This is a genomic window from Streptomyces pallidus (ex Mingjun et al. 2026) (assembly GCF_051550185.1).
Taxonomy (GTDB): domain Bacteria; phylum Actinomycetota; class Actinomycetes; order Streptomycetales; family Streptomycetaceae; genus Streptomyces.
The window spans coordinates 1,636,322-1,750,724 of sequence record NZ_CP196181.1 but is presented as its reverse complement, the minus strand read 5'-3'; the positions used below and the strand labels follow the sequence as shown (position 1 = coordinate 1,750,724).

95 protein-coding genes and 2 pseudogenes (2 of these 97 cut by a window edge) are annotated in these 114,403 nt (G+C 75.2%); 73 read left to right on the top strand and 24 right to left on the bottom strand.

Features of this window, described 5'->3' with window-relative positions:
* Positions 1 to 1,580, top strand: partial view of an NnrS multi-domain protein gene (locus tag ACSHWO_RS07510; protein ID WP_438318977.1) — the 3' portion only. 13 nt of this gene lie to the left of the window's left edge; the window shows 1,580 of its 1,593 coding nt (coding positions 14-1,593); its start codon lies beyond the left edge, outside the window; its stop codon occupies positions 1,578 to 1,580.
* A gap of 108 nt (positions 1,581 to 1,688) precedes the next feature.
* On the opposite strand, the gene aceB is transcribed toward ACSHWO_RS07510, so the two are convergent.
* The 3 genes from aceB to ACSHWO_RS07495 all read right to left on the bottom strand — a co-directional run bounded on the left by aceB (position 1,689) and on the right by ACSHWO_RS07495 (position 4,445).
* Positions 1,689 to 3,308, bottom strand: a complete 1,620-nt coding sequence (aceB, locus tag ACSHWO_RS07505; RefSeq protein WP_438310607.1) for a malate synthase A — start codon at positions 3,306 to 3,308, stop codon at positions 1,689 to 1,691.
* Between the two features lie 271 nt (positions 3,309 to 3,579).
* Positions 3,580 to 4,230, bottom strand: coding sequence for a nucleotidyltransferase family protein (locus ACSHWO_RS07500; protein WP_385804975.1), 651 nt, complete (start codon positions 4,228 to 4,230; stop codon positions 3,580 to 3,582).
* Entirely contained in the window at positions 4,158 to 4,445 is a 288-nt protein-coding gene (locus ACSHWO_RS07495; RefSeq protein WP_385804974.1) for a hypothetical protein, read from the bottom strand. The genes ACSHWO_RS07500 and ACSHWO_RS07495 overlap by 73 nt, the downstream gene beginning before the upstream one ends.
* A gap of 116 nt (positions 4,446 to 4,561) precedes the next feature.
* On the opposite strand from ACSHWO_RS07495, the gene ACSHWO_RS07490 reads away from it, so the two are divergent.
* Positions 4,562 to 6,022 carry a PLP-dependent aminotransferase family protein gene (locus ACSHWO_RS07490; RefSeq protein WP_438310605.1) on the top strand — a complete coding sequence of 487 codons (1,461 nt, stop codon included), beginning with the start codon at positions 4,562 to 4,564 and terminating at the stop codon, positions 6,020 to 6,022.
* A gap of 31 nt (positions 6,023 to 6,053) precedes the next feature.
* On the opposite strand, the gene ACSHWO_RS07485 is transcribed toward ACSHWO_RS07490, so the two are convergent.
* On the bottom strand, positions 6,054 to 6,683 hold the full coding sequence (locus ACSHWO_RS07485) for a response regulator transcription factor (RefSeq protein ID WP_361091773.1): 630 nt from the start codon (positions 6,681 to 6,683) through the stop codon (positions 6,054 to 6,056).
* A complete protein-coding gene (locus tag ACSHWO_RS07480) occupies positions 6,680 to 7,939 on the bottom strand; it encodes a sensor histidine kinase (RefSeq protein ID WP_438310603.1) in 1,260 nt (419 codons plus the stop codon). The genes ACSHWO_RS07485 and ACSHWO_RS07480 overlap by 4 nt, the downstream gene beginning before the upstream one ends.
* A gap of 133 nt (positions 7,940 to 8,072) precedes the next feature.
* Between ACSHWO_RS07480 and ACSHWO_RS07475 the strand changes: the two genes are divergently transcribed.
* A complete protein-coding gene (locus tag ACSHWO_RS07475) occupies positions 8,073 to 9,167 on the top strand; it encodes an ABC transporter permease (RefSeq protein ID WP_438310601.1) in 1,095 nt (364 codons plus the stop codon).
* Positions 9,164 to 9,835, top strand: a pseudogene (locus tag ACSHWO_RS07470) (ABC transporter ATP-binding protein); the annotation flags it as partial. The gene ACSHWO_RS07475 and the pseudogene ACSHWO_RS07470, both read left to right, overlap by 4 nt.
* A gap of 95 nt (positions 9,836 to 9,930) precedes the next feature.
* Here the strand turns inward: ACSHWO_RS07470 and ACSHWO_RS07465 are convergent.
* Positions 9,931 to 11,442, bottom strand: a complete 1,512-nt coding sequence (locus tag ACSHWO_RS07465; protein WP_438310599.1) for a hypothetical protein — start codon at positions 11,440 to 11,442, stop codon at positions 9,931 to 9,933.
* A gap of 190 nt (positions 11,443 to 11,632) precedes the next feature.
* Complete coding sequence (locus ACSHWO_RS07460; RefSeq protein ID WP_385804969.1) at positions 11,633 to 12,436, bottom strand: IclR family transcriptional regulator; 804 nt, start codon at positions 12,434 to 12,436, stop codon at positions 11,633 to 11,635.
* 329 nt (positions 12,437 to 12,765) lie between these two features.
* On the opposite strand from ACSHWO_RS07460, the gene allB reads away from it, so the two are divergent.
* On the top strand, positions 12,766 to 14,106 hold the full coding sequence (gene allB / locus ACSHWO_RS07455; RefSeq protein ID WP_385804968.1) for an allantoinase AllB: 1,341 nt from the start codon (positions 12,766 to 12,768) through the stop codon (positions 14,104 to 14,106).
* 2 nt (positions 14,107 to 14,108) lie between these two features.
* Positions 14,109 to 15,230 (top strand): allantoicase, encoded by a 1,122-nt coding sequence (alc, locus tag ACSHWO_RS07450; RefSeq protein WP_438310596.1) that lies wholly within the window; start codon positions 14,109 to 14,111, stop codon positions 15,228 to 15,230.
* A gap of 228 nt (positions 15,231 to 15,458) precedes the next feature.
* On the opposite strand, the gene ACSHWO_RS07445 is transcribed toward alc, so the two are convergent.
* The gene (locus ACSHWO_RS07445; RefSeq protein WP_438310594.1) at positions 15,459 to 16,682 is read right to left on the bottom strand and encodes a helix-turn-helix domain-containing protein; all 1,224 of its coding nucleotides are present in this window, start codon (positions 16,680 to 16,682) and stop codon (positions 15,459 to 15,461) included.
* A 153-nt stretch (positions 16,683 to 16,835) separates the two neighbouring features.
* On the opposite strand from ACSHWO_RS07445, the gene ACSHWO_RS07440 reads away from it, so the two are divergent.
* Entirely contained in the window at positions 16,836 to 17,168 is a 333-nt protein-coding gene (locus ACSHWO_RS07440) for a DUF6415 family natural product biosynthesis protein (protein WP_438310592.1), read from the top strand.
* Between the two features lie 211 nt (positions 17,169 to 17,379).
* On the opposite strand, the gene ACSHWO_RS07435 is transcribed toward ACSHWO_RS07440, so the two are convergent.
* Both ACSHWO_RS07435 and ACSHWO_RS07430 read right to left on the bottom strand, forming a co-directional pair.
* Positions 17,380 to 18,111, bottom strand: coding sequence for a 3-oxoacyl-ACP reductase family protein (locus ACSHWO_RS07435; RefSeq protein ID WP_438310590.1), 732 nt, complete (start codon positions 18,109 to 18,111; stop codon positions 17,380 to 17,382).
* A 107-nt stretch (positions 18,112 to 18,218) separates the two neighbouring features.
* Entirely contained in the window at positions 18,219 to 19,949 is a 1,731-nt protein-coding gene (locus tag ACSHWO_RS07430) for a serine/threonine-protein kinase (protein ID WP_438310588.1), read from the bottom strand.
* Between the two features lie 199 nt (positions 19,950 to 20,148).
* Here ACSHWO_RS07430 and ACSHWO_RS07425 point away from each other — a divergent pair, with 199 nt between their 5' ends.
* From ACSHWO_RS07425 to ACSHWO_RS07415, 3 genes are all read left to right on the top strand, one after another.
* Positions 20,149 to 20,769, top strand: coding sequence for a dihydrofolate reductase family protein (locus ACSHWO_RS07425; RefSeq protein WP_438310586.1), 621 nt, complete (start codon positions 20,149 to 20,151; stop codon positions 20,767 to 20,769).
* A gap of 206 nt (positions 20,770 to 20,975) precedes the next feature.
* Positions 20,976 to 21,956, top strand: coding sequence for a DMT family transporter (locus tag ACSHWO_RS07420; protein ID WP_438310584.1), 981 nt, complete (start codon positions 20,976 to 20,978; stop codon positions 21,954 to 21,956).
* A gap of 48 nt (positions 21,957 to 22,004) precedes the next feature.
* Positions 22,005 to 23,192, top strand: a complete 1,188-nt coding sequence (locus ACSHWO_RS07415) for a cytochrome P450 family protein (protein ID WP_385804960.1) — start codon at positions 22,005 to 22,007, stop codon at positions 23,190 to 23,192.
* Positions 23,193 to 23,267: 75 nt separating this feature from the next.
* Here ACSHWO_RS07415 and ACSHWO_RS07410 read toward each other — a convergent pair whose 3' ends face one another.
* Positions 23,268 to 24,272 (bottom strand): Gfo/Idh/MocA family protein, encoded by a 1,005-nt coding sequence (locus ACSHWO_RS07410; RefSeq protein WP_438310582.1) that lies wholly within the window; start codon positions 24,270 to 24,272, stop codon positions 23,268 to 23,270.
* Positions 24,273 to 24,522: 250 nt separating this feature from the next.
* Here ACSHWO_RS07410 and ACSHWO_RS07405 point away from each other — a divergent pair, with 250 nt between their 5' ends.
* The 10 genes from ACSHWO_RS07405 to ACSHWO_RS07360 all read left to right on the top strand — a co-directional run bounded on the left by ACSHWO_RS07405 (position 24,523) and on the right by ACSHWO_RS07360 (position 32,704).
* Entirely contained in the window at positions 24,523 to 25,503 is a 981-nt protein-coding gene (locus tag ACSHWO_RS07405; RefSeq protein WP_438310580.1) for a sugar ABC transporter substrate-binding protein, read from the top strand.
* Entirely contained in the window at positions 25,500 to 26,573 is a 1,074-nt protein-coding gene (locus ACSHWO_RS07400) for an ABC transporter permease (protein ID WP_438310577.1), read from the top strand. Before ACSHWO_RS07405 ends, ACSHWO_RS07400 begins: the two co-directional genes overlap by 4 nt.
* Positions 26,570 to 27,436, top strand: a complete 867-nt coding sequence (locus tag ACSHWO_RS07395) for an ATP-binding cassette domain-containing protein (RefSeq protein WP_438310575.1) — start codon at positions 26,570 to 26,572, stop codon at positions 27,434 to 27,436. Before ACSHWO_RS07400 ends, ACSHWO_RS07395 begins: the two co-directional genes overlap by 4 nt.
* Before the next feature lie 16 nt (positions 27,437 to 27,452).
* Entirely contained in the window at positions 27,453 to 28,613 is a 1,161-nt protein-coding gene (locus tag ACSHWO_RS07390; protein WP_438310572.1) for an ROK family glucokinase, read from the top strand.
* Complete coding sequence (locus ACSHWO_RS07385) at positions 28,610 to 29,197, top strand: hypothetical protein (RefSeq protein WP_385804956.1); 588 nt, start codon at positions 28,610 to 28,612, stop codon at positions 29,195 to 29,197. The genes ACSHWO_RS07390 and ACSHWO_RS07385 overlap by 4 nt, the downstream gene beginning before the upstream one ends.
* Before the next feature lie 39 nt (positions 29,198 to 29,236).
* Positions 29,237 to 29,869: an MBL fold metallo-hydrolase gene (locus ACSHWO_RS07380; RefSeq protein ID WP_385804955.1), complete on the top strand. Its 633-nt coding sequence runs from the start codon at positions 29,237 to 29,239 to the stop codon at positions 29,867 to 29,869.
* Positions 29,870 to 29,924: 55 nt separating this feature from the next.
* Positions 29,925 to 30,710, top strand: a complete 786-nt coding sequence (locus ACSHWO_RS07375) for an exodeoxyribonuclease III (protein ID WP_361091830.1) — start codon at positions 29,925 to 29,927, stop codon at positions 30,708 to 30,710.
* A gap of 58 nt (positions 30,711 to 30,768) precedes the next feature.
* A complete protein-coding gene (locus ACSHWO_RS07370; RefSeq protein WP_361091833.1) occupies positions 30,769 to 31,215 on the top strand; it encodes a DUF6278 family protein in 447 nt (148 codons plus the stop codon).
* An 89-nt stretch (positions 31,216 to 31,304) separates the two neighbouring features.
* Positions 31,305 to 31,901, top strand: coding sequence for a histidine phosphatase family protein (locus tag ACSHWO_RS07365; protein WP_438310568.1), 597 nt, complete (start codon positions 31,305 to 31,307; stop codon positions 31,899 to 31,901).
* Between the two features lie 59 nt (positions 31,902 to 31,960).
* Positions 31,961 to 32,704, top strand: a complete 744-nt coding sequence (locus ACSHWO_RS07360; protein ID WP_438310565.1) for an amino acid ABC transporter ATP-binding protein — start codon at positions 31,961 to 31,963, stop codon at positions 32,702 to 32,704.
* Between the two features lie 2 nt (positions 32,705 to 32,706).
* Here ACSHWO_RS07360 and ACSHWO_RS07355 read toward each other — a convergent pair whose 3' ends face one another.
* Positions 32,707 to 34,296, bottom strand: a complete 1,590-nt coding sequence (locus ACSHWO_RS07355; RefSeq protein ID WP_438310562.1) for a CocE/NonD family hydrolase — start codon at positions 34,294 to 34,296, stop codon at positions 32,707 to 32,709.
* Positions 34,297 to 34,517: 221 nt separating this feature from the next.
* Entirely contained in the window at positions 34,518 to 35,729 is a 1,212-nt protein-coding gene (locus tag ACSHWO_RS07350) for a L,D-transpeptidase (protein ID WP_385804950.1), read from the bottom strand.
* Positions 35,730 to 36,031: 302 nt separating this feature from the next.
* Here ACSHWO_RS07350 and ACSHWO_RS07345 point away from each other — a divergent pair, with 302 nt between their 5' ends.
* From ACSHWO_RS07345 to ACSHWO_RS07320, 6 genes are all read left to right on the top strand, one after another.
* Entirely contained in the window at positions 36,032 to 37,147 is a 1,116-nt protein-coding gene (locus ACSHWO_RS07345; RefSeq protein ID WP_438318974.1) for a lipid II:glycine glycyltransferase FemX, read from the top strand.
* Complete coding sequence (gene murJ, locus ACSHWO_RS07340) at positions 37,144 to 38,847, top strand: murein biosynthesis integral membrane protein MurJ (RefSeq protein ID WP_438310559.1); 1,704 nt, start codon at positions 37,144 to 37,146, stop codon at positions 38,845 to 38,847. The genes ACSHWO_RS07345 and murJ overlap by 4 nt, the downstream gene beginning before the upstream one ends.
* Positions 38,848 to 38,886: 39 nt before the next feature.
* Positions 38,887 to 39,570, top strand: a complete 684-nt coding sequence (locus tag ACSHWO_RS07335) for a response regulator transcription factor (RefSeq protein WP_361091851.1) — start codon at positions 38,887 to 38,889, stop codon at positions 39,568 to 39,570.
* Between the two features lie 17 nt (positions 39,571 to 39,587).
* Positions 39,588 to 41,030: an ATP-binding protein gene (locus ACSHWO_RS07330; RefSeq protein ID WP_361092321.1), complete on the top strand. Its 1,443-nt coding sequence runs from the start codon at positions 39,588 to 39,590 to the stop codon at positions 41,028 to 41,030.
* Complete coding sequence (locus tag ACSHWO_RS07325; protein WP_361091854.1) at positions 41,027 to 41,542, top strand: hypothetical protein; 516 nt, start codon at positions 41,027 to 41,029, stop codon at positions 41,540 to 41,542. Before ACSHWO_RS07330 ends, ACSHWO_RS07325 begins: the two co-directional genes overlap by 4 nt.
* A 116-nt stretch (positions 41,543 to 41,658) precedes the next feature.
* Positions 41,659 to 42,942, top strand: a complete 1,284-nt coding sequence (locus ACSHWO_RS07320) for a cytochrome P450 (RefSeq protein ID WP_438310554.1) — start codon at positions 41,659 to 41,661, stop codon at positions 42,940 to 42,942.
* Here the strand turns inward: ACSHWO_RS07320 and ACSHWO_RS07315 are convergent.
* Positions 42,902 to 43,627 (bottom strand): hypothetical protein, encoded by a 726-nt coding sequence (locus tag ACSHWO_RS07315; protein WP_385804947.1) that lies wholly within the window; start codon positions 43,625 to 43,627, stop codon positions 42,902 to 42,904. The genes ACSHWO_RS07320 and ACSHWO_RS07315 overlap by 41 nt on opposite strands.
* Before the next feature lie 115 nt (positions 43,628 to 43,742).
* On the opposite strand from ACSHWO_RS07315, the gene ggt reads away from it, so the two are divergent.
* The gene (gene ggt / locus ACSHWO_RS07310) at positions 43,743 to 45,548 is read left to right on the top strand and encodes a gamma-glutamyltransferase (protein WP_438310552.1); all 1,806 of its coding nucleotides are present in this window, start codon (positions 43,743 to 43,745) and stop codon (positions 45,546 to 45,548) included.
* 44 nt (positions 45,549 to 45,592) lie between these two features.
* Here the strand turns inward: ggt and map are convergent, their stop codons facing one another.
* A complete protein-coding gene (gene map, locus ACSHWO_RS07305) occupies positions 45,593 to 46,360 on the bottom strand; it encodes a type I methionyl aminopeptidase (protein WP_438310550.1) in 768 nt (255 codons plus the stop codon).
* 64 nt (positions 46,361 to 46,424) lie between these two features.
* Here map and ACSHWO_RS07300 point away from each other — a divergent pair, with 64 nt between their 5' ends.
* The 14 genes from ACSHWO_RS07300 (at position 46,425) to ACSHWO_RS07235 (ending at position 58,965) form a co-directional block, all read left to right on the top strand.
* Positions 46,425 to 46,676, top strand: a complete 252-nt coding sequence (locus ACSHWO_RS07300) for a helix-turn-helix domain-containing protein (protein WP_361091872.1) — start codon at positions 46,425 to 46,427, stop codon at positions 46,674 to 46,676.
* A 127-nt stretch (positions 46,677 to 46,803) separates the two neighbouring features.
* The gene (locus ACSHWO_RS07295; protein ID WP_438310548.1) at positions 46,804 to 46,974 is read left to right on the top strand and encodes a hypothetical protein; all 171 of its coding nucleotides are present in this window, start codon (positions 46,804 to 46,806) and stop codon (positions 46,972 to 46,974) included.
* An 84-nt stretch (positions 46,975 to 47,058) separates the two neighbouring features.
* The gene (locus ACSHWO_RS07290; protein ID WP_438310546.1) at positions 47,059 to 47,406 is read left to right on the top strand and encodes a hypothetical protein; all 348 of its coding nucleotides are present in this window, start codon (positions 47,059 to 47,061) and stop codon (positions 47,404 to 47,406) included.
* Positions 47,407 to 47,713: 307 nt separating this feature from the next.
* The gene (locus ACSHWO_RS07285) at positions 47,714 to 48,094 is read left to right on the top strand and encodes a PPOX class F420-dependent oxidoreductase (RefSeq protein ID WP_438310544.1); all 381 of its coding nucleotides are present in this window, start codon (positions 47,714 to 47,716) and stop codon (positions 48,092 to 48,094) included.
* A 46-nt stretch (positions 48,095 to 48,140) separates the two neighbouring features.
* On the top strand, positions 48,141 to 49,844 hold the full coding sequence (locus ACSHWO_RS07280) for a hypothetical protein (RefSeq protein WP_438310542.1): 1,704 nt from the start codon (positions 48,141 to 48,143) through the stop codon (positions 49,842 to 49,844).
* Positions 49,845 to 50,052: 208 nt separating this feature from the next.
* Positions 50,053 to 50,895: a nitrilase-related carbon-nitrogen hydrolase gene (locus tag ACSHWO_RS07275; protein ID WP_385804942.1), complete on the top strand. Its 843-nt coding sequence runs from the start codon at positions 50,053 to 50,055 to the stop codon at positions 50,893 to 50,895.
* Positions 50,892 to 52,187 carry an aspartate aminotransferase family protein gene (locus ACSHWO_RS07270; RefSeq protein WP_361091890.1) on the top strand — a complete coding sequence of 432 codons (1,296 nt, stop codon included), beginning with the start codon at positions 50,892 to 50,894 and terminating at the stop codon, positions 52,185 to 52,187. Before ACSHWO_RS07275 ends, ACSHWO_RS07270 begins: the two co-directional genes overlap by 4 nt.
* Positions 52,188 to 52,203: 16 nt before the next feature.
* Positions 52,204 to 53,610, top strand: a complete 1,407-nt coding sequence (gene hydA, locus ACSHWO_RS07265; RefSeq protein WP_438310539.1) for a dihydropyrimidinase — start codon at positions 52,204 to 52,206, stop codon at positions 53,608 to 53,610.
* A gap of 43 nt (positions 53,611 to 53,653) precedes the next feature.
* Entirely contained in the window at positions 53,654 to 54,655 is a 1,002-nt protein-coding gene (locus tag ACSHWO_RS07260; RefSeq protein WP_361091896.1) for a TIGR03842 family LLM class F420-dependent oxidoreductase, read from the top strand.
* A gap of 213 nt (positions 54,656 to 54,868) precedes the next feature.
* The gene (locus ACSHWO_RS07255; RefSeq protein WP_438310537.1) at positions 54,869 to 55,693 is read left to right on the top strand and encodes an inositol monophosphatase family protein; all 825 of its coding nucleotides are present in this window, start codon (positions 54,869 to 54,871) and stop codon (positions 55,691 to 55,693) included.
* A 110-nt stretch (positions 55,694 to 55,803) separates the two neighbouring features.
* Positions 55,804 to 57,225 carry a phytoene desaturase family protein gene (locus ACSHWO_RS07250; RefSeq protein ID WP_438310535.1) on the top strand — a complete coding sequence of 474 codons (1,422 nt, stop codon included), beginning with the start codon at positions 55,804 to 55,806 and terminating at the stop codon, positions 57,223 to 57,225.
* Positions 57,225 to 57,734: an O-acetyl-ADP-ribose deacetylase gene (locus ACSHWO_RS07245; protein WP_385804937.1), complete on the top strand. Its 510-nt coding sequence runs from the start codon at positions 57,225 to 57,227 to the stop codon at positions 57,732 to 57,734. The genes ACSHWO_RS07250 and ACSHWO_RS07245 overlap by 1 nt, the downstream gene beginning before the upstream one ends.
* Positions 57,735 to 57,922: 188 nt before the next feature.
* A complete protein-coding gene (locus tag ACSHWO_RS07240; protein WP_438310532.1) occupies positions 57,923 to 58,783 on the top strand; it encodes a helix-turn-helix domain-containing protein in 861 nt (286 codons plus the stop codon).
* Positions 58,780 to 58,965 carry a DUF397 domain-containing protein gene (locus ACSHWO_RS07235; protein ID WP_438310530.1) on the top strand — a complete coding sequence of 62 codons (186 nt, stop codon included), beginning with the start codon at positions 58,780 to 58,782 and terminating at the stop codon, positions 58,963 to 58,965. Before ACSHWO_RS07240 ends, ACSHWO_RS07235 begins: the two co-directional genes overlap by 4 nt.
* Positions 58,966 to 59,093: 128 nt before the next feature.
* Here the strand turns inward: ACSHWO_RS07235 and ACSHWO_RS07230 are convergent, their stop codons facing one another.
* Positions 59,094 to 59,978, bottom strand: coding sequence for a hypothetical protein (locus ACSHWO_RS07230; RefSeq protein ID WP_438310528.1), 885 nt, complete (start codon positions 59,976 to 59,978; stop codon positions 59,094 to 59,096).
* A gap of 337 nt (positions 59,979 to 60,315) precedes the next feature.
* Here ACSHWO_RS07230 and ACSHWO_RS07225 point away from each other — a divergent pair.
* From ACSHWO_RS07225 to ACSHWO_RS07205, 5 genes and pseudogenes are all read left to right on the top strand, one after another.
* Positions 60,316 to 60,615 (top strand): annotated as a pseudogene (locus ACSHWO_RS07225) (molybdopterin-dependent oxidoreductase); the annotation flags it as partial.
* Between the two features lie 145 nt (positions 60,616 to 60,760).
* Complete coding sequence (locus ACSHWO_RS07220; protein ID WP_438310526.1) at positions 60,761 to 62,035, top strand: APC family permease; 1,275 nt, start codon at positions 60,761 to 60,763, stop codon at positions 62,033 to 62,035.
* A gap of 201 nt (positions 62,036 to 62,236) precedes the next feature.
* Entirely contained in the window at positions 62,237 to 63,091 is an 855-nt protein-coding gene (locus ACSHWO_RS07215) for an ABC transporter ATP-binding protein (RefSeq protein WP_438310524.1), read from the top strand.
* A gap of 188 nt (positions 63,092 to 63,279) precedes the next feature.
* Positions 63,280 to 64,275, top strand: coding sequence for an ABC transporter substrate-binding protein (locus ACSHWO_RS07210; RefSeq protein WP_438310522.1), 996 nt, complete (start codon positions 63,280 to 63,282; stop codon positions 64,273 to 64,275).
* Entirely contained in the window at positions 64,275 to 66,371 is a 2,097-nt protein-coding gene (locus ACSHWO_RS07205; protein WP_438310520.1) for an iron ABC transporter permease, read from the top strand. Before ACSHWO_RS07210 ends, ACSHWO_RS07205 begins: the two co-directional genes overlap by 1 nt.
* Here the strand turns inward: ACSHWO_RS07205 and ACSHWO_RS07200 are convergent.
* Positions 66,359 to 67,888 (bottom strand): MFS transporter, encoded by a 1,530-nt coding sequence (locus tag ACSHWO_RS07200; protein WP_438318969.1) that lies wholly within the window; start codon positions 67,886 to 67,888, stop codon positions 66,359 to 66,361. The genes ACSHWO_RS07205 and ACSHWO_RS07200 overlap by 13 nt on opposite strands.
* Positions 67,889 to 68,184: 296 nt before the next feature.
* Between ACSHWO_RS07200 and ACSHWO_RS07195 the strand changes: the two genes are divergently transcribed.
* From ACSHWO_RS07195 to ACSHWO_RS07165, 7 genes are all read left to right on the top strand, one after another.
* The gene (locus tag ACSHWO_RS07195) at positions 68,185 to 69,993 is read left to right on the top strand and encodes an IucA/IucC family protein (RefSeq protein ID WP_438310518.1); all 1,809 of its coding nucleotides are present in this window, start codon (positions 68,185 to 68,187) and stop codon (positions 69,991 to 69,993) included.
* A gap of 12 nt (positions 69,994 to 70,005) precedes the next feature.
* Positions 70,006 to 71,544: a pyridoxal phosphate-dependent decarboxylase family protein gene (locus ACSHWO_RS07190; RefSeq protein WP_438310516.1), complete on the top strand. Its 1,539-nt coding sequence runs from the start codon at positions 70,006 to 70,008 to the stop codon at positions 71,542 to 71,544.
* On the top strand, positions 71,541 to 73,385 hold the full coding sequence (locus ACSHWO_RS07185) for an IucA/IucC family protein (RefSeq protein WP_438310513.1): 1,845 nt from the start codon (positions 71,541 to 71,543) through the stop codon (positions 73,383 to 73,385). Before ACSHWO_RS07190 ends, ACSHWO_RS07185 begins: the two co-directional genes overlap by 4 nt.
* Positions 73,382 to 73,987 (top strand): GNAT family N-acetyltransferase, encoded by a 606-nt coding sequence (locus ACSHWO_RS07180; protein ID WP_385804926.1) that lies wholly within the window; start codon positions 73,382 to 73,384, stop codon positions 73,985 to 73,987. Before ACSHWO_RS07185 ends, ACSHWO_RS07180 begins: the two co-directional genes overlap by 4 nt.
* Positions 73,984 to 75,294, top strand: a complete 1,311-nt coding sequence (locus ACSHWO_RS07175) for a lysine N(6)-hydroxylase/L-ornithine N(5)-oxygenase family protein (protein ID WP_438310510.1) — start codon at positions 73,984 to 73,986, stop codon at positions 75,292 to 75,294. Before ACSHWO_RS07180 ends, ACSHWO_RS07175 begins: the two co-directional genes overlap by 4 nt.
* A 341-nt stretch (positions 75,295 to 75,635) precedes the next feature.
* A complete protein-coding gene (locus ACSHWO_RS07170) occupies positions 75,636 to 76,778 on the top strand; it encodes a molybdopterin-dependent oxidoreductase (RefSeq protein WP_438310508.1) in 1,143 nt (380 codons plus the stop codon).
* Between the two features lie 15 nt (positions 76,779 to 76,793).
* Positions 76,794 to 78,149 (top strand): MBL fold metallo-hydrolase, encoded by a 1,356-nt coding sequence (locus ACSHWO_RS07165; protein WP_438310506.1) that lies wholly within the window; start codon positions 76,794 to 76,796, stop codon positions 78,147 to 78,149.
* 69 nt (positions 78,150 to 78,218) lie between these two features.
* Here the strand turns inward: ACSHWO_RS07165 and ACSHWO_RS07160 are convergent, their stop codons facing one another.
* From ACSHWO_RS07160 to ACSHWO_RS07135, 6 genes are all read right to left on the bottom strand, one after another.
* Entirely contained in the window at positions 78,219 to 78,977 is a 759-nt protein-coding gene (locus ACSHWO_RS07160; protein ID WP_438310504.1) for a methyltransferase, read from the bottom strand.
* 8 nt (positions 78,978 to 78,985) lie between these two features.
* Entirely contained in the window at positions 78,986 to 80,203 is a 1,218-nt protein-coding gene (locus ACSHWO_RS07155; protein ID WP_404235304.1) for an aminotransferase class V-fold PLP-dependent enzyme, read from the bottom strand.
* Complete coding sequence (locus tag ACSHWO_RS07150; RefSeq protein WP_438310502.1) at positions 80,203 to 81,522, bottom strand: pyridoxal-phosphate dependent enzyme; 1,320 nt, start codon at positions 81,520 to 81,522, stop codon at positions 80,203 to 80,205. The genes ACSHWO_RS07155 and ACSHWO_RS07150 overlap by 1 nt, the downstream gene beginning before the upstream one ends.
* A 4-nt stretch (positions 81,523 to 81,526) precedes the next feature.
* A complete protein-coding gene (locus ACSHWO_RS07145) occupies positions 81,527 to 83,032 on the bottom strand; it encodes a Y4yA family PLP-dependent enzyme (protein WP_438310500.1) in 1,506 nt (501 codons plus the stop codon).
* A 143-nt stretch (positions 83,033 to 83,175) separates the two neighbouring features.
* Entirely contained in the window at positions 83,176 to 83,799 is a 624-nt protein-coding gene (locus ACSHWO_RS07140) for an N-acetyltransferase family protein (protein ID WP_438310498.1), read from the bottom strand.
* Positions 83,800 to 83,823: 24 nt separating this feature from the next.
* Positions 83,824 to 84,183 (bottom strand): ArsR/SmtB family transcription factor, encoded by a 360-nt coding sequence (locus ACSHWO_RS07135; RefSeq protein ID WP_361091968.1) that lies wholly within the window; start codon positions 84,181 to 84,183, stop codon positions 83,824 to 83,826.
* Positions 84,184 to 84,308: 125 nt separating this feature from the next.
* Here ACSHWO_RS07135 and ACSHWO_RS07130 point away from each other — a divergent pair, with 125 nt between their 5' ends.
* Both ACSHWO_RS07130 and recQ read left to right on the top strand, forming a co-directional pair.
* Complete coding sequence (locus ACSHWO_RS07130) at positions 84,309 to 85,700, top strand: MFS transporter (protein WP_438310496.1); 1,392 nt, start codon at positions 84,309 to 84,311, stop codon at positions 85,698 to 85,700.
* A gap of 10 nt (positions 85,701 to 85,710) precedes the next feature.
* On the top strand, positions 85,711 to 87,720 hold the full coding sequence (recQ, locus tag ACSHWO_RS07125; protein WP_438310494.1) for a DNA helicase RecQ: 2,010 nt from the start codon (positions 85,711 to 85,713) through the stop codon (positions 87,718 to 87,720).
* Between the two features lie 174 nt (positions 87,721 to 87,894).
* Here recQ and ACSHWO_RS07120 read toward each other — a convergent pair whose 3' ends face one another.
* Positions 87,895 to 88,818 (bottom strand): hypothetical protein, encoded by a 924-nt coding sequence (locus tag ACSHWO_RS07120; protein ID WP_438310492.1) that lies wholly within the window; start codon positions 88,816 to 88,818, stop codon positions 87,895 to 87,897.
* 188 nt (positions 88,819 to 89,006) lie between these two features.
* Here ACSHWO_RS07120 and ACSHWO_RS07115 point away from each other — a divergent pair, with 188 nt between their 5' ends.
* The 18 genes from ACSHWO_RS07115 to ACSHWO_RS07030 form a co-directional block, all read left to right on the top strand.
* Entirely contained in the window at positions 89,007 to 89,606 is a 600-nt protein-coding gene (locus ACSHWO_RS07115; protein WP_438310490.1) for a DUF4255 domain-containing protein, read from the top strand.
* On the top strand, positions 89,603 to 90,511 hold the full coding sequence (locus ACSHWO_RS07110) for a hypothetical protein (protein WP_438310488.1): 909 nt from the start codon (positions 89,603 to 89,605) through the stop codon (positions 90,509 to 90,511). Before ACSHWO_RS07115 ends, ACSHWO_RS07110 begins: the two co-directional genes overlap by 4 nt.
* A gap of 22 nt (positions 90,512 to 90,533) precedes the next feature.
* Positions 90,534 to 92,399 carry a phage tail sheath family protein gene (locus ACSHWO_RS07105; protein ID WP_438310485.1) on the top strand — a complete coding sequence of 622 codons (1,866 nt, stop codon included), beginning with the start codon at positions 90,534 to 90,536 and terminating at the stop codon, positions 92,397 to 92,399.
* A gap of 33 nt (positions 92,400 to 92,432) precedes the next feature.
* Positions 92,433 to 92,888 carry a phage tail protein gene (locus ACSHWO_RS07100; RefSeq protein WP_438310483.1) on the top strand — a complete coding sequence of 152 codons (456 nt, stop codon included), beginning with the start codon at positions 92,433 to 92,435 and terminating at the stop codon, positions 92,886 to 92,888.
* Positions 92,885 to 94,918, top strand: coding sequence for a phage tail sheath C-terminal domain-containing protein (locus tag ACSHWO_RS07095; RefSeq protein WP_438310480.1), 2,034 nt, complete (start codon positions 92,885 to 92,887; stop codon positions 94,916 to 94,918). Before ACSHWO_RS07100 ends, ACSHWO_RS07095 begins: the two co-directional genes overlap by 4 nt.
* Before the next feature lie 8 nt (positions 94,919 to 94,926).
* Complete coding sequence (locus tag ACSHWO_RS07090) at positions 94,927 to 95,538, top strand: phage tail protein (RefSeq protein ID WP_438310479.1); 612 nt, start codon at positions 94,927 to 94,929, stop codon at positions 95,536 to 95,538.
* Complete coding sequence (locus tag ACSHWO_RS07085) at positions 95,535 to 96,992, top strand: CIS tube protein (RefSeq protein ID WP_438310478.1); 1,458 nt, start codon at positions 95,535 to 95,537, stop codon at positions 96,990 to 96,992. Before ACSHWO_RS07090 ends, ACSHWO_RS07085 begins: the two co-directional genes overlap by 4 nt.
* On the top strand, positions 96,989 to 97,183 hold the full coding sequence (locus tag ACSHWO_RS07080) for a hypothetical protein (RefSeq protein WP_438310477.1): 195 nt from the start codon (positions 96,989 to 96,991) through the stop codon (positions 97,181 to 97,183). Before ACSHWO_RS07085 ends, ACSHWO_RS07080 begins: the two co-directional genes overlap by 4 nt.
* The gene (locus ACSHWO_RS07075; RefSeq protein ID WP_404235274.1) at positions 97,176 to 98,264 is read left to right on the top strand and encodes a phage late control D family protein; all 1,089 of its coding nucleotides are present in this window, start codon (positions 97,176 to 97,178) and stop codon (positions 98,262 to 98,264) included. Before ACSHWO_RS07080 ends, ACSHWO_RS07075 begins: the two co-directional genes overlap by 8 nt.
* Positions 98,264 to 98,929: a phage baseplate assembly protein V gene (locus ACSHWO_RS07070; RefSeq protein ID WP_438310476.1), complete on the top strand. Its 666-nt coding sequence runs from the start codon at positions 98,264 to 98,266 to the stop codon at positions 98,927 to 98,929. The genes ACSHWO_RS07075 and ACSHWO_RS07070 overlap by 1 nt, the downstream gene beginning before the upstream one ends.
* A complete protein-coding gene (locus ACSHWO_RS07065; protein WP_438310475.1) occupies positions 98,926 to 100,488 on the top strand; it encodes a hypothetical protein in 1,563 nt (520 codons plus the stop codon). The genes ACSHWO_RS07070 and ACSHWO_RS07065 overlap by 4 nt, the downstream gene beginning before the upstream one ends.
* Entirely contained in the window at positions 100,485 to 103,442 is a 2,958-nt protein-coding gene (locus ACSHWO_RS07060; protein WP_438310474.1) for a hypothetical protein, read from the top strand. The genes ACSHWO_RS07065 and ACSHWO_RS07060 overlap by 4 nt, the downstream gene beginning before the upstream one ends.
* A 108-nt stretch (positions 103,443 to 103,550) precedes the next feature.
* The gene (locus ACSHWO_RS07055; RefSeq protein WP_404235266.1) at positions 103,551 to 104,069 is read left to right on the top strand and encodes a GPW/gp25 family protein; all 519 of its coding nucleotides are present in this window, start codon (positions 103,551 to 103,553) and stop codon (positions 104,067 to 104,069) included.
* Positions 104,070 to 104,088: 19 nt separating this feature from the next.
* Positions 104,089 to 106,269, top strand: coding sequence for a putative baseplate assembly protein (locus ACSHWO_RS07050; protein WP_438310473.1), 2,181 nt, complete (start codon positions 104,089 to 104,091; stop codon positions 106,267 to 106,269).
* Complete coding sequence (locus ACSHWO_RS07045) at positions 106,269 to 108,563, top strand: phage tail protein (RefSeq protein ID WP_438310472.1); 2,295 nt, start codon at positions 106,269 to 106,271, stop codon at positions 108,561 to 108,563. Before ACSHWO_RS07050 ends, ACSHWO_RS07045 begins: the two co-directional genes overlap by 1 nt.
* 724 nt (positions 108,564 to 109,287) lie before the next feature.
* Positions 109,288 to 111,303 carry a hypothetical protein gene (locus ACSHWO_RS07040; RefSeq protein WP_438310471.1) on the top strand — a complete coding sequence of 672 codons (2,016 nt, stop codon included), beginning with the start codon at positions 109,288 to 109,290 and terminating at the stop codon, positions 111,301 to 111,303.
* A complete protein-coding gene (locus ACSHWO_RS07035; protein WP_438310470.1) occupies positions 111,296 to 113,407 on the top strand; it encodes an ATP-binding protein in 2,112 nt (703 codons plus the stop codon). The genes ACSHWO_RS07040 and ACSHWO_RS07035 overlap by 8 nt, the downstream gene beginning before the upstream one ends.
* Positions 113,404 to 114,403, top strand: the 5' portion of a protein-coding gene (locus ACSHWO_RS07030) for a hypothetical protein (protein WP_438310469.1). It continues 470 nt past the right edge of the window; only the first 1,000 of its 1,470 coding nucleotides appear in the window; the start codon lies at positions 113,404 to 113,406; its stop codon lies off the right edge, out of view. The genes ACSHWO_RS07035 and ACSHWO_RS07030 overlap by 4 nt, the downstream gene beginning before the upstream one ends.

The following is a 114,403-nucleotide window of genomic DNA, read 5'->3' as shown; positions in this document are numbered from 1 at the left end:
AGTACGACCAACGGGTGCTCACCCTGGTCGAAGTGCGCGGCGGGACAAGGGACTTCGACCAGGCCAGAGCCGTGTTCGGCGCGCAGCAATGGCCCGTCGTGGCCGAGTTCGGCCGCGGGGAGGGCCCCTCCGCCGGAGTCCTCAGCGTCGATTCCGGGGCGCACCTGTTCTGCGTCGAGGTCCGGTTCTTCGGCGCGCGCAACAGCCGTACCGAGCGGGCGGCCGGCTGGCGGATCCGTCAGCTCGCGAAGTCGGCCGTACTCGAAATGTACGTACGCCGCACCGAGCTGGTGGACGCCGACCGGGAGCAGTTGGAGGAGTACCGCTCCCACACCACGGCCCACCGGACCGACCCGCGGCGTGCGGCGGGTCGGCGCGCGCGGGTCCTGGAGCGCTGGGGCCGCTACGACACCGGGTCCATCGCACTCGGCACGCCGTCCGAGGCCAGGCGGCTGGCCCGCATGGGCCTTCCGGGCGGCTCACCCGCCCGTCCGGGACTGGACGTACGGATGTCCCCGCGGCGCGGCGGGCGCGACCGGGAGCTGCCGCGCGAGGACGAGTTCGACAGGCGCCTGGGGCGGGTCTTCGGCTGGCTGCTCGTGATGGCCTTCACCGTCGGCTGCTTCCGGCAGGCACAGGGCCCGTTGCGCTGGCCGTTCCTGCTGATCGGCTGCGGGTGCCTCGCCGGTGCGCTGGTCTGCGCCGCCCGGGGCGGTGCGGTACCGCGGACGGCGGCCGGCGGCAGCGGCCCGGGAGCCGCGCCCCGGCGGCGGGCGGACCGGGCGGCACGGCTGCGCGGGCTGGTCGGCGGGGCGGTCGCCGCCGCCGTCTTCCTCTGCCTGGTCTACGGGGTGCCCGGGGGGTCCCCGTGGACACCGCTGCAGATGCTGGTCACCGCTGCGGTTACGGTGACCGTGGTCGGAATCTGGCTCCTGATGCGCCAATGGACCACGTGGACGGAGTGGCTGACGGCCACCGTGCCGCTCGCGGTGACCCTCGTGACCGGCCTGGTCGTCGCCTCCGGTTCCGTGCTCCACGGGCTGTATGCGGACGGCCTCGACCTCACCCCGGACGAACTGGACGTGCCCGGCCTGTGGCAGGTCGCGGCCGGGGCGAAGCTGGTCTCCTACTTGGGCCTGGGGTTGCTCGGCCCGGCACTGTGGGGGATCGCCAAGCACTTCCACTTCCCCTTCACCAAGCCCGGTGAGCACCTCAACGCGGTGGTCTACGTCCTCCTCTACGTCGGGGTCGTCGCCTCCCTCGCGGGGCTCGCCCTCGACAACGCCGCGCGGGCGGTCGCCCGCACCCAGGAGGCGGCCGAGCAACGCCGCGCCGCGCCCTCCTACTTCGGGGTGGAACCCGAGTGGACCTGCGTCCAGCCGACCGTTCCGCTGGCCGGGCTCAACGCCGAGGGAGGGCTGCTCGATCCCGGCCGGCCGTACCTGTTCTTCGGTGTCGCCGACAAGATGGCGCTGCTGTGGAACACGGAGACGGACGCGCCGTTGAAGGAACCCGTCGGTCAGGTCCGGCTCGTCCCGGTGGAGGACCCGGCGCGGCCCTGCCCGCCGCCGACCGGATGACCGGCTGGCCGGCGGTAGCGGGCGGAGCCCGGGGCCGGACGTGACCGGCCCCGGACGTGACCGGCCCCGACCCTCGCGGGCCGGGGCCGGTCACGTCCGGCGGGCGGGTCAGCCGATCAGGTGGGTGTAGGCCGGGAGGGTGAGGAAGTCGACGTAGTCGGTGTCCAGGGAGACCTGGAGGAACAGGTCGTGGGCCTCCTGCCACTTGCCGGCCGCGAAGGCCTCGTCGCCCAGCTCGGCCCGGATGGCGGCCAGTTCGTCGGCGGCGATGCGGCGGGTGAGTTCGGCGGTGGCGCGTTCGCCGTTCTCGAAGACGACCCCGGCGTTGATCCACTGCCAGACCTGCGAGCGGGAGATCTCGGCGGTGGCCGCGTCCTCCATCAGGCCGAAGATGCCGACCGCGCCGTGGCCGCGCAGCCAGGCCTCGATGTAGCGGATGCCGACCTGGACGGCACCCAGCAGGCCCTCGTACGTGGGCTTGGCGTCCAGGGAGTCGATCGCGATGAGCTCGCCGGGGGCCACCGAGACGTCCTCGCGGAGGCGGTCCTTCTGGTTCGGCTTGTCGCCGAGGACCGCGTCGAAGGAGGCCATGGCGATCGGCACCAGGTCGGGGTGGGCGACCCAGGAGCCGTCGAAGCCGTCGTTCGCCTCGCGGTCCTTGTCGGCCTTGACCTTCTCGAACGCGACGCGGTTGGCCTCCGCGTCCTTGCGGGACGGGATGAAGGCCGCCATGCCGCCGATGGCGTGGGCGCCGCGCTTGTGGCAGGTGCGGACGAGCAGTTCGGTGTAGGCGCGCATGAACGGAGCGGTCATCGTGACCGCGTTGCGGTCCGGCAGGACGAACTTCGCGCCGCCGTCGCGGAAGTTCTTCACGATGGAGAAGAGGTAGTCCCAGCGGCCCGCGTTCAGGCCGGCGGCGTGGTCGCGCAGTTCGTAGAGGATCTCCTCCATCTCGTACGCGGCCGTGATGGTCTCGATCAGGACGGTCGCGCGGACCGTGCCCTGCGGGATGCCGACGCGGTCCTGGGCGAAGACGAACACCTCGTTCCACAGGCGCGCCTCCAGGTGGGACTCCGTCTTCGGCAGGTAGAAGTACGGGCCCTTGCCGAGGCCGATCAGGCGCTGCGCGTTGTGGAAGAAGTACAGGCCGAAGTCCACGAGCGCGCCCGGCACCGGCCGGCCGTCGACCGTGAGGTGGCGCTCCTCCAGGTGCCAGCCGCGCGGGCGCATCACGACGGTCGCGAGCTCCTCGGCGGGCTTCAGGGCGTACGCCTTGCCCGTGCGCGGGTCGGTGAAATCGATGCGGCGCTCGTAGGCGTCGATCAGGTTCAGCTGGCCGAGGACCACGTTCTCCCAGGTGGGGGCGGAGGCGTCCTCGAAGTCGGCGAGCCACACCCTGGCGCCCGAGTTGAGGGCGTTGATGGTCATCTTGCGGTCGGTCGGACCGGTGATCTCCACACGGCGGTCGTTCAGGGCGGCCGGGGCCGGCGCTACCTGCCACTCGCCCTCGCGGACCTGTGCGGTGTCCGGGAGGAAGTCGAGGTGGGAGGTGCGGGCGAGCTCGGCGCGGCGCTCGGCGCGGCGCGCGAGGAGCTCGTCGCGGCGGGGCGTGAACCGCCGGTGGAGCTCGGCCACGAAGGCGAGGGCCTCCTCCGTCAGGACCTCGTCCTGGCGGGGCAGCGGCGCGGCGTCGACGATGGCCGGCGATGACGGCGCTGGTGCGGACATGTCTGTCACTCCTTCAGCGGCGGTGCCTGGCGGCCGCGGGGAATGCTCGCGCGGGACGGCACGCAGTGCCGTCGGGTGTGGAGAGTTCCGGGATACGGTCGCGGGCGCCGTCTGGGGTTCAGGGCGCTTCTGACCAGTGGATAGTAATTTCCTTATGGTGGAAGTTCAATGGTTTGTTGATGTCGAGATTCTCCGAGTCGACACACTCCGGCCGCAGTGGCCCTCAGTGCCACCCCGGTCACAGCCCGCTCAGGGCCGCCCCCGCCCGCCCTCAGGCGAGACGGTCCAGGTCCGGCGGGGTGTCGATGTCGTACGCCTCGGCGACGTCCCCGCACTCCACCAGCGTGAGCTCGTCCGCGTGCCGTGTCAGGTGCACCCGCGCGCCCCTGTCGCCCGTCGCCGTGGCCGCGATGTCCGCCCAGCGGTCCGCGCCGAAGAGCACCGGGTGCCCGCGCTCCCCGCCGTACGCCGCCGCCACCAGACTGGCCGGGGACCGGTACGCGGCGAGGACCCGGGCCACCGCCGCCGGCCCGATGCCCGGCTGGTCCACCAGCGAGACCAGGGCCGCGCCCGCCCCCGTACCGGCCAGGGAGGCGAGACCGGCCCGCAACGACGAGCCCATGCCCTCGGCCCAGTCCGGGTTGTCGACGAGCACGCAGCCGCTCAGGTCCGCCCGCTCGCGGACCTCGGCGGCCGAGGCGCCGAGCACCACGTGCAGCGGGCCCAAGCCCGCCTCGCGCAACACCCGCACCGCGTTCTCGACGAGTGGCCGCCCGCGGTAGGGCAGCAGGGCCTTGGGGCGGCCGCCGAGGCGGCGGCCGCCCCCGGCCGCGAGCAGCAGCCCGGCGATCACCGGGCCGGAGGGCCGCCCGGACGCGGCGGAGCGGTCGGGGAGGGAATCGGAGGGGGAGTCGGTCGGCATGGCAGCGATTCTCGTCCCTGCACCGGGCCCGTCGTGTGCGGCGGCCGGGCGAGCGTGCGCCACAGGGTCCGGCGCAGCGAGGCGACCACGGCGCCGAGCCGCAGCGGCTCGCAGATCCGGTTCTCGACGGCGGCCACCAGGGCCCGCTCGTCCCGGTCCGTGAGGACGGCCGGCGGGGTGGCCTGGGCGGCGGACGGGGTCCGGACAGCGGGCATCGGGCATTCTCCTTGCCAATCGGGGGCCAATGCCGCGAGTCTGGACCCCTGATTGGCCTGGTAGGCAGAGCCAAACGGGGGAGGTTGGCATGGCAAACGGGGGAGTGGGCCGAACGGTGGACAGGACGATCGGCAGCCGCGCCCTCGCGGCGCTGCTCCCGGCCGAGGTGCGGGCCCGCCCCGGCTACCGGTCGCTCGCCGAGGCCGTCCGCCGCCTGGTCCTCGACGGCCGCGTCCCCCTGCACGTCCGGCTGCCGGCCGAACGCGAGCTCGCCGAGGCGCTCGGCGCCAGCCGGGCCACCGTCACCGCCGCCTACGACCTGCTCCGCGAGAGCGGATACTGCCGCAGCCGGCGGGGCTCCGGCACCTGGACCGAACTGCCCGACGGCCACGGCCCGGTCGGCGCCCACCTGCTGAGCGCGACCGGCGCCCCTCCCGCCGACCGGGACGACGGCATCGACCTCGCCATCGCCGCCATGGGCGCCCCGCAGGAGGGCCTCGCCGAGGCCCTCGCCCAGGTCGCCGCCCGGCTGCCCGCCCTCGCCGACGACCCCGGCTACCACCCCTTCGGGCTGCCCGAGCTGCGCCGCGCCGTCGCCGACCGGTTCACCCGCCGGGGCCTGGCCACCCGCCCCGAGCAGATACTCGTCACGGCCGGGGCACAGCACGCCTTCGTCCTGGTCGCGAGCCTGCTCTGCCACGCGGGAGACCGCGTCGTGACGGAGAACCCGACCTACGCGAACGTCCTCGACGCCCTGCGGCACGCCCGACTGCGCACCGTGCCCGTCGTGGTCTCCGACGCCGGCTGGGACATGGATCACACCGAGTCCACGCTGCGCCAGACCGTGCCGAAGCTGGCGTACGCGATCCCCGACTTCCACAACCCGACCGGCGCGCTGATGCCGGCCGAGGAGCGGCTGCGGCTGCTGTCGGCGACCCGCAGGACCGGCACCTGGCTCGTGGTCGACGAGACGATCGCCGACATCGCCCTGGACGTCCCGGCCCCGCAGCCACTGGCCGCCCTGGCGCGGCGGGGCGCGGCGGACCACGTCGTGACGATCGGCTCGCTCAGCAAGACGCACTGGGGCGGCCTGCGGGTGGGCTGGATCCGGGCCACGGAGAAGCTGGTCACCGAGCTGGCCGCGGTGCGGGTCGCGGCCGACCTGACCGGCTCGGTGCTCGACCAGCTCGTCGCCCTGCCCCTGCTCGAAAGCGCCGAGCGGGTCCTGCCGGCCCGCCTCGCGCAGCTGCGGGACCGGCGCGAGGCACTCGTACGGGCGCTGCGGCGGCACACCCCCGAGTGGTCCTGGCGGGTTCCGCCGGGCGGGCTCTCTCTGTGGGTGGACCTGGGCGGGCCGGTGGGTTCCGCGCTGGCGGAGCGGGCCGCGGCCGCCGGGGTGCACATCGGGCGCGGGGCCCGCTTCGGCGTGGACCCGGGCACCTTCGAGCACCGGATCCGGATCCCGTACACGCTGCCGGCGGACCGCCTGGAGGAGGGGATACGCCGCCTCGCCGCGGCCTGCTACGACGGCGCGCCGCTGGCCCCGTCGGTGGAGCGGCCCCACTGGGTGGCTTAGCGGCCGCCCGTGGCACGCGCGGCTCGCGCGGCTACGGGGTGCGGATGAGGCGGCGGGTCGCGGCCGCGGCCACCGCCGCCGTACGCGAGTCCACGCCGAGCTTGGCGTAGACGTGCACCAGGTGGGACTTGACCGTGGCCTGGCTGAGGAAGAGCCGCTTGGATATCTGCTGGTTCGACAGGCCGTCGGCCACCAGCTGGAGCACCTCCAGCTCCCGCTTCGTCAGCGCCTCCGCGGGCGTCCGCATCCGGTCCATCAGGCGCAGCGCCACCGCCGGGGCCAGCGCCGACTGGCCCGCGGCGGCCGTGCGCACGGCCGCGGCCAGCTCTTCCGGCGGGGCGTCCTTGAGGAGGTAGCCCGACGCGCCGGCCTCGACCGCCGCGAGGATGTCCGCGTCCGTGTCGTACGTGGTCAGCACCAGCACCCGGGGCGCCCCGGGTCGGGCGGTGATCTGCGCGGTGGCCGCCGAGCCGTGCATGCCCGCGCCGAACTGGAGGTCCATCAGGACCACGTCCACGTCCCCGGCGGCGGCCAGCTCCACCGCCCGCTCGGCGGTCGCCGCCTCCGCGACCACCGAGAAGTCCGGTTCCGTGTCCAGCACGGCGCGCAGCCCGGCCCGCACCACCGGGTGGTCGTCGGCCAGCAGCAGTCGGATCGTCATCGGGAAGCCTCCAGGTGGTCGGCGGCGTCGACAGCGCCGTCCGCGGCAGCGTCCGCGGCGTCGGCGGTGTCGGGGGCGCACGCGGGCAGCGGCAGGGTGACGGCCACGGCGGTGCCCTGGCCCGGCGCGGACTCCACGGTGAACAGCCCGCCCAGCGTCTCGGCCCGCGCCCGCATCGCCGGCAGCCCGAAGCCGCCTTCGCCGGAGGGGGCGCTCGCCGGGTCGAAGCCGGTCCCGTCGTCCACGACGTCGAGCGTCACGGAGCCGTCCATGAAGGTCAGGGTGATCCCGGCGCGCCCGGCCCCCGCGTGCCGCACCACATTGGCCAGGGCCGACTGCGCGATCCGCAGCAGCGCCACTTCGTACGGGGTCGGCAGCTCCCGCGGGGTGCCGCTGACCGAGAACCGGGCCTGCGGCACCCCGGCGCACAGCCGCTCCAGTGCCGCGGCCAGCGAGCCGTGCTCCAGGTCCGGCGGGGTCAGTGCGCGGACGAACCGGCGGGCCTCGGCGAGGTTGTCCTGGGCGGCCTCCCGGGCCCGGCCGATGTGCTCCAGGGCCGGGGCCAGCCGCGGATCCCGCTCGGGCAGGGCCCGCTCGGCGGCCCGCAGCAGCAGCTGGATGGAGGACAGCCCCTGGGCCAGCGTGTCGTGGATCTCCCGGGCCAGCCGCTCCCGCTCCGCCACGGTCCCGGCGTCGCGCTCGGCCGCGGCCAGCTCGGCCCGGGTGGCGATGAGCTCCTCGATCAGCTCGCGGCGGCGTTCGCTCTCCCGGTACAGCGCCTGGTAGCCGAGGACGGTCGCCACGGCCACGGCGGCGCCGAGCAGCGGCCCGAGGAAGGCGCCCGGCGTCACGGTGCCGCTGTGGCCGAGGAACGAGGCGATGGCCGCGCCGGCGGTCACGGCCACGGCGGCGACGCCCCAGCGCAGCCGCAGCAGGTGCAGCTCCAGGAAGTACAGCGGGAACGCGATCCACAGCCCGTCGGGGGACAGCACCAGCAGCGCCGCCCACACCGTGCCGAGCGCCGCGAGCCATCCCCCGGCTGCCGCGGCCGACCCGCGGACGGCGGGGGAGCGCGCACCGGCCCCGTACAGGGCGGCCAGCACGGCGCAGACGGCGACCACCGCGCCCGCCGAGGGCAGGGAGTGGGCGACGGCCCGCCCCGCGGCGAGCCCGAGCAGGGCCAGCAGCAGGGCGTGCAGGCACAGCCGCAGGACGCGGGAGACGGGGGTGAGGGGGCGGAGGGGTGACGCGGTCATGGCCCGACCAGGGTAAGGGGGTCCGGGGCGGGCACGGTCAATCGAAAGTTTGATGTCGGGATGCGTCCTTCGATACGAGGATCGCTCCCGTGGCGCGATGCCCGGCGGACATGCGGGAGACCAAGGTGGGGGCATGTTCGTTGCTTGGAGAGATCTGCGGTTCGCAAGGGGCCGCTTCGCACTCATGGGTTCGGTGGTCCTGCTGATCACCCTGCTGGTCGGCCTGTTGTCCGGGCTCACCGCCGGCCTGGCCCGGGAGAACATCTCGGCCCTCACCGGCCTGCCGGCCACGCACCTGGCCTTCGCCGAGCCCCCCGGGGACCAGAAGGTGTCGTTCGCCAACTCACAGGTGTCCGAGAAGGCCTGGCGGGCCTGGCGGGCGCAGCCCGGGGTGAGGTCGGCGCAGCCGCTCGGCATCCGCACCACCAACGCCGCCGCGGGCGAGCGCACGGCCGCCGTCTCCGTCTTCGGCGTGGACCCGGCCGGACCGCTCGCGCCGGCCGACACCGGCCTCGGCCCGGGCCGGGTGGTCCTCGCCGAGAAGGCCGCGAAGGAGCTCGGCGGCCTCACCGCCGGCTCCCGGCTGAAGATCGGCCCGCTCGAACTGACCGTGGCCGCCGTCTCCGGCACCGCCGCCTACAGCCACACCCCTGTCGTCTGGGCGGACCTGACCGACTGGCAGCGCATCGGCAGCCCCGGCACGTCCCCCGACACGGCCGCGACCGTCGTCGCCCTCGATGCGCCCGACGCCACCGGCGCCGGCCTCACCGCCGGCGACCGGGCCGCCGGCACCCGGGCGCAGACCATCGGGGAGGCCCTCGGCGCCATAGGGTCCTACCAGGCCGAGAACGGCTCCCTCCAGCTGATGCGCGGCTTCCTCTTCGCGATCTCCGCCCTCGTCATAGGGGCCTTCTTCACCGTCTGGACCATCCAGCGCGCCGGTGACATCGCCGTCCTGAAGGCACTGGGCGCGTCCACCCCCTACCTGCTGCGCGACGCCCTCGGTCAGGCCGTGGTCATGCTGGCGATCGGCACCGGGCTCGGCACCGCGCTCGCGGCCGGCATCGGCGCTCTGATCAGCGGCGGCGACGTGCCCTTCGTCCTCGACGCCGCCACCGTCCTGGCCCCCGCCGCGATCATGATCGTGCTCGGTGCGCTGGGCGCGGCCCTGTCCATTCGGCGGATCACCGCCGTCGACCCCCTGATCGCGCTCGGGAGCGCCCGATGACCCTCCTCGTCCACGACGTCACGCTCACCTACCCGGACGGCGAGGGCCGGCTGACCGCCCTCGACGAGGTCCGCCTGGAGGTGGCCGCGGGCACCCTGACGGCCGTGGTCGGGCCGTCCGGCTCCGGCAAGTCCAGCCTGCTCGCGGTCGCCGCCACCCTGGTCACCCCCGACTCGGGCCGGGTGGAGGTGGCCGGGCAGGACACCACCGTCCTCGGTCCGGCAGAGAAGGCGGCCCTGCGCCGGGAGAAGATCGGCATCGTCTTCCAGCAGTCCAACCTGCTGGCCTCGCTCACCGCGGCCGAGCAGCTCCAGGTCATGGCGCACCTGTCCGGCCGCCCCTCGAAGGCGCTGCGCCGCCGGGCCCTGGACCTGCTGGACGCCGTCGGGATGGCGGACAAGGCGGACAAGCGGCCGCACCAGCTCTCCGGGGGCCAGCGGCAGCGGGTGAACATCGCGCGGGCCCTGATGAACGAGCCGGCGGTGCTGCTCGTCGACGAGCCCACCAGCGCCCTGGACCACGAGCGCGGCGCGGCCGTCCTCGACCTGCTGGTCACCCTCACCCGGGAGCGGGGCACGGCGACGGTGCTGGTCACCCACGACCGGGCCCACCTGGAGCGGATGGACCGCACGGCGACGATGACGGACGGCCGCCTCACGGAGGCCGCCCCGCGGACCGGCGTCCCGGGCGGTGCCGTCCCCGCGGCCGGGGCGCCGGAGACGGCGGGGGTTGCCGGGGGTGCCGGGGTTGCCGGGACCGCCGTTCAGCCGGCGGGCCGCGCCGACGGCGCGAGGTAGGCGCGCCACGGCCGTTCCCCGGGCAGGCCGGGCAGCGGGTGCGGGCGCCAGCCCCGGGCCCACGGCGGAGCGGCGGCGCCGCCCGCGACCAGCACCGCGGCGGGCTGCCGGGCCGCGAGGGCGGCGAGGCCCGCGGCGCTGATGCTGCCGTCGTGGCCGCCGTACACCTGGCGCGAGGCGCAGCCCGCGCGGTACGCGACCCGGACCGCCTCGACGCCGCTGACGACGCACGGCGGCCGTACGCCCTGGCGGTGCAGCTCGGCCGCCACGGCGGCGAAGGCCGTCCGCGCGGCCCGGCTGCGGTCCCCCACCTCGGCCGTGAGGAGCAGCTGGAGCGCGAGGTGCCCGGCCAGCGCCAGGCACAGCAGGCCGCGGACGGCCGGGCGGCCGCGGGCCGCGCGCAGCAGCCGGGCCAGGCACAGCGCGGCGGGCAGCGCGAGCAGGGCGTAGGCGGGGAGCAGGAAGCGCGGGGCGGCGTACCCGACCATCAGCAGGTAGGGCGCGGCCAGGGACAGCCCGGCGGCGGTGGCCGCGAGGACCGGCCGCAGCAGGCCCGTCCGGTACGCGGCGGCGAGCCCGCCCGCGGTCAGCAGGGGCAGTGCGAGCCACCACAGTCCGGTGACCGGCTGGTCCCAGGGCACGTCGCACGGACGGCACAGGGTCCGTCCGGCGAGGGCCCGCAGATGGTCCCCGAACGCGGGGTGCCAGCCGATCCCGCCCTGGATCTCGGCCGCCCGGTGCAGCCGGGCGGGTACGCCCCCGTGGTCCAGCTGCGCCTCGACCAGCCACGGGGCCCAGCCGGCCAGGGCGCCTGCCGCGAGGACGGCGGGCAGGGCCGGCCGCCGTCGGCCCGGAACGGCCAGCGCGGCGCACACCAGGGGCAGGACCAGCCAGAAGGCGTCGGCGGGCCGCATCAGCGCGGCGAACGCCACGGCGACCCCCGCCCCGGCGAGGGCACGCAGGTCCCGCCGGTCGGCGGCGGCGCGCAGGAAGCAGCCGACGGCGGTCAGCGCCGCGAAGGCCACCCAGAGGTTGGGCATGGCCTGCGGCCCGTACGTCAGGGTCGGCCACAGCCCGGCGAACAGCAGGCCGGCGAGGGCGAGCACCGGGACGGGCAGCAGCCGGCGCCACACCCACAGCGCGAGCAGCAGGGCGGCCGCCGACAGCAGGGCCAGGTGGACCCGCAGGGCGAGGACGGAGGACGTGTACGCGGCGACGGGGGCGGCGAGCCAGCTGATCCCGCGGGCGCGCGGGGCGCTGAAGAAGGCGGCGGGGGCGTCCCGGGCGACCTGGCTGACGTACACGGTCTCGTCCCAGCCGAGGCCGGTGCCGGGCACGGCGAGGAGCAGCTGGACGAGGGCGTAGGCCGCGGCGACGGGCGCCAGCCTGGCCAGGTCCCGGCGGCGCGCCGCCGGGACCGCGGGCGGCGGGTGCAGGGCGCGCCCCGGCAGGGGCGCCGTGACGGAGTCGCGGGCCATGGGCGGACCTCGGTGACCTCGGGGACGCGGGCAGTGCGCACCACGCTGCCCCGGGCGGCCCGTCCCCGCCACGGGAGCACCGGCACCCGGCCCAACGCCTCGCCTCCGGGACCCCGCCCCGGGAGATCCTCGGCATCCCGGCACCGCACCCCGCCGCAGGCGCCCGCGGGGCCGGATCCTGCTCGTGGGGTCAGGCGGGGTTCTGGCTCTGCAGGGCCACGGACAGTTCGGCCGCCACGTTCTGCAGGATCGGCACGATCGACGCGGTCAGGTCCTCGGTGACCCGGCCGGCCGGACCCGAGATGGAGATCGCGGCGGCGGTCGGCGAGTTCGGCACCGACACGGCCAGGCAGCGGACTCCTCTTTCCTGCTCGTTGTCGTCGACCGCGTAGCCCAGCCTGCGGACCTGCTCCAGGGCGTCGAGGAAGCCCTCGGGCGTGGTGATGGTCTTCTCGGTCGCGGCCGGCATGCCGGTGCGCGCGAGCAGGGCCCGTACCTCGTCGGCCGGGGTGTGGGCGAGCAGGGCCTTGCCGACGCCGGTGGAGTGCGGCAGCACCCGGCGGCCCACCTCCGTGAACATGCGCATGGAGTGCTTGGAGGGCACCTGGGCGACGTAGACGATCTCGTCCCCGTCGAGCAGGGCCATGTTGGCCGTCTCGCCGGTCTCCTCGACCAGCCGTGCCAGGTAGGGCCGTGCCCAGGTCCCCAGCAGGCGGGAGGCGGACTCGCCGAGGCGGATCAGGCGGGGGCCGAGGGCGTACCGCCGGTTGGGCTGCTGCCGGACGTAGCCGCAGGCGACGAGCGTGCGCATGAGACGGTGGATGGTCGGCAGGGGCAGGCCGCTGGCGGTGGACAGCTCGCTGAGGCCGACCTCGCCCCCCGCGTCGGCCATGCGTTCGAGCAGATCGAAGGCGCGCTCAAGGGACTGGACGCCACCGCCGCCGGCGGTGGACTTGGCGGAAGCGGCGGTGGTGCTGGCGCTGGACGTCGGCACGGCGCGGTCCTTTCGGTGCAGGCAGGCGAGGAAGCAGCCTACCGGGCGGCCGGCCTCGGCCCCAGTGGCGGGGCGGTGCCGTCCTCGCCGGTCAGAGCGGGTTTGTCCGGGTGGCGGAGGTGCTCGCGAAGGTACCGGGCCGGTCCGCCGTGGCGATAGCTACATTCTGTATGCCGAAATCCTAATTCCATCTCGTGGAAACATCCAGTTGGCGGTCCGATGTGTCGGTGCACCGTCCGGACGGTCTTGACTGGCCCCGGATCGACATGAAGACTCCGTCAACAGAACGTTGAATTTCGCTCTGTGGAAGTAGATGGGGAGGTTCCGGCGTGTCCGACGACGTGGAACTGGTACTGCGCTCGACTCGCGTCATCACCCCCGGGGGCACGCGCGCCGCCTCGGTCGCCGTCGCCGCCGGAAAGATCGCCGCCGTCCTCCCGTACGACGCCGAGACCCCGGCCGGCGCCCGCGTCGAGGACTTCGGCGACGACGTCCTGCTCCCCGGCCTGGTCGACACCCACGTCCACGTGAACGACCCCGGCCGCACCGAGTGGGAGGGCTTCTGGACGGCCACCCGCGCCGCCGCGGCCGGCGGCATCACCACCCTCCTCGACATGCCGCTGAACTCGCTGCCGCCCACCACCACGGTCGCCAACCTGCGCGTCAAGCAGGACGTGGCCCGCGCCAAGGCCCACGTGGACGTCGGCTTCTGGGGCGGCGCCCTCCCCGACAACGTCGAGGACCTGCGCCCGCTGCACGACGCCGGGGTGTTCGGCTTCAAGTGTTTCCTGTCCCCTTCCGGCGTCGAGGAGTTCCCGGAGCTCGACCAGGACCGGCTGGCGGCCTCCCTCGCCGAGGTCAGCGGCTTCGGCGGCCTGATGATCGTGCACGCCGAGGACCCCCACCACCTCGACTCCGCGCCGGTCGTGCCCGGCCCGAAGTACGCGGACTTCCTCGCCTCCCGGCCGCGCGACGCCGAGAACACCGCGATCGGGAACCTGATCGCCCAGGCCCGCCGGCTGAACGCCCGCGTCCACGTCCTGCACCTGTCGTCGAGCGACGCGCTCCCGCTGATCGCCGCCGCCAAGGCCGAGGGCGTCGCGGTCACCGTCGAGTCCTGCCCGCACTACCTGACCCTGACGGCCGAGGAGGTGCCCGACGGAGCCAGCGAGTTCAAGTGCTGCCCGCCCATCCGCGAGGCCGCCAACCAGGACCTGCTGTGGGACGCGCTCGCCGACGGCACCATCGACTGCATCGTCTCCGACCACTCGCCCTCCACCGCGGACCTCAAGACCGCCGACTTCTCCACCGCCTGGGGCGGCATCTCCTCCCTCCAGCTGGGCCTGCCGGCCATCTGGACCGAGGCCCGCCGCCGCGGCCGCACCCTGGAGGACGTCGTCCGCTGGATGTCCGCCGCCCCCGCCCGTCTGGCGGGCCTGGACCGCAAGGGCGCCATCGAGGTCGGCCGCGACGCCGACTTCGCGGTCCTGGCCCCCGAAGAAACGTTCACTGTGGACCCGGCCGAGCTCCACCACCGCAACCAGGTCACGGCGTACGCGGGCAGGACCCTGCACGGCGTCGTGAAGTCCACCTGGCTGCGCGGGCGGAAGATCGCCGACCACGGCACCCCGTCCGAGCCCACCGGCCTCCTCCTCGAAAGGCAGAACTGACCGTGGCAGCGATCCCCTCCTTCACCGGCAACGCGAACCCGTACGGGGGCGGCGACCCGTACGCCGACTACCGCTCGGCCGAGTTCCCGTTCACCCAGTACGCGAACCTCGCCGCCCGGGAGCTGGGCGCCGGTGTCATCGCCGCCAACGACGAGTTCTTCGCCCAGCGCGAGAACCTGCTGGTCTCCGAGGCCGCGCACTTCGACCCCGAGGACTTCGGGCACAAGGGCAAGGTCATGGACGGCTGGGAGACCCGCCGCCGCCGCGGCGTCTCCGCCGAACAGCCCTGGCCCACCGCCGAGGACCACGACTGGGCCCTCGTACGCCTGGGCGCGCCCGGCGTGATCCGCGGCATCGTCGTCGACACCGCCCACTTCCGCGGCAACATGCCGCAGGCCGTCTCCGTCGAGGGCACCAACTGGGAGGGGGCGCTCGCCCCCACCCCGGAGGAACTCCTCGGCGCCGACGTCAAGTGGACCACCCTCGTCCCGCGCACCCCGGTCGGCGGCCACGCCGCCAACGGCTTCGAGGTGAACGCCGAGCAGCGCTTCACGCACCTGCGCGTCAACCAGCACCCGGACGGCGGCATCGCCCGCCTCCGCGTCCACGGCGAGGTCCTCCCGGACCCGAAGTGGCTGCGGGCCCTGGGCTCCTTCGACGTCGTCGCCCTGGAGAACGGCGGCGCCGTCCAGGACGCGTCCAACCGCTTCTACTCCCCGCCGACCAACACCATCAACCCGGGCCGCTCCCGCAAGATGGACGACGGCTGGGAGACCGCCCGCCGCCGCGACGACGGCAACGACTGGATCCGCTACCGGCTGGTCGCCGAGTCCGAGATCCGCGCCGTCGAGATCGACACCGCCTACCTCAAGGGCAACTCGGCCGGCTGGGCCGCCCTGTCGGTTCGCACCGGCGAGGACGGCGAGTGGCAGGAGTTCCTGCCGCGCACCCGCCTGCAGCCCGACACCAACCACCGCTTCGTACTGGACACGCCGGCGGTCGGCACCCACGTCCGCATCGACATCTTCCCCGACGGCGGCTTCTCCCGGCTGCGCCTGTACGGCTCCCTGACGGAGGCGGGTACGGCCGAGCTCGCCGCCCGCCACCAGGAACTGGGCGGCTGATCCGGGGCGGGGCGGCCGACGCCGCCCCGCGACCGCCCCCTCCCGCCTCCGGGCGGGAGGGGGCGCTTTCGAGTGGTCCCGCGGGTGCCCGGTCAACTCCGGCAGGGCCTCCGGGAACACGGCCGCGGCGACTGCCCAGTCCTGGCATGCGGCCGCCGCCGATGCGGCCTCCAGGCGGGCCCTCGTCGGGTCGAGCCAGTACGGCCAGCCCGGCGTTTCGCGTGTCCTTCAGTCGAGTTCGGCGAGCATGTCCACCAGCGCCCGGCCTTCCGGGGCACCCTGCCGGAGCAGCAGGCCGCCCACCTTGTGCAGCTCGCCCCATGCGTGGGGCCGACCGACCTCGGAGGCATCGGTCAGGATGCCGGTTGCAGTCGTCAGGGCTGCTTCTGGTTCCCCGGCGCCCGCGTACGCGTGGGCAAGGCACGCCCCGTACCAGGCGCGGTCACGGCGGAACCCGGCGGCGAACCCGGCCAGGCCGTCCGTCAGATTCCTGATCGCGTTCGGCCAGTCCCGCAGGTGCAGGTCGGCCATGCCGCGCTGTGCGGCGAACCAGGGCTCATCGTAGAAGTACAGCCAGGGCGGGACACCGACGGCGTTGGCGATGATCAGCTGCGCCTCGTCGAGGCGACGGTACGCCGAGTCCCTGTCTCCGTCGAGGGCATGGCCTCGGCCGGCCATCTGTACGGCCATGGCCCGGGTTCCGTCGCTCGCCCCCTCCGTCGAGGCCGCGGCCTCCCCGAGGCGGATGGCGCGCCGGGCGCGGCCCTGGGACCAGGCGAGGTGGGCTTTCATGCTCATGGTGGTGGCGGCCATGTCGCCGTACCCGGATTCGAGGGCCCAGTCGTAGGAGCGGTCGAACCAGGCGAGTGCCAACGCCGCGTTGTCCTGGTCCTGGGCCATCCACGCGAGGAACTGCGCGTACTCGGCCATCACCTTCACGAGCCGGTCAGCGAGCGGGCCGCGCGCCTGCTCGTAGAGTCCGGCCACAGCTTCGAACTGCTTGGTCACCACCGCGTTCATGACCCGCGAGCCGAGGGTGTCCTCGGCCCGGCGGTGCTCCGCCAGCAGGCGTTCCAGCGCGGCGAGCGAGGCCGCGTCCAGCCTCATCCCGGACGTGGTGATCTGCTCTAGGCGCTCGGTCTCCGGATCGGCCACCAGGCCGCCCGGCAGGGCCAGCGAGGGCAACGGCGTCTCGGCGCCCGTTCCGCCGAGGAGTTCGGCCGGGATGCGGAGGCCATCGACGATGCGCTGCCGGACCTCAACGGAGGTCACCGCGCGCCGCCTGTTCTCGATCGCTGAGATGTCCGGCTGCGCCAGGCCGACGAGGGCACCGAGCCTGCTCTGGCTACTGCGGGTCGCCTTCCGCCACCTCTTCAGCAGCGTCGGCCAGTCCTCCGCTGCTGCGGCTGCGCGTAGGTCGGGGTGCACCCATACGTCCAACTCCGGCTCCATCCTCGGAATATAGGACGGCCCTATAGGTCCGGGAAGTGGATTGGGCCGGCAGTCAGCCGACATGGTGGTTCCAAGCAGGGGCGCACGCCGGTGCCAAGGGCACGCTCGCCAGTCCTGCTCCATCACCCGCTGACGACGGTAGGGAGCACCGCAATGGGTACGCCGCAGGAGCACGTGGACGCGACCGCCCTGATCGCCCGGGCGCTCTCCCCGTACGGGGAACGCCCCGGACCGGAGGATGTCGCGGCGCTCATCGACGACCTGATCACCTGCGGGCAGAAGCTCCACGGCGCCCTCTGCGGGACATCCACGCCGCAGCGCCCCGCCGGGGCGTTCGAGGCCCTCGCCGAATGGGAGTACTTCGCGGCGGTCGGCCCGCTGGGGTCCGGCCCCCACGCGAACTGGAACCACGCCCGCGGCTTGGCCAGGATCATGCGGCAGCTCGTGCGCGCCCTGGAGCACGCGGCCGAGGCGAGCGCGTCGTGACCCGGCGTGCCCTCGAAGTCCCGTACGCCGTCGTCCTGATCGCGGCCCCCGGCCTGCCCGTCGCCGGAAGGCGCGGGCCTCCGGGCCCCGGCCCCGCCCCTCGCTCCCGGCCGGGGCTACTCGCCTACCGGGTGCGAGGGGGGCGCCGGTCGCGTCGGCGACGGGACCGGTGCCCGACCTGCTGCCGCCCCGGGTCGGACCGGTCACCCGGCTACGCCGCGTGGCCGCCGTCCACCGAGAACTCGGCGCCGGTCACGTACGCGGCCTGCTCGCCCGCCAGGAACGCCACCATCGACGCGACCTCCTCGGGCCGGCCGAACCGCCCCACCGCCGTCAGGTCGGCCTGCGCCTTCGCCATCGGGCCGTCGGCCGGGTTCATGTCGGTGTCCACCGGCCCGGGCTCCACCAGGTTCGCCGTGATGCCGCGCCCCCCGAGCTCGCGGGCCAGCGCCCTGGTCAGGCCGGACAGCGCGGACTTGCTCATCGTGTACAGGGTGCCGCCCGGACCCGGGACCCGGCGGGCCATGCAGCTGCCGATGGTGATGATCCGGCCGCCCTCGCCCATCCGGTCGGCCGCGGCCTGCGCCGCCAGGAAGGCGCCGCGCACGTTGACCGCGAGCACCCGGTCCACGTCGGCCAGGGTCAGCTCGCCGAGCGGGCCGAGCACCCCGATGCCCGCGTTGTTCACCAGGACGTCGAGCCGGCCGAGGGTGTCGGCGGCCCACTCGACGGCGCCCGCCGCCTCGCCCGGGTCCCCGACATCGGCGCGTACGGCGTACCCCCGGCGTCCCAGCGCCTCGATCCGCCGCACCACCTCGGCCGCGGCCCGCTCGTTCCCGGCGTAGGTGACGACGACGTCCGCGCCCTCTTCGGCCAGCCGCAGCGCGACCGCCGCACCGATGCCCCGGCTGCCGCCCGTGACCACCGCGGTCCTGCCGTTCATGGCCCCTCCTCGTTGTTGGTTACCTGTTCAACGAGTCCTATCGAACCGGGGCGGGGAGGCCGGTGCTGGCGGGAATCCGACCTCGCGTTCGGCCGGGCCGGGAGGCGTCAGGAGGCCCGCCAGACCGTCATGTCCGCCGTGACGAAGCCGGGTACCCGCGGCACCGCCGCGACCGACTTCACCTGGACGACGAGCAACGCGATGTCCCCCGAGGGGTGCTTGACGCAGATCTCGCTGCCGGCCGCCACCGCGGCCAGCGACAGGCGGCGCTGCCCGGCGTCGCCGAAGTCGGCGCGGCCGAGGAGGGCGCGGCAGTCCTCGAAGGAGGCACCCTGCTTGGCGAAGGCCAGGTTCATCACGCTGGTGTCGCTCACCAGGGAGCAGTCACCCTCGTACTTGCCCCCGTCGCACGTGAAGCGGATGTCGCCCTTGGCGTTCTCCTGCCGGGTCGGCTCCTTGACGTTCACCGACGTCTTGTCGTCGAGCCACTGCTGCACGTACGCGGTCGGTCTCGGCGTTCCCTGCGTGCCCGCCACGCCGCGCGAGGCCCCCGACGACCCGGACGTGCCGGCGGCGGGGTTGCCGGTGCTGCTGCCGCCGACCTTGCCGGCGGCCGCGGTCGTCCCGGGGGCGCCGGACGCCGAGCCGCCCGGCCCTGATCCGCCCGAACCCGCGGCGCGCGGATTGCCGCCGTCCGATGCCGCCTTGGCCGAGGACCGGCCGCGGTAGGCGTCGAGGGCGTCCGAGACCGTCCAGGCCCCCGCACCCAGAGCCACCGCGCAGCCCACGGCCACGGCGGCGATCAGCGCCCTCCGCCGGCGGCGGGCCTTCCCCTCCTCCGGCCCGCCCGGTGTCGCCGTCACCTCCGGCGGCGCCCAGGGCGACCCCGCCCGCGTACGAACCGGGGTGGGGTCCGGTACCGGAGCCGGGACCTCCACCTCCGGGCCCATGACCTCCCGCCACACGGCCGGGCCGCCGCCCCCGTCGACGTCCACAGCGGCGTCGGCGTCGGCGCCCAGCCGCTTGCGGCACCAGTCCACGATCTCCGCCGGGGTGGCCCGGTCCGCCGGATCGGCGGCCAGGCACCGGGTGAGCAGCGGGCGCAGCGCCTCCGGCACCTCCTTCATGTCGGGTGCCTCGTGCACGATCCGGTACAGCACGCTCACCGAGGGCCCGTCCCCGAACAGCGGCCGCCCGAGGGCCGCGAACGCCGCCGTCTGCCCCAGCGCGAACACGTCGGTGGCCGCCGTCACCTCCTCCCCGGACGCCTGCTCGGGGGCCATGTAGGTCGGCGTGCCGATGGCCGCGCCGGTGGTCGTGTGCCGGGTGATGCCCGAGGCCAGCGAGATGCCGAAGTCGATGACGCGTGGGCCGTCGGCGGCCAGCAGCACGTTCGACGGCTTCATGTCGCGGTGCACGATCCCCGCGGCGTGGATGGCCTGGAGCGCCTCGGCCACCCCCGCCACCAGCCACAGCACGGCCGGCACCGGCAGCGGCCCGCGCCGCGCCACGGCCTCGGCCAGCGAGGGCCCGGGCACGTACAGCGTGGCCAGCCAGGGCGGGGTGCCGTCCGCGTCGGCGTCGATCAGCTCCGCCGTGTACGCGCCCCGCACCCGGCGGGCCGCCTCCACCTCCTGGCGGAACCGCCGGACGAAGGCGGTGTCCCCGGCCAGCTCCGGCCGCACCACCTTGAGCGCCACCGGGCGGCCGCCCCGGGTGTGCGACAGGTAGACCCGCCCCATGCCCCCCGCCCCGAGCCGGGCCGCGAGCCGGTAGCCCGCCACCACCTGCGGATCGTCGCCTTGGAGCGGCTGGAACACCTCGGCCGCGCTCGTCATGGGTCTTCTCCCCCTGCTGTCCGCGATCAACAGATGAGTTGATCAACCTGAGAGCTTAAGCGGCGGGCGGCGGCGGGAATCGGACGGGAGTCCGTGCGCGCCGCGGCGATGAGTTCGGGGCGGAGCGGGAGTCTGAACCGGTGCATCGGCGGCCCCCAGCAGGCAGCCGCAACCGACCGCGATCCAGGAGCGCAGAGCCATGGGCAAGCTGACCCTCACCACCTTCCTCACCCTCGACGGCGTGATGCAGGCACCCGGCGGGCCGGACGAGGACCGCCGGGGCGGCTTCGCCTGCGGCGGCTGGGTGGTGCCGTTCTTCGACGACGCCGCGGGGGAGTTCGTCGAGGAGAACTTCGACCGGGCCGGGGCGTTCCTGCTCGGGCGCCGGACGTACGAGATCTTCGCCGCGTACTGGCCGCAGAAGACGGACCCGGCGGACAAGATCGCGAGCCGGCTGAACGGCCTGCCGAAGTACGTGGCCTCGACCACCCTCAAGGACCCGGCGTGGGCCGGGACCACCGTCATCGACGGGGAGGAGATGCAGAGCGACATCGTGCGCGTCAAGGACGCCCTGGGGGAGGACCGGGAGCTCCAGGTGCACGGAAGCGGGCTGCTCGCGCAGTGGCTGCTGGCGCGGGACCTGGTGGACGAGATGCACCTGATGGTGTTCCCCGTCTACCTGGGCGGCGGGCAGCGGCTGTTCCCGACCGGCGGGCTGCCGACTGCCTGCGAGCTGGTCGCCTCGCGCACGACGCCGAACGGGATCGCCATCCACACCTACCGGCCGACGGGGCGCGCCGCCTTCGGCACCTTCGACTGACGCGGACGGACGGGTGTCGGTGCGGGTGGGCGGGCGGTCGGCCGGTCCCGCCGCCCCGCCCGGCACCGACCCGCCGCCGCACCGTCCCGGCCCCGCCCCCGCCCGCAAAGTGATCGACCGGCGCGATCGGGCTCCGGTACGGTGGGGCCGCCCCGTGCGAGCCACCGAAGTCTCCACCCGCCCCCAGCCGTTGGAGACGACCGCCGGTGACCGCTTCCCCCCTCCTCGACCGCCGCGCCGCCGCTGCCGCCCCCGCCTCCGGTCGCGCCACCCGCCTCGCCCGTCTCACGGACCTGCCCGTGCTGGCCGTCGCCGCGGTGTGGGGCGGGAGCTATCTCGCCGCCAAGGGGATCACCGCCGCCGACACGGTGATCGCCGTGCTCGTCCTGCGGTTCGCGCTCGTCCTTCCCGTGCTGCTCGTCGCCGGGTGGCGTCGGCTGCGCGGCCTCACCGGCCGCCAGCTGCGCGGCGCGGGCCTGCTGGGCCTCGTACTCGGCGGGATCTTCGTCCTGGAGACGTACGGCGTCGTCCACACCTCGGCCACCAACGCCGGCCTGATCATCAGCCTCACCATGATCTTCACCCCGCTCGCCGAGGCCGCCCTCCGGCGCCGCGCCCCCTCCGGGGCGTTCCTCGCCGCCGCGGGCCTCTGCGTCGCCGGGGTGGTGCTGCTGACGCAGGGCGCCGGGTTCACCGCGCCCGGCGCCGGCGACCTGCTGATCCTCGGGGCGGCCCTCGCCCGGACTGTGAACGTCCTGCTCACGGCCCGGATGCCGGCGGTGCGGGACGCCGACTCGCTGTCCTTGACCGCCGTTCAGCTCGGCGCCGCCGTCCTGGTCTTCGCCGCCCTGGCCGCCCTGCCCGGCACCGGCGCGACCCCCTGGGCGGCGGCCGCCGCCTTCGGCCCCGCCGACTGGGCCGGACTCGTCTTCCTCTCCATCTGCTGCACCCTGTTCGCGTTCTTCGTGCAGATGTGGGCCGTACGCCGCACCTCGCCCTCCCGCGTGAGCCTGCTCCTGGGCACCGAACCGCTGTGGGCGGCCGCCGCCGGCATCGCGCTCGGCGGCGAGCAGCTCGGCCCGGCCGGTCTCGCCGGCGCCGCCCTGATCCTGGCCGGCACCGCCTGGGGCCGCCGCGCCACCGACCCGGCAGCCTCCCGAAAGGCCGCGGCCGGCCCCGCGGAGTGACCGGAAAGCGCCGGGTCGTTGGATCAACTGCCGCCGTAGGGTGGCCACATGCCTCAACCGGACATCAGCGGGAACTCCCCGGACTTCCAGGCCGATCCGTACTCCTTCTACGCCGGGCTGCGGGCCGCCGGCCCCGTCCACCCGGTCGGGGTGTCGGCGCCCGCGTACGAGCCCGGCTGGATCGTCGTCGGCCACGAGGAGGCCCGGCAGGCCCTGAACCACCCGGACCTGTCCAAGGACTGGAGCAGCAGCCTGCCGGACGTCGCGCGCACCGCGGCCAACCTCAACATGCTGGAGTCCGACCCGCCCCGGCACACCCGGCTGCGCCGCCTGGTCGCCCGGGAGTTCACCGCCCGCCGCGTCGAGGCGCTGCGCCCCCGCGTCCAGCGGGTCACCGACGAGCTGATCGACGCGATGGCCGCCCGCCCGCAGCGCACCGCCGACCTCGTCGAGGCCGTCGCCTTCCCCCTGCCCATGACGGTGATCTGCGAGCTGCTCGGCGTACCCGACCTGGACCGGGCCCGGTTCTCCTACTGGTCCAAGGAGGTCGTCGCCCCCTCGGGCGACACCCCGGACACCCGGGCCCACCGGGAGCTCGGCCTGTACCTCGGGGAGCTCGTCGCCAGCAAGGCCGAGGAGCCCGGCGAGGACCTGCTCAGCGCCCTGATCCGGACCCGGGACGAGGACGGCGACTCGCTCTCCCCGGACGAGCTGATCGGCATGGCCTTCCTGCTGCTGGTCGCCGGCCACGAGACCACCGTCCACCTCGTCGCCAACGGCGTCCGGGCCCTGCTCGCCCACCCCGACCAGCTCGCCGACCTGCGCGCCGACTACGAGGGCCTGCTCGACGGGGCGGTCGAGGAGATGCTCCGCTACGACGGCCCGGTACAGAACGCCACCTTCCGCTACGCCCGCCGGGACGTGGAGATCGGTGGCACCACCGTCCCGGCCGGGGCCACCGTCCTGGTCTCGCTGGCCGCCGCCGACCGCGACCCGGACCGCTTCCCCGACCCGGACGTCTTCGACATCCGGCGGGCCCCGCAGGGCCACCTCGCCTTCGGCCACGGCCTGCACTTCTGCCTCGGCGCCCCGCTGGCCCGGATGGAGGGCCGCATCGCGATCCGCGGCCTGCTGGAACGCTTCCCCGACCTGGCCGAGGACCCGGAGGCGGGGCCTGCGTCCTGGATCGGAGGCAGCCTGATGCGGGGCGTCACCCGGCTGCCGGTGCGCTGGTAGCCGCGCGCCATGCCCGCACCCGTCCGGCCGTCCAGGCTCGGCCCGTCACGGCTCCGGCCGTCACGGGCGCGACCCTCACAGGTCCGGCAGCTCCGCCAGGGCCACCCGGCGCCGCTCCCGCCGCGACAGCTCGCAGGCCTCGGCCACCCTCAGCGCGGCCAGCGCCTCCCGGCCGTCGCAGGGGTTGGGGCCCTCGCCGCGCACCAGCCGGACGAAGGCCGCGAGCTCTGCCTCGTACGCGGGTCCGAACCGCTCCAGGAACCCCGACCACGGCTTGGGGGCCGGGGGCGGGCCGTGCGGTTCCGTCGAGGCGATCGGCGTGCGGTCGTCCAGCCCGGCGGAGACCTGGTCGAGCTCCCCGGCCAGCTCCATCCGCACGTCGTACCCGGCCCCGTTGAGGCGCGTGCCCGTGCACGTCACCAGGGTGGAGTCGTCCAGCACGAGCACGGCCGCCGCGGTGTCCACGTCACCGACCTCGCGGAACCGCGCCGGGCCGGCGTCCGAGCCGGTCGCGTACACCTCCGTCACCTCCCGCCCGGTCACCCAGCGGATCATGTCGAAGTCGTGCACGAGGCAGTCCCGGTACAGGCCGCCGGAGCCGGCCAGGTACGCGGCGGACGGCGGCGAGGGATCGGCGGTCATGGTCCGCACGGTGTGCAGCCGGCCCAGCGCTCCGGAGCGCACCAGCTCCCGCGCCGTGCGGTAGCCCGCGTCGAAGCGGCGCATGAAGCCCAGCTGGAGCACCCCGCCCGCGGCGGCCACCTCGCGGAGCACCGCCAGGGTCCGGTGCAGGTCGGCGGCCAGCGGCTTCTCGCAGAAGACGGGCAGCCCGCCGCGGACGGCCCGCAGCACCAGCTCGGCGTGCCCGTCGGTGGAGCAGGCCACGACGACGGCGTCCACGCCCCAGGTGAAGACGTGGTCCACGGAGGGCGCGGCCGTGGCTCCCAGCCGGTCGGCGAGCCGTGCGGCCCGCGCGGGATCGGCGTCGGCGAGCAGCAGCGAGCCGGCGTCCGGATGGCGGGCCAGTGCGGCCGCGTGGAAGGAGCCGATCCGGCCCGTTCCGATCAGCCCGATGCGCATGCACTCAACCTGGCCCGCCGGGCGGAGGCTGTCAATCCGCATGACGGTGGCGGGCGGTCGCGGGGCGTCGGGAAGCCCCCGATGACCTCACATGCGCCACTGTGGCGGATACTGGGCGGCTGAAACCGGAATGACCGCTTTGACATCGGCGGACGCAGAAGAGCGGCGCGCAGCACGACGCCGCGCGCAAGAGCGCGGCACGAGGGAGGGGCACGCAGACGTGGCCAGGACAGGGACAGGGGTACGCGTCGTGGGCGCCGTGCTCGCGGCGGTGCTGGGGGCCTCCCTCGCGGGCTGCAGCAGCACGGGTGGCAAACGCGCCGAGGAGCGGGCGAAGGCCGCCGCGGCGGGACGGCCCGCCGTGTCCACCCCCCGCTGGACCTTCGCGATGATCACCCACGCGGGCGACGGCGACACCTTCTGGGACATCGTCCAGAAGGGCGCCAAGGAGGCCGCCGCCAAGGACAACATCAACTTCGTCTACGCCCACGACGACCAGGCGCAGCAGCAGGCCCAGTTCGTGCAGAACGCCATCGACCAGAAGGCCGACGGCATCATCGTGAGCCTCGCCAAGCCCGAGGCCCTCAAGGACGTCATCGGCAAGGCCGTCAAGGCCGGCATCCCGGTGATCACCGTCAACTCCGGCTCCGCGCAGTCGGCGGAGTACGGCGCCCTGACCCACATCGGCCAGGACGAGCAGGTCGCGGGCGAGGCCGTCGGCACCGAGCTGACCAAGCGGGGCCGCACCAAGGCCGTCTGCGTCCTGCACGAGCAGGGCAACGTCGGCCACGAGCAGCGCTGCGCCGGAGCGAAGAAGACCTTCGGCGGCACCATGGAGAACCTGTACGTCGAGGGCACCAACATGCCCTCCGTCCAGGCCGCCGTGCAGGCGAAGCTCCAGGCGGACCCGTCCGTCGACGCGATCCTCACCCTCGGCGCCCCCTTCGCGCCGACCGCCGTCAAGGCCAAGGAGGCCGCGGGCAGCAAGGCCGAGGTGGACACCTTCGACCTGAACGAGTCCGTCGCCCGCGACCTGAAGTCCGGGGCCCTCGGCTTCGCCGTCGACCAGCAGCCCTACCTCCAGGGCTACGAGGCCGTCGACCTGCTGTGGCTCTACCGCTACAACGCCGACGTGCTCGGCGGCGGCCGCCCGGTCCTCACCGGTCCGCAGATCGTGACCGGCGCCGAGGCCGCCAAGCTGGAGGAGTACGTCAAGCGGGGCAGCCGATGACCGCGCTCGCCCCCACTCCGGCCCCCGGCCCGGGGCCGGCCCCGGGCCGCTCCGGCGACGAGCGGCTCGCCCCCACCTCCCTGCTGCGCCGCCTGCTCGGCCGCCCCGAGCTGGGCGCGGTCGTCGGCGCCGCCGCCGTCTTCGTCTTCTTCTCGTTCGCCGCCCCCAGCTTCCTGCAGGCCTCCAGCCTCAGCACGGTCCTGTACGCGGCCTCCACCATCGGGATCATGGCGGTCCCGGTGGCGCTGCTGATGATCGGCGGCGAGTTCGACCTCTCCGCCGGCGTCATGGTCACCACCGCGGCCCTGGTCAGCTCGATGTTCAGCTACCAGATGACCGCCAACGTGTGGGTCGGCGTCGGGGTGTCCCTGCTGGTGACCCTGGCCATCGGCTTCTTCAACGGCTTCATGCTGACCCGCACGAAGCTGCCGAGCTTCATCATCACGCTCGGCACCTTCCTGATGCTGACCGGCCTCAACCTCGGGTTCACCAAGCTGATCAGCGGCACCGTCTCCACCAAGAGCATCTCCGACATGGAGGGCTTCCCCTCGGCCCGCGCGCTCTTCGCCTCCCAGTGGACCGTCGGCGAGGTCACCCTCAAGGTCACCGTCCTGTGGTGGATCGCCCTGGTCGCCGTCGCCACCTGGATCCTGCTGCGCACCCGCGCCGGGAACTGGGTCTTCGCGGTCGGCGGGTCGGCGGACGCGGCCCGCGCCGTCGGCGTGCCGGTCGTGAAGACCCGGATCGGCCTGTACATGGGCGTCGCCCTGTGCGCCTGGATCTCCGGGCAGCACATCCTCTTCTCGTACGACGTCGTCCAGTCCGGCGAGGGCGTCGGCAACGAGCTGCTGTACATCATCGCGGCCGTCATCGGCGGCTGCCTGCTCACCGGCGGCTACGGCTCCGCGATCGGCGCGGCCGTCGGCGCCTTCATCTTCGGCATGACCAGCAACGGCATCGTGTACGCCCAGTGGAACCCGGACTGGTTCAAGTTCTTCCTGGGCGCGATGCTGCTGCTGGCCGTGCTGCTCAACGCATGGGTCCGCAAGCGGGCGGAGGCACGGGCATGAACACGCCACAGGAGAACACCGGCACGCCGCTCGTGAAGCTGACCGGCGTCAGCAAGTTCTACGGCAGCATCCGGGCCCTGAAGGACGTCTCCCTGGAGGTCTCCGCGGGCGAGATCACCTGCGTGCTCGGCGACAACGGCGCCGGCAAGTCCACCCTCATCAAGATCATCTCAGGGCTGCACCGGCACGACGCCGGCACCTTCGAGATCGACGGCGAGGAGACCGTCCTCGTCAACCCGCGCGCCGCCCTCGACCGCGGTATCGCCACCGTCTACCAGGACCTGGCCGTGGTCCCGCTCATGCCCGTCTGGCGGAACTTCTTCCTCGGCTCCGAGCCCACCCGCGGCCGCGGCCCCTTCCGCCGCCTCGACGTGGACCTCATGCGCGAGACCACCCGCACCGAGCTGCTGCGCATGGGCATCGACCTGCGCGACGTCGACCAGCCGATCGGCACCCTGTCCGGCGGCGAACGGCAGTGCGTGGCCATCGCCCGCGCCGTCCACTTCGGCGCGAAGGTCCTCGTACTCGACGAGCCCACCGCCGCCCTCGGCGTCAAGCAGTCCGGCGTGGTCCTCAAGTACGTGGCCGCCGCCCGCGACGCCGGCCTCGGCGTGGTCCTCATCACCCACAACCCGCACCACGCCCACCTGGTCGGGGACCGCTTCGTCCTGCTGAAGCGCGGTGCCATGGCGGGCAGCCACACCCGCGACTCGATCACCCTGGACGAGCTCACCCGCCAGATGGCGGGCGGCTCCGAGCTGGAGGAGCTGAGCCACGAGCTGGAGCGGGTGGCAGAATCGGACGGGCACCCCGCATCCGACCCCGCCGCAGACGGCACCGCACACGGCACCACCGCACCCTGAGGGACGACACGACTCGATGAGCACGTACCGGGACTTCACGCTCTCCCACCGGGGGTCGGCGCGGGGCACCGTCCTGCGGACCATCGGAACCCGTGAGCGCCGGTCGCACCTGACCGCCCCGCGCGTCCCGACCGTCGGCATCGACATCGGCGGCACCAAGGTCATGGCCGGCGTCGTCGACGCCGACGGCGTGATCCTGGAGAAGATCCGCACCGAGACCCCCGACAAGTCCAAGAGCCCCAAGGTCGTCGAGGACACCATCGTCGAGCTGGTGCTGGACCTGTCCGACCGGCACGACGTCCACGCCGTGGGCATCGGCGCGGCCGGCTGGGTCGACGCCGACCGCTCCCGCGTCCTCTTCGCCCCCCACCTGGCCTGGCGGGACGAGCCGCTGCGCGACGCCCTGCAGTCCCGCCTCGCGGTCCCGGTCATGGTCGACAACGACGCCAACACCGCCGCCTGGGCGGAATGGCGCTTCGGTGCCGGCCGCGGCGAGGACCAACTGGTCATGATCACCCTCGGCACGGGCATCGGCGGCGCCATCCTCGAAGGCGGCCAGGTCAAGCGGGGCAGGTTCGGCGTGGCCGGCGAGTTCGGCCACATGCAGGTCGTCCCCGGCGGCCACCGCTGCCCCTGCGGCAACCGCGGCTGCTGGGAGCAGTACAGCTCCGGCAACGCCCTGGTGCGCGAGGCCCGCGAGCTGGCCGCGGCCGACTCCCCGGTCGCCCACAACATCATCGCCAGGGTCGGCGGCAACATCCCCGAGATCACCGGACCGCTGATCACCGAGCTGGCCCGCGAGGGCGACGCCATGTGCGTCGAGCTCCTGGAGGACATCGGCCAGTGGCTCGGTGTGGGCATCGCCAACCTCGCCGCCGCCCTCGACCCCTCCTGCTTCGTCATCGGCGGCGGTGTCAGTGCCGCCGACGACCTGCTGATCGGCCCCGCCCGGGACGCCTTCCGGCGCCACCTCACCGGCCGCGGCTACCGGCCCGAGGCCCGCATCGCCAAGGCCGAGCTCGGACCCGAGGCCGGTATGGTCGGCGCCGCCGACCTCGCCAGGCTCGTCGCCCGCCGCTTCCGCCGCGCCACGCGCCGGCGCGTCGAACGCTACGAGCGCTACGCGCAGCTCGGCCGGCGCGCCGCCCCCCGCCCCGAGGACCAGGACACGCAGTGACATCCCCCACCCTGCCCCGCCAGGCCCCCGCCCCCGACGAGGTGGCGGCGCCGACCCCGGCCGAGGACCGCAAGCACGTGGTCCGGCGCCGCTGGATCACCGCCGTCATCATCCTGCTGCTGGTCGGCGTGCCCGCCGGCTACCTCGCCGTCTCCGCCCAGCAGAGCCGCGCCAGCGGCCGCGACAAGGCCGCCAAGGTCGGCGCGAGCAAGGTGCGCCCCGGCTGGCCCTCCCGGGTGCAGCGCAGCATCTACGACGTCCCCATCCCGATCAAGGCCTGGCGGGTGGGCTTCCTGGAGACCAACAACTGGCACACCAGCCGGCTGTACGTGCAGTTCGCCGTCACCCCGGCCGAGCTGGACACGTTCCTCACCTCCCTCGGCACCAGCCGCTCGGCGCTGACCCCCGAGGTGTCCATCTCCGCGCACGACGCCGCCGTCGCCGGCTGGAGCTGGGGCGCCGCCAACCGCTGGTACGGGATCACCCTGGAGCAGCCCGACCCGCGCCCCACCCGCGACGTCACCGTCGACCTCACCGACCCGGCCAAGCCCCGCGTCTACGTGGTCTCCACCGCCGTCCCGTAACCACCCGGCCCGGGCGGGGCGTGCCGCTAGCCTGGGATCATGAAGCTCACCAAGCGGCTGCACTCCTGCGTCCAACTGGAGAAGGACGGGCGCGTGCTCGTCATCGATCCCGGCGCCTTCAGCGAGCCCGACGCGGGCCTCGGGGCCGACGCCCTGCTCGTCACGCACGAGCACCCCGACCACTTCGACGAGGGCCGGCTGCGGGCCGCCCTCGACGCCAACCCCGCGGCCGGGCTGTGGACCCTGCGCAGCGTCGCGGAGCGGCTGGCGCCCGCGTACCCGGGCCGCGTGCACACCGTCGGCGACGGCGACGCCTTCACCGCGGCCGGTTTCGAGGTGCAGGTGCACGGCGAGCTGCACGCCGTGATCCACCCGGACCTCCCGCGGGTCACCAACGTCGGCTACCTCGTGGACGGCTCCCTCTTCCACCCCGGCGACGCACTCACCGTCCCCGGCACACCGGTGGAGACCCTGATGCTCCCGGTGCACGCCCCGTGGAACAAGGTCGCGGAAGTGATCGACTACGTCCGCGAGGTCAAGCCGGTCCGCGCCATCGACATCCACGACGCCTACCTCTCCGACATCGCCCGGCCCATCTACGACACGGCCCTGGGGAACCTGGGCGGGGCGCCGCACGGCCGGATGGCCGCGGGGGAGAGCACCGCCCTCTGAGCGCCGCCCGCCGGGAACCGGTCGGGTGTCGGTGCCGGGCGGTAGGTTGTCTGGTATGCGTATCGCCACCTTCAACGTCAACTCCATCACCGCCCGGCTGCCGCGCCTGCTGGCCTGGCTGGAGTCCTCCGGCACCGATGTGCTCTGCGTCCAGGAGACCAAGTGCACCGCCGAGCAGTTCCCCTTCGACGAGCTGCGCGAGCTGGGGTACGAGGCCGCGGTCAACGCCACCGGCCGGTGGAACGGCGTCGCCCTGGTCTCCCGGGTCGGCCTGGAGGACGTGGTCGCGGGCCTGTCCGGCGGGCCCGACTACGAGGGCGTGCAGGAGCCCCGGGCGATCTCCGCGACCTGCGGCGGGGTCCGCCTGTGGTCGGTGTACGTGCCGAACGGCCGCGAGGTCGAGCACGACCACTACGGCTACAAGCTGGACTGGTTCCGCGCCCTGACCACGGCCGTGGCCGAGGACGCCGCCGGCCCCCGCCCCTTCGCGGTGCTCGGCGACTTCAACGTGGCCCCCACCGACGAGGACGTCTACGACGTGGCGGCCTTCGCCGGCCTCACCCACGTCACCCCCGCCGAGAGGGCCGCCCTGGAGGCGCTGCGCGCCGCCGGCCTGTCGGACGTGGTGCCGCGCCCGCTCAAGTACGACCGCCCCTACACGTACTGGGACTACCGCCAGCTCTGCTTCCCGAAGAACCGCGGCATGCGCATCGACCTGGTCTACGGCAACGAGCCCTTCGCGAAGGCCGTCAAGGACGCCTACGTGGACCGCGAGGAGCGCAAGGGCAAGGGCGCTTCCGACCACGCACCGGTCGTCGTCGACCTCGACCTCGACGCGTAGCCCCGGATCCAGGCGCGCCCTGTGGCCAGCCGGGCGCCACGGTGCCAGGCTGGGCGACATGAACATCCCCTTCCTGGACCACTGGCTCAACCGGAACGACACGGAACGGGGTGCGGGACTCGCCGCCGCCCTCGCGCACGATCCCGAAGGCATCAGCGAGTTGTTCTCGGAGTGCGAGATGCTGCGCGTCCAGGCCCGCGCGGCCGGACTCGAACTCGACGAGACCCCGGCCTCCTTGGAAGCGCTGGACCAGCTGATGCCGCGCTGGCGCCGGGACCCCGAGATCGTCCCGTGGCTCGGCAACGACGCGGGCCTCTACCTCGGCACGGTGATCATCCGGACCCGTCCGGGCGCGACCTGGCAGGTGCGCCCCGACGGGCAGCCGGTGATCCTGCTGGCCTCGGGCCGGGAGCTGAACGTGGTGGAGTCCGGGGTGTCCTGGGCGATGACGGGATCCCCCGAGCTCTCCCAGGCGTACGCGGAGGCCTCCGAAGGCATCATCTAGGTTCCGGCAGCCCCAGGGCTGACGGCGACGGAACGGCGGCCGCGGCCGCAGCAGCCCCGCAACCGCAACGGAACCGGAACGGAGCCCGGATGGCCGTCGACATCGTCTTCGAGACGCACTCGCTCACCGAGGACAACGAACGGGGCATCGCCACCGGCCGGCTGCCCGGCAGGCTCTCCCCGGCGGGCCGGCGCCTCGCGGCCGAGCTCGGCGCACGCCGCCGCGACGACGGCCTCGCGGCCGTGTTCGTGTCGGACCTGCACCGGGCGGTGGAGACCGCCCGGATCGCCTTCGCCGGCAGCCCCGTCCCCGTGCACCGCGACCCGCGGCTGCGGGAGTGCGACTACGGCGCGCTCAACGGCCGCCCGGTGGCCGACCTGGCCGGCCGCCGCTCCCGGCACATCGCCACCCCTTTCCCCGGCGGCCAGAGCTACCGCCAGGTCATCGCGGCCACCGCGGACTTCCTCCGCGACCTGGCCGCCTCCCGGGACGGCCAGCGGGTCCTCCTCATCTCCCACTCGGCCAACAAGTGGGCGCTCGACTGCCTCCTGCTCGGAGCGTCCATCGAGGACCTGGTGGACGCCCCCTTCGGCTGGCGGGAGGGCTGGTACTACCGGCTGCCCGCGGACCGGCCGCCGGCAGGACCCGCCTCCCGCGCGGGCGCACCCGGGCGTGTCGACGGATGAAGTCCGTGCGCAGCGTGGATGGTTGAGCCCGGATCCGGCACACCAACGAGGGGGCGGGCATGGCCGTCGAACCGCTGATCGAGCTGCGGAACGTCAACAAGCACTACGGGCAGCTGCACGTCCTGAAGGACATCAGCCTCACCGTCGGCCGCGGGGAGGTGGTCGTGGTCATCGGCCCCTCCGGCTCCGGGAAGTCGACCCTGTGCCGGACCATCAACCGGCTGGAGACCATCGAGTCGGGGACGATCACCCTCGACGGTCGGCCGCTGCCCGCCGAGGGCAAGGACCTGGCCGCGCTGCGCGCCGAGGTGGGCATGGTCTTCCAGTCCTTCAACCTGTTCGCGCACAGGACGGTCCTGGCCAACGTCTCGCTCGCACAGGTCAAGGTCAGGAAGCGCGGCCGGACCGACGCCGACCGGCGCTCCCGTGAGCTGCTGGAGCGGGTCGGCCTCGCCGACCAGGCCGAGAAGTTCCCCGCCCAGCTCTCGGGCGGCCAGCAGCAGCGGGTGGCGATCGCCCGCGCCCTGGCCATGGACCCCAAGGCCCTCCTCTTCGACGAGCCCACCTCCGCCCTCGACCCGGAGATGATCAACGAGGTGCTGGAGGTCATGCGGCAGCTGGCGGCGGAGGGGATGACCATGGTCGTGGTCACCCACGAGATGGGCTTCGCCCGGTCCGCCGCCCACCGCGTCGTCTTCATGGCCGACGGCACGATCGTCGAGGACCGCACGCCGGAGGAGTTCTTCACCGCCCCGGCGAGCGACCGCGCCAGGGACTTCCTCTCCAAGATCCTCAAGCACTGAGCTCAGCGCAGGGGGACCGCCACGTACGAGGGGTCGGCCGCGGGGGAGGTGAAGGTGAGCTGGGCGCCGAAGGGGTTGTACTCCGCGTAGAGGGGGTCGACGGTGTCGACGACGAGGGCCAGCCGGTGGCCCGCCGGGACGTCGTAGGCGGTGGAGAACAGGTCCAGGTCCACGCCGAAGGCGCGGCCCGGGGTCGCCCCGTGGAAGGTGTACGGGGCGTGGGTGACCAGCTTGCCGATGCCGAGCGGGCCCACGTCGTACAGGTACGCGACGAACGTGCCGTCGGACCGGGTGGGCGTGACGGTGGTGTGCAGCCGCGCCGTGCCGCGGACGTGCCGGTCGCTGCCGTACCGCTCCGACTGCCAGACGGCGGAGAAGGTGCGCGGCAGCAGCGGGATGGAGGCCGTCGGCGGGATCTTGGCGAACTGGTCCAGGGCGCTGGAGAGGAGGACGACACCGCCGTCGGCCCCGGTGTTGACGCCGGTGAACAGGTGCTCGGTGTCGTTCAGCGCCAGCTTCTCGGTGGCTGCCGCGCCGACCGACTTCCAGTCGGCGTAGCCCTCGTAGCCGCCGGCGCTGCGGGACTTGATCTGCACGGGGGCCTCGGTGTCCACCCCGTTGCGCTCTCCCCTGAGGTGGCGGTCGAACCAGCGGCGGGCGTTGGTCCAGGTGTCGTTGGGCAGGCCGAACAGGCCCGTGACCTCAGCGGTGGCGTGGTCGCCGGGGCGGAACTCCAGCCGCTTGGGCCCCTTCAGCTTCTCGAAGAAGGAGGCGTACTGGTTGGGCGGGAAGATGGTGTCGCCCCAGGCGTTGCCCAGCATGACCGCGGTGCCGTGGGCGTTGATCCGGTCCACCTGCTCCGAGGCCGAGCGTACCCGGCCCCACTCGATCATCTCCTGCTCCCGGTCCAGGCGGGAGTTCATGAAGTCGTCGAGGATCCGGTCCAGTTCGGGGCCGGGGCGGCCGGTGGCGCGGCCGACGGCGCCGAGGAGGCCGGTCGCCTGGAGGTGCTGGGTGCGGCCGGAGTAGATGGACTCGATGAGGTCGGCCCAGCCGCTGAGCGCCACCACGGTCGTGATGCGCGGGTCGTGCGCGGAGGCGAGCAGGCTGATGCCCGCCCCGTACGAGACCCCGCCCACGCCGATGCGGCCGGGGTCGGCGGGGGTGTGGGCCAGGGCCCAGTCGATGACGGCGGAGACGTCGGCGACGTCGGGCGGGCCGGCCACCTCGATCTGCCCGCCGGAGAGCCAGAAGCCGCGGGAGGCGTAACTGACCACGACGTAGCCGGAGTCGGCGAGCTGCTTCGCCTGGGCGACGTACTCGATCTGCGGCATGCCCCAGCTGCCGGGCAGCACGATCAGCGGGTATGTCCGACCGGCCGTGGCGTCGGCGGGGGCGAACACGTTGCCCTTGAGGGTGATGCCGCCCGAGCCCGGGATGTCATGGAAGGTCAGGTCCGGCGAGGCCGCGGCCGTGGCGGCCGGGGAGCCGGCGGGGGCGGGGGCCGCCGCCCGGGCCGGCTGGGGGGTCAGGCCCAGGGCGGCCACGGTCAGGGCGGCCGCCACGGCCGCCGCAGTGGGGGTGCGGACCATCGGGGGCTCCTCGAATGCGCCGTGTGGAAGTGACCCGACGGTAACGGGAGTTGCTTACCTGAGGTAACCCGTCAGTAAGTTACGCACTGGTAACGATTGATCGAATTCTCGGTGCAGTCCAGTGCAGCCCAGTCCAGTGCAGCGCGGGGCGGGTCGGTGTGGTCCGGTGGCTGCGCCGACTCCGGCCGCCGCCCCGGCCGGGGCGGCGGCGTCGTCCCCGGTCAGCCGTTCTGGGTGGCGCCGTTGAGTGCGCTCTTGGTCTTCCACTCGTCCCAGGACAGGTTCCACTCCCCGTACCCGTTGCCGATGTCCGCCTTGCCCTTGGAGCCGCTTCCCGTGACCTCGACGGCGTCGCCGATCTGAGAGGAGTCGAACAGCCACTTGGCGTCCGCGTCGCTCATGCCGACGCAGCCGGAACTGGCGTTGGCCCGACCGAAGTTGCCGGCGTTCCACGGAGCGGCGTGGATGTACATGCCCGACCAGGTCACCCGCATCGAGGAGTCGACCATCTTGTCGTAGGAGTCGCCCAGCCCCACGGTCTGGGAGTCCATCCGGATGGTGCCCTCCTTGGTCATCAGCACCATCTTCCCGGACCAGGAGGCCTTCTTGCCGCCGGGCGTGCCCGCCGAGACCGGGATCGACTTCACCGTCTGGCCGTCCTCGACCACCGACATCTTCTTGCTGTCGAGGTCGACCTGGAGCCGGCGGTCCTTGCCTATCTTGAAGTTGGTGTCGTAGTCGCGGACGAAGTAGCCGCCGCCCTGGCCGGAGTCCACGCCGTTCAGGCTCATCTCCACCTTCACCTCGGTGCCGGACTTCCAGTAGTCCTTCGGCCGCCAGTCCACCCGGTCGTTGCCGGTGTAGTCCTTGAACCAGCCCCAGGAGCCCTCGGTGTTGTTCGAGGTGGTGACCTTCAGGTGCTTCTCCACCTCGGCCTTGTTCTTCACCGGGTTGTCGAAGACCAGCGAGACGGGCTGGGCCACGCCCACCGTGCCGCCCTTGCCGGGGTTGATCGTGACCTTGTTCACCTTGTCCGCGGCCGCGGTCTTGAACTGGGCGCTCGCGCTCTGGCTGTCGGTGTCCTGGGCCTCGACCTTGTAGTCCGTGCCCGGTGCCGCGTTGCGCTCCGAGGTCCAGGTCCGGCCGTCGTCGGCTATCTTCCCGGGCAGCTCGCCGCCCTTGCCGTCGGACACCTTGACCTGGGCGAACTTGCCCGCGGCGAGCGTCACCTTCACGGGCTCGCCGGGCTTGGCCTGGTCGCCCGTGAGGTTCACGGAGATCGCCATGGCGGGCTTGTTCTTCGGGTCCGCCTTGCCGTCGGCCTTGTCGCCGCCGTCGGCGCCGCCCGTGCAGGCGGTCAGCGCTGCGGCCATGAGTGCGGTGCCCGCCAGCAGGGCGTGACGGCGGTGTGCGTAACGGCGTGTGCGGCTCAACGAAAACCCCTCCAAAGCAACGGTCGTCCGCAAATGGAGATGCGGACAGGGCGACTCTAGGTTGCGCAATCCGCAGAAAAGATCGGTCTTCGTTCTTGTGACGTGCACCGCAGCGAAACGGTCATCGTCCGGTCACAAACGCCGTGCAGATCCGTCACGGATTCCTGTGAGAGTCCTGTGCGACCGCCCCGGACGTACAGGAAGGCCGATCCGCCGTGTGCGCACTGCTCGCCACCCCCGCCCACCACCAGCAACGGAACCAGGGCCGGGAGCGCGGCCGGAGCCATGACCGGAACCGGGAGTTGGAGTTCCGCTCCTTGTCGGCGGCCGAGTACCGCTCCTTCCTTTCCCAGAACCGGAATGCAAGCTTTCTACAGTACCCGTCCTGGGCAGGGGTAAAGGACCTCTGGCGCTCGGAAACCGTCGGATGGCACCACCCCGACGGGGAAATCGCCGGGGTCGCGCTCGTGCTGTACCGCCAATTGCCCGGCACCCGCAAATACTTCGCCTATCTCCCCGAGGGCCCCGTCGCCGACTGGTCCGACCCGCACCTCGACCGCTGGCTCACCCCCCTGCTGCGCCACCTGCGCGCGGCCGGCGCCTTCGCCGTGCGGATCGGGCCCAGCCCCGCCTACCGCCGCTGGGACGCCGCCGCCCTCAAGGTCGCCACCGGGCCCGGCAGGCAGTTGTCGGACGTCCTGGCCACCGAGGTCGACCCGGTCGGCGCCGCGCTCGCCGACCGGCTGCGCTCCCGCGGCTGGCGGCGCTGCGGAGGCGAGGACGACGGCGACGCCCAGCCCCGCCACGTCTTCCGCGTGCCGCTGGCCGGCCGTTCCGTCGACGACCTGTGGGCCGGGCTCAACCAGGAGTGGCGGCGCAACGTGCGCAAGGCCGAGAAGGCGGGGGTGCAGACCGTCCTCGGGACCGCAGCCGACCTGCCCGAGTTCCACCGGCTGCTGGGCATCACCGAGGAGCGCGACGGCTTCCGGCTCGGCCGCTCGCTCGCGTACTACGAGCAGCAGTACGCGGTCCTCAACGCCGAGGCCGAGGGCCGGATGCGGCTCTACCTCGCCGTCCACGAGGGCGAGGTCCTCGCCGCCCACACCATGATCGCCGCCGGTGGCCGGGTCTGGTACCAGACCGGCGCCTCCGCCGACCACCGCCGCGAGGTACGCCCCAGCAACGCCCTGCAGTGGCGCATGATGCTCGACGCCCACGCCCTCGGAGCGGACGAATACGACATGCGCGGGGTACCCTCCACTCTCGACCCCGCCGAACGCTCATTCGGACTGCTCCGCTGGAAGCTCGGTACCGGCGGACACGTCGTCGAAACGCTCGGAGAGTGGGAGATCCCGTTGGACGGATACGCCAACACGGCGCTCTACAAGGCCTTCCAGGCCTACCTGGCCCGCCGGTGACGGCCGCCGCCCCCGCCCCCGCCGCCGCGACCGACGGGGCGTCCGCCGCGACCGGCGGGGCCGCCCCCGCCGCGGCGGCACCCAAGAGCTCGGTGCTGCGCAGCGGCGCGCTCATGGCCGCCGGTTCGATCGTCTCCCGCGCCACCGGGTTCGTCCGCTCCGCCGTGGTCGTCGCGGCGCTCGGCACCGGGCTGCTGGGGGACGCGTACGCCGTCTCCAACACGGTCCCGAACATCATCTACATGCTGCTCGTCGGCGGCGCCCTCAACGCCGTCTTCGTGCCCGAGCTGGTCCGCGCCGCCAAGGAGCACCAGGACGGCGGGGCCGCCTACACCGACCGGCTGCTGACCGCCTGCACGGCCGCGCTCGTGCTGCTCACCGCGGCCGCCGTGCTCGCAGCGCCGCTGATCGTGGCCGCGTACACCCCGTACACCGGCAGCCAGGCGAGCACCACCGTGGCGCTGGCCCGCTACTGCCTCCCGCAGATCCTGTTCTACGGCCTGTTCACCCTGCTCGGGCAGGTGCTGAACGCCCGCGGCCGGTTCGGCGCGATGATGTGGACCCCCGTCCTCAACAACCTCGTCATCATCGGCGTCTTCGGCCTCTTCCTCTACCTCTCGCACCACGGCGCGCAGGGGCTGACCGCCGGCGAGACCCGGCTGCTCGGCCTCGGCACCACCGCCGGCATCGTCGTCCAGGCCCTCGCCCTCATACCCTCCCTGCGCGCCGCCGGCTTCCGCTGGCGCCCCCGCTTCGACTGGCGCGGCCAGGGGCTGGCCCGGCCGCTGCGCAACGCGGGCTGGCTGGTCATGCTCGTGTTCACCAACCAGATCGGCTACTGGGTCGTGACCCGGCTGTCCACCACCGCCGGCCGGCAGGCCGTCGAGGCCGGACTCGCGGGCGGCGCCGGCTACACCGCCTACAGCAACGCCTACCAGCTGTGGATCGTCCCGCAGGGCATCATCACCGTCTCCCTCGTGACCGCCCTCATGCCCCGGATGAGCGCCGCCGCCACCGACGGCGACCTCGCCGCGGTCCGCCGTGACGTGTCGTACGCGCTGCGCTCCAGCGCCGCCCTCGTCGTCCCCGCCGCCGCGGTCCTCGCCGCCCTCGCCCCCTGGGTGATGGGCAGCGTCTTCGGGTACGGCCGCACCGGCGCCGCCGACATCGAGGTCATGGCCGGCATGCTCGCCGCGTTCGCCCCCGGCCTGATCGCCTTCTCCGGCCAGTACGTCCTCTCGCGCGGCTTCTACGCCCTCTCCGACACCCGGACCCCGTTCTTCCTCAACCTGGTCATCGCCGGGCTGAACGCCGGCCTCTCGGCCACCGCCTACCTGCTGCTGCCCCCGCGCTGGGCCGTCACCGGCATGGCCGCCGCCTACACCGTCGCGCTGTTCGCCGGCCTCGCCCTCACCGCGTACGTCCTCGGCCGGCGGCTCGGCCCGCGCCGGCCCGACCCCGCAGCCGACCCCGCCACCGCGCTCGGCACCCACCTGCGGCTGCTGGTCGCCGCCCTGCCGGCCGCCGCCGCCGGGTACGCGGCCGCCCGCGCCGCCGACCGGTGGGGCCTCGGCGACCTCGCCGCGGCCGGCGCGGGAACCGCGGCGATCGCCCTCGTCGTCGTCCTCCTCGCCGGGCCCCTGCGCCTGACCGGGATCACCGACCTGCTGGACTCCCTGCGGCGCCGGACCGGCCGCTAGCGGGGGACACCGCCCACCACCACCCTTGGACACGACCGGATGCCACGCGTACTGCTGATCGAGGACGACCCCTCCGTACGGGAGGGGGTGGGCCTCGGGCTGCGCCGCCGCGGCCACGAGGTGAGCGCCGCCGACACCGGCGAGACCGGCCTCGCCCTGATGGGGAGCTTCCGCCCGGAACTGGTGCTGCTCGACCTCATGCTCCCCGGCATCAACGGCGTGCAGGTCTGCCGCCGGATCCGCGAGACCAGCCAGGTCCCCATCATCATGCTGACCGCCCGCGGCGACGACTTCGACATCGTCGTCGGCCTGGAGGCAGGCGCCGACGACTACATCGTCAAGCCCGCCCGCACCGAGGTCATCGAGGCCCGCATCAAGGCCGTGCTGCGCCGCCTCGGCGACGGCGCGGCCGCCCGGCCCGGGGTGGAGTTCCACGGGGAGCTCGCCGTCGACCGCGCCGGCCTGACCGTCGCCAGGAACGGCGAACGGGTCCCCCTCGCCCCCAGCGAGCTGAAACTCCTGCTGCACCTGTCCGCCTCGCCCGAGCAGGTCTTCTCCCGCCAGCAGCTGCTGGAGTACGTGTGGGAGCACAGCTACCACGCCGACGCCCGGCTCGTGGACGCCTGCGTCCGCCGGCTGCGCCACAAGATCGAGGACCCGGCCGGGAACCCCCGCTACATCCAGACCGTCCGCGGCTTCGGCTACCGCTTCGGCCCCCTGTAGGCAGCCCCGTGGGACGCATCGCACGCATCGCACCCCTCGGGCTGCGCACCCGCCTGATCGCGGCCTTCCTGCTGGTCGCCGCGATCAGCGCGGTGAGCACGGCCGCCCTCACCTACCAGCAGGCCCGCAACGGAATCCTGAAGCAGAGCCAGGACACCGCCGTCAGCAGCCTGCGCGACCTGGTCGAGACCCAGTCCATCACCCTGCCGATGGACCAGCCGCGGCTCCAGAGCATCGCCAGCGACCTCGGCAAGCGCGGCAAGCCGCACCCCTGGACCGTCTTCGCGGAGTACGGCAGCCTGCGCGCCGCCAGCTCCGGCGAACCCGTCTCCACCGTGGTCACCGACCAGCTCCGCCGGCAGGTCGGCAAGAACCCGCACGGCGCCTTCCAGCGGGTCGTCGACGACAGCGGCACCCCGTTCCTCGCCGTCGGCATGCCCGCCGTCTTCGACCGCCACGGCGTCCGCCGGCCCACCGGCCTCGTCGTCTTCGCCACCATGCCGCTCGTCACCGAACGCCAGACCGCGGAAGCCATGGTCGAAGCCGCCAAACAGGGCGCCGTGCCGGGCCTCGCCATCGCCGTCATCCCGGCCCTGCTCGCCGCACGCAGCGTGCTGCGCCCCGTACGGGACATGCGCAGGGCCGCCCAGAACCTGGGCAGCGGCCGCCTCGACACCCGCATCGAGGTCCGCGGCGCCGACGAACTGGCCGGGCTGGCCCGCACCTTCAACGAGACGGCCCGCGCCCTCGAACAGTCCGTGAGCGAACTGCAGGAGGCCGAGACCCGGGCCCGGCGCTTCGCCTCCGACGTCTCCCACGAGCTGCGCACCCCGCTCGCCGGGATGCTCGCGGTCACCGAGGTCCTCGACGAGGACGCCGAGCGCCTCGACACCGACACGGCCTCCGCCCTCCGCCTGATCAGCGCCGAGACCGGCAAACTCGCCGTCCTCGTCGAGGACCTGATGGAGATATCCCGCTTCGACGCCCGCGCCGCCGAGCTCAACCTCGACGACGTCGACGCCGCCGAAGCCGTCCGCAAGACCCTGGAGCGCCGCCACTGGGACGACGAACGGGTCGTCACCGACCTGCCCCGGCAGGTCCGCGCCCGGCTCGACCCTCGCCGCTTCGACGTGGTCCTCGCCAACCTCGTCGGCAACGCCCTGCGGCACGGCAGCGCCCCGGTCCGCGTCACCGTGCGCAGCGAACCCAGGATCGGCGGGCCCCGGCTGCTGATCGAGGTCGCCGACAGCGGTCCCGGCATCGCCCCCGAGGTGCTGCCGCACATCTTCGACCGGTTCTTCAAGGCCGACGCCGCCCGCACCCGCTCCGCCGGCAGCGGCCTCGGCCTCGCCATCACCCTGGAGAACGTCCGCCTGCACGGCGGGACCCTGCGCGCCGAGAACGGGCCCGCCGGGGGAGCCGTGTTCACCATCGACATGCCGCTGGAGGCCGACGCGTGACCCGGAGCCGCCCGGCGGCCACCGCCGGACTCCCCGCCCTGCTCGCCTGCGCGGTCCTCGCCGGCTGCGGGATCAAGCCCACCGGGGTCGTCGAGAGCGGCGCCCCCGCCAAGGTGACCGTGGCCGTGCCCGCCGAGCGGCCGCTGGTGTACTTCGTGGACCCCGACGGCCGGCTCCTCGCCACCCCGCAGACGGTGATCCCGGTGGACGGGCTGGAGTACGGGCTGGTCCGGCTGCTCACGGGCCCCACCGATCTCGACAAGGCCGCCGGGCTGCGGACCGCGCTGCCCCCCGTCGAGTCCAGGGCGGCCACCGACACCCGGATCACCGCCCTCGCGGACGACGTGATCGAGGTGCGGCTCCCGATCAGGGTCGGCGACCTGTCGGAGCTGGCCCGCCGCCAGGTGGTGTGCACCGCGCTCTCCACCAGTGCCTCGCACGTCCGCGCCGTGCTGCGCGGCCCGGACACCGCCCTGGCGGCCGGGCTCTGCGACACGGGCGTCACCCTCTGACGCCGAGGCCGACGCCGACGCCGACGCCGACGCCCGTTCCGGGCACCGCCCCGGCCGGGCTGCGCCACCCCCCGGCCCCCTTGCGGGGCGCGGTCCCGCGCCGCCACCGTGGGCGCATGCATCCCGCGCACCCGCGGCCCGGAGCCGACCTCCCCCGCCTCCCCGACGTCTTCGACCCCCGCCGCTACGCCGAGGGCGTCCCGTACGGGAGCTACCGGCTGCTGCGCGACCGGCACCCGGTGGCCTGGCAGGACGAGCCCGAGGTCCAGGGCTGGCCGGCCGGGCCCGGCTTCTGGGCGGTCACCCGCCACGCCGACGTCGTCCGGGTGCTGCGCGACCACACCACGTACTCCTCCTGGCTGGGCGCCACCCAGATCCGCGACCCCGAACCGTCCGACCTGCCCTTCCTGCGCCGCACGATGCTCAACCAGGATCCCCCGGACCACGGCCGACTGCGCCGGCTGGTCTCCCGCGCCTTCACCCCCGCCCGCGTCGACGCCTTCGCCGCCCGGGTCCGGGAGCGGGCCCGTACGCTGCTGGCCGCCGCCCGGGAGAAGGCCGAGGACGGCGCCGCCGACGTGGTCGCCGCCGTCACCGACGAGTACGCGCTGCTGAACCTGACCGACCTGCTGGGCGTCCCGCCGGGCGACCGCGGCCTGCTGCTGGAGTGGACCGTACGGGTCATCGGCTACCAGGACCCCGAGGACGCGCCCGAACCCCTGCGCGGCCCCGACGGCACCCCCCTCAACCCCCGCTCACCGGCCCTGCTGGGCGAGATGTTCGGCTACGCGCGCGAGCTGGCCGCCCACAAGCGGCGCCACCCCGGCGACGACGTGATGACCTCCCTCGCCGAGGCCGGTCTCGAACCCGCCGAGCTGGAGATGTTCTTCTTCCTGCTCACCGTCGCGGGCAACGACACCGTGCGCAGCGCCGCCCCCGGCGGGCTGCTCGCCCTCGCCCGGGACCCGGACGCGTACCGGCGGCTGGCCGACGGGGAGGTATCCGTCGACCGGGCCGTGGAGGAGCTCCTGCGCGTCCACCCGCCGGTGCTCAGCTTCCGCCGCACCGCGGCCGTCGACACCGAACTCGCCGGGCAGCCGGTCCGGGCCGGGGACAAGGTGGTGGTGTTCCACGCCTCCGCCAACCACGACGAGCGCGTCTTCACCGATCCCGACCGCCTCGACCTCGGCCGCCACCCCAACCCTCACGTCTCCTTCGGCGACGGCCCGCACGTCTGCCTCGGAGCCCACTTCGCCCGGCTCCAGCTGCGCGTCCTCCACGAGGAATGGCGTACGGCCATGCCCGCGCCGGAGCTCGCGGGCCCGCCGCGCCGGCTCGTGTCGAACTTCATCAACGGGATCACGCGGCTTCCGCTGCGGGTGTCCGGGCCGGCCCGGTGACGTCCGCCATCAGCTCGGTCAGGTCCGGGCCGTAGGCCTCGGAGTTGGTCACCTTCAGCACGAGGCAGAACGAGTCCCCCCGGTACTTGCGGGCCAGCTCCCGGTGGTTGCGGGCCAGGTACCTGGCGCCGGCCTGGTTGCTGACCGCCGTCTGCCCCGATATCAGGAACACCGGTCGGGTTCCCGGACCGGTCGTCAGTCGGGCCAGCAGCACGTGCTCCGCCTGACCCTTGTCGTAGCGGTAGGTCTCCGTCCCGACGTGGATCGCCAGGCGGTCCGGTTCCGGTTCCTCGAACGCGCCGATCCGCACGCCCGGCAGCATGGAGGACAGGTGGGCCACCGTCCGGGTGTTCGAGGAGGGGCCGCCCACGCAGAACTCCGTGCGCTCCCCGATGCCCTGGCGGACCTCGTCGTGGGAGACCAGCTGGAGGGTCGCGCCACAGTCCTTGATCAGGGCCGATATCTCCAGCAGCGCGAAGGCGTCGTTACGGTGTACCGACCACGCATCGGCGTCCGGCTTACGGTTGACCACGAACAGGCAGTCCGAGCCGGTGGGCAGGCCGAAGAGCGCCTGTTTGCGGCGCAGCGCGCGGCGCCACAGGAAGGTGCGTGCGAACCAGCCGAAGCCGCCGCTGACGGCGGTGGCCGCCACCCCGAGCACGATGTTGCGCAGGTCGTCGTTCATGCGCGGGATGCTAGCCCGCACCGGGTCTTCCTGACGCGGGGGCTTCGGTGAAGTTACAGTGCCGACCGCAGCCCTGTCGCAGGGGGCCTGACAGGCCGTCGACCGGAGGTACGCCATGCGTCGTCCCGCTCCACGCCACTTAGCGCTCGCCGCCGCCCTCGCCGGGGCACTCGTGTCCACCGGCGCCGCGGCCCCGCCCCCGACGGCCGGCGGACCTCCGGCCAAGGTGCCCGTCGCCGTGGGCTACGGCGGGGTCGTCGCCAGCGTCGACCCCGACGCCACCGCCGTCGGCATCGCCGTCCTGCGGGCCGGCGGGAACGCGACGGACGCCGCGGTCGCCACGGCCGCAGCGCTCGGCGTCACCGAGCCGTACTCCGCCGGCATCGGCGGGGGCGGCTACTTCGTCCACTACGACGCCCGGACCCGCCGGGTGCAGACCATCGACGGCCGCGAGACCGCACCGAAGTCGGCCACCGCCGGGCTCTTCCTGGAGAACGGGGTGCCCATCCCGTTCGCCGAGGCCCAGACCAGTGGCCTCTCGGTCGGCGTCCCCGGCACGCCCGCCACCTGGCAGAGCGCCCTGGACGCCTGGGGAACGCGCCCGCTGTCCAAGCTGCTGCAGCCCGCCGAGAAGCTGGCCCGCGACGGGTTCAAGGTCGACGCCACCTTCCGCGCCCAGACCGAGGCCAACCAGGAGCGCTTCAAGGACTTCCCGGCCACCAGCGAGCTGTTCCTGCCGGGCGGCGCCCTGCCGGTGGTCGGCTCCACCTTCAAGAACCCGGACCTGGCGGCCACGTACGCCGAGCTCCGGCGCAACGGCGCCGGAGCGCTGTACCGGTGGCCGCTCGCCGACGAGATCGTCAACACCGTCCGCAAGCCCCCCGTCGACCCGGCCGCCACCCGCACGGTCCGGCCCGGCGACCTGACCACCCAGGACATGCGGGCGTACGGGACCAAGCGGCAGGAGCCCACCCGGGTCGAGTACCGCGGGCTCGACGTCTACAGCATGGCGCCCTCCTCCTCCGGCGGGACCACCGTCGGCGAGGCCCTGAACATGCTGGAGCGCACCGACCTGGGCGCCCTCTCCGAGGCGGAGTACTTCCAGCACTTCATCGAGGCCTCCCGGATCTCCTTCGCCGACCGGGGCCGGTGGGTCGGCGACCCGGCCTTCGAGCAGGTGCCCACGCGCCAGCTGCTGGCGCAGCGGTTCGCCGACGCGCGCGGCTGCCTGATCAACCCGGAACACGCCCTGACCAGCCCCCTGGCCCCCGGAGACCCGTACCACCCCAAGCCCTGCGACACCGCCGGCCGGCCCGCGCCGACCACGTACGAGGGCGAGAACACCACCCACCTGACGGTCGCCGACCGCTGGGGCAACGTCGTCTCCTACACCCTCACCATCGAGTCCACCGGCGGCAGCGCGATCACCGTCCCCGGCCGCGGCTTCCTCCTCAACAACGAGCTGACCGACTTCTCCTTCGCCCCGGCCACGCCCGGGGTCCCGGACCCGAACCTGCCCGGGCCGGGCAAGCGGCCCCGCTCGTCCATGGCCCCCACCATCGTCCTGGACCACGGCCGGCCGGTCCTCGCGGTGGGCTCGCCGGGCGGCGCCACCATCATCACCACCGTCCTGCAGGTCCTGACCGAGCACCTGGACCGGGGCATGCCGCTGGTCGACGCCATCGCCGCGCCGCGCGCCAGCCAGCGCAACCAGCCCACCACCGAGCTGGAACCCGCCCTGTGGAACGGCCCGCTGCGCGGGCAGTTGGAGAAGCTGGGCCAGGCGTTCCGGCTGAACCAGGAGATCGGTGCCGCCACCGGGGTCCAGCGGCTGCCGGACGGGCGCTGGCTCGCGGCGGCCGAGAAGACCCGGCGGGGCGGAGGCTCGGCGATGGCCGTCCACCCGCAAGGCAAGCCGTAGGACGGCGCGGCCCGTCGGGTCCGCCCGTCGCGGGGGCCCGAACGTCACAGGGTGGTGAGGATCCTCGGGCCGTCGGCGGTGATCGCGACCGTGTGCTCCGCGTGCGCGGCGCGGCTGCCGTCGACGGTCCGCAGGGTCCAGCCGTCGCCGTCGCAGCGGTAGTCGTCCCTGCCGCCCGCCATCACCATCGGCTCGATCGCCAGGACCATGCCCGGGCGCAGCTTCATGCCGCGCCCGGGCCGGCCCTCGTTGGGCACGCCCGGGTCCTCGTGCATGCTGCGGCCGATGCCGTGGCCCCCGAAGTCCTCCGGGATGCCGTACCCGGCGTCGCGGCAGACCGAGCCGACGGCGTGGGCGATGTCGCCGATCCGGTTGCCGGGCACGGCGGCGGCGACACCGGCCGCCAGGGCGGCCTCGGCCGTCCCGATCAGCCGCAGGTCGGCGGGGCGGGGGCGGCCGACGGTGAAGCTGACCGCCGCGTCCCCCACCCAGCCGCCGAGCCGGGCCCCGCAGTCGATGCTGACCAGGTCGCCGTCGCGCAGCCGGCGGTCGTCCGGTATGCCGTGCACGATCGCGTCGTTGACGGAGGCGCAGATCACCCCCGGGAAGGGGACCGGCGCGAAATGCGGCCGGTACCCGAGGAAGGGCGATGCCGCCCCTGCTTCGGCGAGGACGCCGCGCGCCACCCGGTCCAGCTCCAGCAGGGACACCCCCACGCGCGCCGCATCCCGTACGGCGGCCAGGGCCTGGGCGACCACCCGGCCCGCGGCACGCATCTCGTCGATCGACTCGTCCGTCTTGATCTCCACCATGCCAATAACTATACCGGTATAACAATACCGGGATGATTGTTGGGTCGGCCGGTAGGATGGCCCCATGGTCCGAACTCCCCTGACCCCCGAAGAGCGCGAACGCGGCGAGCGCCTCGGTGCGCTGCTGCGCGAGGCCCGCGGTGGGCGCAGCATGGTCGAGATCGCGGCGACCGCCGGGCTCTCCGCCGAAACCCTCCGCAAGATCGAGACGGGCCGGGCGCCCACGCCGGCCTTCTTCACCGTGGCCGCCCTGGCCGAGGCGCTCGGCCTCTCCCTGGACGACGTCGTCCGCCGCTGCGCGCTCGTCCCCGCCTGACCCGGTCCTGATCCGGTCGGGCCGCTCTGACCCGTTCCGGTAACCGCCGGCCGTCGTTCGGGCGGCCGCACGGGCCGAACGGCGCAATCGGCGGGGCCCGCGGCCGGGCGCGGGGCAACGTGAAGGGGTGTCAGCCAGCAACGCAGCCGAACGGCTCGGACTCGGATTCCTCGGCGCACTCCTGGCGGGAGGGCTGCTGATCGCTGCCTGTGCCGCCCCCGACGGCGGCGCGGCCGACGCGGGCCGCCACCCGGCCGCGCCGCCGACCGCCCCCGCCGGGAGGGCCATGTCGAGGTGACGCGGCGCGGCATTCGGGTGAATGGCCGCCCCTCAGCCCAGGGCGAAGCGTTTCAGCAGGTCAGGGCCCTCCTACGCTGCACGGATGCACAACCGCACCACCACGGCCGGCATCGCCGCCGCCTCCTCCTTCCTGCTCCTGTCCGCCGTCGGCCCGGCCGATGCGCACCCCGTGCCCGGACAGCTGTCCTACGCGTACACCGACGGGGACGGGCGCCCGGACGCCGACGTCCTCCGGGCCCCGGAGAGCGGGCTGTGCATCGACCTGCCGGCCCTCCGCGACGCCCCGGCCGTGCACCTGCACAACGACAGCCCCGCCACGGTCGAGCTCTACGGGACCCGGGACTGCCTGGGGCAGCCGCTCGGCACCGTGCGCGCCGGTGAACGCTCCACGGTCCCCACCTTCTCCGTCTGGCTGGCCCTACCCCGCTAAGTGCTGTGACCGGAAAGGTTCACCGCCTCGCGACGCTCCCCCAGCTACCGCTGGGAGGTGCCCCCAGGCACGGCACCTCGCCGCGTTGTCGGACCGCGCAAGTACGTCCCGTACGAGCCGCGGCCCTCCGCCTTGCGATGCACCGCACCGGACGCCGCGAGCCGGCAAACCTTTCCGGCCACAGCACTGGGAACACCCTGCAGGGGACCGGGCCGTCCCGCCCCGTCCGCCCGGGCCGCGTGCTGTTCGTCGGGACCGGGCCCCGGGCGGCCGGGGCCCGTCGCGGGCGGTGCCGTAGCCTCGGAGGATGACCCTCGAAGAGCTCGGGCGGGCGAAGTACGTCAGCCTCACCACCTTCCGCAAGGACGGCACACCCGTCGCGACGCCCGTGTGGGCCGTCGCCGACGCCGGCGAGCTGTACGTCTGGACCCGGTCCGACTCGTGGAAGGTCAAGCGGATCCGGAACAACGGGCGGGTCACCCTCCAGGCCTGCGACGTGCGCGGGCGCGTCGCGCCCGGGACCCCGGTGCTGGAGGGCCGGGCGCGGCTGCTGGACGAGGCCGGGCTGAAGCGGGTGCGGCGGCTGATGTCGCGGAAGTACTCCTGGCAGTTCTGGTCGGTGGACGTCCCGGGCGCGCTCGTCCGGTTCGGGCGGCGCCCGCACACGGGGATCGCCGTCAAGGTTTGAGATTCCCGTAGCCCGCCTGTAACACCCGTGGGTTCCAATGCGGGGCATGGAGACCGCGGCTTCGCTGGTGATCACCCAACTCTCGGACTACTTACGCGGGTTGGCGCAGAGACTGGACCCGGGGGCGGGGTGGTACGGGGAGTTCCTGCGCCGGGACCCGGAGGGGATGCGGGCCTGCCTGGACGGGGCGGCGATGCCCCCGTGGGACGTGGTGGAGTCACTGCTCGGGGACCTCGCCGAGGCACGGGGCCCGGAGTTCGCGGCGCGGGAGGCGCAGTACGCGGCCCGGCTCCGGGCGGAGGCAGCCGCGGCCTGGGACCGGCTGCCGGGCGGGGCCGAGGAGTTGCAGACCCTGATCGTGGCCGCCGCAGAACAGCGGGACGCCTCGGAGGCGGCGGCACGGAGCCTGACGACGCGGCTCACCACCACCGCGGACCGGGCGGAGGCGGACGCGGTCGCCGGGGAACTCGCGTGGCTCCGCGACGACGCCGCCCGCGCCGCCTCCCGCCACGCCGACCTCACCGCCCGCCTGACCGCCCTGACCACCCCCACCCCCGCCCTCCTCCCGGCGGTCCCCCGCCAACGCCCGGAACCCCCGGCCGCCGCCGCATCACCGCCGGGCGGAGCCACGGGCCACCCCGGTACACCCCCCGCGCCCGCCCCACCCCCCGCGTCCGCCCCGGCCGCCGATCCGCAGGCCGGACACCCGGACCGAGACCCGCACGAGGGGCCGTACGAGGGGCCGGGCGGGGCACCGGGGGCGGGCTCCGGCGGTGCGGCACCGGGGAGGGCGGGGCGGGTCGAGGGGCGGTGGCCGCGGGGCCGCACCCGCAGGGCCGGCGGGGCGCGGTACGCCGGCTCGGCGGCCCCAGAGCCGACGCCCTTCAGTCCGCCGCCCGGACACCCGGCGGGCCCCGGCACCGGCAGCGCCCTGCCGCGCGGGGCGCGCTTCGGACACCTCGAACCGCACGTGCCGGAGCTGCCGGAACAGCCGGAACGGCCGGAGCGGTCAGCGCCACGAGAGCAGTCGGCCCAGCCGCAGGGACGCGGCCCCGCGGTCGGCCCGCCGCGCGGCGCCCGGTTCGGCCGTCCGCAGCCGCAGCCGCAGCCGGAGCCGCAGCCGGAGCCGGTGGCGGTGGTGGTGGAGCCGCAGGGCGCGGGGAGTGCGGACGGGTGGCCCGGGGCGGGCTCCGCGCCGCAGGGCGGCGGTGCGGAGGCGGTCCGGGGACGGGGCGTGCGGGGGACCGTGACCGAGCTGATCACGCTGCGGGCGCAGGGACGCAGCGGCGAGGCGCACGCCCTGTTGTGCGAGGCCGCGGCCTGGTCGCCCGGGCTGCTGCCGGAGCTCGCCGCCGAGCTGGTCCGCGCCGGGCTCGCGGCCGACTGGGCCACCCTGCTGTGGGAGGCGGCCTCGCTCCCGCCCGAGCGGCTCGCCGCGGTGGCCGCGGCCCTCGGCGCGGCCGGCCGGCACGCCGACTGCGAGGCGCTGCTGCGCCAGGGCGTGTCCCGCCCCGCCGCCGAGCTGGCCGAGGCGGCGCTGGCCCTGGTCGAGGCCGGCCGCCCCGGCGAGGCCGACGCCCTGCTCGGTGCGTTCGTCCGCGCCCGTACCGCGGAGGAGTCGGCCCGTCTCGCCCGCCGGGACCCGCAGTGGTTCGTCCCGCGCCTGCTCAGGGCCGCCGAGGCCGTCTCCGCGGGGCACCACCGCGACCTCGTGCACGCGCTGCGCGTGGGGAAGTTCTTCGCCTCCTGAGTACCGCCCTCGGTGTCCGAACCGAACCGCAGTCCGACCGTTCCAAGTCGAAATCGACCGACTGTGAACGTTTCTCGACCCAGTCGGACCGACTGCGCCATCAGTGCAAGGCGGTCTTGCCCCGGGGTGTGACGAGGCCTACGTTCTAGTCCCTACGCACACCGTCTACGTGCGTAGAAGTCGGCGTTCCCGTCGCGAGGAGCAGCTCATGGCCCAAGTCGTCCGCGCCGCGCTCGTCCAGGCCACCTGGACCGGAGACACCGAGTCGATGATCGTCAAACACGAGGAGCACGCCCGGAGAGCGGCCGCCGAGGGTGCGCGGATCATCGGCTTCCAGGAGGTGTTCAACGCCCCCTACTTCTGCCAGGTCCAGGAGCCCGAGCACTACCGCTGGGCGGAGCCGGTCCCCGACGGCCCGACCGTCCGCCGGATGCAGGAGCTCGCCCGCGAGACCGGCATGGTGATCGTCGTACCGGTCTTCGAGGTGGAGGACTCCGGGTTCTACTACAACACCGCCGCCGTCATCGACGCCGACGGCAGCTACCTCGGCAAGTACCGCAAGCACCACATCCCGCAGGTCAAGGGGTTCTGGGAGAAGTACTACTTCCGCCCCGGAAACCTCGGCTGGCCCGTCTTCGACACCGCCGTCGGCAAGGTCGGCGTCTACATCTGCTACGACCGCCACTTCCCCGAGGGCTGGCGGGCCCTGGGCCTGGCCGGCGCCCAGCTGGTCTACAACCCGTCCGCCACCCACCGCGGCCTGTCCGCCTACCTGTGGCAGCTGGAGCAGCCCGCCGCGGCCGTCGCCAACGAGTACTTCGTCGCCGCGATCAACCGGATCGGCCGGGAGGAGTACGGCGACAACGACTTCTACGGCACCAGCTACTTCGTGGACCCGCGGGGCCGCTTCGTCGGTGAGACGGCCAGCGACAAGGAGGAGGAACTCCTCGTCCGCGACCTCGACTTCGGCCTCATCGAAGAGGTCCGCACCCAATGGGCGTTCTACCGCGACCGCCGACCCGACGCCTACGGAGGGCTCGTACAGCCGTGACCGACCCGATCCCCCTGCTCAGCCGGCACCGCTCCGTCCTGCCCGACTGGCTCGCGCTCTACTACGACCGCCCCATCGAGCTCACCCACGGCGAGGGACGACACGTCTGGGACGCGGACGGCAACCGCTACCTCGACTTCTTCGGCGGCATCCTCACCACGATGACCGCCCACGCCCTGCCCGAGGTCACCAAGGCCGTCGCCGAGCAGGCCGGGCGGCTCATCCACTCCTCCACCCTCTACCTCAACCGCCCGATGGTCGAACTGGCCGAGCGGATCGCCGCCCTGTCCGGCATCCCCGAGGCGCGGGTCTTCTTCACCACCTCCGGCACCGAGGCCAACGACACCGCGCTGCTGCTCGCGACCGCGTACCGCCGCTCCAACCAGATCCTGGCGATGCGCAACAGCTACCACGGCCGGTCCTTCTCCACCGTCGGCATCACCGGCAACCGCGGCTGGTCCCCGACGAGCCTCTCGCCGCTCCAGACGTACTACGTCCACGGCGCCGTCCGCACCCGCGGCCCCTTCGCGGAGCTGTCCGACGAGGCGTTCACCGCGGCCGCCGTCGCCGACCTGGAGGACGTGCTCGGCCAGGCCCGCGGCTCCGTCGCCGCCCTGATCGCCGAGCCGGTCCAGGGCGTCGGCGGGTTCACCTCGCCGCCCGACGGCCTGTACGGGGCCTTCCGCGAGGTGCTGGACCGGCACGGCATCCTCTGGATCAGCGACGAGGTGCAGACCGGCTGGGGCCGTACCGGCGAGCACTTCTGGGGCTGGCAGGCACACGCCCGCAGCGGACCCCCGGACATCCTGACCTTCGCCAAGGGCATCGGCAACGGCATGTCCATCGGCGGGGTCGTCGCCCGCGCCGAGATCATGAACTGCCTGGACGCCAACTCCATCTCCACCTTCGGCGGCTCCCCGGTCACCATGGCCGCCGGCCTCGCCAACCTCGGCTACCTGCTGGAACACGACCTCCAGGGCAACGCCCGCCGCGTCGGCGGCCTGCTCCTGGAGCGGCTGCGGGCCATCGCCGCCACCGTGCCCGCCGTACGCGAGGTACGCGGCCGCGGACTGATGGCCGGAGTGGAGCTGACCCGGCCCGGCACCGACCGGGCCGACCCGGAAGCGGCCGCCGCCGTCCTGGAGGCCGCCCGGGAGGGAGGCCTGCTGCTCGGCAAGGGCGGTGGGCACGACACCAGCGTGCTGCGCATCGCGCCGCCGCTGTCCCTCACCGTCGCCGAGGCGGAAGAGGGCGCCGAGATCATCGAACGGGCCCTGCGCAGCACCGTGTAGCCGGGAGGCGCCGCACATGTCCATCCGCACCCTGATCCGCGGCGGCCTCGTCATCACGGCCGCCGACGAGCTCCACGCCGACGTCCTGGTCGAGGACGGCCGGGTGACCGCCCTCGCGGCGCACGGCTCCGACACCGCCGAGGGCTGGACCGCCGGCGCCGGCCGCGTCCTCGACGCCGCCGGGAAGTACGTGATCCCCGGCGGGGTCGACGCCCACACCCACATGGAGCTGCCCTTCGGCGGCACCTCCGCCTCGGACACCTTCGAGACCGGCACCCGGGCCGCCGCCTGGGGCGGCACCACCACCATCGTCGACTTCGCCGTGCAGAGCCGGGGCCGCGCGCTGCGCGAGGGACTCGACACCTGGTACGACAAGGCCGACGGCAAGTGCGCCGTCGACTACGGCTTCCACATGATCCTCTCGGACGTCAACGAGGGCACCCTCAAGGAGATGGACCTCCTCGTCGGGGAGGGCGTGACCTCCTTCAAGCTCTTCATGGCCTACCCGGGGGTCTTCTACAGCGACGACGGGCAGATCCTGCGCGCCATGCAGCGGGCCTCCGGCAACAGCGGGCTGATCATGATGCACGCGGAGAACGGCATCGCGATCGACGTGCTCGTCGAGCAGGCCCTCGCCCGCGGGGAGACCGACCCCCGCTACCACGGCGAGGTCCGCAAGGCCCTGTTGGAGGCCGAGGCCACGCACCGGGCGATCCAGCTCGCCCGCGTCGCGGGCTCCCCGCTGTACGTCGTCCACGTCTCGGCGGAGGAGGCCGTCGCCGAGCTGGCGGCCGCCCGCGACAAGGGCCTGCCCGTGTTCGGGGAGACCTGCCCGCAGTACCTCTTCCTGTCCACCGACAACCTCGCGGAGCCGGACTTCGAGGGCGCCAAGTACGTCTGCTCGACCCCCCTGCGGCCGCGCGAGCACCAGGCCGCGCTGTGGCGGGGCCTGCGCACCGACGACCTGCAGGTGGTCTCCACCGACCACTGCCCGTTCTGCTTCAAGGGGCAGAAGGAGCTGGGCCGCGGCGACTTCTCGAAGATCCCGAACGGGCTGCCGGGCGTGGAGAACCGGATGGACCTCCTGCACCAGGCGGTCCTGGACGGGCACATCACCCGCCGCCGCTGGATCGAGATCGCCTGCGCGACGCCGGCCCGGATGTTCGGCCTCTACCCGCAGAAGGGCACCATCGCCCCCGGCTCGGACGCGGACATCGTCCTCTACGACCCGCACGCCGAGCAGGTCGTCTCCGCGCGGACGCACCACATGAACGTGGACTACTCGGCCTACGAGGGCAAGCGGATCACCGGGCGCGTCGACACCGTCCTCTCCCGCGGCGAACCCGTCATCGAAAACCGCGAGTTCACCGGGCGCGCCGGCCACGGGACCTTCGTACCCCGCTCCGCCTGCCAGTACCTGTAGCCCCGCCCGCACCCCGCACCCCGCACCCCGCAAGGAGCCGCCCATGGACTTCGGCCTCGTCCTGCAGACCGACCCGCCCGCCTCCGAGGTCGTCAGCCTCATGCGCCGAGCCGAACGCAACGGCTTCCGCTACGGCTGGACCTTCGACTCGGCCGTGCTGTGGCAGGAGCCCTTCGTCATCTACAGCCAGATCCTGGCCAACACGACGAAGCTGACCGTCGGCCCGATGGTCACCAACCCCGGCACCCGCACCTGGGAGGTCACCGCCTCCACCTTCGCCACCCTCAACGACATGTACGGCAACCGCACGGTGTGCGGCATCGGCCGCGGCGACTCGGCGATGCGGGTCGCCGGACGCAAACCCAACACCCTGGCCCGGCTCGGCGAGGCCATCGACGTCATCCGGGACCTCGCCGAGGGCCGGGAGGCCGAGGTCGACGGCCAGCCGCTGCGGCTCCCGTGGGTGAGGGAGGGCCGCCTCCCCGTCTGGATGGCCGCGTACGGGCCGAAGGCCCTGGCCCTCGCCGGACAGAAGGCGGACGGGTTCATCCTCCAGCTCGCCGACCCCTTCCTCACCGAGTGGATGGTGCGCGCGGTCCGCACCGCCGCCGAGGAGGCCGGCCGCGACCCGGACGCGATCACCGTCTGCGTGGCGGCGCCCGCGTACGTGGGCGAGGACCTGGCCCACGCCCGCGAGCAGTGCCGCTGGTTCGGCGGCATGGTCGGCAACCACGTCGCCGACCTGGTCGGCCGGTACGGCGAGCACTCGGGCATGGTGCCCGACGCCCTCACCGACTACATCAAGTCCCGCGAGGGCTACGACTACAGCCACCACGGGCGGGCCGGCAACCCGTCCACGGACTTCGTCCCCGACGAGATCGTCGACCGGTTCTGCCTGCTCGGCCCGGCCGAGGCGCACGTCGAGAAGCTCCGGGCCCTGCGCGCCCTCGGCGTCGACCAGTTCGCCGTCTACGACATGCACGACGCGAAGGCGGCCACCATCGACGCCTACGGCCAGCACGTCATCCCGGCGTTCCAGGACTGACGGCCCGCGCCGACGGCCGGGCGGGGCGCGGGTCCGCCGTGATCCCGGGGCGTGCCCCGCGGGACCGGACCCGCGGGGCACGCCCTCCGCCGGCCGTGCCGCCCGGGGAGGCCCGGGCGGGGGCGGGTGGGTTCACCTGACGGTCACCCGGGGGGCGCCGGCTCTTGGGGGAATGCGGTGGGGATCGCGGGGCGCGCATGTTCTGATGGAGGCATGATCGAACAGTTCCTGGCACGTGACCTGTCCGCCGTCGAGGAAGCCGTCCGCAAGGCGGCCGCCGCCGAGATCATGCCGCGGTTCCGGCAGCTCGCCGACCACGAAGTGGACGAGAAGAGCGGCCCGCACGATCTGGTGACCGTCGCCGACCGCAAGGCGGAGGAGCACCTCACCGCCGCCCTCACCCGGCTGCTGCCCGGCTCGGCCGTCGTCGGCGAGGAAGCCGTGCACGCCGACCCGACCGTGTACGGGGCCCTGCGCGGCGACGCCCCGGTGTGGATCGTGGACCCCGTCGACGGCACCCGGCAGTTCGTTTCCGGCGACCCCGCCTTCTGCACCCTGGTCGCCCTCGCCCACCACGGGGAGATCCTCGCCTCCTGGACCTTCGCCCCGGCGCTCGACGAGATGGCCACCGCCGTGCGCGGCCAGGGCGCCCACCTGGGGGAGGAGCGCCTGTACTGCGGCTCCCCGGACCCCGGCGCCGACCTGCGCGTCGCCATCGCCCACCCGCTCTACACCACCGACGGCGACAAGCGGATCCTGTCCCGCCTGGACGTGCCGGGCGTCGACCCCCGCCCCTGCGGTTCGGCCGGACTGGAGTACCTGAAGGTGGCCCGCGGCCAGGTCGACGGCCTCGCCTTCACCTGGCCCTCGGCCTGGGACCACGCGGCCGGGCTGCTGCTCGTCGCCGAGGCCGGCGGCGCCCAGAGCACCGTCGCCGGGGTGCCCTTCCGCATCGACCGGGACAACGAGCTGCCCTTCGCCGTGGGCCGCGACGAGGCCACGGCCGTACGGATCCGCGAGCTGCTCCGCGGGGTCTGAACCCGTCCCGATCTGACGAACCCCGGGGCCGCGGCGGCCGTACCCGGGGCCTGCGGTGGCGGTCCGAATATCCTGGAGGTGGTGGCGCCGCCGGACGAAGGAGTCGCATAGTGCCGTCGATTCTCGATGCGGTCGTGGTGGGGGCGGGGCCCAACGGGCTGACGGCCGCCGTCGAACTGGCCCGGCGCGGCTTTTCGGTGGCCGTGTTCGAAGCCGCGGAGTCCGTCGGGGGTGGGGCCCGTACGGAGGAGCTCACCCTCCCCGGGTTCCGGCACGACCCCTGCTCGGCCGTCCACCCGCTGGGCGCCGGCTCCCCGGCGTTCGCCGCGATGCCGCTGGCCCGGTACGGGCTGGAGTGGGTGCACTCCCCGCTGCCGATGGCGCACCCCTTCGACGACGGCACGGCCGCGGTGCTCTCCCGTTCCGTGGCCGAGACCGCGGCCTCCTTCGGGCCGCGCGACGCGGGCGCGTACCGGCGGCTGGTCGCCCCGTTCCTCGGCCGGTGGGACACCCTGGCACGGGACTTCATGTCCCTGCCCGCCACCGCCCTGCCCCGCGACCCGGTCACCCTGGCCCGCTTCGGGCTGGCCGGACTGCCGCCGTCCACCTGGCTGTTGCGGCGGTTCCGGGACGAGCGGGCCAGGGCCCTGTTCGCCGGGCTCGTCGCGCACGTCATCGCCCCGCTGGACGGCATCGCCACCGGCGCCGTCGGCCTCGTCTTCGCCCTGGCCGCGCACGCGGGCGGCTGGCCCATGGCCCGCGGCGGCTCCCAGTCGGTCTCCGACGCCCTCGCCGGGTACCTCGCCGACCTGGGCGGCAGCATCCACACCGGGTTCGAGGTCAAACGCCTCGACGAGCTCCCGCCGGCCCGTGCGTACGTCTTCGACACCTCGCCGACCGCGCTGGCCCGGATCGCCCGCCTGGGGCACGCGTACGACGGCTACCGGTACGGCGCCTCCGTCTTCAAGATCGACTACGCCCTGTCCGGGCCGGTGCCGTGGACCGCCGAGGCCCCGCGCCGGGCCGGCACCGTCCAGGTCGGGCCGCGCGCCCGCGACATCGACGCCGCCCTCCAGCTCGCCTCCGGCGGGCGGGCGCCCCGCACCCCGTTCCTGATCACCGCCCAGCCCAGCCTCGCCGACCCTGGCCGCGCCCCCGAGGGCAAGCACGTCTTCTGGGCGTACGGGCACGTCCCCGCGGGCTGGGAGGGCGACCTCACCGACGCCGTCGAACGCCAACTGGAGCGCTTCGCACCGGGCTTCCGCGACCTCGTGCTCGCCCGGGCCACGGCTGGCCCGCCGCAGCTAGCCGCCCGCAACCCCAACTACGTCGGCGGGGACATCGCCTGCGGCGCGGCCTCCGGGCTCCAACTGCTGCTGCGCCCCAAACTGTCCCTCTCCCCGTACACGACCTCACACCCCGCCGTCTTCCTCTGCTCCTCCGCCACCCCGCCCGGCCCCGGCGTGCACGGCATGTCCGGCCACAACGCCGCCAAGGCGGTCTGGCGGCACCTCCGAAAGGCCGGCTCCTGATGGTCCGCATCACGCTCGTCCAGGGCGACATCACCGCCGAGCAGGCGGACGCCCTGGTCAACGCCGCGAACTCCTCGCTGCTCGGCGGCGGGGGAGTGGACGGAGCCATCCACCGGCGCGGAGGCCCGGAGATCCTGGAGGCCTGCCGCGCGCTGCGCGCCTCCCACTACGGCAAGGGCCTCCCGACGGGCCGGGCCGTGGCCACGACCGCGGGCCGCCTGCCCGCCCAGTGGGTGATCCACACGGTCGGCCCGGTCTGGTCGGCCACCGAGGACCGCTCGGACCTCCTGGCCTCCTGCTACCGCGAGTCACTGCGCGTCGCGGACGAGCTGGGCGCCCGTACGGTCGCCTTCCCGGCCATCTCGACCGGCGTCTACGGCTGGCCGATGGACGACGGCGCCCGCATCGCGGTGGAGACGGTCCGTGCAGCCGCCACCTCGGTGGAAGAGGTCCGCTTCGTCCTCTTCGACGCCCCGGCCTACGCGGCCTTCGCCGACCGGCTCCGCTGACCGCGGGCCTCCGTCCCGGCCGCGCGTCGCCGTACGCCTGCCCCACGGCCAGGACCCCGGAGGAGCGCACCCCGTACGCGCAGTCAGCGTACGGGCGCACAGGGTAGACGGTACGGTGTGACCGTCGTCACCCTGGGTGGGTCGAGCGCGGGACGAGCCCGCGGGGGCGTACGTGGAGGTGACCGCGCATGACGGTGGTCGAGGGTGGAGCAGGCAGGGCGGGCGGGGACGGGGAGCGGGAGCCGGACCCCTCGGACAGCCTGAGGACGTTCGGCGCCGTGGTCCAGGCCCTGAGGGAGCACGCCGGGCTCAGCCGGTTGGAATTCGGCGCGAGGGTCCGGTTCTCCAAGCACACGGTGGAGTCGGTGGAGCTGGGCCGGCGGATGCCGGACGTGGCGTTCGTGGAACGGGCGGAGGGGGCCCTGGGCAACACGGGCGCGCTCAGGAAGGCGGCCAAGCACCTGACCCGGGGGGAACCCGGGCTGGCGGCATGGTTCCGGCGGTGGGCGCGGTTGGAGAAGACGGCGGTCAGCCTGTACACGTACGAGTGCCGGCTGGTGCCCGGGCTGTTGCAGTCGGAACCCTACGTGCGTGCTGTGTTCGACAACAGCATCCCGCTGCTGACGGACGCACAGGTGAAGGCTCAGGTTGCCGCTCGGCTGGACCGACAGAAGATGTTGCGCGCGCGGCCGCATGTCCCGTTCAGTTTCATCGTGGAGGAGGCGGTGTTCCGGCGGAGGCTCGGCGGTCCGGAAGTCACGCGAACCTTGCTCGATCACGTGCTGGAGCAGAGCGCGCGGCGCAATGTGACGCTTCAGGTGGTACCGCTGGGGGCGGAGTCGCATTCGTGCTTGGACGGACCACTGCAGCTGCTGGAAACTCCGGAGGGCAGGCGCCTCGCGTACTCCGAGGGGCAGCAGAACGGGCGGCTGGTCAGTAGCCCACGGGAGGTGAGCTTCCTTCACCAGCGCTATGACACACTGCGCTCGCAGGCCCTGAACCCCCAAGAATCGCAGGGCTTGTTGGAGCAACTGCGAGGAGAGCTATGAGCGCATCGGAACTCGTATGGTTCAAGTCCAGCTACAGCGGCACCCAGGGCGACAGCTGCGTGGAGGTCGCCTTCGCTCCACAGGCCATCCACGTACGGGACTCCAAGGACCTCACCCGCCCGGCCTTCACGGTCGGTCGGGAGGGCTGGGCCCTGTTCGTGCAGTACGCGGTCGACCGTTGAGTTGATCGGACGCCGGCGCCCGACCTGCGCGCGGCCCGGGCGGGACTGAGCGTTCCGCCCGGGCGGGTAGCTGCCCGAACCCCGGCCCAGGCACCGGCCGTTGCGGGCGCTGCGGCACCTTCGACGGGTCAGGTCCTGGCCTTGCGCAGGCGCTGGCAGCCGCGCACCTGGTCACGGCCGTCGGAGTCGCAGACCTCGAACCACACGTTCTTCAGGCCGTAGCGGATGTCGTCCTTGCCGCCGTCGGGTTCGCCGTCCGGGTTGTCGGTGAGGTCCACGGTGTGCGTGCCGAAGCGGTCCTCGAAGTGCATCCGGAGCTTGCCGCCCCAGCCGTCCTGGTAGGCGTCGGGTTCGTCACGGGAGTAGGGGGTCACGTACTCGATCCCGAACCAGCCGTCCCCGGTGTCCCAGAACCGGTAGCCCACGCTCGCCGCCGTCGTGCCCTTGAGGGACCGCCCCTCGAAGAGGGTGAACCCGGCGGCGGGCTGCTTCGCCGGAGCCGGCGCCGGTGTCGCGGAGGGCGGCGTGTCCTTCGCGGGCGGGCTCTGGGCGGCCCCCGGGAGCCCTTTCGCCAACCCGTAGCCCAGCCCCAGCGCGGCCACGACCGCGCCGCACGACGCCAGGAGGCGGCGCGGTCGTAAGCGTCGGCCGGGTGAGGTCCCCGGCGTCGGACCGGGCTGCCGGGAGTCGGCGGGAGCCGCCGGGGCCCCGGCCGGGCCGGAACCGCCCTCCGACTCGGCGGCGAGCCGGTCCCGGGCGTCGAGCCAGGCGGCGGTTTCGGGTTCGTGGCCGCACGCCGCGACGAAGGCGGCCAGCATGTCGCGGCGCGGGAGGGCGGGCCGGGTGAGGGCGTACGAGATCGTGCTGCGCGTCAGGATCCGCCCCTGCTCCGCGGCCCGGTGCTCCAGCCGGCGATAGCTCAGACCGGAGCGGTCCTGGAGGTTCCGCATGAGGGCCACCAGCTCGGCGGCGTTCCGTGCGCGGCTCGGGTCGATGTCTTCGTGGAGTCCCATGGACGGCATCCTCGGCGACGGGCCGGGGCGGGAAAAGCGCCGCACCGGACACCCGCGCACGTCGGCCGGCCCGTCGCAGCGACCGCCCGCGGCACCGAGCGCCCCTGCGCCCGGACGTACTGTCAGGTAGTGGCCCAGGCCCTCGGCGCGACCCCTTCGCCAACGCCCTGCGCGACGCGACGGGCGTCCGCTTCGCCGAACTGCCCGTCACCCGGGACGTGATCTGGCGGAAGATGCAACCCGTGCACGGGTGATTGCCGTTGATCTGCCAGCCAGAAGTCCTGCGAATCCTTGCAGATGAGGTTCGCAGGGCGGAGCGAACGGGCATGAGGAACCCATGGCCGAACTCCTGCTTCACGGAGACCTGGACCAGCCGGCGCGGCTCAGCGTCGCGGACCTGCGGGGCTGGGCGCAGCACCGGGCGGCGGTCACCTTCGACCGCGCCACCAACGGCCCGCAGCACCACGTGTTCGAGGGCGCCCTGCTGCGCGGGGTGGTCGCCGACGCGGGCCCGGCCTTCGACGCCCGCCGCCGCAAGGACCGGTCGCGGTTCCTGCTGGCGGTCAGCGGCGGCGACGGCCACCACACCGTCCTGTCCTGGGCCGAGCTCGACGCTGACTTCGGCGACAGCCCGGTGCGGGCCCGGGCCGGCCGGTGAGGGCGGGCCCCGCGCCGCTGCGCGCCCGTCCGCGCCAGCCGTCCGCGCCGGCCGTTCACGGCCGCCCGCTATCGTCTGCCCCGGTCGGGGCCCGGTCGGGGCCCCGCAACGAGGGGAGCGGGGCATGGTGGAGCCGACGGACGCGGCCGCGGGGCCGGACGCGCTGCGGCGGCGGCTGGGGGTCACCGACGCGGTGGTCATCGGCCTGGGGTCGATGATCGGCGCGGGGATCTTCGCCGCCCTCGCCCCCGCCGCCCGCGCGGCGGGATCCGGACTGCTGGTCGGCCTGGCCCTGGCGGCCGTCGTCGCGTTCTGCAACGCCACCTCCTCCGCCCGCCTCGCCGCCCGGTACCCCGCCTCCGGCGGTACCTACGTCTACGGCCGCGAGCGGCTCGGGGACTTCTGGGGCTACCTCGCCGGGTGGGCGTTCGTCGTCGGCAAGACCGCCTCCTGCGCGGCGATGGCCCTGACCGTCGGCGCGTACGTCTGGCCCGGCCAGGCACAGGCGGTCGCCGTCGCGGCCGTGGTGGCCCTGACCGCGGTCAACTACGCCGGGGTGCAGAAGTCGGCCCTGCTGACCCGGGTGATCGTGGCCGTCGTCCTCGCGGTGCTCGCCGCGGTCGCCGTCGCCGCCTCCACCTCCCCGGCGGCCGACGCGGCCCGCCTCGCCCTCGGCTCCGGCACCGGCCCCGCCGGGCTGCTCCAGGCCGCGGGCCTGCTGTTCTTCGCCTTCGCCGGGTACGCGCGCATCGCCACCCTCGGCGAGGAGGTACGCGACCCGGCGCGGACGATCCCGCGGGCCGTTCCGATCGCCCTCGGCATCGCGCTCGTCGTCTACGTCCTGGTCGCGCTCGCGGTCCTGGCGGTGCTCGGCCCGCAGGGGCTGGCGGACTCCACCGCCCCGCTGTCGGACGCGGTCCGCGCGGCCGGCGCCGACGGGCTGGTGCCGGTCGTCCGGGCCGGGGCGGCGGTGGCCGCGCTCGGCTCGCTGCTGGCGCTGATCCTGGGAGTCTCCCGCACCACCCTGGCCATGGCCCGGGACCGGCACCTGCCGCACGCCCTGGCCGCCGTCCACCCGAGGTTCCGGGTCCCGCACCGCGCGGAGCTCGCGGTCGGCGGTGTCGTCGCCGTCCTGGCGGCGACGGCCGACCTGCGCGGCGCCATCGGCTTCTCCTCCTTCGGGGTGCTCGTGTACTACGCCGTCGCCAACGCCTCCGCATGGACCCTCACCCCCGGCGAGGGCCGGCCGCCGCGGGTCGTGCCCGTCCTGGGCCTCGTCGGCTGCCTCGTCCTGGCCTTCGCCCTGCCGGCCTCCTCGGTGGTCTCCGGGGCCGCGGTGCTCGCTGCCGGAGCGGCCGCCTACGGCATCCGGAAGGCCGCGGAACGCCGTCGTCCGTAGCCGCCGGCGCACGCCTGGACCATACGCCATTACCGGCCGACTCCCCTCCCGGCAAGGGGTGGTGAGAGTGTGCCGGGGGTGTGTGGTGGTGTACGGGATCTCGACATGGTCACAGGTCACCGGGTTCCGGAAATGGATCTTAGGGCTGCCTTACCTAAGTTGTATGGTGACGCCGGGAACCCGAGACGGGGGAGGGACGCGGTGGCGTTAGGCGACGTCCGGCTGGTGGCGGAGGAACTCGACGTCGGGCATGCGGGCCGACCGGTGCTCAAGCAGGTGGACCTCTCGCTCCGCGCGGGGGCGATCACGGTACTGGTCGGCCCCAACGGCTGCGGGAAATCCACCCTGTTGCGCACGGTGGCCGGACTGCTGCCCCCCATCGGCGGCGAGGTGCGGATAGACGACGCGCCGCTGGGCTCCTTCGGCCGCCGGACGCTGTCCCAGCGCCTGGCCTTCCTGCCGCAGACCTCGCAGGCCCCCGCCGGGGTCACCGTACGCGAACTCGTCCGCCACGGCCGCTACGCCCACCGCGGCGCCCTCGCCCGGCACACGGGCGAGGACACCGGGGCGATCGACTGGGCCCTCCACGTCACCGACGCCGCCCCCCTCGTCGACCGGCGGCTCGACGAACTCTCCGGCGGCGAACGCCAGCGCGCCTGGCTGGCCATGGTGCTGGCGCAGCGGGCCGGCGTGCTGCTGCTGGACGAGCCCACCACCTACCTCGACCTGCGCCACCAGTTCGAAGTGCTCGACGTCGTACGCCGGCTGGCCCGCGAGCACGGCATCGCCTGCGGCGTGGTGCTGCACGACCTGATGCAGGCCGCGGCCTACGCGGACGAGGTCGTGGTCGTCGCGGACGGCGGCATCACGGCGGCGGGCGACCCCGCCGCCGTGCTGACCCCCGAGGTCATCGACCGGGCCTTCGGCCTGCGCGTGAGCGTGGTCCGCGACCCGGCCACCGGCTACCTCGCCTGTTTCCCGCAGCGGCCGCCCGCCGGGGCCGAGCCGCCCGCGGGAGCCGCGCACTCCGCCGAGGCCGCACCCCCCGCCGGTTGAGTCCGCCGTCGGCCCGGCACCGCGCCGTCGGCCCACACCCAGCGCCACACCCCACGCGCCACACCCCACAGGCCGTGCCCCGCCGCCGTGCCCCCTGCCCCTTTCGCCCGTCCCCCACCTCCCTCACCTCCCGCCCCGCCCGTCGGCCCGTCCGGGCCGAGGGTGACGTTCACCTAGGAGAGTTCGCCATGCAGAGGATGTCGCGCGCCGTCACGACGGCGGGTGCCGCCCTGGCACTCATGCTGGCCGCGGTCGGCTGCGGGTCCGGGACCGTCGGCGAGACCGCGGACCCCGAGAAGGGCGGCGACGCCCCCAAGGGCGCCGCCATCGTCCTCGACACCGCCCAGGGCCAGGTCACCCTGACCAAACCCGCCACCAGGGTGGTGGCGTTGGAGTGGACGTACACGGAGGAACTGGTCGCCCTCGGCGTCACCCCCGTCGGCAACGCCGACAACAAGGGCTACGGCACCTGGATCACCGCCAAGGGGGCCGACCTGCCCCAGGGCGTCACCGACGTCGGCACCCGCAGCGAACCGAGCCTGGAGAAGATCCGGGCCCTCCAGCCCGACCTCATCGTGATCGACAACGACCGCTCCAAGGCGAACCTGAAGCAGCTCCGGGAGATCGCCCCGGTGGTGTCGTTCACGTACACCACCAAGCCGCAACTCCGGACCATGAAGAAGAACTTCGCCGAACTGGCCCGGGCCGTCGGCAAGCAGGACAAGGCCGCCGAGGTCACCGGGCAGATCGACGCCCGGGCCGCCGACCTCAAGGCCCGCCTCGACAAGGCGGGCAAGGGCGGCCTCACGTACGCCGTCGGGCAGGGCTTCACCGCCAACGGCGCCGCCACCGTCCGCATGCTCACCGACGACGCCATCGCCCCGCAGGTGCTGAACCTCGCCGGCCTGAAGAACAGCTGGAAGGGCGAGCCCGACGCCTGGGGCATGACCACCGTCGGCGTCGAGGGCCTGACCAGGGTCGAGGGCGACGCCACCTTCCTCTACGTCGCCGCCGAGAAGGACGACCCGTTCACCGGGGCCCTCGCCGCCAACGCCGTGTGGAAGGGCCTCGACTTCGTCAAGAACGACAAGGCCGTCCCGCTCGACCCCGGCACCTGGCTCTTCGGCGGCCCGCTCTCCGCGCTGCACATCCTCGACGAGACCGGCAAGGCCCTGAAGGTCTGATGGCCCCGGACACCCTGACGGCGGCCGCCGGCCCCCGGTCGGCGGCCCGCCCGCCCGCCCGGGGCCGCACGCGGGCCCTGCTCACGGTCGGCGTCCTCGCACTGCTCCTGTGCCTGGTCGCCCTGGTCCACCTCGGGCAGGGCGCCTCCGGCGTGGGGCTCGGCGACATCGCGGACCTGCTCCGCGGCCGCGGCGACCCCCGCACCGCCGACATCCTGCTCGGCAGCCGGCTGCCCCGCACCCTGACCGGGCTGGTCGTCGGCGTGGCGCTGGGCGTCTCCGGCGTCCTCGTCCAGGGCGCGACCCGAAACCCGCTCGCCGCGCCCGACACCCTCGGCGTCAACGCCGGGGCCTACCTGGCCGTCGTGCTGGTCGCGTTCACCGGAGTGAGCCTCGGCCCGCTGCCCGCCGGGGGTGCCGCCTTCCTCGGGGGGCTCCTCGCCGTCGCCGTGGTCCGCCTGCTCACCAGCGGCGGGGTGTTGACCCCCGGCCGGGTGCTGCTCGCCGGGGCCACCGTCGCGCTCGCCGGGACCGCGGCGGCGGAGTTCCTCCAGATGCTCGACGTGCAGGCGACCCGGGGACTGTTCTTCTGGGGCAACGGCACCCTGATGCAGTCCGGGCTGGAACGGCCGCTGGTCCTCGGCGCGCTGGTCGCGGCCGGTGCGCTGGCCGCCCCGCTCCTCGCCCGTCCGCTCGACCTGCTCGCCCTCGGCGACGAGACGGCCGAGGCGATGGGCGTCCGCGTGGAGCGGATCCGGCCGGCGGCCTTCCTCGTCGCCGTACTGCTGTCCGCGGCGGCGGTCTCGCTGGCCGGGCCGATCGGCTTCGTCGGGCTCATCGCCCCCGTCGCCGTACGCCGGCTGGGCATGCGCAGGCACGCCGAGCTCATCCCGACCGCGGCCCTCCTCGCCGCGGCCCTGGTCCTCACGGCGGACGCGGCCGCCCAGCTGATCGCGCCGCCGTCCGCCACCCAGCCCGCGGAGATCCCGGTCGGCGTGGTCACCGCCCTGCTCGGCGGCCCCGTCTTCATGGCCCTGGCCCGCCGGATCAGCACCGGCGACGCGGACACCGGCGCGGCCGTCGCCGTCTCCGACCGGCGGCGCGCCCCCGGCTTCGCCGCCGTGCTCGCCGGCGGACTGATCGCCCTGGCCGCGGCCGTCGTGGTGTCGCTGCGGCTCGGCGACGTGGAGGTCGGCTGGGGCCAGCTCGCCGCGCTGCTCTCCGGGTCCGCCGAGCAGATCACCGAAGCGGTGGTCGGCTACCGGCTGCCGCGCGTCCTGGTGGCCGCCGTGGCCGGCGCCTGCCTGGCCGTGGCCGGCGCCGCGGTACAGGCCGTCGTACGCAACCCGCTGGCCGAGCCGGGACTCGTCGGCGTCACCGCGGGAGCCTCCCTCGGCGCGGTCACCGTCATCCTCGCCGTGCCGTCCGCGCCGGCGGCCGCGCTGCCGGCGGCCGCGGCCGCCGGCGGCCTGCTGATGCTGGTCCTCGTGGTCCTCGTCGCCCGGGGGAGTGCGGGCGGGGGCCGGCCCGGACTGGACCCGACCCGGGTGGTCCTGGTCGGCCTCGGCGCCGCCGCCACCGCGATGGCCCTGGTCAACATCCTGGTGGTCGGCGCGCAGATGAACGTCTCGGCCGCCCTCGGCTGGCTCGCCGGCAGCACCTACGGCCGCGACCTCTCGGCGCTCGGCTGGCTGGCCCTGCCCGCCCTGGTCGCGGTGGTGCTGGTGGTCGCGGCACGGCCGGTGGACCTGCTCGCCCTGGGGGAGGAGCTGCCGCGCGCCCTCGGTCTGGAACTCGGCCGCGCCCGGCTGCTCGTCCTCGGCGCCGGCGCGGTGCTGGCCGCGGGTACGGCCGCCGCCGTCGGCGCGGTCGGCTTCGTCGGGCTGGTCGCCCCGCACCTGGCGCGCCGCCTGGTCGGCGCCCACACCGCGCGGGCGGTCCCCATGGCGGCGGTGCTGGGCGCGCTGCTGGTGGTCTGCTCGGACGCGCTGGGGCGCTGGCTGCTCGCACCGGTCGAGATCCCGGTGGGCGTGGTGACGGCGCTGGTGGGCGCCCCGTACCTGGTGTGGCTGCTGCGCCGGACTCAGGAGGTCTGAGGGGTACCGGCCCGGGCGGGTTTCCCGGCCGGGCCGCCGGCGGCGCCGGCAGTGCCGTCCCGGAGCGTACGGGCAGCGAGGGCGCCGATCAGGCAGACGGCGGCGGAGGCCAGGCAGACGGCCGTGTAGGCGCCGGAGAACGCGGACCGGGCCAGGGGCCGGAGCGCGGGGTCGAGGAGTTCGAGGCGGCCGGTGCCGACGGCGTCCCGCGCAGGGCCGTCCGCGGCCCCACCGAGCCCGGCGTCCAGGCGGGCGGCGAACAGGGCGCCGAAGGCCGCGACACCGGTTGCGGTGCCCAGCGGGTAGCAGGCGTTGGTCAGCCCGGAGGCGAGGCCCGCCCGGTCCTCGGGCACGGCGCCCACGGCGACGCCCATCAGCGGCGGGAAGATGACGGCCCCGCCGACGCCGAGCAGCACCAGCCCCGCCGTCGTGGCGGCCGCGTCCGCGCCGGCCGTGCCGAACACCCCGGACACCCCGGACGCCGAGACCGCCGCCCCGGACGTCCCGGCGCCCACCGACGCGGCGGCGGCCAGCGCCAGCAGGCCCAGCCCCTGGAGCCCGAAGCCGCCCGCGACGAGGGCGTGCGGGGCGCACATCCGCTGGAGCCGCGCCACGAACAGGCCGGCCAGCAGCAGACTTCCCGTCAGCGGGAGGAGGTGCAGCCCGACCTCCAGGGGCGTGTACGCGCGGGTGCTCTGCAGCCAGAGGGTGGTGAAGGCCAGCACGCCCAGGCTGGACATCCGGGCGAGGAACCCGAGCACGGCGGCGCCGGAGAGCGCCCGGACGCGCAGCAGGGCCAGGTCGATCAGCCCGTCCCCGTGGCGCTGGGCGGCCACCAGGGCCGCGGTGAGGACGATCCCGGCGGCGGCCGGGAGCAGGACGCGCGGCGAGGTCCAGCCGGCCTCGGGCCCCGCTGTCAGCGGGTAGTGCAGGGCGAGGAGGGCGGCCACGGCGAGCAGCGCCCCCGGGAGGGCGATCCGGCGGCGGGCCCCCGCCCCGGTGGCGGGCGGCCGCGACGCGGGCATCCGGGCCAGCGCCCCGGCCACGGCCAGGACCCCGATCGGCACGTTCACCAGGAAGATCCAGCGCCAGCCGAGCCCGCTCACGAAGAGGCCGCCGACCACCGGTCCGAGGGCGCCGGCCGCCGAGGCGGTGGCGGCGAACGCCGCGATGGCGGCCTGCCGGCGGGCGCCCTCGTACGCGGCCGCGAGCAGCGCGAGGCTCGGCGCGAACACCAGGGAGCCGCCCAGCCCCTGGACGGCGCGGGCGGCGACGAGGGTGCCGGCGTCCGGCGCGAGCCCGCAGGCGGCCGACGCGAGCGTGAACAGGCCCATTCCGGCCACGAACACGGTTTTGCGCCCGATGCGGTCGGAGAGCGCGCCTGCGGTGAGCAGCAGCGCTCCGAAGGCGAGGGAGTAGGCGGACACGGTCCACTGCACGCGGGCGAGACCGACGTCCAGGGATCCGGCGATATCGGCCAGCGCGACGTTCACCACCGTGACGTCCAGCGTCATCATCACGCCGCCGGCGCTGACCAGAGCGAACGTCCAGCGGGGAGAGCGGGGAGGGCGGGGAGGGCGGGGAGAGCGAGGGGAGCCACTGCGGGAAGGCGTCACTGATTCACCCCGAGGCGCGTAGACCCTTGAACGGGCATGCGAATTGGTAAGCCTAACCTAAGTTCAGATCCGAGAGAATCTCATCTGCCCCAGTATGGCCGAAAGTTGCGATTGCGACTTAGGTAAGGCTTCCCTAATCTGACCTCGCCTGGACGGATTGCCTCCGGGCGCCACGAGACGGATACAGGAGCTGCCAGATGCCCCTGCCCCCCGACCATCCCGTGCCGGACCTGCCGGACGTCTCCCCGGCGGCCTGGCGGGAAGCCAACCGCCGCCTCCTCGCCAAAGCGCTCGGCGAATGGTGCTTCGAGGACATGCTCAAGGCGGTCGAAACCGGCGACGGCCACCGCGTCGACCTCGCCAGCGGCACGACCTACGCCTTCCGCGCCGAACCGGGCGCCTACGGCTGGCTCCGCGTCGACCCGGACTCGATCACCCGCACCGCCACCGGCATGCTCGGCAACTCCCTCGCCCGACCCGCCTGGGACGTGCAGCAGTTCCTCGTCGAGGCGGCCACGACCATCGACAGCGACCCGTCGACGATCGCCACCTACCTCACCGAGCTCTCCGCCACCCTCGCCGTCGACGCCGCCCGCCTCACCCACGGCGGCGAGACCGCCGCCGAACTGCGCGCCCTCGGCCACACCGAGCTGGAGTGCCGGATGACCGGCCACAACCTGCTCGTCGCGAACAAGGGCCGGATCGGCTTCTCCGCCACCGACGTGCGCCGCTACGCCCCCGAGTCCGCGCAGCCGCTCACGCTCCCCTGGGTGGCCGTGCACCGCGGCCTCGCCGAGTTCCGCGGCACGTCCGAGCTGTCCGAACGCGAGGTCCTCGCACGGGAGCTGGACGAGGGGACCCGGGCCCGGTTCACCGCCGTCCTGGAACGTGCCGGAGTCGATCCCGCCGCCTACGTGTGGCTGCCCGTGCACCCCTGGCAGTGGGACCACGCCGTCCAGGTCCTGCACGCCGCCGACGTGGCCCAGCGCCGCATCGTCCCGCTCGGCGAGAGCGCCGACGCGTACCTCCCGGGCCAGTCGATCCGTACGATGGCCAACGTCACCACCCCCGAGCGGTACGACGTCAAACTCCCCCTGAAGATCCTCAACACCCTCGTCTGGCGCGGCATCCCGCCGCACTGCACGGCCGGGGCCCCCGTCGTCACGCAGTGGCTGCGCGGCCTGGTGGAGCGCGACCCGTTCCTGACCGGGGAATGCCGGACCGTCTTCCTCGGCGAGGTCGCCTCCGTCACCGTCCACCACCCCTACCTGTCCCGGCTCGACGGGGCGCCCTACCAGTACCTGGAGACCCTCGGCTGCATCTGGCGCGAACCGGTGTCGGCGCGCAAGGACCCCGACGAACGGGTCCGCACCTTCGCCTCGCTGCTGCACACCGACCACACCGGGCGCGCGTTCGCCGCCGAACTCGCCCGCGCCTCGGGCCTCGACCCGCAGGACTGGCTGCGCCGCCTGTTCGGCACCCTGCTCGTACCGGTCCTGCACGTCCTCTACCGCTACGGGATCACCTTCAACCCGCACGGCCAGAACACCCTGATCGGCTACGACGAGCACGAGGTCCCGTCCCGCCTGTACCTGAAGGACTTCGTCGACGACGTGTGCGTGTCCTCCACCGACGTGCCCGAACGCGGCCCGGAGCCCGACGGCCACGACCACGTCCTGCCGCGCAAACACCCGTCGGTCATCCGCCAGCACGTCGTCGACCAGGTCTTCGTGGGCCACTTCCGCTACCTCGCACCGCTCTGCGCCGACCAGCTCGGCGTGCCCGAGCGGACCTTCTGGCGGCTGGTCCGCCAGACCGTCCTCGACTTCCACGAACGCTTCCCCGAACTGTCCGACCGTTTCACCGAGTACGACCTGCTCACCCCCGAGATCCCCCGGTACGGCCTGAACCGCGACCGGATCGTCGTCACCCGCTACGGCGACCGGGCCCTGCGCCACGCGCTGTACCCGAACGGCACCCACCCCAGCCCGCTCGCTGCCGACTGAGGAGGCCAGAGCGTGATACCGCTGACCGCAGTACCGCCCCGGCCCGCCTCCGCACCGCCGTCGCCCGCCCTCTGCCTCGACGGGCTCGGCGAGGTCCACGGCCTGCTCGGCGAGATCGTCGACACCCTGGCGGCCGCCCGCCGCCCGCCCGGCCCCGTCCCCGCCGGCGCCCCCGCCGACGTCCTCGCCGCCGCCGCGGACGCACTCGGACCGCCCCGCCTCCCCGACGAGGGACTCGGCGCCAAGGCCGCCCTCCAGCGGCTGACCACCGTCCTGGTGGAACAGGGCCTCGACCTGGCCCACCCCCGCGCCGCCGCCCACCTCCAGCCGCCGCCGCTCGCCGTCGCGGTCGCCGCGGACACCCTCGCCGGCGCCGGCAACGCCTCCCTGGACACCTACGACTCCGGCCCCGCGGCCATCGCCGTCGAACGCTGGCTGATCGCGGCCCTCACCGGCCTCGCCGGACTCGGCGAGCACGCGGACGGCGTCCTCACCCCCGGCGGCTCCCTGTCCAACCTGATGGGACTGCTCCTCGCCCGGGACGCGGCCGCCCTCCGCCGCGGCGTCGACGTCCGCGCACAGGGCGTGGCCGCCCTACCCGCACCAGTGGTCCTCTGCTCCGAGCACGCCCACTTCTCCACCCACCGCGCCTGCGCCACCCTCGGACTCGGGGAAACCGCCGTACGCGTCGTCCCCGCCGACGAACACCGGCGCATGCGGCCCGAGGCCCTCGCCGCCGCGCTCGCCTCCCTCCATCCCGACCAGACCCCGGTCGCCGTCGTCGCCACCGCCGGGACCACCGACTTCGGCTCCGTCGACCCGCTCGCCCGGATCGCCGAGATCGCGGCCGACCACGGGACGTGGATCCACGTCGACGCCGCGTACGGCTTCGGCGCCCTCTTCTCCGACCGCCTCGCCGACCGCCTGGCCGGACTCGAACTGGCCGACTCCGTCACCCTCGACCTGCACAAACTGGGCTGGCAGCCCGCCGCGTCCAGTGCCCTGCTGGTCGCGGACCGCAGCGCCTTCACCGTGCTCGCCCGCGAGGTCGCCTACCTCAACCCGGCCGACGACACCGAGGCCGGCTACGGCGGGCTGCTCGGGCGCAGCCTCCAGACCACCCGGCGGCCCGACGCGGTCAAGGCCGCCGCCACCCTCCTCGCGTACGGGCGCTCCGGCCTGGGCCGCATGGTCGACACCTGCCACGACCTGGCCCGGCACGCCGAGCGGCGCATCCTCGCCGAGCCGGACCTGGAGCTGGTCGCCCCGGCCGAGCTGACCACCGTGGTCTTCCGCTACCGCGGTGGCGCGGACCCGGCGGCCGCCGACGCCCTCAACGGGGCCGTCCGCCGCCGCCTCCTCCGGTCCGGCAGAGCCCTCGTCGGCCGTACCGACGCCGCGGCCGGCGCACCCGGCGAACCGCCCCGGGTGTGCCTGAAGTTCACCCTGCTCAACCCCACCGCCACCGCCGACGACATCGACGACCTCGTGGACACCGTCCTCGACGCCGGACGCACCTGCGAACGACTCATGGAGGAGACCGCCGCATGACGACCACCGCCGCGGCAGCAACCCCCACCCCACCGGCCGGCCCACCGCATGCCGCCGACGCCCGGACCGCAGGCGGCCCAGCCCACGCCGCCGACCCCCTGCACGCACCCGACGCCCGGACCGCCGCCGAACACGCGCACACCGAGGCCCTGTTGCGCTGCTGGCTGCTGGAGACCGGCACGCCCGTCGCCCCCGGCCCGCTGCGGGTCGAACTGCCCACCGCAGGGCTGGCCCTCCTCACCGAGGTCACCCACCGCTCGCCCACCGGCTGGCACCGCTTCGCCCCCGTCCGCCTCGAAGGCCCCGGGGGCGCGCTCGGCGACCCCGCCGACCCCGTGACGGCCGTCGCCCTGCTCGCCGCGGAGGCGGCCGTACGGGGCGGCGCACGGCCCGGCGGGATCCCCGCCGGTGAGGCCGCCGACCTGGTCGAACGCACCGCCGAATCCGTCCGCCGCGTCGCCGCGTTCCTCACCCACCGCCGCGCCCACCCCGCGCCGCCACCCGGCACGGACGGCTTCCTCGACGCCGAACAGGCCCTCCTCCTCGGCCACTTGAACCACCCCGCCCCCAAGAGCCGCGACGGAATCTCCGACCACGACACCGCAGCCTTCTCGCCCGAGCTGCGCGGCTCCTTCCGCCTGCACTGGTTCGCGGCCGACCCCGCGGTCGTCTCGCACGACGCCGTCGCCGGCGCACCGTCCCTGGCCGGCAGGAGCACCGTCGCCCTCCTCGCCGACCTCGCCGGACGGCCCCCCGCCGACGGCCGTGTCCTGATCCCCGCCCATCCCTGGCAGGCCCGCGAGCTGCTGCACCGCCCGCGCACCGCCGCCCTCGTGGCCTCCGGGGCCCTGGAACCGCTCGGTGCGCTCGGCCCCGCCTGGTGGCCGACGTCCAGCCTGCGCACCGTGTACCGGCCCGGCGCCGAGGTGATGCTCAAGCTCTCCCTCGGCCTGCGGCTGACCAACTCCCGCCGCGAGTCCACCCGTACGGAACTGCGCCGCGGCCCGGAGGTCAACCGGCTGCTCGACGCCGGCCACGCCGACGGGACCTTCCTCGCCCACCCCGGATTCACGATCACCCGCGACCCCGCCTGGCTCGCCGTCGACGAACCCGGCCGCCCGGAGGGCCCCGAGGTGACCGGCCTCGACGTCGCCGTACGGGAGGTCCCGCACGGCATCGCCGACCTGCGCTGCCTCGTGGGCCTGGTCGCCCCCCGCCCCGGCCTCGGCCGCAGCGCGCTCGGCGAGCTCGTGGCCGCGCAGGGCCCCGGCGCCGCCGAGCGGTGGACGGCCGACTACACCGACCGGGTCCTCGTACCCATGCTCCACCTGTACGCCGCCACCGGCATCGGTCTGGAGGCCCACCAACAGAACACCCTGGTCCGGCTGGACGCGCAGGGCCGGGTGGCCGGCGGAGCCTTCCGCGACAACCAGGGCTACTACCTGGCCGCCTCCCACCTGCCGGAACTCCTCAAGCGCACCGGCGCCGACTCCTCCACCCTCGCCGTCGTCGACGACGCCCTCGTCGACGACCGCCTCTCCTACTACCTGTTGCGCAACCAGGCCCTGTCGGTCGTCGGCTGCCTCGCCGTCGACGGCCTCGCCGCCGAGCGCGACCTCCTGGCCGTGCTCGCCGGCCGGCTGCGGGCCGCCCTTCCCGGCCTCGCCGCCGCCGGCCCGGACGGCGACCGGCTGGCGCGCCGCTGGCTGACGGCCCGCACCCTGCCCGGCAAGGCCAACCTGCTCACCCGGCTGCACGGCATCGACGAGGTCCTCGCCCCCCTCGACGCCCAGTCCGTCTACCTCGACGCCCCCAACCCGTTCCAGGAGGCCGCCGCATGACGCCCGCCCACCCGCTGCCGCCGGAAACGGACCGGCCGGGCGCCGCCGTCCCAGGCCCCCCGCTGCCCCTGCTGCCCGGACCCTGGTCGGCCCGCACCGCCCGGGCCGACGGGCCCGACCTCGACCTGGTGCACGGCTGGATGCGGGCCCCGCACGTCGACGCCTTCTGGCACCAGGCCTGGACGCGCGAGCGCTGGCACGAGGAGATCGCGGGACACCTCGGCGGCGTCGCCGTCCGGCCCGTCCTCATCGGGCTCGACGGCGAGCCGCTCGCCTACGTCGAGGTCTACCGCGTGCTGCGCGACCGGCTCACCGAGCACTACGCCTACCACCCCCGCGACCTGGGCGTGCACATCGCCATCGGCGAGGAGGCGCGCACCGGCAAGGGCCTCGGCCGGACGCTGCTGCGGTCCCTGGCCGAGGGGCTGCTCGCCGCCGATCCCGCCTGCCCCCGGGTGGTCGCCGAACCGGACGCGGCCAACACGGCCTCCCTCCGGGCGTTCGGCGCCGCCGGCTACCGCCGCATCCGGGAGATCACCCTGCCCGAGAAGACGGCCGTCCTGCTCTGCCGGCCGCGCCGCGAGGAGGACCTGCCCCGATGACCGGACACGATGTGATCGCCATCGGCTGCGGCCCCTTCAACCTGGGCCTCGCCGCCCTCGCCCGGGCCGTCGACGGCCTCGACCTGCTGGTCCTGGAGGAGCAGCCCGAACTCACCTGGCACCGCGGGATGATGTTCGCCGACGCCTCTATGCAGGTGAACTTCCTCGCAGACCTCGTCACGCTCGTCGCCCCCGGCCACCCGCTGTCGTTCCTGCACTACCTCCACGACATGGACCGGCTGTACACCTTCACCGTGCGGGAGAACTTCTTCCCCTCCCGCCGGGAGTACGAGGACTACCTGCGCTGGGCCGCCGCCCGGCTGCCCTCGGTCCGCTTCTCCCACCGCGTCGAGGAGGTCCACTGGGAGCCCGGGCCCGAGCACTTCGCCGTGCACGCGGTGCGCGGCGACGGCACCCGGCTGCGCCTGGCCGCCCGCGCCCTCGTTCTCGGCATCGGCACCGCCCCGCACGTGCCGCAGGCCCTGGCCGGCCTGCCGCGGGAGCGGCTGCTGCACACGTCGGAGTACCTGTACCGGGCGGCCGACGTGCAGGGCGCCGGCAAGGTCACCGTGGTCGGCTCCGGCCAGTCGGGCGCCGAGGTCATGGTGGACCTGCTGGGCCGGAACACCGAGGGCGGCCCGGCGGCGGCCTGGCTGACCCGGACCCCGTCCTTCGCGCCGCTCGACTACACGAAGCTGGTCCTGGAGATGACCACGCCGGCGTACATGCAGTACTTCCACACGCTGCCGGAGCACGTACGGGACCGGCTGGCGGGCGAGCAGTGGCAGCTCTACAAGGGCATCTCCACCGACACCCTCGACCAGATCCACGAACTGCTCTACCGGCGCCAGCTGCAGCACGGCCTCGCCGACGTCGAGCTGCGCTTCGGCATCACCGTGGAGGCCGCGGCCGTCGACGGGGCGGGTCGGGCGGTGCTGACCTGCCGGCACCGCGACACCGGGGCGGTCTTCGAGCACACCACCGACCTGGTGGTGGCCGCGACCGGCTACCGCAACCGGCCGCCCGGCTTCCTCGCCCCCGTCGACCACCTGCTGCTGCGGGACGGCCGCGGCCGCCACCGGGTCCGCCCGGACCACTCCGTCGAGCTCGCCGAGGGCGTCACGGGGCGCATCTTCGTGTCCAACGCCGAGGTGCACAGCCACGGGGTCTCGGCGCCCAACCTGGACATCGGGGCGGTGCGCAACGCCACCATCCTCAACGCCGTCGCCGGCCGCGAGGCCTTCCGGCTCCCGAAGCGCAGCGCCTTCACCACCTTCACGGCCCCCGCCAGAACCCCTGACCCGTAGGACCGCTGACACCGCCCGCGCGGCCCGGCCGCGGGCACCGCGGGCACACAGCAGCCCCCGGCAGCCTTGCCGATCTCCGAGGGTCGTCGGTCGTCGCCGACGGCTCCTCCGGTCGGCAGTCTCCGCCGGGGGCCTGGCCAGAGCCTGGACAAGTGTCACGCGGGCTCCCGAACGTCTTCGGGAGGCGGTGTGGCTCTTTCTGGTATTCCGGTGTAAGGACCACTTTCCTCCCTATTCCCGCGGAGTCAATGGGTTTGCCGGAATTTTCGGTCGGCGGACCCGGACGTAAGATGAAGGTGATCCGCGTCGTGTCAGGTCAGCGGCCCGACGGAGGTTCCGCGATGACGGCATGGCCCATTCCGCTCGGGTCCGGTGCCACCGGCTGGGCTCCGGAGACGGTGACGTCCGACCCGTACAACGCCCAGACGCCGGCGGCCGCGCTGGCCGAGCCCGTGACGCCCGTCGCCGCCCTGTTCGTCCGCGACCACTTCGGCGTGCCCGAGACCTCCCCCGACGGCTGGCGGCTGCACCTGGGCGGCGCCGCGGCCGCCCCCTTCGCCCTCGGGTACCCGGACCTGCTCGCCCTGGAGCACCGGGAGCTCGACGTCCTCATGGAATGCGCGGGCAACGGCCGCACCCTGATGGACCCCCGCCCGCCCGGCCTCCCCTGGGACCAGCGGGCGGTCGGCTGCACCCGTGTCGCCGGGGTGCCGTTCGCCGTCCTGGCCGCCCGGGCCCGCTTCGATCCGCGCACCGTCGAGGTGGTCTTCACCGGGGCCGACTCCGGCAGCGTCCACGGCCGCGCCGTCCCCTTCGAACGAAGCCTCCCCCTCGACGTGGCCCTCCACCCCGACACCCTGGTCGCCACGCACATGAACGGCGAGCCGCTCACCCCCGCGCACGGGGCGCCGGTCCGCCTGGTGGTCCCCGGCCGGTACGCGGTCGCCGACGTGAAGTGGCTGGTCGGCGCCCGCGCCGTGACCGAACCGTTCACCGGCGTCTTCCAGGCCGAGGAGTACCTCTACACCGACTCCCGCGGCACCCCCGAGGGGCCCGTCACGACCGTCCGCGTGAAATCCCTGATCACCGCCCCCGAACCGGACGCGGACCTGCGCCGCGGCCACGAGACCCTGGTGCAGGGCCGGGCGTGGTCGGGCGGCGGCGTGCCCGTGCGCCGGGTGGTGGTGCGCGCCGAGTACGCCGGTGACGACACGGACGCCGCAGCCCCCGACGGCGACGCGGCCGAGGGCCCCGCCGCCGCAGGGCCCGGCGCGGGCTGGCACCGCGCCCGGCTCGAAGCCCCGGCCGGCCCCTACGCCTGGACCGCCTGGTCGTACCGGTGGACTCCCGTACGTCCCGGTCCCCACCGGCTGCTGGCCCGCGCGACCGACGCCCGCGGCGACACCCAGCCGGCCGGCGCCCCCTGGAACGCCCGCGGCTACGGCTGCAACCCCGTGGCCCGCGTGGACGTGGTCGTCGTCTGAAGGGCCGGTGCACCGATGACCGAGATCGAGATCATGACCACCGCCTCGCTCGGTGACACCAGCTACCTCCTCGTCAGCGGGGACGAAGCCGCCCTGATCGACCCGCAGCGCGACAGCTGGGAGCTGATGGAGTCCTGCGCCGACCGCGGCGTACGGATCCGGTACGCCCTGGACACCCACGTCCACAACGACTACCTCTCCGGGGCGCTGGAGGTCCGCGCCGCCACCGGGGCCACCGTGGCGGGCCCCGCCCGCGCGCCGTACGCCTTCGACCACCTCGGCCTGGCCGAGGGCGACGAGATCACGGTCGGGGACGCGACGCTGCGGGCGCTGGAGACCCCGGGCCACACCGCCGAGCACACCTCCTACCTCGTCCTCGACGGCTCCCGTCCGGACCGCCCGGCGGCCGTGTTCACCGGCGGCAGCCTGCTGGTCGGCACCGCCGGCCGCACCGACCTCTCCGGCGCCGACCACACCGAGGAACTGGCCCGCGCCCAGTACCGCTCGCTGCGCCGCCTCGCCCTGCTCCCCGACAGCACCCGCGTCCTGCCCACGCACGGCGCCGGCAGCTCCTGCTCGGCCGGCCCGGCGGCCACCGGGCGGACCACCACCGTCGGCGCCGAGCGGCGCACCAACCCGGCGCTCACCGTCGCGGACGAGGAGGAGTTCGTCAGCGGGCGGATGGCCGGCCTGCCGCCGTACCCCGCCTACTACCACCACATGGCCCCGGTGAACCGGTCCGGCCCGCCCGTCCTGGGCGGGCTGCCGGCGCTGCGGCCGCTCACCCCGGCCGCGGTCGAGGGGCTCGCCGGCGGCGGCGCGCAGATCCTCGACGGCCGCGACCGCGCCTCCTTCGCCGCCGGCCACCTGCCCGGTTCGATCTGCGAGGAGCTCGACGACCGGTTCGCGAGCCTGGTCGCCGAGGTCGTCCCGTTCGGCACCCGCCTGGTCCTCGTCCTGCCCGAACCGGCCGGCGAGGCGGGCCGCGAGGCGGTCCGCCAGCTCCTGCGGATCGGGTACGACAACATCGCCGGGCACCTGGCGGGAGGCGTCGGGGCCTGGGCCGCCGCCGGCCGGCCCCTGCGCTCCTTCCGCACCGCCGACGCCGCCGAACTCGTCGGGCACCTCGCCGACCGGCGCATCCTGGACGTCCGGCCCGAGGGCCCGGACGGAGGCGTCCCCGGCGCCCTCGTCGTACCGCTGGCCGAACTGCCCCGGCGGCTCGGGGAACTGCCGCGGGACCGGGAGGTCTGGACGGTGTGCACCAGCGGCCGCCGGGCGACCATCGCGGCCAGCCTCCTGGACCGGGCCGGCATCCCCGTCACCGCCGTGATCCGCGGCGGAGCGGAGGACCTGGTCCGGCCCGCGTGACGGCCCCCGGCGCGCCCGCGGGCGGGTCCCCCCGGTCGGCGCCCGCCCGCGGGCGCGCCCCCGCGCGGGTCAGCGTACGGCGGCCAGGACCCGGCTGCTGCCGTACTGCCAGACCGTGCCCACATGGCGGAAGCCGGCCTGGCGCAGCAGCGCGGCGTGGGCCGACACCGGCAGGTCGTCGGCGGCGCACGGCGGATGGCCCGCGGCGTCCGGGGAGGACAGCAGAGGGGCCAGTTCCGGGTCCGCCGCAGCCCCCGACCACCAGGACGACCAGTCCTCGTGGGTGAAGGCGAGGTGGCGCTCGCTGTGGCGGCGGTCGAGGTCCTGGGCGAGGGCCCGGACGGGCGCCTCGTCGGGGGCGATGTGGTCGCCGTTGACGAACACCCCGCCCGGGCGCAGCCGTTCGGCGAGGTCCCGGTACACGCCGCCCAGGGTGGCCCGGTCCAGGTAGTGCAGCGCCGTGGTGGACACGGCCGCGTCCACCGGCCGGTCGAGGGCGAGCGCGTCGAGCCAGCCGGGCCCGCCGATCAGGGTGCGCACGTACCGCAGCCGGTGCCCGAAGTGCGCCCGCCCCAGCTCCAGCAGCAGCGGGTCCGCGTCGACGGCCAGCACCTCGGACCCGGGCAGCCGGTCGGCCAGGCGCGCCGCCAGCGTGCCCGGACCGCTGCCCAGGTCGAGGAGGAGCCGGCGGCCGGACGCGGTGTGCGTGACGCGCTCGACCACGTCCGTGATGACCGTGAACCGCTCCTCGCGGTCCACCGCGTACCGCTGCTGCTGGCACTCCCAGCGCTCCACCCACCGCGCGGCCGTCACTGCGCTCATACCCATAGTGAAAATCATTGCAGGTTGGCGAGCACCGTCAGCAACTCCTCCATCTCTTCGAGCGTGTTGTACACGTGCAGGCTCACCCGCACCGACCCGTCCCGTACACTCCGCCCGGCCTGGCAGTGCTCGTCGGAGCGCACCATGAAACCGTGGCTGTACAGGATGAAACCCAGGTCCTGCGAACCGATCCCGCGGTGCCGGAACGTCACGATGCTGCCCCGCCGCTGCACCGGGGACCCGGCCGCCAGACTGGTCCGGCAGCCCAGCACCTCGTACGCGGGCAGTCCGGCCAGCCCGTCGGTCAGCACCGCCGCCAGCGCCTCCGTCCAGCGCGCGATCCGCCCCACACCGGCCTCCCGCAGCCAGTCCAGGGCGGCCGCCAGGCTCGCGATCCCGGCGGTGTTGGGCGTACCCGGCCAGCCGCCGGGGCGGAACGCCGGACCGCGCGCGCCCCGCGCCCACACCGCGCCGGTGCCCGGCAGGGCGAGCGCCTTGTGCCCGGAGAACACCAGGAAGTCCACGTCCAGTTCGGCGAGGGAGACCGGCTGGTGCCCGACGCTCTGCGCGGCGTCCAGGCAGATCGGCACCCGCGGCCCGACCGCCCCGCGGACGCGGTGCACGTTCATGTCGGCGCCGTACACGTGGTGCACGTGCGTCACCGCCACGAACCGGGTCCGCGGACCCACGAGACCGGCCAGCGCCACCGGGTCGTAGTCCCCCGACCCGGCCTGGCAGGGCAGTTCCCGTACGGCGATCCGCACCCCGCGCGCGGCCAGCAGGTCCCGCGCCTCCAGCCAGGGGTCGAGGTTCGCCCGGTGGTCGCCGAAGGGGACGACGATCTCGTCGCCGTCGGCGAGCAGCTCCGGCAGCCAGTCACGGGCCACGGTCCGCAGGCCCTCCGAGGCCCCGCTGGTGAAGTGCACCGACGAGCGCCCGGGCTCCGGATCGCCCAGGAACGCCTTCACCTGCTCGCGGGCGCCCTCCACCAGTGCCGTCGTCGCGTTCGCCCACGGATAGGAGCCGCGGGCCGAGTTGGCGTTGGAGGTGGTGAGGTAGGACTGCACGGCGTCCAGGACCGCCTGCGGCTTCTGCGCGGTCGCGGCACTGTCGAGGTACGCCTGGCCGGGGTGCCCGGCCACGATGGGGAACCCGGCGCGCAGCGGGCGCTGCCACGCGGCCAGCTCCCGCAGCTCCGCGCGCGGATCCGGCGGGGGAGGGGACCCGGCCATCAGTCGCGCACCAGTGGGGCGCCCGCGTCCCGCCAGGCGATGACGCCGCCCGCGAGGCTGCGCACGTCCGGATGGCCCATCCGGGTCAGCAGGGCCGCGTACCGCTGCGACTGCTCGCCGACCGGGCAGGCCAGCAGCACCGGCCTGCTCGTGCTGAACGGCAGCCCGCCGCGCACGAGTTCCGCGAACAGCTCGTCCACGATGTTGACCGAGCCGTCGATGTGCAGCGCCCGGTACGCGAACGGCCCGCGCAGGTCGACCACCAGCGGCTGCCCCGACTCCACCCACTTGCGGGCCTCGGCCACGTCCATCACGCGCACGGCGGCCAGTTCGGCCCCGGTGACGGTGGTGGCGGAGTTGCGGACGGCGGGCCGGCCCAGCAGCTCGGGCCGCCGCTGCCGGACGTAGCCCAGATAGCTCTCGGCCCGGTCGCAGACGATGAACACGGCCGTCCGGCGCTCGGTCAGGGCGGCGTCCAGCGGCCGTAGGTGCCGGACCGCACCGTGGTAGGCGGCCCCGCCGGTCGGGCCGGACAGCAGCCCGCAGCGGCGCAGCAGGACCAGCATCCCGTCGAGGGCCTCGTCCGCGCTCACCGCCTCGATCGCGTCGTACGCGGCCGGGTCGAACAGGCCCACCTCCTGCACCTCGTCGGCGGTGCGGATGCCCGGGATGAAGTCCGCCTTCGCGCCGACGAGCCCCACCACCCGTACGGCCGGGTCGTGGGCGCGCAGGGTCCGGGCGATCCCGGTGGAGGAACCGGCGGTGCCCACGCAGGCGATGAACCAGTCCGGGGCGCGGCCGTCCAGGTCGGCGATGATCTCCGGGCCGGTGCCCTGCGCGTGGGCCTCCGCGTTCAGCGGGTTGAAGTACTGGTCGGTGTGCAGGTGGGGGTTGCCGGGGAGGCTCAGCTCCCGGTGGAACAGGGTCAGCGGATCGGCGGTGTCCGTGGGGTCCAGACACTCGCTCTGCCCGGGCAGTTCCTCGATCTCCGCGCCCAGCAGGAGCAGCAGGTCCTTGATCTCCGGGACGCGCATGCGGTTGGTGACGCTCTTGAACGGCAGCCCGTGCAGGCCCGCGATCAGGGCCAGGGCCTTGGCGGTGTTCCCGCTCGACAGCTCGACCACCGTCTCGCCGCCGGCCGCGGCACCGGACAGGCGGTCGCGGACCATGTTCCAGGCGGGCCGGTCCTTGAGCGAGCCGAACGGGTTGAGCATTTCGAGCTTGGCGTAGAGATCGATGTTCCGCAGTCCGTGCACGTCCGGATCGATGCGCACCAGCGGGGTGTTGCCGATGGCGTCGGTGATGCTGTCGTACCTCATGTGCTCATCCCCCCGTTTCCGTGACCGGCCAGTACTGCTCGTCGAGGCACCAGCGCCAGGCTCCGCCCTCCCCTCCGGCGTCGCCCGCGGCGGCGGCTCTGACGGCCACCTTCCGGGCCAGGGGCCGGCGTTGGGCCCGGGTGGCGGTGAAGTCCATGCAGTACCCGGCGGTGTTGGGGAAGGCCAGCAGGTCACCGGGGCGTGGCGGGCGGGGCAGGAAGACGGTCCGGCGGGTGATCAGGTCGGCCTCCAGGCAGAGGTTGCCCATGAGGTGCACGCCGACCGCGCCGCCGCCGGCGGGGCCCGGGCCCGGGGAGGCGGCGGTCGGGCCGTCGTCGCGGGGGACCAGGACCGGGTCCACGAGCACGCCGTGCTCCTCCAGGCCGACGTCGGCCGCGTTCAGCGCGAGCCGTACCCGCGGCGGACCCCCGGCGTCGTCGCGGACTTCCACGACCCGGCCCAGGGTCAGCCCGCACTGGTCGACGAGGGCGCGCCCGGGTTCGGCGTACAGGTCGCACAGGCTCTCCAGCAGCAGCGTGCCCAGCGGCCGGCCCAGTCCCGGCGCGGGCCGCGAGAGCAGCTCGTCGAGGTAGGCGGCGCCGGCGGCCGGCCGGTACGCGGGGTAGAGGGCGGGCGCGCCCTTGAGGACGCCGTTCTCCACGCGGAGGCCGTAGCCGTACCCGCCCCAGGCCAGCGGTGCGCGGCGGCCGAGCACGGCCTGAGTGAGGGCGGTCGTCCAGCGTTCCCACTGGGCGGCGTGCGCGAGGTAGCTGATGCCGAAGCCGCCGCCGACGTCGATCGCCCGCGGCTGGAAGCCGCGCAGCCGCAGTGCGTCCACGGCCCGCAGGCAGCCTTCGAGGGCGACGGCCTTCTCGTCCGCGCTGGTGGTGTCCAGGTGGTAGCCGACGCCGACGGGCTCCAGGGCGTCCCGCAGCCCGTCGAGCAGGCCGAGCAGCCGGTCAAGGTCCCGTTCGGGGGTGCCGAAGCGGGTCGGCCGGGACAGGGTCCGCGGGCCGGCCCCGCCGAACTCCGACAAGCGCAGCACCACGCGCAGCCGGGGCAGGTCGTACGTGCGCACCAGCCGGGCCGCCGCGGTGAGTTCGCCCGGCCCGTCGGCGTGCACGGTGGCCCCGCAGCGGGCCGCGAGCCAGAGGAAGTCGGGGTCCTTCGGCCCGGTCGTGATGATGCGGTCGCCGGTGAAGCCCGCCCCGAGGGCGTGCTGGAGCTCCTCCAGGGAGGCGGCGTCAAGCCCGGCGCCGGTGGCGGCCGCGTGGCGGACCAGGGCGCTGGAGCCGGTGGCCTTGTGGGCGAACCAGATCCGGCCGGGCAGCCGGTGTCGGCGCAGGACCCCGGCGAACGCCTCCGCGTTGCGTTCGAGCTCCGCGGGCAGGACGACGTTCAGGGGCGACCCGAGCGCGTCCACGAGGGCGTGCAGGAACGGCCCGGAGCGCAGCAGGGCCGCAGGGCCCGAGGTGAGCCGCGGTTCCAGGTACAAAGGGGCGTCGCTCATCCCGGCCGTCCCTCCCCGACGACGCATGCGGACCCGCATCCGCGATCACTCGTACGGCTCCGCCCATCATCGCTCCCCGTCTGCCGCAGCTGAAGGGGGCGTGGGAGCACGCGGGGGCGGTTGGCCGGATCGGTTCGGCCGGTTCAGAGGGCGAGGCTCATCAGGACGTCGTCCCGGTCGTCCCCGGGCGCCACGCGCAGCGCGCCCGGCCACCGGCCCACCTCCACCCACCCCAGCCGCCGGTAGAACCCCTCCAGGCCGCACCCGGACCGGGCGCTGAGCTGCAGCCGTTCCAGGCCCAGCTCGTCCCGGGCGATGGCGGCCACGCCGGTCATCAGGGCGCTGCCGACGCCGCGGCCGCGCAGACCGGGGAGGGTCTGGAGGTGGTTGACCACCCCGCAGTGGGCCACCAGCGGGTGCGGGTCGTGGCGCAGAACCAGCCAGCCGGACAGGGACTCGCCGTCGACGGCGACGAGGATCCGGCAGCGCAGCGGATCGAGCGAGTGCACCAGCCGGTCCACCGCGGGCGCGACCTCGGTCGCGGACACGGGCGGCATCGGCAGCTCGTGGGCGATCACCGCGCCGCCCGCGTTGACCACGGCCGTCCAGCAGTCGGTCAGCTGCCGCGCGGTGGCGGGCGGCACGCCGGCCGGGGTCGTCAGCTGGACCAGTTGCACCCTGGGCGGCTCGGGCACCTCGGGCGACTGCTGTGGCTCGGGCGACTGCTGTGGCTCGGGCGGCTCGGGCATCGCACCTCGGGACGGCATGGCCCCAGCCTGCCACGGGGGACGTCAGTCGTGGGGCGCCTCTCCGCTCACCCGGTGGTCGGCGTGGCTCAGCGCCTCCACCACCAGGCGGCGCAGGTGGCCGTCGCGGAGCCGGTAGTGGACGTGCCGTCCCTCCTTGCGGGACTCCACCAGCTGGGCCAGCCGCAGCTTGGCCAGGTGCTGGCTGACCGCCGTCCGCGAGGCGGCGCACTGCTCGGCGAGGGTGCCGACGTCGGACTCGTCCTGGGCGAGCAGCCACAGCAGGTGCAGGCGCGTGGGGTCGGAGAGCAGCGCGAAGACCGATGCCGCCTCGGCCAGCCGGGCGCTGTCGGGGGTCCGCAGGTGCGAGGCGGTCGCAGGTGGCAGGGGATCGCTCAGGGCCATGGGGACAGCGTAGGGCCGGGCGGTGCGGTGATGTCCGGGGCGGGTGGCATCAGTTCGTCATGTGCGCATCTGCGCACATGACGATACGGTGGAGGAGTGACCCCCGCCGAGCGGAAGGCCGCCCCGTGCTGTCCGTCCTGCGCAACCGCACCTACCGGCACCTGTTCGCCGCCCAGGCCGTCGCCCTGAGCGGCACGGGCCTGGCCACCGTCGCCCTCGGGCTGCTCGCCTGGGACATCGCGGGCCCGCGGGCCGGATCGGTCCTCGGCACCGCACTGGCGATCAAGATGGTGGCGTACGTGGCCATCGCGCCCGCCGTCGCCGCCGTCGCCCACCGGCTGCCCCGCCGCACCCTCCTGATCGGCGCGGACCTCGGCCGCGCCGCGGTGGCCCTGTCCCTGCCGTTCGTCGACCGGGTCTGGCAGGTCTACGTCCTGATCTTCGTGCTCCAGGCCGCCTCCGCCGTGTTCACCCCCGCCTTCCAGGCCGTGATCCCCGACGTGCTGCCCGCGGAGCGCGACTACACCCGGGCGCTGTCCCTGTCCCGGCTGGCCTACGACCTGGAGAGCCTGTTCAGCCCCGCCCTCGCCGCCGCCCTGCTCGCCGTCACCAGCTACGACCGGCTCTTCCTCGGGACCGCCGTCGGCTTCCTCGGCTCCGCGGCCCTGGTCGCCTCCGTCGTCCTGCCCGCGCCGGTGGCGGTGGCCGCGGCTGCCGGGGGCTCGGGCTCCGGTGCAGGCTCCTGCTCGGGTGCAGGTTCCGGCTCGGGTGCGGGTTCCGGCTCGGCCGTGGGCAGCGGCCCGTCCGCGGGCCGGCGCGGGCGGCGGGCTCACGCGGCCGCGACCGCGGGGGTCCGGCTCTTCCTCGCCACCCCGCAGCTGCGCGCCCTGCTGCTGCTCAACCTCACGGTGGCCGCGTCCGGTGCGCTCGTCACCGTCAACACCGTCGTCTACGTCCGCGACCACCTGGGCCGCCCCACCGGGGACGTCGCCCTCGCCCTCGGCGCGTATGGGGCCGGCTCCATGGCCGTGGCCCTGCTCCTGCCCCGCGTCCTCGACCGCGCCGCCGACCGCACGGTGATGCTGCGCGGCGCCCTCGCCCTGACCGGCGTCTTCGCCCCCGCCGGGGCCCTGACCGCGGCCGGCTCCGGCGGCTGGCGCTGGCCCGCCCTGCTGGCGGCGTGGGCCGCGTTCGGGGCCGCCGGATCCCTCGTGCTCACCCCCGCCGGACGGCTCGTCCGCCGTGCCGTCCCGGCCGAGCGGCGCACCGAGGCCTTCGCCGCCCAGTTCTCCCTCTCCCACGCCTGCTGGCTGCTGACCTACCCGCTGGCCGGCTGGGTCGGCGCCGCCGCCGGCCTCACCGCGGCCGCCGCCGTCCTCGGCGCGCTCGCCGCCGTCTCGGCCGCCGCCGCGGTCCGCCTGTGGCGCCCCGCCGGGGCCGCGGAGCGGCCGCGCGGACACCGTCCCGCGGGCCCGGTTCTCCACAGGGCGGAGCGGGGTGTCGCAGGAGGTCGGTAGGCTGCCGGACATGACCCTTTCGGACGCGTCCCCCGAGACCAGCGATGCCCAGCAGGTGCTTCACCGCGTCTTCGGGTACGACTCCTTCCGCGGCGAGCAGAAGGAGATCATCGAGCACGTCAGCGCCGGCGGCGACGCCCTGGTGCTGATGCCCACCGGCGGCGGCAAGTCGCTCTGCTACCAGATCCCGGCCCTCGTCAGGGGCGGCACCGGCGTGGTGATCTCCCCGCTGATCGCGCTGATGCAGGACCAGGTGGACGCGCTGACCGCGCTCGGGGTGCGGGCCGGCTTCCTCAACTCCACGCAGGGCATCGACGAGCGGCGCACCGTGGAGCAGCTCCTCCTCGCCGGCGAGCTGGACCTGCTGTACCTGGCCCCCGAGCGGCTGCGCACCGAGGGCACCCAGCGGCTCCTGGACCGCGCCGAGATCTCCGTCTTCGCCATCGACGAGGCGCACTGCGTCGCCCAGTGGGGACACGACTTCCGGCCGGACTACCTCGCGCTGTCCATGCTCCACGAGCGCTGGCCCAAGGTGCCCCGGATCGCCCTGACGGCGACGGCCACCCCGGCCACGCACGCCGAGATCGCCGGCCGCCTCGGCCTGCAGGACGCGCGGCACTTCGTCGCCAGCTTCGACCGGCCGAACATCCAGTACCGGATCGCCCCCAAGAACAACCCGGTCAAGCAGCTGCTGGAGCTGATCCGCACCGAGCACGAGGGAGACGCCGGCGTCGTCTACTGCCTCTCCCGGGCCTCCGTGGAGAAGACCGCCGCCGCCCTCGTGGAGCACGGCATCAACGCCGTCGCCTACCACGCGGGCATGGACGCGGCCACGCGCGCCGCGAACCAGGCCCGGTTCCTGCGCGAGGACGGCGTCGTGGTGGTGGCCACCATCGCCTTCGGCATGGGCATCGACAAGCCGGACGTCCGCTTCGTCGCCCACCTCGACCTGCCGAAGTCCGTAGAGGGCTACTACCAGGAGACCGGCCGCGCCGGCCGCGACGGCGAACCGGCCACCGCCTGGCTGGCGTACGGCCTGCAGGACGTGGTCCAGCAGCGCAAGATGATCGACGGCTCCGAAGGCGACGACACCCACCGCCGCTCGCTGACCGCCCACCTCGACGCGATGCTCGCCCTGTGCGAGACCGTCGAGTGCCGCCGCGTACGGCTGCTGGCCTACTTCGGGCAGGAATCCGGGCCCTGCGGCAACTGCGACACCTGCCTGACCCCGGCCGAGTCCTGGGACGGGACGGTCGCCGCGCAGAAGCTGCTGTCGACGGTGTGGCGGCTGGCCCGGGAGCGGCGGCAGAAGTTCGGCGCCGGCCAGATCATCGACATCCTCCAGGGCAAGAAGACGGCCAAGGTCATCCAGTTCGACCACGACGCGCTGTCGGTGTTCGGCGTCGGCGCCGACCTGAGCGCCGGCGAATGGCGCGGGGTCGTACGCCAGCTGCTGGCGCAGGGCCTGCTGGCGGTCGAGGGCGACTACGGCACGCTGGTGCTGACGGACGCCAGCGGCGAGGTGCTGGGCGGCCGGCGGCCCGTACCCCTGCGCAAGGAGACCGCGCCCGCGCCCGCCGCGGGCCGGGCCCGCAAGGAGGCCGCGGCCCGCTCCGGCAAGGGCGCCCGCGTCCCGGCCGACCTGCCGGCGGCCGCCGTGCCGGTCTTCGAGGCCCTGCGGGCCTGGCGGGCCGCGACGGCCCGCGAGCAGGGCGTACCGGCGTACGTGGTCTTCCACGACGCCACCCTGCGGGAGATCGCGACCCGGCTGCCCGGCACCGTCGAGGAGCTCGGGACGATCAGCGGCGTCGGCGAGGCGAAGCTCGCCAAGTACGGCGAGGGGATCCTGGACGCCCTCGCCGAGACCGGCGCCGGCACCGCGCAGCCCGCTGCCCCGGCCGCCGCGCCTGCCGAGCCCGCAGCGCCGGGGCGGAACCCGGGGCAGCACCAGGAGCCGTGGGACGACGAACCGCCCCTCGACCCGGAGGAGACGGATCCGCCCTGGGACGACTGGGAGTAGTCGGCCCCCCGGCCCCGCCGGCCGCGGTCATCCGGCCGCGGTCATCCGGCCGCGGTCATCCGGCCGTGGCCGCCGGGACCGTTCGGCGGCCGTGCTCCGGGGCGGCGCGGCGGTGGATCCGACGCCGGGCCGCCCGACCGCTGCCCGAACCGTACGGCCGGGGCGCCGCCGGCATCAGGGCGCCGCGGCCGGGACGGGTTCCTCCTCCTCCGCGTCCGCGTCGGCCTCCCGGTCCGGTTCGCCGTGCGCCGTGCAGGGCGGGCACAGCCGGGCGTACTCGGCCATCACCTCCTCCACGGTCTCCTGCTGCTTGCGCTCGCACGCCCGGCGCCGGGTCTCCTCCTTGCACAGCAGCTCCGCCCGGGCGCCCTCCAGCACCGCGATCGCCTGCCAGCCCTTCAGGACGCACAACAGCGCCTTGCACAGGCAGTCGACGAACTCCGAGACGCTCCCGAAGCCCCGGAAGGCCTCCGCGATCCGCCGCAGCAGCACCAGCAGGCGTGCGTAGAGGCGTACCACGTCCTGGCCGAGCACCGGGTCGCAGACGTCGGCCAGCAGCTGCACCGCATCCGTCCTGATCTTGACTGCCCGCTCGGGCAGCGCCGTCACCTCGCCGTCCAGCGCCGTGAAGCAGGCCGCCGCCTTCTGCGTGTCCTGCGTGTACCGGGCGATCCGGGACGCGAGGGAGGCGACCGTGTCGTCCGGGTGGACCACGTCGGAGAACTCGCACCCGCAGTCGTCCGTGCAGCAGCCCCAACCGCCCGCACACCTGCGGATGTCGTCGAAGACCCGGTCCACGGCCTGGGCCAGGCAGTGCCGCTGCTCGTGCCCGACCCGGCAGCGGATCTGCTCGCGGACCTTGCCGAGCGTCGCGGCCGCCTCGTCCAGATCCGCCTTCGCGGCCAGCCGGGCCCGGGTGTACCGGGTCCGGGCCCCGTTGAACTTCTCCTGGAACTCCCGCAGCTGTGGCAGGTGCTCCTGGGTGACCTCGGCCCGGCGCTGGATCCCCGTGGCGATGCAGGCCAGTTCGTCGATGGCGCCGGGGTCGCAGCCGCCGGTGCTGCTGCCGGCCGGGTGGGTGTGCACGGTGCTGCTCATACTGGCTCTCCTGGTCGATGCGGGCAGGCGCGACCCGAGTGTGGGCCGGGCGGTGTCACCGGCCCGTCGCCCGGCCCTCGCGCACCGGGCGCGGACGGCCGTGCCCGGGTTCGGCCGCGCGCCCGGCAACGCGTCCGCCAGCGCGCCCGGCAACGCGTCCGTGACGCGGCGGGCCGCAGCATCGCCCCATGGCTGGATACCGGGCTCTCGCCGCCGTCGGGCGCAGCGTCGTCGCGCTGCTCAACCGGCGTTTCGCCGAGGAGCTCCCCGCGGGGCGACGCCCGGAGGCCGTCCTCGCCGGCCCCGTCGACTTCGACAAGGTCGACACCCCGGGCTCCGTCATCCGCAACCCCGCCGTCTCCGTCTACTGCTACCGCCTGAGCATCGACCGGGAGACCCGGCCCGCCCTCGCGGCGCTGGCCGCCCAGGACGGGCTGCCCCGGCTGCCGCTGCGGATGCACCTGATGGTCGCCGCCTGGGACCAGTTCGTGGAGGCCGAGCTGGAATGGCTCGGGCTCGTCGCCCGGATCCTGGAGACCGAGGCCCTGCTCACCGGCCCGCTCCTGCACCCGAGCGGCGACTGGCTCCCCGGCGACTCGGTGCAGATCGTCCCCGACGAGCTCGCCATGGACTCCATGAGCGAGGCCTTCCAGGCGATGACCACCGACTACCGGCTCTGCCTGCCCTACCTCGCCCGGGTCGTCCGCATCGACGGCCGGGCGGGGCCCGCCCCCGGCGCGGTCACCACCGTCGCCGCCGGGCCCGTGTCCGCGGAGCGCGCCCGATGACCGGCGCGGCCGCCGGGCGGGAGGGCCCCGCCGCGCTCCGGGAGGACCCGATAGCCGTCGCGGCCGGCCCGGCCGAGGTGCTGCACCGCCTGGCCCTCGCCGTCCGGCCGCTCGACGCCCGCACCCGCGCCCCGGCCGGGCCCGGGCTGAGCGTCACCTGCGAGTACGAGCCCGTCCCCGGCCGCCGGCCGCGGCCCGCTGACCTGCTCCGGCCGCTCGAAGGACACGGTGCCACCGGGTTCGTCCTGCGGCACGGCGCCCCCGGTGCCCTGCCGCGCACCGTGACCGTACGCGTAGACGACCCCGCCCGGCGGTGGGTCCCGCGCCGCTTCCGCGTCCCGCTGTGGACCCGGCCCGAGCTCGCCGGAGCCGACGCCAGCCCGCCCACCGCCCCGTACGTCCGCGCCGACGCCCGGCTGCTGCTGCCCTGGCTGCTGCCCGGCCCGGCCCACCCCGTACCGCTCGGCACGACCGGCCTCCGGCTGCGCGTCGTCACCCCCGCCGGGACACCCGTGCGCTGGCCGCGGGTGGACGCCTTCGGGCCCGGCGGCGTCCCGCTCGGCTGGGCCCACGGCGACGAGCACGGCCAAGTGCTGCTGCTGGTCGACGGGGTGGGCGTGCTGCCCTCGCCGCCGCCGTCCCGGTTCGACGTCGCGCTGCGCACCCACGCCCCGGACCCGGCCGCGGCCCCGCCCGCCGCGCCGCCCGCCGACCCGCTCGCCGGTCTCGTGGCCGAACCGGTCGTGCGCAGCACCTCCCCGCCCCGGCCGCAGGACCTCGACAACGCGGTGCTGCGCGGGACCGCCCGGCCGGCCGGGTACCGCACCGGCGCCGCCGACACCGTCCGCACGCTCACCGTCGGTCAGCTGGTCCATGCCGTCGACCTGCCCCACAGTCCCGCCTGACCGCGACCGAGGAGAGCCGCCGATGCCCGAGTACCTGACCCCCGGCGTGTACGTCGAGGAGACCAGCTTCCGATCCCGCTCCATCGAGGGCGTGCCGACCAGCACCTTCGGCATGGCCGGGCGCACCGAGTACGGCCCCGTGCCGTACGCCCTGCCCGGCGGCCCCGCCGTCCTCCCCGCCCCGGTCCTCGTCACCGGCTTCACCGAGTACGAACGCGCCTTCGGCGGCCTGCGCATCGGCGACGAGGACTGCCCGCTCGCCCTCGCCGCCCGCGCCTTCTTCGCCAACGGCGGCCGCCGGCTCTACGTCTCCCGGGTCTTCCGCTTCCCCCGCACCGCCGCCGGCGCCATCGACGTCCCCCGCGCCTTCGCCTCCCTGGCCCTGCCCGCCCAGGGCACCCCGCTGCTGCGCTGGCGGGCCCGCTGGCCCGGCTCCGCGGGCGCCCGGATCGGCGTCGCCGTCACCTTCCGGCGCGGCAAGAACATCCTCGTCACCGGCCCCGGCGGGACACCCCGCCTGACCGGGGTCCAGGAGGGCGCCGCCGTGGAGGTCGTGCCGCTGTCCGGCGGAGCGCCGCCGGTCATCGCCGACACGGTCCCCCCGCAGCCGGGCAACGTCCGGGTCGTCGCCCGGCGCGCCGACGGCGTCCTCGGCTACCGGGACGCCCAGGGCGGCTTCGAGGCCGTGACGGCCGGTTCCGCCGCCTTCCACCTGACCCTCGCCGTCACCGTACGCCTCGACGACCGCGCCGACGTGTACAACGAACTCGAACTCGACGACCGGCACCCGCGCTCGGTCGGCAACGTCCTCCAGGCGGCCGATCCGGCCGACGAGTTCTCCCTCGTCTGGCTGGAGACCGTACCGCCCGCGACGGGGGCGCCCCCGACGCCCCCCGGCGCGCGGCTCGCCGCCCTGCTCCTGCCCGGGCAGGGCGGCCTCCACCTCACCGACGGCGGCGACGGCGACCAGCTGGGCGCCGTCGACCTGGCCGGACGGGAGGCCGACCCGGACAGCCTCGCCAACCCGGCCCTCGGGCTCGGCGCGCTCGCCGAGATCGACGACATCGCGATCGTCGCCACCCCCGACACCGTCACCCTCCTCCCGGCCGACCAGAAGACCGCCGTCGACCACCTGATCGGACACTGCGAGAAGCTCCGCTACCGGATCGCCGTCGTCGACCCGCCCCGCGACAGCTCGATCTCCGAAGTCCGCAGGTTCCGCGCCCAGTTCGACAGCAAGTACGCCGCCCTCTACTACCCGTGGGTCCGCATCACCGACCCCACCCGGCGCCCCGACCCCGGCGCCCCCGCCCCCCTCCTCGACGTCCCGCCGTCCGGATACGTCGCCGGCGTCTACGCCCGCAGCGACGCCGAGCGCGGGGTGCACAAGGCCCCCGCCAACGAAGTCCTGCTCGGCGTCGACGACTTCACCGTCAACGTCACCTACGACCGGCAGTCCGTGCTCAACCCCGAGGGCATCAACGCCCTGCGCTTCTTCGAGGGCCGCGCCCGGCGCGTCTGGGGCGCCCGCACGATGAGCTCCGACCCCGAGTGGAAGTACGTCAACGTCCGCCGGCTCTTCATCTACCTGGAGCACTCCATCGAGAAGTCCACCCAGTGGGCGGTCTTCGAACCGAACAACGAACGCCTGTGGGCGTCGGTCCGGCAGTCCGTCGAGGACTTCCTGTTCGCCACCTGGCGGACCGGCGCCCTGCTCGGCACCAAGCCCGAGGAGGCCTTCTTCGTCCGCTGCGACCGCACCACCATGACCCAGAACGACCTCGACAACGGACGCCTGATCTGCCTGGTCGGCGTGGCCCCCACCTACCCCGCCGAGTTCGTCGTGTTCCGCATCGGACAGTTCACCGCCGACGCCCGGCGCAGCTGACCCGCCCGCCCCAGAACGGGAGACACACCGCCCATGGCCACCCGCAACAACCCCTACGGCGCCTTCAACTTCCTCGTGAAACTCGGCGACACCGGCGGCGAGGACCAGATCGCCGGCGGCTTCTCCGACTTCAGCGGAGCGGGCAACGAGATCAAGTACTCCGAGTACCGCAACGGCAACGACCCCGAGAACCACGTCCGCAAGATCGCCAACACCAACACGACGAACGACGTCACCCTCAAGCGCGGCATCATCGGCGACCTGCGCCTCTTCAACTGGATCAAAGCGGTCCGCGAAGGCGCGTACGACGCCCGCACCGTCACCGTCACCCTCCACGACGAGGGCCGCACCCCCGTCTGCGCCTGGGTGCTGCACGCCGCCCAGCCGAAGAAGTGGGTCGGGCCCACCCTCACCGGCAAGGGCGGCGGAGAGGTCGCGATGGAGGAACTCCACCTCGTCGCCGAGCGCATCGACTTCCAGTCCCTGTGACCGGGCCCGGACTGCGCCTCGGGGGCACCGGCGTGTACCGCGACGCCCGGCCCGCGGCGCCCGCCGCCGCGCCCGTCCGGCTCGACGTCGCGGGCTTCGTGGGCGTGGCCCCGCGCGGACCCGTCGACCAACCGGTGCCCGTCGACCGCTGGTCCGACTACGTGCGCCGGTTCGGCGGCTTCGAGGGGCCCGGGCTGCTGCCGTACGCGGTCCGGGCCTTCTTCGCCCAGGGCGGGGCACGGGCGTACGTGCTGCGGGTGGCGCCGCTGCCGCGGGCCCCGCACCCCGCCGCGCAGGAGGCCTGTGCCCTGCACCGGGTCGCGCTCGTCCGCGCGGACGGGCCCCCGGGCACCGGGCCGGGCGGGGCGCCGTACGAGATCGGGCTGCGCGCCCGCGACGAGGGCGGCTGGGGCGGGCGGCTGTCGGTGCGCTGGGACTTCACCGCCGCGGAGCGGTTCGACGCCGCGGCCGACGGGCGGGAGCTGGCCCTGCCGCCCGGGCGCACCCCGCCCGCCGGATCGGTGCTGCGCGTCCGGGGCCCCGGGCTCCCGCCCGCCGGCGGGTTCTTCCGCATCCTCGAACTGGCCGAGCGCAGGAACGGCTCCGGCCCGCCGGCCGTGGTCGCCCTGCTCGACCGGGCCCCGGTCCCGGGCACGGGCTCCGGGGCAGGAGGTCCGCGGGCGGTGGCCGTCGAGGCCGAGGTCGTCACCGCGGAGGTGACCGTCGCCGACGGCGACCCCGCCCAGCCCCGCCGCGAGCGGTTCACCGGGCTCGGCCTGGGCCGCGGGCACCCCCGGTACGCCGCCGCCGTGCTCGCCGCCGAATCCCTGCTCGTCAGCCCCGACGGGGAATGGCCCGACGCGCTGTTCCCGCCCGACGCCTTCCTCACCTCGGCCCCCTCCCGTCCGGTCCGTCCCGGCGCGGACCGGTACTCCGCCATCAGCGCCGACAGCTTCCACGGCGCGCTCCCCGTCGAGCTGCTGCCCGCCACCGCGGCCGACGACGACAGCGGCGGCGAGGGCGACGGCGGCAGCGGCGCCGCTGCCGCCGCCATCGGCATGGACCGGATGGCGCTGGTCCCGGAGATCGGACTGCTGTCCGCTCCCGACCTGCTCTGGCAGTACGGCGAGAACGCCCCCGCCACCGAGACCCCGCCGCGCCCCCTCGGCAGCCGCTTCGCGCCCTGCCCGCCGCCCGCCGTGCCGCTCACCCTGGCCCCGGCCCGGCCCCGCCCCCTGCTGCTGGACCCCGTCACCCAGTTGCCCGAGATCCTGCGCCGCCAGCAGCGCCTCGTCGCCCTCGCCGAGCACGGGCGCCGGTTCGTCGCCCTCCTCGACGTACCGCCCGGGCTGCCGGTCCGCTCCGTCGCCCGCTGGCGCGCCGCCTTCGACAGCAGCTACGCGGCCGCCCACCACCCCTGGCTCGGCGTCGTGGACCCCGACGACCCGGACCGCCGTGCCGTGCCCGTACCCCCCTCCGGCTTCGCGGCCGGCATCATCGCCGAGCGGGAGCGCCGCCTCGGACTGCCCTGGGGCCCGGCCAACGCCCTGGCCGCCGGGGCCGTCACCGCCGCCCAGCAGCTCGGCGACGCCGACTGCGACGAACTGCACCTGCTCGGCATCGACGTGTTCCGTCCCGAGCGCGACGGCTTCCGCCTCGCCTCGGCCCGCACCCTCTCCCGAGACCCCGACTACCGCCAGCTGAGCGTGCGCCGGCTGATGACCGCGCTCCGGCTCACCCTGGACCGGCAGGCCCAGGCCCTGGCCTTCGAACCCCACACGCCGCAGCTGCGCGACGAACTGCGCGGCTCCGTCCTGCAACTGCTGCGCGGCCTGTACCGGGCCGGGGCCTTCGCCGGCGACAGCGAGGACACCTCCTTCTTCGTGCGCTGCGACGAACACCTCAACCCCACCTGGTCGCAGGGGCTCGGCCGGCTCGTCGCCGAGATCGGCGTGGCCCCCGCGCAGCCCCTCGAATACCTCGTCCTGCGGATCGCGCAGGACGCCGACGGCTCCGTTGACGTGAGGTGAGACCGGCCGTGCCCGAGCACCCGCCCGAACTCGTCCAGGCCTTCCGGTTCCGGATCCGCCTCGTCCGCAGCACCGCCCCCGGCCGCACCGCCCTCCCACCGCCCCGCCTCCCCGGCCCGACCGCCGCGGCCGCCCCCGGCCGGAGCGCCGCGGGACCGGCCGCAGCCGGCCCCGCCCGCACCGGCGGGCCGGACCGCGCCCCCGACCGGCTGGGCGACGGCGGGTTCCAGGAGTGCTCCGGGCTGGGCCTTGAGGCCGACCTGCGGGAATACGCGGAGGGCGGGGCCAACGACGCGGTGGTGCGCCGCGTGGGCCGGGTCCGGCTCCAGCCGCTGGTCCTGCGGCGCGGCATGCTCGTCGCCACCGACGGCGGCAGCGCCGACACCGCCCTGTGGGACTGGCTGCACGGCATGGTCGCCGGCGGCGCCCCGGTGCCCCGCTACGACGGCGACGTCGAGGTGCTCGACACCGCCGGCCGGCGGACGCTGGCGCGCTGGACGTTCAGCCGAGGCCTGCCCCTGAAGATCACCGGGCCGGCGCTCAACGCGAGGACGGGGGAGATCGCCGTGGAGGAACTGCACATCGCCCACGAGGGCCTGCGCCTGGAGCGCACCCCGTGACGGGCACCGCCCACGCCACCCTGACCCCCCTCAAGGTCACCGGCGAGCAGGGCCCGCAGCACACGCCCCGCGTCGAAGAGGCCGGCAGCCCCCTCGAAGTCCAGTTCAACCCCACCACCCTGCGGATCTCCCGCAACAACAACGTGGACCGGGGCGGGGCGACCACCCGCACCCAGAAGGTGCAGCACCCCGCCCAGGAGGGCTCCACGCTCACCTTCGACCTGGAATTCGACACCGCCGAGCAGGGCGGCGCCGGCGGGTACGTCGACGTACGCCAATGGACCGCCCTCGTCCGGCAGTTCGTCGAGCCGTCGGCGGCCGCCCCCGCCGATCCGCCGCCGCCCGTCCGCTTCGTGTGGGGGACGCTGCGCTACAACGGCATCGTCACCCAGGTCAACGAGGAGCTCGACCACTTCGCCCCCGACGGCACCCCGCTGCGCGCCAAGGTCGCGGTGACCATCGTCGAGCAGAACTTCGCCTACCAGGCCAACGCCCTGGGCCCCGGAGCCCGGGACGCCGGGGCCGCCACCGAGGCCGGCGACCAGGGCGCCGGCGCCGCGCCCGGCACCGCCGGCACCAGCCGCCCCCGGCAGGTGGTCCAGGCGCACGGCGGGGAGTCCGCCCAGCAGCTGCTGTCCCGGGTCGGACTCGACCCGGCCGCCTGGCGCGGGGCGATGAGCGGACTCGACAGCCCGCTCGGCCTGGCGGCCGGGGCCGGCGTGGTCCTGGGCGCGGAGGCCGAGGCGGGCCTGGCCGCCACCGCGGGCATCAGCCTCTCCGCGGGGTACGCCGGGGAGGCGGCGGCGACCTCCACCGCGGGTCTGGCCGCCGCCCTCGGCATCACGGGCGGCGCCGCAGCCGGCCCGGCCGGGGGCGGCGCACCCGCCGGTACGGCCTCGGCGGGCCCCACCGCACAGGGCGGCCCGCGCGTCCCCGGCGCCCTCCCCGGCACACCGGGCGGCCCCGCCGGCGCCACCCCCGGCAGCCCGGACGCGGCGGCCCGGGCCGGCTTCGTCCTCAGCGCCGGCGGTGGGATAGCCGCGGCCGCGCAGACGGTCACCGCCGCCGCGGTCGACCTGGCCACCGTGCGCGCCCGCGGCTCCTTCGAGGTCCCCGCCGCCCGCCCCGCCCCGCCCGCCGGGAGCGGCGCCGCGCCCCCGCCCGGACGCCTCCCGCCGGCCGGCCCCGACCCGCGGTCCACCACGTACGGCCGCGGCATACCGCTGCGCGCCCGCGCCGACCCGGGGACCCTCGCCGAGGTCCGGGCCGGCGGCGCCCGCAGCCTCGCCGACCGGGCCCGCCGCGAGGAGGTCCCCGCCCCGGACCCCGGGGCCGCGCCCTGGGAGCGGCTCCCCGCCGACCCGCCCGGCCGGGCCGCGGCCGACTGCGAGCAACGCGGCCGTGACGCGGCCCCCAGCACCCTGGGGTGGACACCGCGAGGAGGCCCGCCATGAGCGTGTACATCGGAGAGCTGCACACCGAAGTGCTGCCCGCGGGCAGCGGCGGCCCGCCCGCCCCCGCCCGCGGTGAAGGCTCCGGTTCCGGCGCCGGCGGCAGGTGGGCGGCCGCCGACCGGCACCGGGAGGACACCGAACGGGCCGCCTGGCTCGCCGCCCGCACCGCCGCAGAGGGCTTCGATGACTGACGCCGCCGTCGCGGCCGTCTCGCCCGTCTTCGAGGTCGGCGGCAGCCTCGTACGGGACCTCGCCCGCGACTGCGTACGCCTGGAGGTGGCGGAGGGCACCGAGGGGCTGCGCACCCTGCGCGCCCACTTCCTCGCCGTCGGCCCGGGCGCCACCGGCCCGCAGGACCGGCTGCTGCACCTGGACGGGTCCACCGTCGGCCTCGGCAGCACCCTCAAGGCGGCCCTCGGCCCGCCGTCAGCCCGGCGGTACGTCTTCGAGGGCGTCGTCTCGGCCGTGGAGCTCGTCCTCGGCGACGGCGAGCCGCCGCTGCTCCTCGTCCACGCCGAGGACGCGCTGATGCGGCTGCGGATGACCCGGCGCCTGCGCACCTACCGCGACGTCACCGATGCCGACGTCGCCCGCGAAGTGGCCCGCGAACACGGCCTCGACGCCGACGCGGACGCCCCCGGCCCCCGCTACGACGTCGTCCAGCAGCTCAACCAGAGCGACCTCGCCCTCCTGCGCGAGCGGGCCCGGCTGGTCCAGGCGGAGCTGTGGGCGACCGGCACCACCGTGCACTTCCGGCCCCGCGGCAGCCGCACCGCCCCCGTCCAGACCCTCGTGTACGGCAACCAGCTGATGTCGGTGCGGCTCGCCGCCGACCTGGCGCACCAGCGCAGCGAGGTCGTCGTCACCGGCTACGACGCCGAACGCCGCGAACCCATCGACGAGCGGGCCGGCCCCGAGGTCGTCGAGGCCGAGACGACCGGCGGCGCCCGCACCGGGGCCCGGCTGCTGGCCCGCGCCATGGGACCGGCCACCAGCCTGCGCGTCCGGGAGGCGGCCCTGACCACCGGGGAGGCCGAGAGCTGGGCCCGCGCCGAGATGCTGCGCCGCGGCCGCCGGTTCGTCACCGTGGCCGGCACCACCAACGGCAGCCCCGACCTCGTCGTCGGCGGCCGGCTCACCCTCCGCTCGGTCGGCCGCCCCTTCGAGGGCGACGGCTACCACGTCACCCGGGTCCGCCACACCTTCGACCCCGACCGGGGCTTCCGCACCCGCTTCGACGCCGAACGCCCGACCCTGAACGAGGTGGTGTGATGTCCCTGCCCGCCCCCGCGGACGGAGCCGCCCCCGGCTACTTCGGCGTCTACCCGGCGCTCGTCACCGACATCGTGGACGAGAAGCGGCTCGGGCGCATCGAGGTCCGCTTCCCGTGGCTCGGCCGGGACGGCGACCGCGACGTGCGCGCCTGGGCCACGCTCTGCTCCCCGTACGCCGACGACCGGCAGGGACTCCTCGCCCTGCCCGAGGTGGGCAGCCAGGTCGTCGTCGCCTTCGAGGCCGGCAACCCGCGCCGCCCGTACGTCCTCGGCGCCGCCTGGAACGGCCGCGCCGCCCTGCCCCACGAACCCGAACCCGCCAACAACGTCCGCCAGTTCAGGTCGCGGGCCGGCAGCAGCCTGGAGTTCGACGACACGGCCGGTGCGGCCCGGGTCCGGATCACCATGGCCTCCGGCCACGAGGTCGTCCTCGACGACGCCGCCCGCCAGGTCGTGGTCCGGCACGGCGGTGGCTGCACCGTCCGCCTCACCGACACCGCGGTCCAGGTCGAGGCCAACGCCTCCGTCGACGTCAAGGCGCCCACCGTCACGGTGAACGCCCCGCTGTCCACCTTCACCGGCCTGGTCAAGTGCGCGACGCTGGTCACCGACCAGATGGTGGTCTCCCCGGCCTACACGCCCGGCGCCGGGAACATCTGGTGAGCGGGACCGCCGCCGGGCACGGCTTCAAGCTCCTCGCCCCCTGGTACGTGTGCGAACGCGGCGGGTTCGACCGCTTCGCCCCCGCCGCCCGCACCCCCGCCCTGCAGAAGTACGCCTCGCCCGAGTTCGTCCGCGCCCTCGTCGCCGACCCACGGGACTCGCTGCGCTTCGACGCCACCGAGGACGTGTGGTCCTGCCCCGTGCCCGTCCCCCTCGCCGAACGCGGCCCGGGCCGCGCCCGCTTCGCCACCCACCGGCTGTACCGCAGCCGGCTGCGCAAGCTGTACCAGCCCGGCCACGAGCGCTTCTACGCCGTCGTGGTCGAACTCTTCTGCGACCGGCCCGGGTGGCCCCGCCCGCAGTCCGCCGAGGGGCTGGAGGTCGGCTTCGTGATGCGGCGCCGGCAGGTGGACATGAGCGCCCCGCCGCAGGTGCTGCGCCGGCTCGCGCACCGGCTGACGGCCGGACTGGCCGCCGCCGACCGCTCCGCGGACCGTGTGCCGTCCGGGCCGGCCCCGTACGCCTCCGAGGTCCGGGACGTCCTGTGGGCCGACCTCGCGCACCGGGAGGCCTTCGAGGACGCCAACCGCGCCCTGATCGACCAGGTCGGTCTGGAGACGGAGGTCCAGGCCTGGATGGAGGGCCCCGCGGGCGGCTCATGGCGCGAGGTCGGCGCCCCGCCGCCCGCGGGCCGCCCCCCGGACCGGGAACGGGAACTCCCGATGTGGCGGCTCCCGCCCCGCTCCGGCGACTGCCCGCAGACCGGCCCCCGGCCGCCCGAGCGCTCCCTGTGGTTCGGGGTCGTGCCGACCTGCTCCGGCGACCACGACGACCAGGGCGCCCCCCGACTCGACGACCGGTCCGTCTACGAACTGCGCTGCTTCGTCCGCCGCACCCCCGCCCCGGGACACGAGCACTGCCCGCCGCAGGTCTCCTGGAGCGAGCCCACCGAGCCCTTCAGGCTGGCGCCGTTCTACGACCCCGAGGGCACCAAGAACCGCAGGACCTCCATCACCCTGCCCGACCTACGGGCCCTGGCCGCACGGGCCGGCGCACCGCCCGGCCCCGGCGGGGTCGCCATCACCAGCCCGCCCGGCTCCCAGCTGTCCTTCGACCCCGGCGGCGGCACCCCGAGCGGCGGCTCGGTCGGCGGCACCGTCCCCCGGATCTGCACCTTCGCCCTCGAACTCTTCATGATCGTGGCGTTCTTCCTGTTCAGCATGTTCCTGCCGATCGTGGTGTTCCTGTTCCAGCTGTGGTGGCTGCTCGCCCTGCGCTTCTGCCTGCCGCCCTCCGCCGCGGCCATCGCCACCCTCAAGGCCCACTTCGACGCCGGACTGACCCTGAGTCAGATGGGCGACGCCGAACGGGACGCCCTCGACGGGCTACTCGGCGCCCGCGGCGCCACGGCCCGGCTCCAGGCGGGCGAGGGCGGCTTCCGCGACGAGGACGGCAAGGACCTCTTCGAGGCCGTCACCCCGCCCGACCCGCCGCCCGTCCCCGTACGCCCCGAACCGGAGCCGCCGGTCCGCGACCCGCTGTGCGGGAGCGGGGGATGAGCGGCCGGGCGGCCCCCGCACCGGCCCCGATACCGGCCCCCGCTCCCGTCCCCGCCGCTGCTCCAACCCCGCGTGCCGCCGCTCCGGCGTCCGTGCCCGCCCCCGGTCCTGCGCCCGCGCTCCTACCGGCTCCGGCCGCCGCGGCCCCCCGGGCCGCCGCCACCGCCACCGGCTCCGGGCCGGCCGGGGCCTCCGTACCCGCCCCGCCCGGCCGGCTCGCGGACGAGCTGGCCCGCGCCCTGCCCGCCCCCGCCCCCGACATGCCCAAGGAGGAGCTGGCCCTCGAAGGCGGCGCCCCGCTCACGCCGCCACCCGCCGTAGCCGCGTACCTGGAGCGCAAGGGCGCCGCGGGCGGGCCCGTCCGGGTGCGCCTGGGCCGGACCGCCGCCGGCGTCCTGCACCTGTACGGCACCGACCGGGGCCCGGCCACGGCCGCCGGCGGCGCGTTCCAGCCCGTCCCCCTGCTGCTCCCGTTCCTCCAGCCGCTGCGCACCGCCGGCATCGAGCCGGTCCTCGCCGTCCGCGTCCACGACGGGGTCCTCCAGGGGCACGCCTCGGTGGTGGTGCAGGGCGCCCTGCTCGGCGGCTCCCGCGCCCTCCTCGACCGGATCGAGAGCTGCGCCCGGATCCTCGGCTGGCTCGGCGCAGGCGGCCTGAAGCTGCCCGGCGCGGAGAACGAACTGCGCGGCCCGACCCTGGTCGTGCGGGCCACCGGCATGAGCTTCACCCTCGGGGGCTTCCTCACCGCCACCGGCGGCTTCGGCCTCACCGGCGACACGGTCACCTTCGACGCGGTCGCCCGCGGCACGGTCGCCGGGCTCGGCTCGCTGGAGGTGCCCGTCGTCCGCGGCCCGGACGGCGCGCTGTCCGGCAGTGCGACCGTGGACGTGGCCCTGCGCGGCTTCACCGGACAGGTCACGGCCGCGTACGCGGGCGGCGCGGTGGACGTCCGGGGCACCGTCGGCTACTCCAACGACCGGTTCGACGGCCAGGTGACCTTCGTCGCCACCGACCCGGCCACCGCCGCGGAGCTGACGGACAGCCGGCTCGCCGAGCAGGTGAAGACCGCCAAGGCGGTCACCGGCGAGCCCGGTCCCGCGCAGGCCGCCGGCCCCGGCACCCCCGACGGGGCAGCCGCCCCGCGCCCGGGCCCCCGCGTGCTCGCGGGCTGGGGCACGGTCGCCGTCCGGCTGGCCGACTGGCTGAGCGGGGAGGCCCTCGTCGTCGTCGACCACCGGGGGGACGTGACCGTCGTCGGCAAGATCGTGCCGCGGATGGACAAGCCGCTCTTCGAACAGAAGGACTACGTCAAGCAGCTCGCCCGCTTCGAGGTGCGCACCCTCTACGGCATTCCGCTCGTCGGCAACGTCTTCCTCTTCGCCGGCATCGGCCTGGAGGCCGTCGCCAAGATCGGGCCCGCGACCCTCGACCGCATGGAGCTCACCGGCACCTGGTCCACCAAGCCCGAGGTCCTCAAGGACTTCGGCCTGACCGGCACCCTCAACGTCTCCGCCTTCGCCGGGCTGCGGCTGAAGGCCGAGGGGGGCGCAGGCCTCCAACTCCTCGGCCACGACATCAAGGCGGGTGTCGCCCTGCACGCCCTCGCGGGCGTCCGCGGCTACGTGGAGGCCACGCCCCGCATCGGATTCCGCGAGGTCGCCGACCCCAAGGCCGGCAAGCGCGGGGAGTTCTTCCTCGCCGGACACATGGAGATCGCCGCCCAGCCGTTCCTGGCGCTCGGCGGGGACCTGTTCGTCGAACTGGACAGCCCCTGGTGGTCGCCGGCGCCGGACAAGCGCTGGGACTGGCCGGTGGGGCGGCTGGAGTACCCGCTGCCGGGGGAGTTCGGCATCGGGGCGGACGTGGAGCACGTCCTCGGCTCCGGCAGGGTTCCCGAAGTCGCCTTCAGCGAAGTGAAGTTCAACCCCGACAAGTTCATGACCGACCTGGTCAACGACAAGGTCCCGGCGAAATCCGCTACGGAGGAACAGAAGAAGGGCGCCTGGAAGGAGCCCGGCACCCCCGCGACCCCCGGCGCCGCCGCCCCGGCCAGGGCCCCGGGCACGGCCGCCCCGGCCGCCGCCCCCGCCAGGGCGCCGGGCGCCCCGGCCCGGCCCACCGCCCGCCCGGGCCCCGCCTCCGGCACCGGCCCGGCTCCGGCCGCTCCCCGCAAGGACCCCGCGGACGTCCCCTCCCCGGCCAAGCAGAGCCGCTGGCTCTCGGGGCTACAGGCCCTGGGCAGGATCGCGGAGAAGTCGCACTCCCACCCGTACGAGGAGGCCGACCTGCGCGCCGAACTCGCAGGGGTCCGCAGGACGTACGGGTTCAGGGTGCTGGAGCCCGAGCTGCACGGCGGCAAGTGGCAGGTCACGGCCGCCATGAGCCCGAAGGCGCAGAAGCTGCCGCTCATCGACGCCGCCACCAAGGGCGCGGCGAAGGACAAGGACGAGGACAAGGACGGGAGCGGGGCGAAGGGATCCTCGAAGGGCGCGGCCAAGGGCCCGGCGGAGGAGGGCGGCAAGGCGGGCGTCGACCGCCGCGACCCGGCGGAGCTGCCCGCGTTCCGGGGCGGCCGCTACGACGAGCTGAAGAACCCGAAGACCGGCCTCAACTACGCCGGCACCGAGATCAACCACATCCCCCCGCACAGCGTCACCAAACAGGTCAGCACCCTCTCGTACGGCCGCGGACCGGCCATCCAGATGGACCGGCAGGACCACCGGGGCCGCAAGAACCCCGACGGCAACTGGAGTTCCCACCCGCGCGCCCTGAGCACGGGCAGCTGGACGGAGTCCAAGGAGCACCGCGCCCGGCAGCTGGAGCTGATGGAGGCCGAACGGTTCAAACAGGCCGTCAAGCTGGACGTCAACGACATCCGGTCCAAGTTCGGCGCCAAGTACGACGGCGCCCTCAACGAGATGAAACCGGCCCTGCGCGCCGAGGGCTGGGGATGACGGGTGGCCGGTGGCCGGTGGTGGGTGGCTGATGGCCCGTGGCCACTGCTCGGGGCCCGTCGCGCCGGGGGAGACGGCGCGGTGACGCCCGCCGCGCAGCATGGAGCCATGGCAGCATCTGACGCCCTGACATCCGCCCCCGCCGGCGGCCCGCTCCCCGCGGCCGCGGCCCTGCCCGCGGGCGAGGCCTGGTCCGGGACCGGGATCCGGTTCCCGCTGCGGCCGCAGGACGGCTACGGCAACGGCGGCAACGGCGGCCCGGCCGGCGGAGCCGAGGGGACCGGCGCGGGCGGCGGTGCCGGCCGGCTCGGCTGGGTGGCGGGCAGCGCCGCGATCCGCCAGTCCGTGGAGACCATCCTCGACACCGAGCCCGGCGAACGCGTCATGCGCCCCACCTTCGGCTGCGGCCTGCGCCGCCACCTCATGGCCCCCAACACCCCCGCCACCCGCGCCGCGATCGCCGCCGAGATCGGCGAGGCCCTCGCCGCCTGGGAGCCCCGTGTCCAGGTCACCGAGGTCTCCGTGACCCCGGGGGAAGAGCCGACCCTGGTGTGGATCGACATCGCCTACGTACGGCTGCTCGACCTGCGCCCGGACAACCTCGTCTACCCCTTCTACCTGCGATAGAGGGCCGGGTGACGACTCCATGCCGCTGATCGGCCCCATCCTCGACGACCGCACCTTCGAACAGCTCCGCGACGAGCTGGTCAAACGGATCCCCGTCTACGCCCCCGAGTGGACCGACCACAACGCCGGCGACCCCGGCATCGCCCTCCTCGAACTCTTCGCCCACCTCGGCGAGTCCCTGCTCTTCCGCTTCAACCAGATCCCCGACGCCACCAAGGTCGCCTTCCTCCGGCTGCTCGGGGTACGCCCCCGCCCCGCGCTCACCGCCCGCACCCTCCTCACCCTGCGCACCGAGCGCTCCGAAGGGGTCCAGGTACTGCGCGGCACCGAGGCCCGGGCCGGCGCCGTCCCCTTCGAAACCGACGACGAGACCGTCGCCTGGCCCCTGGACACCCTCGCCGCCGGCAAGACCCCCGTCGCCCCCGCCCCGCCCGGCAGCGGGGAGGGCCGCCGCCGGGACAACGCCGTCGAGGCCCTCCCGCAGGCCGAACGCGACCGCGTCGCCGCCGGCGCGCCCGTCACCTTCTACACCACCACCCGCGTCCCCGCCGATCCCCTCGACCCGGACCGGCCGCCCCTCGACGTCAGCACCACCCTCGACCAGAGCCTGTGGATCGCCCTCCTCGCCCGCCCCACCACCGACCCCGCCCGGATGCGCGGCCAGACCCTCTTCCTCGGCGTCGTCCCCGACGAGGAGGTCCGCCGCCCCTACGACCTGGTGGCCCGCGATCCCCGCGACCCCACCCGGCTGCGCGCCGGAGACCTGCTCAGCGCCCCGCCCGGCTTCCTGTGGGAGCTGTGGAACGGGCCCGGGGCCCGCACCCCCTTCACCCCCCTCGCCGTGCTCGGCGACACCACCCGCGGCCTCACCACCGCCGGCGTGGTCGGCGTCGCCCTGCCCACCGCCTTCCCCGCCCACCCGCAGGGCCCGCCCCCCGGCACCGGCGGCCTGGACAGCCCGCCGCCGCTGGACGACGGGCCGACCGCCGCCCGCGTCCTCGGCTGGCTGCGCGTCCGCCGCCCCGCCGGGGAGAACGACGCCATCCACCGCATCCGCTGGGTCGGCGTCAACGCCGTCGGCGCCGTCCAGGCCCGCACCGCCGCACCCGAACTCCTCGGCACCGGCACCGCCGAACCGGGGCAGGTCCACCGTCTCACCCAGCGCCCCGTCCTGCCCGGCACCGTCCGCCTGGAGGTCGAGGAACCCGACGGCTGGCAACCCTGGACCGAGGTCGAGGACTTCGCCGCCAGCGGCCCCCTCGACCGGCACTACACCCTCGACCCCGACGCCGGGCTCGTCCGCTTCGGCACCCGGGGCCGGCTGCCCCGGATCGGCGAACGCATCCGCGTCCTCGGCTACCGGTACGGCGGCGGCGCCGCCGGCAACGTCCCGGCCGGCGCCGTCACCGCCCTCACCGGGGTGTCCGGCGTCCGGGCCGGCAACCCGCTCCCCGCCACCGGCGGCGCCGACCCCGCCTCCCTCGCCGACGCCCTCGAAGCCCTGCCCGCCGAGGTGCACCGCCGCGACCGCGCCGTCACCGCCGACGACCACCGCGCCCTCGCCCTCCAGGTCCCCGGCGTGCGCCGCGCCGAGACCCTGCCCCTGCTCCACCCCGACACCCCCGGCCGGCCCGCCGCCGGCGTCGTCAGCGTGCTCGTCTTCCCCACCGAGGACCTGCGCGACCCCGGCGCCCCGCTGCCCGACCTCGCGCTGCTGCGGCAGGTCGCCGCGTACCTCAACCCCAGGCGCCTCGTCACCGCCGAGCTGTACGTCATCCCGCCCACCTACGTGGACATCGCCGTCTCCGTCGGGATCCGGACCCGGGAGGGCTACCAGCCCGACGCCGTGCGCCGCTGGACCGAGCTGATCCTGCGCCAGTACCTCGCCCCGCTCCCGCCGTACGGGCCCGACGGTGCGGGCTGGCCGCTCGGCCGGGCCGTGCGGCGGGCCGAGCTGGAGGCCGTCGCCGTCCAGGTGGAGGGGCTGGAGTACCTCGAGGGCGAACTCGCCCTCGCCCGGCGCGGCCCGGCCGGCTGGAGCCCGCTGCCGCTCGTGCCGCTGAACCAGTGGGAGGTGCCGCGGCTCGCCGAGATCACCGTGGTCACCGGCAGCCCGCTGCCCGTCGGCGCCGGCTACGGCAGCCCGCCGGTGCCGCCCGGAGACCCCGTCGTCGTACCGCTCCCCCCGGAGGTGTGCTGATGCACGGCGACCGCACCACCGCCCTGATCGCCGACCCGGACCAATGGGTCCGCTGCCGCCACGAGTCCACCGCCCTCCTCGACGGCGGCGGCGTCCAACTCGCCTGGGAACCGGAGCCCGACGCCGGAGCCGAGGCGGGGACGGGGGCCGGGACCGGAGCCGCCGAGACCGGGCCCACGGCGACCGGGCCCACGGCGACCGGGGCCACCGCGGACGGGGCCACCGCGGACGGGACCGCATCCGGTTCCGCGACCGGGCCCGGTCCGGGAGACCCCGGGTACGGTCCTGCGGGGCTCGCCTTCGACCGATGGGGGCGCGCCTACCGCTCCCACCCGCGCGCCGGACGCGTCGACGTCCTCCCGCGCGGCGCCACCGCCGCCCCCGCGACTGGCCCCGCCCCCCACCGGACCGGGACCCTGTGCGTCCCCCGCGGCCTCGCCGTCGACGCCGGCCAGCGGCTCCACATCGCCGAATCCGGCGCCGCCGCCGTCCACGTCGTCGACCTGTGGGGCGAACGGCTCCTGCGCCGCGTCCCCGTCCGCACCCCCGCCCACCCGCACCGCCGACCCCTCGACGTCACCGCCCACTGCGGCGCCGTCGCCGTCCTCGTCACCCGACCCGCCGGAATCGTCCTCCTCCAGGGCCGCCGCGGCCCCCTGCGCGGCCCCGCCCTGCACCGCCCGCCCGGCGCCGACGGCCTGCACCCCACCCGGATCGCCGACCACTCCGGCCACCTGTACGTCCTGTGGACCGGCCCCGCGGGCCCGGCCGGCGGCGGCCCCGCCGTCATCGCCCGCGCCGACGGCACCCGCCCCCTCGCCGTCGACGGCGCCACCGACCTCGACCTCACCCCCGACGGCACCCTCGTCGTCGCCCGCACCCCCGGCCGGCCCTTCCGCCGCTTCCGACCCGACGGCACCACTGCCTGGGCCGAACTCGAACCGCTGCGCGCCCCCGACTACGACGGCGGCGCCCTGACCGTCGACCCCGAGGGCCGCACCGCGTTCACCACCGTCGCCGGCATCGCCCGTACCGCCGGACCCGCCGCCCGCTACACCCCCACCGGCACCGTGATCTGCTACCGCCTCGACGCGGGCGAGTACCGCACCCGCTGGGGCCGCCTCTTCCTCGACGCCTGCATCCCGCCCGGCACCGACGTCCGCGTCAGCTTCCTCACCGACGACGAGGACACCGTCCCCGACCCCCTGCCCTGGCAACCCCCCGTCCGCGGACCGCGCGCCGTCCACCGCCCCGACCTCACCCCGCCGCTGCCGTCCCGCGCCGGACACGCCGCCCGCCTCCCCGCCCCCGCGCCCCTGTTCCGGCGGCCCACCGGCCGCGAACTGCCCTGGACGCAGATCGACCCCGACGACGCCTACGAGACGTACGAGGCCCCCGTCCAGGCCCCGCCCGGCCGCTACCTGTGGATCGTGCTCCGGCTCACCGGCACCCTCCGCCTCACCCCCCGCGTCCGCGCCCTGCGCGTCGAACGGCCCGGACACCGGCTCTCCGCGACCCTGCCCCGGGCCTGGAGCCGGGACGAGGCCGACGCCGCCTTCCTGCACCGCTTCCTCGCCCCCGCCGAGGGACTCCTGCACGAGACGGACTCCCGCGCCGCCCTGCGCACCCTGCTCATCGACCCCCGGACCACCCCCCAGGAAGCCCTCGGCTGGCTGGCCGGACTGCTCGGCCTCGCCCTGGACCGGCGCTGGCCCGTCGCCGCCCGCCGCGAACTGATCGCTCAGGCGTACGATCTCTTCCGTATCCGCGGCACCGCCGCCTGCCTGGAACGCATCCTGCGCCTCTACCTGCCCGTCCCCGTCAGCGTCGTGGAGCACTGGCGGCTCCGCGGACTCGCCGGCACCGTCCTCGGCACCGCCCCCGGCGGGCCGCCGGCCCCCGCCGTCGGGGGCGCGGCCGCCGCCTCCGGGGCGCTGGGCCGGTTCACCGTCGGCGGCACCCGGCCCGGCGAGGACGGCTACACCGCCACCGCGCACCGCTTCAGCGTCCTCATCCCCGCGGCGCCGACCCCCGCCCAACTGGAGGTCGTACGCGGCATCGTGGAATCCCACAAGCCGGCCCACACCCGCGTCGACATCTGCCCCCTCGGCACCGGCATGCGCCTGGGCCGCACCCTGCACCTCGGCCTCACCTCGGTCGTCGGCCCCGGCGCGGCCTGGGCCCCGGCGGTAGCCGGCCACCTCACCCTCGGAGCGAACGCCGTCGTCGGCGTCCCGGCCCAGGGCTCCCGCATCGGCGAAACCACCATCCCGGGGGCGGTGCGCGTCGGATGACCCCGAACCCCTCGGCCCCCGGCCGCCGCCGCACGGCAGGTCGGGCACAACGGCCCGACCACCGCCCGGACGCCGCGGACGCCGGCGGTGGGCCCGCCGCAGCCCGCACGGGCGTGCTCCGCACCCCGCACGATCCGGCCGAGCCGCGGGAGCGGGCGGCCCGTGCGCCACTGCCCGGCGACGGCCGCGACTCCGCCGGCCGGGCCGCACCGCACCGGCAGGCGGCCGTCCCGGCGCCGCCGAGCCGTGCGCACGGGCGCGGCGGACGGGACGGGGCACCCGGTACGGGCGCGCCCCGTACCTCGCCGGTACCGGACGGCACCGGCACGCGCCGCACGGACCGGCGGAACGGACCGCACCCCGGGAGCGGGCCGCGGTGCAGGGCCGTACCCGGCGTGCTCGTGCCGGGCGACGCCCGTGGCGCGGCTGCGGCGGGCCGGGGGCCGGCGGCGCGCGGTGCGCCGAGCACCCCTGGGCGCGGCGGCGGGCCGCTCACCCCGTCCGGGGCGCGCGTGACTCCCGCCCCGCACACCCCTGCCTGCCCGCACGCGCCCGCCCCGGCCGGGGCTCCGCGGGCGGCGGCCACCCGGCCTGTGCGCCGGACGGCCGCGGTCGTGCGGCCGGGCGGGGATCCGGGTCCGGTGGGGTCGCGGTCCAGGGGTCCGGCGGGCGCGGTGGTCCGGTCGGGTGGGGGAGCTGCGTGCGCCGGAGCGGGGTGGGTGCGGTGAGCGAAGGGCGGCTGGAAGGTGCGGCGGGGCCGGCGCTGGTCGTCGGGCGGTTGTCCGCCACGCTGCGGTACGGCCCCGGAGAGGCGCCGCCCGCAGCGGACCGGCTGCGCGGGCCACTGCGGCACGCCGTCGACGGCCACCTCGCGGCGGCCCTGCGCGCCCTCGCGCTGCCCCCCGGGCGGTGGTGCCTGGCCCGGCTCGACCTGACCCTGCCCCTCGACCTGGACCGCCCCGACCCGGCGCTCGCCCGCGACTGGTCCCGGGCCGTCGCCGCCGCGATCGAGCGGACCGTGCGGGAGGACCGCGGCGCCGCCGTGCACTACCGCAGCGACTCCGATCTGCTCGCCGACGCCGTCACCGGCATCGCCACCCGGCGCCTCGAACGGCTCTGGGCCTGGCGCCAGACCGGCCTCGTACACCCCGACGACCCTGCGCCCGGGGCGGCCCCGGGCGGAGCCGTGCTCGCCGTGCTGGAACGCCACCCGCGACAGGCCGCCGCGACCGTGCTCCGCGCCGCCGAACGCTGCGGGGTGGCGCCACTGGACCGGGCCCTGGGGCGTCGCGGCTGGCAGCGGCTGGCCGCACTCGCGACCGACAACGTCCCCTCCCCGCCCGGCGGCCCCGCCCCCGACCCGGCCACCCGAGCGCTGGCCCGGACCCTGTGGGGCGGATCCCGGTTCGCCGCCCTCGTACGGGCAGCCCGGCTGCGCCCGGCCGAACCGACCGCAGCCGCCTGGGCCGTGCTCGTCCTCGCCGAGACCGATCCCGCGGCACTGCACCGGCCGGGGGCGCGCCCGGGACTGCACCGCCTGTTCGCCGAGGCGTTGGGCGCGCCCGACGGCTTGCCGACCGGGTTCGACGCCGAACCCCGGCCGCCGGCGGCGGCGTCGGGGCCCGAGTCGGAGCGGGAGGCTCCCACCCGCCCGTCGCCCGCCGAGCCGGCGGGCCGCGAGGCGCTTCCCCCGGCCCCGTACGGGGAGGCGGGAGACGCCCCGCGGCCCGAAGCCCCCGACGTGGTCGGGCCCGGCCTCCGCTCACCGGCGCCGGACACCTCCGCCGAGCGGGCACCCGTACGCGCTTCCGGGCCAGTGGACCTCCAGGGGGCGCAGACGCGCCGTGAACCCGCCCCCGGGCCGGCAGCGGAGCCGTCGCCGTCGGCGGAGGGCGGCCTGCCGACCGACTGGGCCGGGCTGCCGTTCCTGTTGGCCACGGCGGCCGAGGCCGGCCTGCCGGACCGGGTCCTGGACGATCCCGCCCTCGCCGCACGGCCGTTGTGCTGGGTGCTGCACGCCGTCGCGCGCGCCCTCGTACCCGCCGCGCCCGTGGACGATCCGGCCGCCCTCGCCCTCGCCGGCCTCGACCGGGCCCGGGCCGCCCGCGTCCTGGCCGCCGACCCGCCCACACCGGCCGAGCGGGCCCGGATCGACGCCCTCGCCGCCGCCTGGGCCCGCTCCACCGCCACCCGCCTGACCGCAACGGCCGAGCGGCCCACCCCCGTTGCAGCTGCCGCCCCCGCCCCCGCCACCCCCGCCGAGCCGCCCGTACCGCTGCACGATGCGAGCACCCCGTCGGCTTCGGCGCTCGGCTTGCCGGCGTCCCCGCCGGCCGCGGATCCGGCCGCCACGGGACCGACGCCCGACGCGGTGGCGCCGGCGCCCTTGCCCGATCCGGTGGCTTCGGGCGTGGCCGAGCCGTCCGTGCCGCCTGCGGCGTCGGGCGCGGCCGGGAGTGCGTGGGCCTCCGTTCCCGCGGTCGGCCCGGGCGGTGCGGGCAGGGCGCTCGTGTCGGGCGTGGCGGGCGGGCAGGCGGAGCCCGTGGTGGTCGGCGCGGACGCGCTCGGCGTGGTCGGCTTCGTGGCGCGGCGGCGGGGGCGGGTGGTGGCCGAGGCCGGGTGGATCGAGGTGGTCCTGGCCGCCGGGGACGCGGATCCGCGGCTGCGGCGGGCCGGGCTGGACCTCGACCCGGGCTGGGTCGGCTGGCTCGGGGCCGTGGTGAGGTACCGCTATGTCTGACCGGACCAGCCGGGACCTGTCGGTCCGGGCCGCCGCCGTCGCCGTGCGCGTCGCCGAGCTGCTGGAGGCCACGTGCAGCGAGGAGGCCGGTGCCGAGCCCGCCGCCTTCCTGCGCGACTGGGCCGCGGCGGCCGAGCGCCGCGCCCCCGGCCCGGCCGCCCCCGGCCACGGTTCCGCCCCCGGCCAGGGCTCCGGATCCGCCCCCGGTCGGACGCCGTTCGAGCGGCTCGTGCGCTGGTACGGGCTCGGTGCCCTGGAGGCCGAGCTCGTGCTGTTCGCGGGGCTCCCCGAGGAGCACGAGGGCCTCGCCCGTACCTTCCGCACCATGCACCCGGCCGGCGCCCCGCACCCCAGCGTCGGCCTCGCCGGGCTGCTCATCGACTGCGCCGCCCGCACCACCACCGGCGCCGCTGCCCCCGACCGGGTCGCCCTGCGGCGGCTGCTCCACCAGGGACCCGCCGTGCGTGCCGGGATGCTCGCGCTGACCGGTGACGGCCCCTTCCACGAGCGTTCCCTGACCCTCGCCGACCAGCTGTGGGAGGCCCTGCACGGCCACCCCGCCCGGCCCGCCGCGCTGGAGCCGGCCGACGCCGGCGCGCCCGTGCCCGGGCTGGACGGCTGGCTCGCGCTGCCCGAGAGCGTCCGGGCGGTCGCCGCGCTCCGCTCCCGCGCGCCCCGTACCCTCCTCGTCAGCGCCCGCGACGAGACCGTCGCCCTCAGCCGCTGCGCCGCCCTGGCCGACGCCGCCGGGCTCGGGGTGTTCGCCGCCCGCGCCCGCCCCGAGGACCCGGCGGCCCTGGGCCTGTTGGGGTTGCACGCCGCCGTCCGGGGGGCCGTGCCGCTGCTGGTGGTCGCCGCTCCGCCGGCCGGAGCGGGCCCGGTCACCCCCGCCGTGGACCGCATCCCGGGCCCGCTGCTGGTGTGCGCCGCGCCCGGCGCCGTACGCCCCGGCCCGCAGCGGCCCGTGCTCACCGTGCCCGTCGGCCCGGTCGGGGTCGCGGACCGGCGCCGGGCCTGGCGGGCGGCGCTGCCCGAAGCCGCCGCCCGGGCACCCGAGCTGGCGGCCCGTCACCCCCTGGACCCGGCGCTCACCGCCCAGGTCGCCCTCGACGTCCGCAGCCGCGCCGCCCTCGCCGGGCCCGACGGGGACGGCGGCGACGGCGGCCGGCCGGACGTGTCCGGGGCCATCCGGGCCCGGGCCGGGGCCCTGCTGCCCCCGGGCGTCGACCTGGTCGGCCCGCGGGCCCCCTGGTCCCGGCTCGTGCTGTCCGCGGAGGCCGACGGCCAACTGCGGGACGCCGTCGCCCGGCTGCGCCACCAGGCGCTGGTCCTCGACGACTGGCGGCTGCGGGAGGCCGCCCGGGCCGCGCGCGGCGTACGGCTCCTGCTGACCGGCCCACCCGGCACCGGCAAGTCGCTGGCCGCCGAGGTGCTGGCCACCGAGGCCGGCCGGGACCTGCTGGTCGTCGACGGATCCGAGCTGGTGTCCAAGTACATCGGCGAGACGGAGAAGAACCTCGCCGCCTGCTTCGAGGCGGCCGAGCGCACCCAGGCGGTGTTCCTGCTGGACGAGGCCGACGCCCTGTTCGGGACCCGCACCGAGATCTCCGAGGCCAACGACCGGTTCGCGAACATGGAGACCGCGTACCTGCTCCAGCGGCTCGACCGGTTCGACGGCCTGGCCGTCCTGACGACCAACCTGCGGCAGAACATCGACGCGGCCTTCATCCGCCGCATGGACTTCGTCGTGGAGTTCCCGCTGCCCGACGAGGCGGGCCGGCACCGCATGTGGGACCTGCACCTGCCGCCCGCCCTCCGGCACCCCGACGTCGACCTGGCCGCCCTCGCGCTGTGCTACCCGGTGCCGGGCGGCTGGATCCGCAACGCCGCGATCGGGGCGGCGTTCCGGGCGGCCGACGAGGCCGGGCAGGTCCGGCAGGCCCACCTGGCCGACGCGATGCGGCGCGAGTACGGCAAGGCCGGCCGGCCCTTCCCCGGGGACCCGGTCACCCCGGGCGGCCCCGGCGCGGACCGCCGGGCCGCGCAGGCACTGGCCGCGGCAGACGCGGCGAGCGACAGGCTCACCCGGAAGGAGAACCCATGACGGCCCTCGGCACCGGCGGCGCCCCGTGCGGCTGCGGCTGCAGCGGAGGCGGCGCGTCCGCCCCGGACCTGCCCACCGGACCCTCGCCCGGAAACGCCCCCTGCGGAACCGGCCCCTGCGGAACCGCCCCCTGCGGCGGGGAGGAGCTGCCCGCCAACCCCTTCCTGGCCCTGCGGGTGGCCTTCGGCATGCTCCTCGGCGAGGACGACTTCCGCGTCCTGATGGGCAATCCGCGCGGCAAGCTCATGCTCCACCACGCCTGGCTGCACGGCCCGGGCGTGATCTGGGGCCTGGGAGTCGCCCGGGACGGCGACGAACTGGCCGTCCTGCCCGGGCTGGCCGTCGACGGCCTGGGCCGCGAACTCAACCTGGAGGCGCGCTGGTGCCTCTCCCTCGGCCGGTGGGCGGCGGACTGGGCCGAGCAGCACCCGGAGCCCCCCACCCGCCCCGCCGAGGACCAAGAGCCCTGCCCGCCGTGCCGCCGCACGGCCGAGGCCTGGGTCGTCGCCGAGTTCGCCTCCTGCCCCGACCGCCCGGTGCCGGCGCTGGCCGATCCCTGCGACGTGACGCGCCGTCACGACGACTTCTCCCGGACCGTCGAGACGGCCGCGGTCACCGTCCGCGTCCTCCCTCCCGAGCCCTGGCGCCCCTACCACCGCGTACGGGTCCTGCTCGGCCTGGAGGAGGCCGGTGAGGGGGACGCCGCCGGCCGGGAGGCGCTCCGCGAGGCGGCCGAGGTCGCCCGGGTCCCCGCGCACCAGCGGGCCCCGGCGCTGCTCGCCGCCTTCCGCCGGCTCGCCGCCGCGGACGCCACCGAGCTGGTACCGCAGTGCGAGGAGGGCGACGCCTGCCCGCCCCGGGCTCCCGTGACCGAGGAGCGGGCGGCGGTCGTCCTGGCCCGCCTCACCGTCGAGTTCACCGAGTACGACGGCTGCGTACGCGTCGAGGAGGTGCGCGTCGACCCGTCCGTGCGCACCGCCGTCCTGCCCACCACCA

Excerpts from the sequence above, each read along its gene's own strand:
- ACSHWO_RS07120 (WP_438310492.1), bottom strand. The coding sequence starts at position 88,818 with ATGAGCAGCACCGTGCACACCCACCCGGCCGGCAGCAGCACCGGCGGC.
- ACSHWO_RS07155 (WP_404235304.1), bottom strand. The coding sequence starts at position 80,203 with ATGGCCGGGTCCCCTCCCCCGCCGGATCCGCGCGCGGAGCTGCGGGAG.
- ACSHWO_RS07260 (WP_361091896.1), top strand. The coding sequence starts at position 53,654 with ATGGACTTCGGCCTCGTCCTGCAGACCGACCCGCCCGCCTCCGAGGTC.
- ACSHWO_RS07415 (WP_385804960.1), top strand. The coding sequence starts at position 22,005 with ATGCCTCAACCGGACATCAGCGGGAACTCCCCGGACTTCCAGGCCGAT.
- ACSHWO_RS07145 (WP_438310500.1), bottom strand. The coding sequence starts at position 83,032 with ATGAGCGACGCCCCTTTGTACCTGGAACCGCGGCTCACCTCGGGCCCT.
- ACSHWO_RS07285 (WP_438310544.1), top strand. The coding sequence starts at position 47,714 with ATGACCCTCGAAGAGCTCGGGCGGGCGAAGTACGTCAGCCTCACCACC.
- recQ (WP_438310494.1), top strand. The coding sequence starts at position 85,711 with ATGACCCTTTCGGACGCGTCCCCCGAGACCAGCGATGCCCAGCAGGTG.
- ACSHWO_RS07365 (WP_438310568.1), top strand. The coding sequence starts at position 31,305 with ATGGCCGTCGACATCGTCTTCGAGACGCACTCGCTCACCGAGGACAAC.
- ACSHWO_RS07485 (WP_361091773.1), bottom strand. The coding sequence starts at position 6,683 with ATGACGATCCGACTGCTGCTGGCCGACGACCACCCGGTGGTGCGGGCC.
- ACSHWO_RS07235 (WP_438310530.1), top strand. The coding sequence starts at position 58,780 with ATGAGCGCATCGGAACTCGTATGGTTCAAGTCCAGCTACAGCGGCACC.
- ACSHWO_RS07100 (WP_438310483.1), top strand. The coding sequence starts at position 92,433 with ATGGCCACCCGCAACAACCCCTACGGCGCCTTCAACTTCCTCGTGAAA.
- ACSHWO_RS07115 (WP_438310490.1), top strand. The coding sequence starts at position 89,007 with ATGGCTGGATACCGGGCTCTCGCCGCCGTCGGGCGCAGCGTCGTCGCG.
- ACSHWO_RS07255 (WP_438310537.1), top strand. The coding sequence starts at position 54,869 with ATGATCGAACAGTTCCTGGCACGTGACCTGTCCGCCGTCGAGGAAGCC.
- ACSHWO_RS07080 (WP_438310477.1), top strand. The coding sequence starts at position 96,989 with ATGAGCGTGTACATCGGAGAGCTGCACACCGAAGTGCTGCCCGCGGGC.
- ACSHWO_RS07170 (WP_438310508.1), top strand. The coding sequence starts at position 75,636 with ATGACGGCATGGCCCATTCCGCTCGGGTCCGGTGCCACCGGCTGGGCT.
- ACSHWO_RS07165 (WP_438310506.1), top strand. The coding sequence starts at position 76,794 with ATGACCGAGATCGAGATCATGACCACCGCCTCGCTCGGTGACACCAGC.
- ACSHWO_RS07230 (WP_438310528.1), bottom strand. The coding sequence starts at position 59,978 with ATGGGACTCCACGAAGACATCGACCCGAGCCGCGCACGGAACGCCGCC.
- ACSHWO_RS07175 (WP_438310510.1), top strand. The coding sequence starts at position 73,984 with ATGACCGGACACGATGTGATCGCCATCGGCTGCGGCCCCTTCAACCTG.
- ACSHWO_RS07135 (WP_361091968.1), bottom strand. The coding sequence starts at position 84,183 with ATGGCCCTGAGCGATCCCCTGCCACCTGCGACCGCCTCGCACCTGCGG.
- ACSHWO_RS07410 (WP_438310582.1), bottom strand. The coding sequence starts at position 24,272 with ATGCGCATCGGGCTGATCGGAACGGGCCGGATCGGCTCCTTCCACGCG.
- ACSHWO_RS07160 (WP_438310504.1), bottom strand. The coding sequence starts at position 78,977 with ATGGGTATGAGCGCAGTGACGGCCGCGCGGTGGGTGGAGCGCTGGGAG.
- ACSHWO_RS07245 (WP_385804937.1), top strand. The coding sequence starts at position 57,225 with ATGGTCCGCATCACGCTCGTCCAGGGCGACATCACCGCCGAGCAGGCG.
- ggt (WP_438310552.1), top strand. The coding sequence starts at position 43,743 with ATGCGTCGTCCCGCTCCACGCCACTTAGCGCTCGCCGCCGCCCTCGCC.
- ACSHWO_RS07110 (WP_438310488.1), top strand. The coding sequence starts at position 89,603 with ATGACCGGCGCGGCCGCCGGGCGGGAGGGCCCCGCCGCGCTCCGGGAG.
- ACSHWO_RS07240 (WP_438310532.1), top strand. The coding sequence starts at position 57,923 with ATGACGGTGGTCGAGGGTGGAGCAGGCAGGGCGGGCGGGGACGGGGAG.
- ACSHWO_RS07180 (WP_385804926.1), top strand. The coding sequence starts at position 73,382 with ATGACGCCCGCCCACCCGCTGCCGCCGGAAACGGACCGGCCGGGCGCC.
- ACSHWO_RS07320 (WP_438310554.1), top strand. The coding sequence starts at position 41,659 with ATGCATCCCGCGCACCCGCGGCCCGGAGCCGACCTCCCCCGCCTCCCC.
- ACSHWO_RS07140 (WP_438310498.1), bottom strand. The coding sequence starts at position 83,799 with ATGCCGTCCCGAGGTGCGATGCCCGAGCCGCCCGAGCCACAGCAGTCG.
- ACSHWO_RS07290 (WP_438310546.1), top strand. The coding sequence starts at position 47,059 with ATGCACAACCGCACCACCACGGCCGGCATCGCCGCCGCCTCCTCCTTC.
- aceB (WP_438310607.1), bottom strand. The coding sequence starts at position 3,308 with ATGTCCGCACCAGCGCCGTCATCGCCGGCCATCGTCGACGCCGCGCCG.
- ACSHWO_RS07315 (WP_385804947.1), bottom strand. The coding sequence starts at position 43,627 with ATGAACGACGACCTGCGCAACATCGTGCTCGGGGTGGCGGCCACCGCC.
- ACSHWO_RS07335 (WP_361091851.1), top strand. The coding sequence starts at position 38,887 with ATGCCACGCGTACTGCTGATCGAGGACGACCCCTCCGTACGGGAGGGG.
- ACSHWO_RS07300 (WP_361091872.1), top strand. The coding sequence starts at position 46,425 with ATGGTCCGAACTCCCCTGACCCCCGAAGAGCGCGAACGCGGCGAGCGC.
- map (WP_438310550.1), bottom strand. The coding sequence starts at position 46,360 with ATGGTGGAGATCAAGACGGACGAGTCGATCGACGAGATGCGTGCCGCG.
- ACSHWO_RS07055 (WP_404235266.1), top strand. The coding sequence starts at position 103,551 with ATGGCAGCATCTGACGCCCTGACATCCGCCCCCGCCGGCGGCCCGCTC.
- ACSHWO_RS07280 (WP_438310542.1), top strand. The coding sequence starts at position 48,141 with ATGGAGACCGCGGCTTCGCTGGTGATCACCCAACTCTCGGACTACTTA.
- ACSHWO_RS07220 (WP_438310526.1), top strand. The coding sequence starts at position 60,761 with ATGGTGGAGCCGACGGACGCGGCCGCGGGGCCGGACGCGCTGCGGCGG.
- ACSHWO_RS07050 (WP_438310473.1), top strand. The coding sequence starts at position 104,089 with ATGCCGCTGATCGGCCCCATCCTCGACGACCGCACCTTCGAACAGCTC.
- ACSHWO_RS07355 (WP_438310562.1), bottom strand. The coding sequence starts at position 34,296 with ATGGTCCGCACCCCCACTGCGGCGGCCGTGGCGGCCGCCCTGACCGTG.
- ACSHWO_RS07070 (WP_438310476.1), top strand. The coding sequence starts at position 98,264 with ATGTCCCTGCCCGCCCCCGCGGACGGAGCCGCCCCCGGCTACTTCGGC.
- ACSHWO_RS07150 (WP_438310502.1), bottom strand. The coding sequence starts at position 81,522 with ATGAGGTACGACAGCATCACCGACGCCATCGGCAACACCCCGCTGGTG.
- ACSHWO_RS07105 (WP_438310485.1), top strand. The coding sequence starts at position 90,534 with ATGCCCGAGTACCTGACCCCCGGCGTGTACGTCGAGGAGACCAGCTTC.
- ACSHWO_RS07370 (WP_361091833.1), top strand. The coding sequence starts at position 30,769 with ATGAACATCCCCTTCCTGGACCACTGGCTCAACCGGAACGACACGGAA.
- ACSHWO_RS07205 (WP_438310520.1), top strand. The coding sequence starts at position 64,275 with ATGGCCCCGGACACCCTGACGGCGGCCGCCGGCCCCCGGTCGGCGGCC.
- ACSHWO_RS07045 (WP_438310472.1), top strand. The coding sequence starts at position 106,269 with ATGCACGGCGACCGCACCACCGCCCTGATCGCCGACCCGGACCAATGG.
- ACSHWO_RS07375 (WP_361091830.1), top strand. The coding sequence starts at position 29,925 with ATGCGTATCGCCACCTTCAACGTCAACTCCATCACCGCCCGGCTGCCG.
- ACSHWO_RS07380 (WP_385804955.1), top strand. The coding sequence starts at position 29,237 with ATGAAGCTCACCAAGCGGCTGCACTCCTGCGTCCAACTGGAGAAGGAC.
- ACSHWO_RS07480 (WP_438310603.1), bottom strand. The coding sequence starts at position 7,939 with ATGACCGCGTCACCCCTCCGCCCCCTCACCCCCGTCTCCCGCGTCCTG.
- ACSHWO_RS07445 (WP_438310594.1), bottom strand. The coding sequence starts at position 16,682 with ATGGAGCCGGAGTTGGACGTATGGGTGCACCCCGACCTACGCGCAGCC.
- ACSHWO_RS07200 (WP_438318969.1), bottom strand. The coding sequence starts at position 67,888 with ATGATGACGCTGGACGTCACGGTGGTGAACGTCGCGCTGGCCGATATC.
- ACSHWO_RS07185 (WP_438310513.1), top strand. The coding sequence starts at position 71,541 with ATGACGACCACCGCCGCGGCAGCAACCCCCACCCCACCGGCCGGCCCA.
- ACSHWO_RS07395 (WP_438310575.1), top strand. The coding sequence starts at position 26,570 with ATGAACACGCCACAGGAGAACACCGGCACGCCGCTCGTGAAGCTGACC.
- hydA (WP_438310539.1), top strand. The coding sequence starts at position 52,204 with ATGTCCATCCGCACCCTGATCCGCGGCGGCCTCGTCATCACGGCCGCC.
- ACSHWO_RS07195 (WP_438310518.1), top strand. The coding sequence starts at position 68,185 with ATGCCCCTGCCCCCCGACCATCCCGTGCCGGACCTGCCGGACGTCTCC.
- ACSHWO_RS07075 (WP_404235274.1), top strand. The coding sequence starts at position 97,176 with ATGACTGACGCCGCCGTCGCGGCCGTCTCGCCCGTCTTCGAGGTCGGC.
- ACSHWO_RS07430 (WP_438310588.1), bottom strand. The coding sequence starts at position 19,949 with ATGACGAGCGCGGCCGAGGTGTTCCAGCCGCTCCAAGGCGACGATCCG.
- ACSHWO_RS07035 (WP_438310470.1), top strand. The coding sequence starts at position 111,296 with ATGTCTGACCGGACCAGCCGGGACCTGTCGGTCCGGGCCGCCGCCGTC.
- ACSHWO_RS07440 (WP_438310592.1), top strand. The coding sequence starts at position 16,836 with ATGGGTACGCCGCAGGAGCACGTGGACGCGACCGCCCTGATCGCCCGG.
- ACSHWO_RS07425 (WP_438310586.1), top strand. The coding sequence starts at position 20,149 with ATGGGCAAGCTGACCCTCACCACCTTCCTCACCCTCGACGGCGTGATG.
- ACSHWO_RS07465 (WP_438310599.1), bottom strand. The coding sequence starts at position 11,442 with ATGGCCCGCGACTCCGTCACGGCGCCCCTGCCGGGGCGCGCCCTGCAC.
- ACSHWO_RS07390 (WP_438310572.1), top strand. The coding sequence starts at position 27,453 with ATGAGCACGTACCGGGACTTCACGCTCTCCCACCGGGGGTCGGCGCGG.
- ACSHWO_RS07360 (WP_438310565.1), top strand. The coding sequence starts at position 31,961 with ATGGCCGTCGAACCGCTGATCGAGCTGCGGAACGTCAACAAGCACTAC.
- ACSHWO_RS07210 (WP_438310522.1), top strand. The coding sequence starts at position 63,280 with ATGCAGAGGATGTCGCGCGCCGTCACGACGGCGGGTGCCGCCCTGGCA.
- ACSHWO_RS07400 (WP_438310577.1), top strand. The coding sequence starts at position 25,500 with ATGACCGCGCTCGCCCCCACTCCGGCCCCCGGCCCGGGGCCGGCCCCG.
- ACSHWO_RS07475 (WP_438310601.1), top strand. The coding sequence starts at position 8,073 with ATGTTCGTTGCTTGGAGAGATCTGCGGTTCGCAAGGGGCCGCTTCGCA.
- ACSHWO_RS07275 (WP_385804942.1), top strand. The coding sequence starts at position 50,053 with ATGGCCCAAGTCGTCCGCGCCGCGCTCGTCCAGGCCACCTGGACCGGA.
- ACSHWO_RS07500 (WP_385804975.1), bottom strand. The coding sequence starts at position 4,230 with ATGCCGACCGACTCCCCCTCCGATTCCCTCCCCGACCGCTCCGCCGCG.
- ACSHWO_RS07495 (WP_385804974.1), bottom strand. The coding sequence starts at position 4,445 with ATGCCCGCTGTCCGGACCCCGTCCGCCGCCCAGGCCACCCCGCCGGCC.
- ACSHWO_RS07060 (WP_438310474.1), top strand. The coding sequence starts at position 100,485 with ATGAGCGGCCGGGCGGCCCCCGCACCGGCCCCGATACCGGCCCCCGCT.
- ACSHWO_RS07435 (WP_438310590.1), bottom strand. The coding sequence starts at position 18,111 with ATGAACGGCAGGACCGCGGTGGTCACGGGCGGCAGCCGGGGCATCGGT.